Annotated in this window: 83 protein-coding genes; 12 read left to right on the plus strand and 71 right to left on the minus strand. The window is 72.1% G+C overall.

Annotation, left to right across the window (positions count from 1 at the left end):
- Window positions 1–92: 92 nt before the first annotated feature.
- The 7 genes from argF to argC all read right to left on the minus strand — a co-directional run bounded on the left by argF (window position 93) and on the right by argC (window position 7,493).
- Window positions 93–1,109, minus strand: a complete 1,017-nt coding sequence (argF, locus tag ACFSE6_RS15495) for an ornithine carbamoyltransferase (protein WP_388009159.1) — start codon at window positions 1,107–1,109, stop codon at window positions 93–95.
- Window positions 1,106–2,350, minus strand: a complete 1,245-nt coding sequence (locus ACFSE6_RS15500; protein ID WP_388009162.1) for an argininosuccinate synthase — start codon at window positions 2,348–2,350, stop codon at window positions 1,106–1,108. Before ACFSE6_RS15500 ends, argF begins: the two co-directional genes overlap by 4 nt.
- A gap of 69 nt (window positions 2,351–2,419) precedes the next feature.
- Entirely contained in the window at window positions 2,420–2,977 is a 558-nt protein-coding gene (gene argR / locus ACFSE6_RS15505; RefSeq protein ID WP_388009165.1) for an arginine repressor, read from the minus strand.
- A complete protein-coding gene (locus tag ACFSE6_RS15510) occupies window positions 2,974–4,194 on the minus strand; it encodes an acetylornithine transaminase (protein WP_465254174.1) in 1,221 nt (406 codons plus the stop codon). The genes argR and ACFSE6_RS15510 overlap by 4 nt, the downstream gene beginning before the upstream one ends.
- Before the next feature lie 44 nt (window positions 4,195–4,238).
- On the minus strand, window positions 4,239–5,198 hold the full coding sequence (gene argB, locus ACFSE6_RS15515) for an acetylglutamate kinase (RefSeq protein WP_388009171.1): 960 nt from the start codon (window positions 5,196–5,198) through the stop codon (window positions 4,239–4,241).
- The gene (gene argJ, locus ACFSE6_RS15520; protein WP_388009174.1) at window positions 5,195–6,370 is read right to left on the minus strand and encodes a bifunctional glutamate N-acetyltransferase/amino-acid acetyltransferase ArgJ; all 1,176 of its coding nucleotides are present in this window, start codon (window positions 6,368–6,370) and stop codon (window positions 5,195–5,197) included. Before argJ ends, argB begins: the two co-directional genes overlap by 4 nt.
- Window positions 6,371–6,419: 49 nt before the next feature.
- Window positions 6,420–7,493 (minus strand): N-acetyl-gamma-glutamyl-phosphate reductase, encoded by a 1,074-nt coding sequence (gene argC / locus ACFSE6_RS15525; protein ID WP_465254169.1) that lies wholly within the window; start codon window positions 7,491–7,493, stop codon window positions 6,420–6,422.
- A 63-nt stretch (window positions 7,494–7,556) separates the two neighbouring features.
- Here argC and ACFSE6_RS15530 point away from each other — a divergent pair, with 63 nt between their 5' ends.
- The gene (locus tag ACFSE6_RS15530) at window positions 7,557–8,540 is read left to right on the plus strand and encodes a quinone oxidoreductase family protein (protein ID WP_388009177.1); all 984 of its coding nucleotides are present in this window, start codon (window positions 7,557–7,559) and stop codon (window positions 8,538–8,540) included.
- On the opposite strand, the gene ACFSE6_RS15535 is transcribed toward ACFSE6_RS15530, so the two are convergent.
- From ACFSE6_RS15535 to ACFSE6_RS15650, 24 genes are all read right to left on the minus strand, one after another.
- The gene (locus tag ACFSE6_RS15535) at window positions 8,524–9,933 is read right to left on the minus strand and encodes a four-carbon acid sugar kinase family protein (protein ID WP_465254175.1); all 1,410 of its coding nucleotides are present in this window, start codon (window positions 9,931–9,933) and stop codon (window positions 8,524–8,526) included. The two genes, ACFSE6_RS15530 and ACFSE6_RS15535, sit on opposite strands and share 17 nt — an antisense overlap.
- A gap of 69 nt (window positions 9,934–10,002) precedes the next feature.
- A complete protein-coding gene (locus ACFSE6_RS15540) occupies window positions 10,003–10,854 on the minus strand; it encodes an SDR family NAD(P)-dependent oxidoreductase (RefSeq protein WP_388009182.1) in 852 nt (283 codons plus the stop codon).
- Window positions 10,847–13,474 (minus strand): phenylalanine--tRNA ligase subunit beta, encoded by a 2,628-nt coding sequence (pheT, locus tag ACFSE6_RS15545; RefSeq protein WP_388009185.1) that lies wholly within the window; start codon window positions 13,472–13,474, stop codon window positions 10,847–10,849. The genes ACFSE6_RS15540 and pheT overlap by 8 nt, the downstream gene beginning before the upstream one ends.
- A 1-nt stretch (window position 13,475) precedes the next feature.
- Window positions 13,476–14,603: a phenylalanine--tRNA ligase subunit alpha gene (pheS, locus tag ACFSE6_RS15550; RefSeq protein ID WP_388009189.1), complete on the minus strand. Its 1,128-nt coding sequence runs from the start codon at window positions 14,601–14,603 to the stop codon at window positions 13,476–13,478.
- A gap of 239 nt (window positions 14,604–14,842) precedes the next feature.
- Window positions 14,843–15,478 carry an RNA 2',3'-cyclic phosphodiesterase gene (gene thpR / locus ACFSE6_RS15555; protein ID WP_388009192.1) on the minus strand — a complete coding sequence of 212 codons (636 nt, stop codon included), beginning with the start codon at window positions 15,476–15,478 and terminating at the stop codon, window positions 14,843–14,845.
- Between the two features lie 68 nt (window positions 15,479–15,546).
- The gene (locus tag ACFSE6_RS15560; protein WP_465254170.1) at window positions 15,547–16,587 is read right to left on the minus strand and encodes an iron-siderophore ABC transporter substrate-binding protein; all 1,041 of its coding nucleotides are present in this window, start codon (window positions 16,585–16,587) and stop codon (window positions 15,547–15,549) included.
- Window positions 16,588–16,640: 53 nt separating this feature from the next.
- The gene (locus tag ACFSE6_RS15565; protein ID WP_388009198.1) at window positions 16,641–17,519 is read right to left on the minus strand and encodes an ABC transporter ATP-binding protein; all 879 of its coding nucleotides are present in this window, start codon (window positions 17,517–17,519) and stop codon (window positions 16,641–16,643) included.
- The gene (locus tag ACFSE6_RS15570) at window positions 17,516–18,466 is read right to left on the minus strand and encodes a FecCD family ABC transporter permease (RefSeq protein WP_388009201.1); all 951 of its coding nucleotides are present in this window, start codon (window positions 18,464–18,466) and stop codon (window positions 17,516–17,518) included. The genes ACFSE6_RS15565 and ACFSE6_RS15570 overlap by 4 nt, the downstream gene beginning before the upstream one ends.
- A gap of 86 nt (window positions 18,467–18,552) precedes the next feature.
- Window positions 18,553–19,602, minus strand: coding sequence for a FecCD family ABC transporter permease (locus tag ACFSE6_RS15575; protein ID WP_388009204.1), 1,050 nt, complete (start codon window positions 19,600–19,602; stop codon window positions 18,553–18,555).
- Window positions 19,603–19,611: 9 nt separating this feature from the next.
- Window positions 19,612–20,619, minus strand: coding sequence for a siderophore-interacting protein (locus tag ACFSE6_RS15580; protein WP_388009207.1), 1,008 nt, complete (start codon window positions 20,617–20,619; stop codon window positions 19,612–19,614).
- Window positions 20,620–20,735: 116 nt separating this feature from the next.
- On the minus strand, window positions 20,736–21,146 hold the full coding sequence (locus tag ACFSE6_RS15585) for a nitroreductase/quinone reductase family protein (protein WP_388009210.1): 411 nt from the start codon (window positions 21,144–21,146) through the stop codon (window positions 20,736–20,738).
- A gap of 57 nt (window positions 21,147–21,203) precedes the next feature.
- Window positions 21,204–21,890 carry a nucleoside/nucleotide kinase family protein gene (locus ACFSE6_RS15590; protein ID WP_388009213.1) on the minus strand — a complete coding sequence of 229 codons (687 nt, stop codon included), beginning with the start codon at window positions 21,888–21,890 and terminating at the stop codon, window positions 21,204–21,206.
- Window positions 21,887–22,774, minus strand: coding sequence for a TrmH family RNA methyltransferase (locus tag ACFSE6_RS15595; RefSeq protein WP_388009216.1), 888 nt, complete (start codon window positions 22,772–22,774; stop codon window positions 21,887–21,889). Before ACFSE6_RS15595 ends, ACFSE6_RS15590 begins: the two co-directional genes overlap by 4 nt.
- Before the next feature lie 34 nt (window positions 22,775–22,808).
- Window positions 22,809–23,189, minus strand: a complete 381-nt coding sequence (gene rplT, locus ACFSE6_RS15600) for a 50S ribosomal protein L20 (RefSeq protein ID WP_388009219.1) — start codon at window positions 23,187–23,189, stop codon at window positions 22,809–22,811.
- A 28-nt stretch (window positions 23,190–23,217) separates the two neighbouring features.
- Complete coding sequence (rpmI, locus tag ACFSE6_RS15605) at window positions 23,218–23,412, minus strand: 50S ribosomal protein L35 (RefSeq protein ID WP_388009222.1); 195 nt, start codon at window positions 23,410–23,412, stop codon at window positions 23,218–23,220.
- A gap of 123 nt (window positions 23,413–23,535) precedes the next feature.
- Window positions 23,536–24,171: a translation initiation factor IF-3 gene (gene infC / locus ACFSE6_RS15610; protein WP_388009225.1), complete on the minus strand. Its 636-nt coding sequence runs from the start codon at window positions 24,169–24,171 to the stop codon at window positions 23,536–23,538.
- A gap of 337 nt (window positions 24,172–24,508) precedes the next feature.
- Window positions 24,509–26,566, minus strand: a complete 2,058-nt coding sequence (locus ACFSE6_RS15615; RefSeq protein WP_388009228.1) for an NAD(+) synthase — start codon at window positions 26,564–26,566, stop codon at window positions 24,509–24,511.
- 12 nt (window positions 26,567–26,578) lie between these two features.
- The gene (locus ACFSE6_RS15620; protein ID WP_388009231.1) at window positions 26,579–27,385 is read right to left on the minus strand and encodes an SseB family protein; all 807 of its coding nucleotides are present in this window, start codon (window positions 27,383–27,385) and stop codon (window positions 26,579–26,581) included.
- Complete coding sequence (priA, locus tag ACFSE6_RS15625; protein ID WP_388009234.1) at window positions 27,382–28,113, minus strand: bifunctional 1-(5-phosphoribosyl)-5-((5-phosphoribosylamino)methylideneamino)imidazole-4-carboxamide isomerase/phosphoribosylanthranilate isomerase PriA; 732 nt, start codon at window positions 28,111–28,113, stop codon at window positions 27,382–27,384. The genes ACFSE6_RS15620 and priA overlap by 4 nt, the downstream gene beginning before the upstream one ends.
- A 32-nt stretch (window positions 28,114–28,145) precedes the next feature.
- On the minus strand, window positions 28,146–28,784 hold the full coding sequence (hisH, locus tag ACFSE6_RS15630; protein WP_388009237.1) for an imidazole glycerol phosphate synthase subunit HisH: 639 nt from the start codon (window positions 28,782–28,784) through the stop codon (window positions 28,146–28,148).
- On the minus strand, window positions 28,781–29,500 hold the full coding sequence (locus ACFSE6_RS15635; RefSeq protein ID WP_388009240.1) for a hypothetical protein: 720 nt from the start codon (window positions 29,498–29,500) through the stop codon (window positions 28,781–28,783). Before ACFSE6_RS15635 ends, hisH begins: the two co-directional genes overlap by 4 nt.
- Window positions 29,497–30,111, minus strand: coding sequence for an imidazoleglycerol-phosphate dehydratase HisB (hisB, locus tag ACFSE6_RS15640; protein WP_388009243.1), 615 nt, complete (start codon window positions 30,109–30,111; stop codon window positions 29,497–29,499). Before hisB ends, ACFSE6_RS15635 begins: the two co-directional genes overlap by 4 nt.
- The gene (locus tag ACFSE6_RS15645) at window positions 30,108–31,271 is read right to left on the minus strand and encodes a histidinol-phosphate transaminase (protein WP_388009246.1); all 1,164 of its coding nucleotides are present in this window, start codon (window positions 31,269–31,271) and stop codon (window positions 30,108–30,110) included. Before ACFSE6_RS15645 ends, hisB begins: the two co-directional genes overlap by 4 nt.
- A 57-nt stretch (window positions 31,272–31,328) precedes the next feature.
- Window positions 31,329–32,132, minus strand: coding sequence for a methyltransferase domain-containing protein (locus tag ACFSE6_RS15650; protein WP_388009249.1), 804 nt, complete (start codon window positions 32,130–32,132; stop codon window positions 31,329–31,331).
- Between the two features lie 75 nt (window positions 32,133–32,207).
- Here ACFSE6_RS15650 and ACFSE6_RS15655 point away from each other — a divergent pair, with 75 nt between their 5' ends.
- Window positions 32,208–32,627 (plus strand): YccF domain-containing protein, encoded by a 420-nt coding sequence (locus ACFSE6_RS15655; RefSeq protein WP_388009252.1) that lies wholly within the window; start codon window positions 32,208–32,210, stop codon window positions 32,625–32,627.
- Between the two features lie 146 nt (window positions 32,628–32,773).
- Window positions 32,774–35,074, plus strand: coding sequence for a RecQ family ATP-dependent DNA helicase (locus ACFSE6_RS15660; RefSeq protein WP_388009255.1), 2,301 nt, complete (start codon window positions 32,774–32,776; stop codon window positions 35,072–35,074).
- A gap of 102 nt (window positions 35,075–35,176) precedes the next feature.
- On the opposite strand, the gene ACFSE6_RS15665 is transcribed toward ACFSE6_RS15660, so the two are convergent.
- From ACFSE6_RS15665 to ACFSE6_RS15690, 6 genes are all read right to left on the minus strand, one after another.
- Window positions 35,177–35,614 carry a GNAT family N-acetyltransferase gene (locus ACFSE6_RS15665; protein ID WP_388009258.1) on the minus strand — a complete coding sequence of 146 codons (438 nt, stop codon included), beginning with the start codon at window positions 35,612–35,614 and terminating at the stop codon, window positions 35,177–35,179.
- 112 nt (window positions 35,615–35,726) lie between these two features.
- Window positions 35,727–36,413 carry a winged helix-turn-helix transcriptional regulator gene (locus ACFSE6_RS15670; RefSeq protein ID WP_388009261.1) on the minus strand — a complete coding sequence of 229 codons (687 nt, stop codon included), beginning with the start codon at window positions 36,411–36,413 and terminating at the stop codon, window positions 35,727–35,729.
- A 7-nt stretch (window positions 36,414–36,420) separates the two neighbouring features.
- Window positions 36,421–36,867 carry a VOC family protein gene (locus tag ACFSE6_RS15675; RefSeq protein WP_388009264.1) on the minus strand — a complete coding sequence of 149 codons (447 nt, stop codon included), beginning with the start codon at window positions 36,865–36,867 and terminating at the stop codon, window positions 36,421–36,423.
- A gap of 228 nt (window positions 36,868–37,095) precedes the next feature.
- Window positions 37,096–37,533, minus strand: coding sequence for a nitroreductase family deazaflavin-dependent oxidoreductase (locus tag ACFSE6_RS15680; RefSeq protein WP_388009267.1), 438 nt, complete (start codon window positions 37,531–37,533; stop codon window positions 37,096–37,098).
- Window positions 37,534–37,541: 8 nt separating this feature from the next.
- Window positions 37,542–38,897 carry a histidinol dehydrogenase gene (gene hisD / locus ACFSE6_RS15685; RefSeq protein ID WP_388009270.1) on the minus strand — a complete coding sequence of 452 codons (1,356 nt, stop codon included), beginning with the start codon at window positions 38,895–38,897 and terminating at the stop codon, window positions 37,542–37,544.
- Window positions 38,898–38,971: 74 nt separating this feature from the next.
- Window positions 38,972–40,624 (minus strand): HNH endonuclease, encoded by a 1,653-nt coding sequence (locus ACFSE6_RS15690; RefSeq protein ID WP_388009273.1) that lies wholly within the window; start codon window positions 40,622–40,624, stop codon window positions 38,972–38,974.
- A 151-nt stretch (window positions 40,625–40,775) separates the two neighbouring features.
- Here ACFSE6_RS15690 and ACFSE6_RS15695 point away from each other — a divergent pair, with 151 nt between their 5' ends.
- Window positions 40,776–41,003: an RNA-binding S4 domain-containing protein gene (locus ACFSE6_RS15695; protein WP_388009276.1), complete on the plus strand. Its 228-nt coding sequence runs from the start codon at window positions 40,776–40,778 to the stop codon at window positions 41,001–41,003.
- A gap of 97 nt (window positions 41,004–41,100) precedes the next feature.
- Here the strand turns inward: ACFSE6_RS15695 and mgtE are convergent, their stop codons facing one another.
- The 24 genes from mgtE to dinB all read right to left on the minus strand — a co-directional run bounded on the left by mgtE (window position 41,101) and on the right by dinB (window position 68,794).
- Window positions 41,101–42,429 (minus strand): magnesium transporter, encoded by a 1,329-nt coding sequence (mgtE, locus tag ACFSE6_RS15700; RefSeq protein WP_388009279.1) that lies wholly within the window; start codon window positions 42,427–42,429, stop codon window positions 41,101–41,103.
- Window positions 42,430–42,432: 3 nt separating this feature from the next.
- Complete coding sequence (gene dnaE / locus ACFSE6_RS15705) at window positions 42,433–45,981, minus strand: DNA polymerase III subunit alpha (protein WP_388009282.1); 3,549 nt, start codon at window positions 45,979–45,981, stop codon at window positions 42,433–42,435.
- Window positions 45,982–46,074: 93 nt separating this feature from the next.
- The gene (locus tag ACFSE6_RS15710; RefSeq protein ID WP_388009285.1) at window positions 46,075–46,596 is read right to left on the minus strand and encodes a GNAT family N-acetyltransferase; all 522 of its coding nucleotides are present in this window, start codon (window positions 46,594–46,596) and stop codon (window positions 46,075–46,077) included.
- A complete protein-coding gene (locus ACFSE6_RS15715) occupies window positions 46,593–47,525 on the minus strand; it encodes an RluA family pseudouridine synthase (protein ID WP_388009288.1) in 933 nt (310 codons plus the stop codon). The genes ACFSE6_RS15710 and ACFSE6_RS15715 overlap by 4 nt, the downstream gene beginning before the upstream one ends.
- Complete coding sequence (gene lspA, locus ACFSE6_RS15720; RefSeq protein ID WP_388009291.1) at window positions 47,518–48,345, minus strand: signal peptidase II; 828 nt, start codon at window positions 48,343–48,345, stop codon at window positions 47,518–47,520. Before lspA ends, ACFSE6_RS15715 begins: the two co-directional genes overlap by 8 nt.
- Before the next feature lie 67 nt (window positions 48,346–48,412).
- Window positions 48,413–49,138 carry a DivIVA domain-containing protein gene (locus ACFSE6_RS15725; protein ID WP_388009294.1) on the minus strand — a complete coding sequence of 242 codons (726 nt, stop codon included), beginning with the start codon at window positions 49,136–49,138 and terminating at the stop codon, window positions 48,413–48,415.
- 193 nt (window positions 49,139–49,331) lie between these two features.
- Window positions 49,332–49,634 (minus strand): YggT family protein, encoded by a 303-nt coding sequence (locus ACFSE6_RS15730; RefSeq protein ID WP_388009297.1) that lies wholly within the window; start codon window positions 49,632–49,634, stop codon window positions 49,332–49,334.
- Window position 49,635: 1 nt separating this feature from the next.
- The gene (locus ACFSE6_RS15735; protein ID WP_388009300.1) at window positions 49,636–50,136 is read right to left on the minus strand and encodes a cell division protein SepF; all 501 of its coding nucleotides are present in this window, start codon (window positions 50,134–50,136) and stop codon (window positions 49,636–49,638) included.
- A 72-nt stretch (window positions 50,137–50,208) separates the two neighbouring features.
- A complete protein-coding gene (locus ACFSE6_RS15740; RefSeq protein ID WP_465254176.1) occupies window positions 50,209–51,015 on the minus strand; it encodes a purine nucleoside phosphorylase YfiH/LACC1 family protein in 807 nt (268 codons plus the stop codon).
- A gap of 35 nt (window positions 51,016–51,050) precedes the next feature.
- On the minus strand, window positions 51,051–52,364 hold the full coding sequence (gene ftsZ / locus ACFSE6_RS15745) for a cell division protein FtsZ (RefSeq protein WP_388009306.1): 1,314 nt from the start codon (window positions 52,362–52,364) through the stop codon (window positions 51,051–51,053).
- 148 nt (window positions 52,365–52,512) lie between these two features.
- Window positions 52,513–53,424, minus strand: coding sequence for a cell division protein FtsQ/DivIB (locus ACFSE6_RS15750; protein WP_388009309.1), 912 nt, complete (start codon window positions 53,422–53,424; stop codon window positions 52,513–52,515).
- On the minus strand, window positions 53,421–54,827 hold the full coding sequence (gene murC / locus ACFSE6_RS15755; protein ID WP_465254177.1) for a UDP-N-acetylmuramate--L-alanine ligase: 1,407 nt from the start codon (window positions 54,825–54,827) through the stop codon (window positions 53,421–53,423). Before murC ends, ACFSE6_RS15750 begins: the two co-directional genes overlap by 4 nt.
- A 38-nt stretch (window positions 54,828–54,865) precedes the next feature.
- Complete coding sequence (gene murG / locus ACFSE6_RS15760) at window positions 54,866–56,029, minus strand: undecaprenyldiphospho-muramoylpentapeptide beta-N-acetylglucosaminyltransferase (protein ID WP_388009315.1); 1,164 nt, start codon at window positions 56,027–56,029, stop codon at window positions 54,866–54,868.
- A complete protein-coding gene (gene ftsW, locus ACFSE6_RS15765; RefSeq protein ID WP_388009318.1) occupies window positions 56,022–57,347 on the minus strand; it encodes a putative lipid II flippase FtsW in 1,326 nt (441 codons plus the stop codon). The genes murG and ftsW overlap by 8 nt, the downstream gene beginning before the upstream one ends.
- Window positions 57,344–58,849 (minus strand): UDP-N-acetylmuramoyl-L-alanine--D-glutamate ligase, encoded by a 1,506-nt coding sequence (murD, locus tag ACFSE6_RS15770; RefSeq protein WP_388009321.1) that lies wholly within the window; start codon window positions 58,847–58,849, stop codon window positions 57,344–57,346. Before murD ends, ftsW begins: the two co-directional genes overlap by 4 nt.
- On the minus strand, window positions 58,825–59,916 hold the full coding sequence (mraY, locus tag ACFSE6_RS15775; RefSeq protein ID WP_388009324.1) for a phospho-N-acetylmuramoyl-pentapeptide-transferase: 1,092 nt from the start codon (window positions 59,914–59,916) through the stop codon (window positions 58,825–58,827). Before mraY ends, murD begins: the two co-directional genes overlap by 25 nt.
- A complete protein-coding gene (locus ACFSE6_RS15780) occupies window positions 59,913–61,340 on the minus strand; it encodes a UDP-N-acetylmuramoyl-tripeptide--D-alanyl-D-alanine ligase (RefSeq protein ID WP_388009327.1) in 1,428 nt (475 codons plus the stop codon). Before ACFSE6_RS15780 ends, mraY begins: the two co-directional genes overlap by 4 nt.
- Window positions 61,337–62,878, minus strand: coding sequence for a UDP-N-acetylmuramoyl-L-alanyl-D-glutamate--2,6-diaminopimelate ligase (locus tag ACFSE6_RS15785; protein ID WP_388009330.1), 1,542 nt, complete (start codon window positions 62,876–62,878; stop codon window positions 61,337–61,339). The genes ACFSE6_RS15780 and ACFSE6_RS15785 overlap by 4 nt, the downstream gene beginning before the upstream one ends.
- A gap of 44 nt (window positions 62,879–62,922) precedes the next feature.
- Window positions 62,923–64,686, minus strand: coding sequence for a peptidoglycan D,D-transpeptidase FtsI family protein (locus ACFSE6_RS15790; RefSeq protein WP_388009333.1), 1,764 nt, complete (start codon window positions 64,684–64,686; stop codon window positions 62,923–62,925).
- 3 nt (window positions 64,687–64,689) lie between these two features.
- The gene (ftsL, locus tag ACFSE6_RS15795) at window positions 64,690–65,088 is read right to left on the minus strand and encodes a cell division protein FtsL (RefSeq protein ID WP_388009336.1); all 399 of its coding nucleotides are present in this window, start codon (window positions 65,086–65,088) and stop codon (window positions 64,690–64,692) included.
- The gene (gene rsmH, locus ACFSE6_RS15800; RefSeq protein ID WP_388009339.1) at window positions 65,085–66,095 is read right to left on the minus strand and encodes a 16S rRNA (cytosine(1402)-N(4))-methyltransferase RsmH; all 1,011 of its coding nucleotides are present in this window, start codon (window positions 66,093–66,095) and stop codon (window positions 65,085–65,087) included. Before rsmH ends, ftsL begins: the two co-directional genes overlap by 4 nt.
- 151 nt (window positions 66,096–66,246) lie before the next feature.
- Complete coding sequence (gene mraZ, locus ACFSE6_RS15805; RefSeq protein ID WP_388009342.1) at window positions 66,247–66,678, minus strand: division/cell wall cluster transcriptional repressor MraZ; 432 nt, start codon at window positions 66,676–66,678, stop codon at window positions 66,247–66,249.
- Window positions 66,679–67,117: 439 nt separating this feature from the next.
- Complete coding sequence (locus ACFSE6_RS15810; protein WP_388009345.1) at window positions 67,118–67,483, minus strand: DUF3040 domain-containing protein; 366 nt, start codon at window positions 67,481–67,483, stop codon at window positions 67,118–67,120.
- Window positions 67,484–67,531: 48 nt separating this feature from the next.
- Window positions 67,532–68,794, minus strand: a complete 1,263-nt coding sequence (gene dinB / locus ACFSE6_RS15815; protein WP_388009348.1) for a DNA polymerase IV — start codon at window positions 68,792–68,794, stop codon at window positions 67,532–67,534.
- A gap of 74 nt (window positions 68,795–68,868) precedes the next feature.
- Between dinB and ACFSE6_RS15820 the strand changes: the two genes are divergently transcribed.
- Window positions 68,869–69,705, plus strand: coding sequence for a spermidine synthase (locus ACFSE6_RS15820; RefSeq protein ID WP_388009351.1), 837 nt, complete (start codon window positions 68,869–68,871; stop codon window positions 69,703–69,705).
- A gap of 61 nt (window positions 69,706–69,766) precedes the next feature.
- Here the strand turns inward: ACFSE6_RS15820 and ACFSE6_RS15825 are convergent, their stop codons facing one another.
- From ACFSE6_RS15825 to ACFSE6_RS15835, 3 genes are all read right to left on the minus strand, one after another.
- Entirely contained in the window at window positions 69,767–69,973 is a 207-nt protein-coding gene (locus ACFSE6_RS15825) for a cold-shock protein (RefSeq protein WP_388009354.1), read from the minus strand.
- A 188-nt stretch (window positions 69,974–70,161) separates the two neighbouring features.
- On the minus strand, window positions 70,162–71,496 hold the full coding sequence (locus ACFSE6_RS15830) for an MFS transporter (protein ID WP_388009357.1): 1,335 nt from the start codon (window positions 71,494–71,496) through the stop codon (window positions 70,162–70,164).
- Window positions 71,497–71,559: 63 nt separating this feature from the next.
- Entirely contained in the window at window positions 71,560–72,525 is a 966-nt protein-coding gene (locus tag ACFSE6_RS15835) for a proteasome assembly chaperone family protein (protein ID WP_388009360.1), read from the minus strand.
- A gap of 210 nt (window positions 72,526–72,735) precedes the next feature.
- Here ACFSE6_RS15835 and ACFSE6_RS15840 point away from each other — a divergent pair, with 210 nt between their 5' ends.
- Genes ACFSE6_RS15840 through ACFSE6_RS15850 form a run of 3 tightly spaced genes read left to right on the plus strand, consistent with a single transcriptional unit; the run spans window position 72,736 to window position 77,337 of the window.
- Window positions 72,736–75,042, plus strand: coding sequence for a HelD family protein (locus ACFSE6_RS15840; RefSeq protein WP_388009363.1), 2,307 nt, complete (start codon window positions 72,736–72,738; stop codon window positions 75,040–75,042).
- Between the two features lies 1 nt (window position 75,043).
- Complete coding sequence (gene serA / locus ACFSE6_RS15845) at window positions 75,044–76,297, plus strand: phosphoglycerate dehydrogenase (protein WP_388009657.1); 1,254 nt, start codon at window positions 75,044–75,046, stop codon at window positions 76,295–76,297.
- Window positions 76,297–77,337 carry an aldo/keto reductase gene (locus tag ACFSE6_RS15850; protein ID WP_388009366.1) on the plus strand — a complete coding sequence of 347 codons (1,041 nt, stop codon included), beginning with the start codon at window positions 76,297–76,299 and terminating at the stop codon, window positions 77,335–77,337. Before serA ends, ACFSE6_RS15850 begins: the two co-directional genes overlap by 1 nt.
- 60 nt (window positions 77,338–77,397) lie before the next feature.
- Here ACFSE6_RS15850 and nrdR read toward each other — a convergent pair whose 3' ends face one another.
- Window positions 77,398–77,991, minus strand: a complete 594-nt coding sequence (nrdR, locus tag ACFSE6_RS15855; RefSeq protein ID WP_388009369.1) for a transcriptional regulator NrdR — start codon at window positions 77,989–77,991, stop codon at window positions 77,398–77,400.
- 123 nt (window positions 77,992–78,114) lie between these two features.
- Complete coding sequence (locus ACFSE6_RS15860) at window positions 78,115–78,615, minus strand: LysM peptidoglycan-binding domain-containing protein (RefSeq protein WP_388009372.1); 501 nt, start codon at window positions 78,613–78,615, stop codon at window positions 78,115–78,117.
- A 244-nt stretch (window positions 78,616–78,859) separates the two neighbouring features.
- On the opposite strand from ACFSE6_RS15860, the gene lexA reads away from it, so the two are divergent.
- A complete protein-coding gene (gene lexA / locus ACFSE6_RS15865; protein WP_388009375.1) occupies window positions 78,860–79,555 on the plus strand; it encodes a transcriptional repressor LexA in 696 nt (231 codons plus the stop codon).
- A gap of 4 nt (window positions 79,556–79,559) precedes the next feature.
- Here lexA and ACFSE6_RS15870 read toward each other — a convergent pair whose 3' ends face one another.
- From ACFSE6_RS15870 to hflX, 3 genes are read right to left on the minus strand one after another with little or no spacing between them, the layout of a single operon-like run.
- Complete coding sequence (locus ACFSE6_RS15870) at window positions 79,560–80,564, minus strand: L-lactate dehydrogenase (protein WP_388009378.1); 1,005 nt, start codon at window positions 80,562–80,564, stop codon at window positions 79,560–79,562.
- Between the two features lie 48 nt (window positions 80,565–80,612).
- Window positions 80,613–82,646, minus strand: coding sequence for an ATP-dependent DNA helicase (locus ACFSE6_RS15875; protein ID WP_388009381.1), 2,034 nt, complete (start codon window positions 82,644–82,646; stop codon window positions 80,613–80,615).
- A gap of 1 nt (window position 82,647) precedes the next feature.
- Entirely contained in the window at window positions 82,648–84,201 is a 1,554-nt protein-coding gene (gene hflX, locus ACFSE6_RS15880; RefSeq protein WP_388009384.1) for a GTPase HflX, read from the minus strand.
- A 100-nt stretch (window positions 84,202–84,301) separates the two neighbouring features.
- Between hflX and ACFSE6_RS15885 the strand changes: the two genes are divergently transcribed.
- Window positions 84,302–84,919 (plus strand): class I SAM-dependent methyltransferase, encoded by a 618-nt coding sequence (locus tag ACFSE6_RS15885; protein ID WP_388009387.1) that lies wholly within the window; start codon window positions 84,302–84,304, stop codon window positions 84,917–84,919.
- A 24-nt stretch (window positions 84,920–84,943) separates the two neighbouring features.
- Here the strand turns inward: ACFSE6_RS15885 and dapF are convergent, their stop codons facing one another.
- Together dapF and miaA are read right to left on the minus strand one after the other, a co-directional pair.
- Window positions 84,944–85,867: a diaminopimelate epimerase gene (dapF, locus tag ACFSE6_RS15890; protein ID WP_388009390.1), complete on the minus strand. Its 924-nt coding sequence runs from the start codon at window positions 85,865–85,867 to the stop codon at window positions 84,944–84,946.
- Window positions 85,864–86,832 carry a tRNA (adenosine(37)-N6)-dimethylallyltransferase MiaA gene (gene miaA / locus ACFSE6_RS15895; RefSeq protein WP_388009393.1) on the minus strand — a complete coding sequence of 323 codons (969 nt, stop codon included), beginning with the start codon at window positions 86,830–86,832 and terminating at the stop codon, window positions 85,864–85,866. The genes dapF and miaA overlap by 4 nt, the downstream gene beginning before the upstream one ends.
- Before the next feature lie 64 nt (window positions 86,833–86,896).
- On the opposite strand from miaA, the gene ACFSE6_RS15900 reads away from it, so the two are divergent.
- Complete coding sequence (locus ACFSE6_RS15900) at window positions 86,897–87,412, plus strand: type III secretion system chaperone family protein (protein ID WP_388009396.1); 516 nt, start codon at window positions 86,897–86,899, stop codon at window positions 87,410–87,412.
- Complete coding sequence (locus tag ACFSE6_RS15905) at window positions 87,409–87,951, plus strand: type III secretion system chaperone family protein (protein WP_388009399.1); 543 nt, start codon at window positions 87,409–87,411, stop codon at window positions 87,949–87,951. The genes ACFSE6_RS15900 and ACFSE6_RS15905 overlap by 4 nt, the downstream gene beginning before the upstream one ends.
- Window positions 87,952–88,040 lie beyond the last annotated feature (89 nt).

The raw sequence follows: 88,040 nt of genomic DNA on the forward strand, positions 1-88,040 counted from the left end.
ACCCTAGGCATCGAGTACCTGGCGAGGAGAGTGCTCACCCACTGGCCGCTACCGGAACCGAGTCTGCCCGGTGGCCGACCCGGTAGCTCCCATTAGGTGAGGAGGGCGACGAGGACCGCCTTGATGGTGTGCAGGCGGTTCTCGGCCTGGTCGAAGACCACGGAGGACTCGGACTCGAAGACCTCGTCGGTGACCTCGAGAGCGTCCATGCCGGTGCGGGCGTGGATCTCCCGGCCCACGGCCGTGCCAAGGTCGTGGAAGGCCGGCAGGCAGTGCATGAACCTCACGTCGGGGTTGCCGGTGGCGGCGAGGAGCTCGCGCGTGACCTGGTAGTCGCGCAGCAGGGCGACGCGCTCGTCCCAGGCCTCCTTCTTCTCCCCCATCGAGACCCACACGTCGGTGGAGACGAAGTCCGCCCCTGCCACTCCGGCGGCCACGTCGTCGGTCACCGTCAGGCGCGCGCCCGTCCGGTCCGCCACCTGCCGCGCAGCGGCAAGCACGTCGGCGGACGGTTGCAGCCCCGCCGGGGCGACGAGACGCACGTCCATCCCGAGCAGCGCACCGGAGACGAGAATCGAGTTTGCCGTGTTGAACCGGGCGTCCCCGAGGTAGGCGTGCACCATCTCGCCGAACGGCTTCGGCGCACCACCCACCTGCGGTGCGTGCTCGCGCATGGTCAGGGCGTCGGCGAGCATCTGCGTCGGATGCCACTCGTCGGTCAGGCCGTTGATCACCGGGACGCCCGCGTGCGCCGCGAGCGCCTCGATGTCCGCCTGGTGCGTACCGCGATACTCGATGGCGTCGTAGAAGCGGCCGAGGACCCGGGCGGTGTCCGGGATCGACTCCTTGTGCCCGATCTGCGACCCACCGGGATCCAGATAGGTCGCGTGCGCGCCCTGGTCGTGGCAGGCGACCTCGAACGCCGCCCGCGTGCGGGTGGAGGTCTTTTCGAAGATGAGTGCGACCGACTTGCCGTCGAGGTGACGGACCTCGGTGCCGGTGTGCTTGGCGGCCTTGAGCTCGGCGGCGAGGTCGATCAGCCCCAGCCACTCCTGCGGCGTGAGGTCGAGTTCCTTGAGGAAGTGCCGGCCGGTCAGGCTCGTCGTCACGACGACGCCTCCGGCTGCTGCCCGCCGGCAGCCTCCCGGGCGGCCGACAGCTTCGAGGTCAGCCCGTAGATCTCGATGAAGCCCTTGGCGTGCGACTGGTCGAACGAGTCGCCGGTGTCGTAGGTGGCGAGGTTGAAGTCGTACAGGCTCTGCTCGGAGCGCCGACCGGTGACGGTGGCGCGGCCGCCGTGCAGCACCATCCGGATCTCGCCCGAGACGTACCGCTGGGTGTCCTCGATGAACGCGTCGAGGGACCGCTTGAGCGGGGAGAACCACTGGCCGTCGTAGACCAGCTCGGTCCACCGCTGTCCGACCGTCTTCTTGAACCGGGCCTGCTCGCGCTCGACCGTGACGTTCTCGAGCTCCTTGTGGGCTGCGATGAGTGCCATCGCGCCGGGGGCCTCGTAGACCTCACGCGACTTGATGCCCACGAGCCGGTCCTCGACGATGTCGATGCGCCCCACGCCCTGGGCGCCGGCGCGGCGGTTCATCTCCTGGACCGCCTCCAGCGGGGTGACTCGCCGGCCGTCGATCGCGACCGGCACGCCCTGGTCGAAGGTGAGGGTGACCTCGTCCGGCAGGGGCGAGTAGGTCGGGTCGTCAGTGTAGGAGTAGACGTCCTTGGTGGGCTCGTTCCAGATGTCCTCGAGGAAGCCGGTCTCGATGGCGCGGCCCCACACGTTCGCGTCGATGGAGAACGGGTTGTTCTTCGTGGTCGCGATCGGCAGGTGGTGCTGGTTCGCGTAGTCGATGGCGACGTCGCGAGTCAGTGCGAGGTCACGCACCGGCGCCAGGCACTTCAGGTCGGGGGCGAGCGAGGTGATACCGACCTCGAAGCGGACCTGGTCGTTGCCCTTGCCGGTGCATCCGTGGGCGACGGTCTGGGCGCCGAACTGCCGGGCGGCGGCGACGAGGTGCTTGACGATGACCGGTCGGGACAGCGCGCTGACCAGCGGATAGGAGTCCATGTAGAGGCCGTTCGCCTTCAGCGCCGGCATGCAGTACTCGGTCGCGAACTCCTCGCGGGCGTCGGCCACGTAGGCCTCGACGGCGCCGCAGTCCAGAGCACGCTGGCGGATGACCTCGAGGTCCTCCCCGCCCTGACCGACGTCGACCGCGACGGCGATCACCTCGGCACCGGTGCGCTCACCGATCCAGCCGATCGCCACGGACGTGTCCAGGCCACCGGAGTAGGCCAGAACGACTCGGTCGGGACGGGAGTCGTGGGTGGTCTCGCTCATGTCTCTCCAACTCGTGACGGGCGCGGCGGGCACCCTCGGAAACAGTCTCGGTAATGCGGTCTCGGGCGGTCAGGCAGGCGGACCGGCGGAGGACGCCGGCCCGGTGCCTCGTCGGCGCTGCGGTCCCGGGCGTGCGAGCTCGAGCAGCCGCTCGGTCAGGGCGGCGGCACGGTGCTCGTCCCGGGTGATGACGAGGACGGTGTCGTCCCCGGCGATGCAGCCGAGCACTCCGGGCAGCAACGCGTGGTCGAGGGCTGAGGCGAGGACGTGCGCGGCGCCCGGCGGCGTGCGCAGCACCACCTGGTTGCTCGTGGTGTCGGCGGTGACGAGGACCTCGGCGCACCACCGCTGCAACCGGGCGGTCACCTGCTCGGTGTTCTCGGCCACGACCGGTTCGGTGCCGCCGCCCTCGACGGGCAGCGCGTAGACCTGGGTTCCACCGGGTCCGCGGACCTTCTGGGCACGTAGCTCGTCGAGGTCCCGGGAGAGCGTGCCTTGGGTCACGGTCACGCCCCGGTCGGCGAGCACCTCGCTCAGCTCGGTCTGGGAGCGCACGGCCTGATGAGCCAGGATCTCGGCGATCAGGGCGTGGCGGGCTGCCTTGGTCCCGGACGTCTGCGCGGTCACGGAGTCTCCTCCGCACGTCCCGCCCCGGGCGGCGTCCGCAGGCCGGCCGTCGCGAGCGCGGCCGGCAGCGCGTCGACGAGCGTGGCCGCCTGCTCCTGGGTGAGGATCAGCGGCGGCGCCACGCGAAGCGCGTCGGGAGCGACCGGGTTGACGATGAAGCCGGCGTCCAGGAGCGCTGCGGCCGCCTCCTTGGCGACCGGTGCCTCGAGCTCGGCGGCGAGGAGCAGACCGGATCCGCGGACCGTGCGCACGCCGGGCACCCCGGCCAGGGCGTCGGCCAGCGCCTTGCCGGTCACGGCGGCGTGGTGGAGCAGTCCGTCCCGTTCGATCGTTTCGATGACCGCCAGCGCCGCCGCGGCGGACACCGGGTTACCGCCGAACGTGGTGCCGTGCTGGCCGGGTCCGAGGAGGCCGCCCGCGCGCCCGCCGAGGGCGATCGCGGCGCCGATCGGCATGCCCCCGCCGAGGGACTTCGCCAGCGTGACCACGTCCGGCACGACCGGTGAGGTACCACCGCCGTCGGGATCGACGATGCCGTGGTGGGCCATCCAGGTGCCGGTCCGGCCCATGCCGGTCTGGACCTCGTCGAGGACGAGGAGCGCACCGTGATCGGCCGTCAGGCGACGCGCGGCGGCGAGGTACCCGGCCGGCAGCGGACGCACGCCCGCCTCTCCCTGGATGGGCTCGAGGACCAGGGCGGCGACGTCGTCGTCCATGGCGTCCGCGAGTGCCGCCACGTCGCCGAACGGCAAGAACTCGACGCCGCCGGGCAGCGGGGCGAACGGTTCGCGGTAGGCCGCCTTGTGGGTCAGCGCGAGCGCTCCCATGGTCCGGCCGTGGAAGGCCCCCTCGAGCGCGAGCACCCGCGGGCGGGTCCCGTCGCCGTGCCGCCGGACCAGCTTGAACGCCGCCTCGTTGGCCTCGGTGCCGGAGTTGGCGAGGAAGACGCGGGAGCCGTCCGGCGCACCGCCCGGGGTCACGATCTCGAGCAGCCGCTCGGCGAGTCGGACGTGGGCCGGGGTGGTGAAGAAGTTCGAGACGTGCCCGACGGCGCCGAGCTGCTCGGTCACGGCCTGCACGAGGGCAGGATGCGCATGCCCGAGGGCGTTGACCGCGATGCCGCCGAGGAGGTCGAGGTAACGCGCGCCGTCGGCGTCCCACACGTACGCGCCCTCACCGCGCACGAGGACCCGCTGCGGTGTGCCGAAGGTGTTCATCACCGCGCGCCGGTAGCGCTCGGTCCAGTCCTGGCCGGTGTCGGTCACGACTCCTCCTCCGCTGCGTCGGGGACGACGAGGGTGCCCACCCCGGCGTCGGTGAAGATCTCCAGGAGCATGGAGTGCTCGCGGCGGCCGTCGATGACGTGTGCCTGCGGGACGCCGCCGCGTACCGCGCGCAGGCACGCCTCCATCTTGGGGACCATGCCGGAGGACAGCGTGGGCAGCATGACCTCGAGGTCGCCCGCGCGGATCTGCGAGACGAGGCTGGAGGGGTCGGGCCAGGCCGCGTACAGCCCCTCGACGTCGGTGAGCATGACGAGCTTGGTGGCTCCGAGCGCGACGGCGAGCGCCGCGGCGGCGGTGTCCGCATTGACGTTGAGCACCTGGGTCGGCTCGGCGGCGTCGATGGCGACGGTGGAGACGACGGGGATGCGGCCGGCGTCCAGGAGGTCCTCGACGGCCTGCGGATCGACGTCGACGACGTCCCCGACGTGCCCGACGTCGACCGGTTCGCCCTCGACCAAGGCGTGCCGGCGCTCGGCCTGCAGCAGGCGGCCGTCCTCGCCGGAGAGGCCGACGGCGTGGGCGACGTCGGCGTTGAGCAGCGAGACGAGCTCGCGCTGCACGTGGCCGGTCAGCACCATCCGCACCACCTCCATGACCTCCGGCGTGGTCACCCGCAGGCCGCCGCGGAATTCGGTCTCGAGGCCGACACGGTCGAGCATGGTCGAGATCTGCGGCCCCCCGCCGTGCACCACCACCGGGCGCAGGCCCACCTGGTGCAGGAAGAGGACGTCGGCGGCGAACGCGCGCTTGAGCGTGTCGTCGACCATCGCGTTCCCGCCGTACTTGATGACGACGCGCGCCTCGGAGAACCGGCGCAGCCAGGGCAGGGCCTGGATGAGGACCTCGGCCTTCTGGTGGGCGCCGACGAGGCGGTCGGCGTCCAGCACGAGCCGGTCGGCCGACGGGGCGGGAGCGGTGCCGGGGTCGGTGCTCATGTCGAGTACGCGCTGTTCTCGTGGACGTAGTCGTGAGTGAGGTCGTTGGTCCACACCGTGACGGCGGCCTCGCCCGCGTGCAGGTCGATGTCGATGCGGACTTCGCGTGCGGAGACCAGGTCGACGCGTGTGCGGTCCTCACCCACGCCGCCGCCACGGCAGACCGTGACGCCGTTGATGGCGACGTCGACGGCGTCCGGCTCGAACGGGGCCACCTCGGCCGGGACGGTACCGGCGGAGGCGAGGATCCGGCCCCAGTTGGGGTCGTTTCCGTAAATCGCCGTCTTGACGAGGTTGGAGCGGGTGACGGCACGGGCGACGGCGAGCGCGGCGTCCTCGGTGGTGGCGCCGGAGACAGTGACGGCGATGTCGTGGGCGGCGCCTTCGGCGTCGGCGACGAGTTGCCGGGCGAGGTCGCCGCACACGACCGTGAGGGCGTCGGAGAGCTCCTCCCGGTCTGCGCGCACGCCGGAGGCGCCCGAGGCGAGAAGCACCACGGTGTCGTTGGTCGACAGGCAGCCGTCGGAGTCGACGCGTTCGAAGGTCACCCGGGCGGCGGCCCGCAACGCGGCGTCGGCGTCGGCGGCCTCGACGACGGCGTCGGTGGTGACGACGACGAGCATCGTGGCCAGGGCCGGAGCGAGCATGCCGGCGCCCTTGGCCATGCCGCCGACCGTCCAGGAACCGGTCTGCGAGGAGCGGGTGACGGCGGCCTGCTTGGTCACCGTGTCGGTGGTCATGATCGCCTCGGCGGCGGCACGGCCGCCGCTGGGTGACAGCGCGGTCGCGGCGGTGTCGACCCCGCCGAGCAGGGCAGGCATGTCGAGACGCTCGCCGATGAGTCCGGTCGAGCAGACGAGAACGTCTGCGGCGGAGACGTCGAGGACCTCTCCGACGTGCTCTGCGGTGCGGTGGGTGTCGGCGAAACCCTCGGGTCCGGTGCACGCGTTGGCGCCGCCGGAGTTGAGCACGACGGCGCGGACGACACCGTCGCCCACGGCGGTCCGGGACCACAGCACGGGAGCGGCGGCGACCCGGTTCTGCGTGAACACGGCGGCACCGACGTGCTCGGGTCCATCGTTGACGACGAGGGCGAGGTCCGGCCGTCCGGACGGCTTGAGGCCCGCGGTGACTCCGGCGGCCCGGAACCCGGCGGGGGCGGTGACGCTCATCCGTGCGCCTCCGCACGGTCACGAGCGCAGCGAGCGAGGTGCAGTGTGTTCACGGGGCGACTCCGACGGTGGTCAGGCCGGTGGTCTCCGACAGGCCCAGGGCGAGGTTCATCGACTGCACCGCGGCGCCCGCGGTGCCCTTGACGAGATTGTCGATCGCGCAGAGAGCGACGACGCGGCCGGCTCGCTCGTCCACGGCCACCTGGACGGCGGCGGCGTTGGCGCCGGCGACCATGGCCGTGCTGGGCCAGGTCCCTTCGGGCAGGAGGCGGACGAAGGGCTCGGCGGCGCCGTAGCACTGTTCCCACGCGGCCCGGACGCTGGCCGGTTCGATGCCCGGCCGGAGCGGTGCGGTGACCGTGGCGAGGATGCCACGGGCGACCGGGGCCAGGACGGGCGTGAAGGAGAGGCGAACCGTCTCGGCTCCGGCGCGGCGCAGGTTCTGCTCGATCTCCGGGACGTGACGGTGCGTGCCGGCGACGGCGTACGGGGCGAGGTTCCCGGCCGCCTCGGCGGCGAGCAGGTGCGGCTTGAGAGACCTGCCGGCCCCGGAGTACCCGACGGCGAGCGTGGCGACCACGTCCCCGGCGTCGACGATCCCGCCGGCCACACCCGGCTGGAGCGCGAGGGTGACAGCGGTGACGTTGCACCCGGGAACGGCGACACGGCGGGCACGGCGCAGTTCCTCGCGCTGACGCTCACCGGTCTCGGCGCGGATGAGCTCCGGCAGTCCGTACGGCCAGGCCCCGGCGTGCGCACTGCCGTAGAACTGCTCCCAGTCCTGCGGATCGACGAGCCGGTGGTCCGCGCCGCAGTCGAGCACCAACGCCTGCGACCCCGCGGCCTCGAGCGCGGCGGAGATCTCTGCGGAGGCGCCGTGCGGCAGCGCCAGCACCACGACGTCGTGGCCGGCCAGGATGTCCGGATCGGTCGGGTCCAGCGTCCGGCCGGCGAGCGGCGCGAGGTGCGGGTGGTGCTCGCCGAGCGGACGCCCGGCGGAGGTGTTCGCGGTCAGAGCGCCGATCCGTGCCTCGGGATGACTCAGCAGCAGACGCAGCATCTCGCCGCCCGCGTACCCGGAGGCGCCGGCGACGGCAACGGAGAAGGACACCTGCATAACCATACAAGAGATTGCATAGCGTGTCGCGCATGGTGTCAGGGCCGCGCCTCGGGCCATGCTGGGAGCATGCGAGCCATCAACGCCACCCGCCCCGGCGGACCCGAGGTGCTCTCCGCCGTCGACACGCCTGATCCGCAGCCCGGGGAGGGCGAGGTCCTCGTGGACGTCGCCGCTTCCGGCGTGAACTTCATCGACACCTACCGCCGCTCCGGTGTCTATCCGATGGACTTCCCGCACGTCCCCGGATCGGAAGGGGCGGGCACGGTCAGCGCGGTGGGCGAGGGTGTCACCGACCTCGTCGTCGGCGACCGCGTGGCGTGGGCAGAGGCTCCGGGCTCCTACGCCGAGCGCGTCGTCCTCGCCGCGGAACGTGCGCTGCCCGTCCCCGACACTCTCGACCTCGAGACGGCGGCGGCCCTGCCGTTGCAGGGCATGACGGCGCACTACCTCCTCGCCTCGACGTTCCCCGTCTGGGCCGGGCACACGGTGCTGGTCACGGCGGCCGCCGGTGGTGTCGGGCTGCTGCTGACCCAACTCGCGACCGCCCGCGGCGCACGGGTGATCGGTACGGTCGGCTCCCCGGAGAAGGAGTCGCTCGCACGCCGGGCCGGTGCCGCCGAGGTGATCCGGTACGCCGAGATGGACGACATCTCCACCGAGCTGCCGCAGGCCGTCCGGGACCTGACCGGGGGCGCCGGCGTCGATGTCGTCTACGACGGTGTCGGCAAGGCGACCTTCGACGCCTCGCTGGCCTCGATCCGCCCGCGGGGCATGCTCGTGCTGTTCGGTGGGGCCAGCGGACAGGTCCCGCCGTTCGACCTGCAGCGGCTCAACGCCGCCGGGTCGCTGTTCGTCACCCGACCGACGCTCGCGCATTACACGGCCGACCGTGAGGAGTTGACGTGGCGAGCCGGTGAGATCTTCGGCGCCGCGGCCTCGGGTTCGCTCGAGGTGCGTGTCGGCGCCCGGTTCTCGCTGGACGAGGCGGCTCAGGCCCACCGGGCACTCGAGGGCCGGGAGACGACCGGGAAGGTCATCCTCGTGCCGTGAGCTTGTCGACGACGTCGGCGAGCGAGTGCTCATCGCCGACATTGCCGGCGAAGACGACGTACGGGATGCCGTGGGCGGGGCCGCCGACCGGCTCCCAGAGCGAGACGATCCCGGGCAGCATCGGGCCGCGCACGAACGCACGGCTGATCTTCAGGCCACGGGCGGCGACGTCGGAGGAAGTGATGCCGCCCTTGGCGACGACGAACCGGGGCGGCCGTCGATCGATCACGCGGCGGACGAGGGAGACGACGGCGTCGGAGACCCGCCGGGCGATGTCGAGGGAGTCGTCCCCGCTCTGGCCGGTGACGAGAGTTCGCGAGGTCGAGAGCACGACCGTTCCGGCCCGCAGGCCCTCGACCGTCCGCGTCACGACGTCCTCGAGGTGGGCGTCCCGGGCCTGGCCGAGAACGCGCGCGACGTCGATCTCGATCTCGGTGGGCCGGCGGCGCTCCCGCAGCGTGTCGAGCTGGCGGGTGGTCAGTGCCACGTGGGAGCCGACGACGACGAGGCCGTGCGGGGCGAGATCCTCGCGCCCGGCACCGGCGTGCAAGGCGGCGACGTCGGCCGGGGTGAGCGGGTCCGCCACGTCCTGGCCGATCAGGGCCCGGACGAAGGGCGGTCCGACGCGATGGACGAAGCGGCGCCCGTCCGCCTCGGCGCGCAGGATGCCGAGGGCCAGGAGTCTCAGGTCGTTCTCCTCGGCGATGTCCACGGCGACGGGACGGGCGTCGCGCAGGGAGTTGAGCACCTCGGCGACGCTCTCGGGGCCGGCGCGGAGCCGGTCCAGCGTGAGAGGGACGACCTCCTCCGGTGGGACTCGCCCGTCGGTCTTCTCCGCGACCCAGGCGCGCAGGTCGGAGGAGGTATAGCCGAACGTGGCGTCGCGGGCGAACTCGGTCCTGCCGACCGGCACGAAGCCGTCGGCGTCCGACCCGGCGTAGTGCACGGAGCGGACCGTGAGGCGGCCGGCGTCTGCGAAGGCCGGAGCCAGGATGACGCCGTCGACGGTGCGGTCGTCCGCGGCGGCGAGTGTGGCGGCGATGGCGTCCGTCTCCAGGGGGAAGTGACCCCGCAGGGTGGAGTCGGAGCGTGAGACGACGTCGATCTCGACGTGGCACCGCTCGGCGGCCCGCACGGCGGTCTCGACGACGTCCCGGTTCCGCCGTTCGGCGGTGTCGGGATCCAGACTGCGCGAGTTGGTCATGACGTAGACCGCGGGAGCGCCGGTACCCAGTGCCCAGGCGAGGTCGTCCTCGCTCCAGCCGGTCAGGACGGGGAGGTCGGCGACGGACTGGGTGCCGGTCGGGTCGTCGTCGAGGACGACGAGGCGACGCGGGTCGGCGCCACGGGCTTGACGCACCTCGGCGGCGCCGACGGGCACGGCCGCGGGCATGCCGGCCAGCAGGTCAGACCGGGTCACGCCGGTTGTCCGGTTCTCGGGCACGGTCTCTCCAGACGGTGGTCAGGGCCAGTCGCTGACGCGCAGGCGCCGGACGGCGTCCGGGTGGTCGGTGCCGGCCTGGTGACGCAGCGACTCGACGGTGTCGGTGCCGGCGCGCAGGTAACGGCCCGAGTGGGCGTCCAGCTCACCGCGGGCGATGGCGACGGCGAGATCGACCACCTCGGCCACGTCCGTCCACTCGGTGCGGTTGGCGTGGGCACGCATCGAGCTGGTCATGTCCGTGACGACGACGCCGGGCGCGAGTTCGAAGGCGCGCAGCCCGCGGTCATAGCCGGCCTCGTGCAGCCCACCACCGATCCGGAAGAGTGCCGTCTTGGAGACGTAGTAGGCGGTGGCGTCGGCGTTGTCCCGGGTTCCGGCGCCGGAGTTGAGGTCGATGACCCGGCCACCGCCGCGGGCCACCATGCCGGGCACGACGGCGCGGGCGAGCAGGAACGGCCCGCGGACGTTGGTCTCCACGACGGCCCACCACTCGTCCGGGTCCGCCTCCCACAGCGGCACCTCGGTGTCGATGCGGCCGGCGTTGTTGACGAGCAGGTCGATCGGCCCGAGCGCGTCCTCGATCGCCTCCACGGCGGCTCGGACGGCATCCGGATCGGTGACGTCGGCGACCCGGGCGGCGGCGCGCCGGCCGAGGTCGCGCACCTCCTGGGTGACCTCCTCCAGCCGCACCCCGTCCCGGGCGATGAGCGCGACGTCGAGTCCCGCGCGGGCGAGTCCGAGGGCGAGCGCGCGCCCGATGCCGCGTGAGGCGCCGGTGACCAGGGCGGTGCGGGCGGGAGCCGGGTCGCCGGTGCGGGCGGGAGCGGGATCGCCGGTGCGGGCGGGAGCCGGGGGTGTCTGCTCAGGCACGGAGCACCGCCCCCACCCGCTCGCCGGCGACCTCGACGATCCGCTCACGCACCGCAGCTGTCTCCTGCGCGGTCAAGGTGCGGTCCGGCGCCCGCAGGCGCAGCGCGAAAGCAAGCGACTTCTTGTCCTCACCGAGCTGGCTGCCGGTGTAGACGTCGAACAGCGTGACGTCCTCGGCGAGCTCACCGGCGGCGTCGGTGACCGCCGCCAGCACGTCCGTGGCCGGCACGTCGGCATCGACCACCAGCGCCACGTCCTCCTTGGCCGGGGGGAAGGTGGACACGGGGTCGACCTGGATCGGCTCGGCAGGACTGACCGCCTGGACGGCGTCGAGGTCGAGCTCGAACGCGCTGGTCCGGGCCGGCAGGTCGAGCTCCGAGATGACCTTGGGGTGCAGCTCCCCGGCATGCCCGACCACGACGTCGCCGGCCACCAGCTCGGCGCAGCGTCCGGGATGCCACGGCATCGTCTCGCCACGCCGCACGGTCAACATGACGCCGACCGTCTCGGCCACGACCTTCGCGGCGTCCACCGCGTCCGCCCAGTCGGCGAGCCGGCCGGCGGCGGGCACCGGCCCGAGCCCGGGCGGCAGGCGGCGGCCGGTGAGCACGCCGGCGATGTGGCGGGGCTGGTCCGGCACGGCGGCCTCGAGCGCGTCCAACTCGTGGTGTTCCGGCCGCCGGTCGACCCCCGGAGCTGCGGCCGCCCGGATCCCGGCCGGACGCGTCACCAGACCGACCTCGGTGATCGCCAGGTCCGCGTTGCCGCGGGAGACGTTGCGGCGTGCGGTCTCGAGCAGAGTGTCCAGCAGCGAGGTCCGCATGCCGGCCGCGTCGTCCGCGAGCGGGTTGACCAGGCGCAGGGTGGCCCGGCGCGGGTCCTCAGCGGGCAGACCGAGCCGATCGTGGACGTCGCCGATGAACGGGTAGGACAGCACCTCGACGAACCCGCGTTCGGCCAGCGCCCGGGCGATGTCGCGGCGCTGCCGCTGACTCACGGTCAGGCCGCGGCCAGCCGGCGCCGCGGGAAGGACCGAGGGGATCTCGTCATACCCGTCGATCCGCGCCACCTCTTCGATCAGGTGGGCCGGGCCGACGAGGTCCGGCCGCCACGACGGCGGCGTGACCTGGACGGTCGTGTCCCCGGCCCCGTCGGCCGTGGCGGTGTCCGGATCGGCCGTGGTGGTGACCGTGCAGCCGATCTGTTCGAGGATGCCGACCACGCGCTCGCGCGGGTAGTCGACACCGACGAGGCGGGCGGCCGCGGCGGGGTCGAACAGCACGGGTTCGGGGGTCCCCGTCCGGTCGACGTCGCCGACCGCCGGATCCGCGGTGCCGCCGCCGTAGGCGACGAGCAGGTCCACCACGCGCTGGGCGGCGACGGCGGGCAACCGCGGGTCGACGCCGCGTTCGAACCGCTTGGCGGCCTCGCTGGGCAGCCGGTGCCGCCGTGCGGTCCGGGCCACCGAGACGGGGTCGAAGTGGGCGGCCTCGACGAGCACGTCCGAGGTCGACGGCGAGACCTCGGTCGCCGCCCCACCCATGACGCCGGCGAGACCGAGCACCCGCCCGCCACGTGCTCCGCCGGGTGAGTCCGTGATGAGCAGGTCCTCGGGATCGAGGCGCCGTTCGACGTCGTCGAGCGTGGTCAACCGCTCCCCCGCCGCGGCCCGGCGCACGACGATCGGCGCGGCGAGCGCGGCAAGGTCATACGCGTGCAAGGGCTGCCCGAGATCGAGCATGACGTAGTTGGTGACGTCGACGGCGAGGGAGATGGGCCGCATCCCGGCCTGCACGAGGCGCGAGACCATCCAGGTCGGGGTCGGTGCGGCGGGGTCGACGCCGCGGACGATACGGGTGACGAACCGGTCGCATCCGGGCCGGTCCAGTCCGGCGTCCGGGGCGCCGTCGTCGTCGAGCTCGACGGCGAAGCCGTCCGCCGTGGCCGGCGGCGGGAGGGTCGGGAGGTTCTCCGGCAGGCCGGGATCGGTGAACGTGGCGCCGGTCGAGTGGGCGTATTCGCGGGCCACACCGCGCATGCCGAAGCAGTAGCCACGGTCCGGTGTCACGTTGATCTCGAGGACCTCCTCACCCAGACCCAGGAGCTCGAGCGCGTCGGTGCCGGGGGCGGGGACGGCGTCGGCGCCGAGGAGACGCTCGAGGACGATGATCCCGGAGTGGTCCTCGCCCAGGCCGAGCTCTTTGGCGGAGCAGATCATGCCGTCGGAGGTGTGCCCGTAGGTCTTTCGTGCCGCGATCGGGAACGGGCCGGGCAGCACCGTTCCGGGCAGGGCGACGACGACGTGATCGCCGACGTCGAAGTTGTGCGCACCGCAGACGATGCCGCGGGAGGACACATCGGCCGGTTCGGCCCCGTCGCCGGGGGGGTCGTTGTGCTCGCCGACGTCGACCCGGCAGTACGAGATCGTCTTGCCGTTGGAGTGGGTCTCCTTCGCGAGCGAGAGCACCTTCCCGACGACGAGCGGGCCGGTGACCGGCGGGGGCACGATCTGCTCCTCCTCGAGCCCCACGGCGACGAGCGCGGCGGCGAGAGTCTCGGCCGTGGTGCCGGGGGCGACCTCGACGTGCTCGGCGAGCCAGGACAGCGGGACGTACGGCATCTCAGTTGCCCCTTCCGGTGGTGCCGAACTGGAGGGAGAAGCGCACGTCTCCCTCGACCATGTCGCGCATGTCGGCGATGCCGTGGCGCAGCATGAGAGTGCGTTCGATGCCCATACCGAACGCGAACCCGGAGTAGACGTCCGGGTCGACGCCCGCGGCGCGCAGCACGTTCGGGTTGACCATGCCGCAGCCGCCCCATTCGATCCAGCCGGCTCCCCCCTTCTTCTGCGGGAACCACAGATCCATCTCGGCGCTGGGCTCGGTGAAGGGGAAGAAGCTCGGGCGCAACCGGGTGCGCGCCTCGGGCCCGAACATGGCGCGGGCGAAGTGGTCCAGGGTGCCCTTCAGATGCGCCATGGTCAGCCCTGTGTCGACGGCGAGGCCCTCGACCTGGTGGAAGACCGGCGTGTGCGTCGCGTCGAGGGCGTCGGTGCGGAACACCTTGCCGGGACACGCGATGTACAGCGGCACGCCCCGGGCGAGCATGGCGCGGGCCTGCACGGGCGAGGTGTGGGTGCGCAGGACGAGGTGCGGGTCTCCCCCGGCGCTCTCGGGCGGGTCGACGTAGAAGGTGTCCTGCATCTGCCGTGCCGGATGGTCCACGCCGAAGTTGAGCGCGTCGAAGTTGAACCACTCGTGCTCGACCTCGGGCCCCTCGGCGATCTCCCATCCGAGGGAGACGAAGAAGTCGGACACGTCCTCCATCAGCGTCGCCAGCGGGTGCCGGGCGCCACGCGGCTCACGGGCCGTGGGCAGGGTGACGTCCACGGCTTCGGCGGTGAGGACCTGAGCGTCGCGCTCGGCCTCGAGCTCGGCCTGGCGGGCGGCGACAGCCTTCGTGACGCGGCCACGGGCCTGGCCGACCAGCTTGCCCGCCGCGGCCTTGTCCTTCTTGTCGAGGCCGCCGATGGCGCGGTTGGCCAGCGCGAGCGGACTGCGGTCGCCGGCGTGGGCGAGGCGCACCGCCTTGAGCTCGTCCAGCGTGCCGGCCGCGGCGACGGCGGCCAGGGCCTCGTGGGTCGCCGCGTGCACACCCCCCTCGTCCAGCGGATTCAGGGGTGTGGCGGACTCGGGTGCGGTGGTGTCGGACGGTGCGGTTTCGGATGCTGTGTCCGGCGTTGACGTCATGCCTACCTTCCGGGCGGATCGGACGGCCGGTGCCCAGGACACCGTGCCAGCGGGTGATTGTAGGTGGGATGCCCGCCCGGGCACGCAGCGATCTCGAGGCTCAGGCCGAGCCGGACCCGCGGCCCTGGGCGGGCCCGGTAAATCGTCCGGCGAGTGGCGGCCTCATGGCGCCACTGTAGCGAAGGCGCCTCGTACGCGATGCTCACCTCGCCGCTCTCAGCATTGACACGCCGTCGAGATCAGGAGGCGCCGCCCAGTGGCAGCCGCGCCACGGGCGTGTGCAACGCCGTCCCACCCCGGCCGGCACCGAGTTCGGAGCGGACCAAGGTCATCGCCTCGGCGGTCCATTCCGGCCCGGTGTAGACCGCCAGCGCCCGGGCCCGACGGCGCAGCTCCACCTCGCCGAGGCGTCGGTCCCGCGAGCGGGCCAGTGTCACGTGCGCGCGCCGGCGGTCACGCGAACGGACGGCGTCCGCCGCCGGCGGGGCGAGATGCCGCGCGCCGACCTCCTCGCACGCGGCCATGAGCCGCATGAGATCGCTACGTTCCTCGCTGTGCAACCGCGGCGAGGTCTCGTGCACGCCGGCCCAGAGCGTCTGCCCGGAGAAGACTCCGGCGCCCTGCAGCCGCAGTTCGACCGGGGCGAACTCCCGTGCCGTGGCGGCCAGGTCCTCGCGCAGGTCCCCGACGGCCCCGTCGGGGACCTCGCCGTAGAACGCCACTGTGAGGTGGCGCTGCTCCGCCGGTGTCCACCGCAGAGCCGGACGGCCACGGCCCGGAAGGGGCGCGGGGTCGAGCTCGGTGACCGACCGGACCGCGAGGTCGAGGTGTGCGCAGACCTCCGTCGGCAGGTCGAGCGAGACGAAGAGCCGCATCCGTCCAGAATGCGGGTCAGCCCCGGGGCCGTCCACACCGTCGGCGCGGCGCTGGCCCGCAACCCGCCTCACTCCGCTGCTGCGGCCGCCTCGGAGATCGCGTCGACGTACTCCTCGAGGCCCCAGGTGATGGACAGCGCCGTCGGAGGGGACATGGCCGCGACGAGGTCGTCACCGACGATGTGCGCGACGGCCCCGTCCTGGACGGCGGGAATCGCCTGCGCGTACGACTGGTCGAGGAAGGTCTCCACCTCCTCCTGGGTGGAGGCGTAGTTCACCACGATGTCGGACTCGAGCCGGCTGGTCTCCTCGTAGCTCAGCTCGTAGAGGAACGTGTTCGAGCCGGAGGCCAGCTCCTCGACGGCCGGCGCCGAGGTGAGTCCGAGGTCGAGGAGGAAGTCGACCCGGGAGTCCTGCGGCCGATAGACGTAGAACACCCCACCGACGTCCCAGATCGCGGCGACGGACTTGCCCTCCAGCTCGGGATGGTCGGCGACGGCCTGCTCGATCCGTCCGTCCAGGTCCTCGACGAGGCCGTCCGCCTCGTCGGCCAGCCCGAGCGCCTCACCGGTGAGGGTGATGACGTCGCGCCACGGGGTCGTCCACGGCGCCTCGGGGTAGGCGACGGTCGGGGCGATCTCGCTGAGCAGTTCGTACTGCTCCTCGTCGATCCCGGAATAGGGCGCGAGGATGAGGTCCGGCGACAGGCTGTCGATCTCCTCGTACGGTGGCTCCTCGACCGCAGGAGGGAGCATCGTCGGCTCCGCCCCCGCCTCCTGCAGTGCCTCGGCCACCCAGGGCAGCCGGCCCTGGCCGTCGGCGCCGTAGGTCTGTTGCTCGATGCCGACCGGTTCGACCCCGAGAGCAAGTGCCGCCTCGGTGCTGCCCCACCCGAGTGTCACGACGTCCTGGGGTTGCTCACTGATCTCGGTGGAGCCGAACGCGTGCTCGAGCGTGACGGGCTCGAAGTCCCCGGCCTCGCCGTCCTCGCCGGAGCCGCCGGAGGCGTCGGAGCCGTCGGTCTGGTCTCCGCCGGAGCAGGCGGCCAGCGCGAGCAGGCCGGCGGCGGAGGTGGCCGCGATGACACGTCGGATGGGGGTCACACGCATCTCCCGTCTGGATGGGTCGTTCCGGCCGAGCGGCCGGCACGTCGGTGGTCGGGTCAGGTGGCCTGCTGCACCGCGGCCCGAGCCGGACCGTCGGCGTCCCTGGGCGTGGGCTGCCGGGCCTGCGAGCGGCCGACCGGGATCACCATCGGCGAGCCGGTCACGGGATCCGGCACGATCCGTGCCGTGAGCCCGAACGCCTCGCGCACGAGGCCGGCGGTCAGGACGCGCTCCGGGGATCCGGTGGCGAGGACGTGGCCGGCGGCCATCACCACGAGGTGATCGGCGTACCGGGCGGCCATGTTGAGGTCGTGGAGCACCATCGCGACGGTGGTGTGCCGAGTCCGGTTCTGCTCGTGCAGCAGGTCGAGCACGTCGAGCTGGTGGGCCAGGTCGAGGAAGGTGGTGGGTTCGTCGAGCAGCAACACGTCCGGGTCCTGGGCGAGCGCCATGGCGATCCACACCCGCTGGCGCTGCCCGCCGGAGAGCTCCTCGACACGACGCTGGGCCAGGTCCGCGGTGGCGGTCGCCTCGAGCGCCTGCCGCACGACGTCGTCGTCGGTGGAGGTCCACCGCCGGAACCAGCCCTGGTGCGGGTAGCGGCCGCGGCCCACCAGGTCGGCCACGGTGATGCCCTCCGGCGCGGTCGCCTGCTGCGGGAGGATGCCGATCACCGTGGCCACCTCGCGGGCGGGACGTGAGTGGACGGCTGCCCCGTCCAGGAGGACGACGCCGGAACGCGGCTTGAGCAGGCGAGACAGTCCACGCAGCAGAGTCGACTTGCCGCACCCGTTGGCGCCGACGATCGCGGTGATGCGGCCGTCCGGGAGCTCGAGGTCGAGGCCGTCGATCACCGGCGCGCCGTCGTAGGCCAGACGGAGGGCCTCGGCACGCAGCTCGTGCGGGGTGGTGCGCCGTCGGAGCGGCTCGGTCATACGGTCCTCCCGGTGCGCTGGCCGCGCGCGAGCAGATACAGCAGGTACGGCGCCCCGACGAGACCGGTGACGATGCCGACCGGGACGCTCATGGGGAACAGGTGCTCGCCGACGAGCGCGGCGGCCAGCACCAACGCGGCGCCGACGAGCGCGCTGGGGACCAGAGCCAGTCCCCCGCCAGGTGCGAGGCGTCGGGCAACCGGGGCAGAGACGAAGGCGACGAAGGCGACCGGGCCGGCGAACGCCGTGCCGACGGCGGCGAGCGCCACGGCCAGGGCCAGCGCGCCGAGCCGCGTGGTCTCTGCGGGCACCCCCAGCCCGCCCGCGGTCTCGTCGCCGAGCTGCATGATGCGCACCCGCGGGGACACGGCGGCGACGGCCGGCAGCAGCACGGCGAGGGCGAGGACGAGCAGGCCGACCTCCGACCAGTCGGGCGTACCGAGACTGCCGACCATCCACACCAGAGCCTCGCGCACGTCGTTGACGTCGGCGCGGGAGACCAGGTACGCGAGGGCGGCCTGGACGGCGAAGGCGACGCCGACGCCGATGAGCACGAAGCGGTAGCCGCTGACACCGTCGCTCCAGGCGAGGACATAGATGGCGACCGCGGCGGCGAACGCCCCGACGAGAGCGGCGAGCGAGATCGCGGCACCGCCGAGGGAGAGCACCAAGATGCCCGTGGCCGCGGCCAGCGAGGCGCCACCGCTCACGCCGAGGATGTCCGGGCTGGCGAGCGGATTGCGCAGCACGGTCTGGAACAGGCCGCCGGCCACCCCGAACGCGGCACCCACCGCGGCGCCGAGCGCGGCGGCGGGCAACCGGAGCCGGAAGATGGTGAACTCTCCGTCGCCGCGGCCGGTCAACGTGGCGAGGATCTCGCCGGCGGACATGTCGTTGCCAACGGCCAGGTGCGCCCAGACCAGCGCGAGGACCGCGAGGCTGAGCACCGCCGTCAGGCGACGGGAACGCGGCGGCCGCCACCGCACCGGCGCGGCAGGTCTCGCAGGACTACGGGTGAGGGTCGGCGTCGTCATCACAGCCCCGACAACTTCACCCGGCGGACGATGGCGACCAGGACCGGGGCCCCGACGACGGCGACGAGGATCCCTGCCTCGAGCTCCCCGGGACGCACGACGAGTCGTCCGGCGACGTCCGCGGCGAGCAGCAGGATCGGCCCGATCAGCAGGGAGAACGGCAGGATGGCGCGGTAGTCCGGGCCCATGAGCGCGCGCGCCAGGTGCGGGACGACGAGTCCGACGAAGACGATCGGACCGGCGACCGCCGTCGCCGAACCGGCCAGCAGGACGACGGCCACCGCGGTGACGACACGCGCGAGCGCGAGATGCTGGCCCAGGCCCCGGGCGACGTCGTCGCCGAGGGCGAGCAGATTCAACGTGCGGCCGACGAGCAGCGCGAGGACCGCCCCGGCCAGCAGGAACGCGGCGAGGTCGGTGAGCGTCTCGGTACCACGCCCGGCGAGGGAGCCGACGGCCCAGCGCCGGTAGGCCTCGAGCGTGGTCCGATCGGTCAGCTGCATGAGGGTGATGAAGGAGGTGGCCCCGGCGGTGACGGCGGTGCCGGCCAGGGCGAGCTTGACCGGGGTCGCACCGTCGCGTCCCACCGCGCCGACGCCGTAGACGACGCCGGCGGCGACGGCGGCCCCACCGAGGGCGAACCAGATGTAGCCCAGCGGGCTCGTGATGCCGAGCACCGTGACGGCGAGGACGACGCCGACCGACCCGCCGGCGTTGACGCCGAGGAGTCCGGGGTCGGCGAGCGGGTTGCGCGTGATGCCCTGCATGACGGCACCGGCCAGGCCCAGCGCGGCGCCGGCGGCGAGCCCGACGACGGTCCGCGGGATCCGCTGGTCCCAGACGACCGCGTGGTCGGGGTTGCCGGGCACCCGGTCGGCCAGGGCGGTGAACACGTCGGCCGGTGCGATATCGCGGGTGCCAAGGGCCAGGGAGGCGGCGGTGACCGCGGCGAGCGCGAGGACGCTGCCGACAAGGGCGAGGCTCCGGCGGCGGGCGTGCGCGGCCGTGATCGGCGGCGCCGCCTCCGGCGTGGTGCGGACGGCGGTCATGTTCGGCGGTCAGGCCGACTCGGCGCGCCCGGCGCGCCAGTAACCCATGAACGCGACGCGGCGCCGGCAGACCCCGATCTCGGAGACGAGGAGGCGGCGCAGGGTCTTGATGGTGCCTGCCTCACCGGCGAACCAGGCGTAGAAGTCGCTCCCGCACCGCTCGCCGCCGCGGCTGCAGACGTCGTGCGGCAGGACCCGCACGACCGGCGAGTCCCAGAGGATCTCACTGTCCACGTCGACGTCCTCGAGGTCCTGCACGCCGATCCCGAGCGAGCGGCCAACGGTGGCCGAGTTCGCGTTGATCCACTCGCGCACCTCGGGAACCAGGGCCTCGCCATGCGGACGCGAACCGCGGGCGAGCCAGGTGATGGTGGCGTGGTCCGGCAGGTCGACGCCGAGGAAGTCGGCGGAGTCCGGAACCTCGACGAAGGCGCGGGCGCGACGGCCGGCGGGCAAGGTCTCGAGGATGGAGCAGATGGCCGGCACCGCCGTCTCGTCACCGGCGAGGAGGAGCTCGGTGGCCGTGCCGGGCGACCAGTCGATGCCGACCATGGCCTCGCGCGAGCGGGCGTCCGGACCGACGAGGATCAGTTCGTCGCCCGCACGGGCGCGACCGGCCCACCGGGAGGCCGGGCCGACTTCACCGTGGCGGACCATGTCGATGTCGACCTCGGCGCGCTCCGGGCGGACGTCACGGACCGTGTAGGTCCGGATCGGGGACCGTTCGGACTCAGGCAGATCCCGGTAACGGTGGTACCACGTGCCGTCCAGGATGGTGGCCTCGTCGTCGACGCCGACGTCGCAGAGATGGCCATCGCTCTCCCGGGGCAGGACGAGCTTGACCCGCTGGTCGAGGCGATGGGTGCCGAACCACCGCAGGTCGGGACCGGTGAGCGTCACCCGGACGAAGCTCCGGCTCAGCGGCTCGACCCGGGAGACGGCGACCGCGTACGGGCGGTAGGCGGGCCGGTCATCCTGAACGACCGCCGCAGCTGCGCGCGCCTCAGAGGTAAGCATTGCCTCACCATATAACGTGACGAGGCCATGCCGTAAATAGCTGACCGCGAACTGCTCGCCAGATGGGACGCTGCCCCCGGTCGCGAGGCCGCTCGGACGGTGAGGACGTCAGGCTGTCAGGCTGCCAGGCGGAAGATCGGGATGATCCGACCCTGGGCCTTCTCCTCGTACTCGGCGAACCCGCTCGAGAACTGCTTGAAGCGCTCCCACATCGCGTCACGTTCGGGCCCTGTCACCTCGGTGACCGAGACGGGCACCGTCTCGACGGGGTCACCCGGGACCTCGATGGTGAGCCGGTCCGCACGCCGCAGGGCGAAGACCCAGGCCGGGTGCCGCGGCGAGCCGCCGGCCGAGCCTGCGACGTGCCACGCGCCGTCCTGCTGCACCGCGGCGAGCGGCGTGACTCGTTCGGTGCCGTCCTTCTTGGGGACGTGGACGAGGACGAGGTTCGTGCCGAACCGCATGGGCTCGTTGACCTCGCCGCCGTTGGCGCGGAAGGTGTCGACGATCTGCTGGTTGAAGTCCATGCCGGTGCAAGGATCGGCCGCCCCGGGACATTCCCGTGCCGGCGACCGGTGCGGTCCTCAGCCCTCTCGCCAGGAGACCACGACGTCGGCACGGTGCCGGGAGGCGGCGACCACCTCGGCGTTGGCCTGGTCGGATCGGTCCTCCCACTCGGCGGCCGCCTCGGGGCTGCGCCCGTGGGCGATGTGCCGGGCCACCAGACGGCGGCGCCGGGCGGTCTCGTCCACCTCGAGGTACCACGTCTCGTCGAGCAGGTCGCCGAGGCGGCGCCACGGCTCACGATCCAGCAGCAGGTAGTTACCCTCGGTCAGGACGACCGGGACATCGGCCGCGACCGCCACGGCGCCCGCGACCGGCTCTTCCAGGTGACGATCGAACGCGGGCGCGTACACCACCGGTGAGTCCGGCCGTTGGACGCGGATACGCCGGATGAGCGCGACGTACCCGTCGGCGTCGAAGGTGTCCGGGGCGCCCTTGCGATCGGCCCGGCCCAGCCGCTCGAGCTCTGCCTGCGCCAGGTGGTACCCGTCCATCCCGACGACGACACTGGCCAGACCCGCGCGGGCAAGCGCGGCGGTGAGCGCACCGGTGACGGTGGACTTTCCCGCTCCGGGCGGGCCTGCCAGCCCGATGATGAGACGCCCAATCGCGCCGGGGACCGTGCCGGCGGCGCGGGCACGGTGGTCGCAGATACGGGCGACGAGGGCCTCGACGTCGTCGGGACCGGCGCTGAGGTGGTCGGTCATCGTTGGCTCCGTGCGGAGGCGTAGAGGAAGACGGTTGCAGCCGTGGCGAGGTTGAGCGACTCGGCCCGACCGTGGATGGGGACCCGGACCGCCGCGTCGCACCGCGCCCGGTCGGCCTCGCTGAGCCCGCGCGCCTCGTGACCGAAGACCCACGCGGTCGGCGCACCGAGGTCGGGGGCGACGAGCGCCGTGGCGGCCAGGTTGCCCGGAGCGCCGGCGAGATCGGCGGGTAGCCCGGCGAGCGCGGCTCGATCGAGGAGATCGTCGAGGTCCCACTCCCCTGCGCCGTCGGCGGCGAGCACGGTCAGGCCGGCGCGGCGCAGCACCGCGACCGTCTCGGCGAGGTCGGTGCCGGTGACGACCGGCAGGTGGAAGAGCGAGCCGGCGCTGGCCCGGACCACCTTGGGATTGGTGAGCTCGACGCTGCCGAGGCACAGGACGACGGCGTCGGCACCGGCCGCGTCGGCGGCTCGGATGACCGTCCCGGCGTTGCCCGGATCTGTGACCTCGGCCAGGACGGCGACCAGGCGCGCTCGCCCGCCGTCGTCGGACGGTTCGGTGAGGGAGGCCAGGGTGGGCGGCGCCGTCGGCATGTCCATCACGGCGAGGACCCCCTGGGCGTCGGCGCTCATGGCACGCAGCACGTCCTCGCTCGCCTCGTGCAGGTACACGCCGGCCTCGCGGGCCGCGGTGGCGATGTCGTCGTGCCGTGCGGCGGCGCCCGGCGTGAGGTAGACGTCTCGGACCTGCCCGGCGGCGCACCGCACCGCCTCGCGCACCGCCTGCGGGCCCTCGGCGAGGTACTGCCGGTGCTTCTCACGCGCCGAACGCCCGGACAACCGTGCGATGCGACGGACCCGCTCGGCGCGGGGGTTGGTCAGCATCCAGCGGTGTCCGGGCGTTCGGGCGCCGGCCGGCTCAGGCCGCGGGGGCGTTGACGTCCGCCGGGAGCGCCTTCTTGGCGGTCTCGACCAGACTGTTGAAGGCGGCGGTGTCGTTCACCGCGAGCTCGGCGAGCATGCGACGGTCAACCTCGACACCGGCGGCCTTGAGGCCCTGGATGAAGCGGTTGTAGGTCAGGCCCTCCGCGCGGACCGCGGCGTTGATGCGCTGGATCCACAGCTTGCGGAAGTCACCCTTGCGGGCGCGCCGGTCCCGGTAGGAGTAGGTGAACGAGTGGGTCACCTGCTCCTTGGCCTTGCGGTACAGCCGCGAACGCTGGCCCCGGTAGCCGGAGGCGCGGTCCAGGGTGGTGCGGCGCTTCTTCTGGGCGTTGACCGCCCGCTTGACGCGTGCCACGTCTTCTCTCCTTCAGTCGGGGGCGGCGTTACTTGCCGAGCAGCTTCTTGATCTTCTTGACGTCGGCGGGGGCGACGTCCTGGTCCTGGGCCAGGCGGCGGGTGCGGCGGCTCGGCTTGTGCTCGAGGTAGTGGCGCGCGTTGGTCTGCTGGCGCCGCAACTTGCCGCTCCCGGTGGTCTTGAAGCGCTTCTTCGCACCGGAGTGCGTCTTGTTCTTCGGCATGTTCGTCCCTCGTCGTGGTGCGCCCGCGGCGCACCGGTGTACTACCCGGGTGGTCCTCCCCGGGACGTCTTGCTGCCGGCCGCGCGGTGCGCGGCCCTTCCCGCTTGTCTCAGGAGACGGGCGTCAGGCCTTCGCCTCGTCCCGCTCGGCCTTCTCGGCGCGCCGGGCCGCGCGCTCCTCGTCGCGGCGCTTGCGCTGCTCGTTCTTGGCCTCCGCCTTCTTCCGGTGGGGACCAATGACCATGGTCATGTTGCGTCCGTCCTGGCGGGGCGCCGACTCGACGGAGCCGAGCTCCGAGACGTCCTCCGCGAGACGCTGCAGCAGCCGCATGCCCATCTCAGGGCGGGACTGCTCGCGGCCGCGGAACATGATCATGACCTTGACCTTGTCGCCGCCCTTGAGGAAGCGCTCGACGTGACCCTTCTTGGTCTCGTAGTCGTGCGCATCGATCTTCAGGCGGAAACGGATCTCCTTGAGCACCGTGTTCGCCTGGTTGCGCCGGGCGTCACGGGCCTTCATCGCGGACTCGTACTTGTACTTGCCGTAGTCCATGAGGCGGGCCACCGGCGGGCGCGCGTTCGGCGCCACCTCGACCAGGTCGAGGTCGGCGTCCTGCGCCACGCGCAGGGCGTCCTCGACCCGGACCACGCCGACCTGCTCACCGTCCGGCCCGACCAGCCGGACCTCCGGCACGCGGATCCGCTCGTTGATGCGGGGTTCGCTGATGCTGTGCTCCTTCTGCGTCGTCGTCTCGGCCACCGCGTCAGACGAAGAAGGCCTCCGTCGTGCGGTCGCACGCGGAGGCCTCGAAGGTCTGCGACGGGGGTGGCGTGGTGCCACCAACCGTCACGGCGAGGGCGAGCCCTCGCCTGACCTGTACCCGGCCTCTTCCCGCGGGGCGGTCGAGACCTAGGTGGGAGAATCTCCGCTTGCGTACCAGGGCGCGAGACCCTGGCCGGTCGATCCACCAGGCTAGCACGCGCGGGCTGTTCCGTCTCCGGCGCGGCCCCGTGGTCCGGGCCACAACCCCGTGTCCGGATCGCCCGCCACGAACTCATCGGTGGATCACCGAGGTCAACGTCCGGCAGCCCGGTCGCTATTCCTCCGGCAGCGCGCGTTCGAGCTCGAGGAGCCATGCCCGTGCGTTGCCGTCCGAGGGTGCGCGCCACTCCCCTCGTGGCGAGAGCGCGCCACCGGCCATGACCTTGGGTCCGTTCGGGATGGCCGAGCGCTTGAACTGGCTGAAGCCGAAGAAGCGCTCGAGGAAGACGTGCATCCAGCGGCGGATCTCCGTCAGGTCGTACCCGTAGCGACCCTCGTCGGGGAAGCCCGGTGGCCACGTCCCGGCCTCCGGATCTCGCCAGGCGTGATGGGCGAGGAAGGCGATCTTGCTCGGGCGGAAGCCGTGCCGCAGCACGTAGAAGAGGGTGAAGTCGTGCAGCGAATAGGGGCCGATCGTCTGTTCGGTGTCCTGGACCTCCTCGTCCTCCCCCGCCGGAACGAGCTCAGGGGTGATGCGGGTGTCGAGCACCGACTGCAGGACCTCGGCCGCCCGTTGCTCGACCTCGCCGGAGGAGATCACCCAGCGGATGAGGTGCTGGATGAGGGTCTTGGGCACGCCGACGTTGACGGCGTAGTGCGACATCTGGTCGCCGACGCCGTAGGTGCACCAGCCCAGCGCCATCTCGGACAGGTCGCCCGTTCCGACGACGATGCCGCCGCGGTCGTTCGCGAGCCGGAAGAGGTAGTCGGTGCGCAGTCCGGCCTGCACGTTCTCGAAGGTCACGTCGTAGACGGGCTCGCCGCCGGCGAAGGGGTGGCCGATGCGCTCGAGCATCTCGCGCGCGGCGGGGCGGATGTCGATCTCCTCGAACGTGATGCCGAGCGCCTCGGCGAGGGCGTGGGCGTTGGCTCGGGTGTGCTCGGAGGTGGCGAAGCCGGGCAGGGTGAAGCCCAGGATGTCACTGCGTGGCCGGCCCAGCCGGTCCATCGCGCGGGCCGCGACCAGCAGGGCGTGGGTGGAGTCGATGCCACCGCTGACACCGATGACCAACGTCGGGGACCCGATCGAGGTCATCCGCCGGGTGAGCGCACTGACCTGGATGTTGAAGGCCTCATAGCAGTCCTGGGCGAGCCGGTCGGCGTCGTCCGGGACGAACGGGAACCGGTCGACGACCCGCCGCAGCCCGATGTCGGTGCGCGGCGGGTCGAGGCGGAACCCGACCGTGCGGAAGGCCGCGGTCCGGTCCTGGTGTGTGCGACGGTTGTCGTCGAACGTGCCCATCCGCAGCCGCTCCTGGCGCAACAGGTCGACGTCGACGTCAGCCACCGAACGGCGCGGACCGTCGGGGAAGCGCTCGGTCTCGGCGAGCAGCACGCCGTTCTCGTAGATCATCGTCTGCCCGTCCCAGGACAGGTCGTTGCTCGATTCCCCGGTGCCCGCCGCGGCGTAGAGGTAGGCGGCCAGGCACCGGGAGGAGGCGGACCGGCACAGCAGGTGCCGGTCGTCGGCGCGCCCGATGGTGATCGGGCTGCCCGAGATGTTGGCCAGCACGGTGGCGCCGGCCAGCGCCGCCTCGGCGCTGGGTGGGACGGGCACCCACATGTCCTCGCAGATCTCGACGTGCAGCACCAGCCCGGGCACGTCGGCGGCGTCGAAGAGCAGATCCGGGCCGAACGGGACGGTCCGGCCGGCGAGCGTGACGGTCTGACCGCGCTGGTCGTCGCCCGCCGCGAAGTGCCGGCGCTCGTAGAACTCGCGGTAGGTCGGCAGCAGCGACTTGGGAGCCACACCGAGGATCTCACCGCGGTGGATGACGACGGCGGTGTTGTAGATCCGGTTACGGTGCCGCAGCGGAGCGCCGACGACGAGGACGGGGCGCAGGTCGGCCGACGCGCGGGCGATCGTCTCCACCGCGGCCTCGACGCCGTCCAGGACGGGATCCTGCAGGAGCAGGTCGTCGATGGCGTAGCCGGACAGGCACAGCTCGGGGAAGACGGCCACGGCGACGGCGTCGTCGTGGCAGGCGCGAGCCTCGGCGAGCACGGCCTCGGCGTTGGTGGCCGGGTCCGCGATCGCGACGGGAACGGTGCATGCCGCGACGCGGGCGAAGCCGTGGTCGTACGCGGCCAGGAAAGTCTCACCCGAGCTCATGGCGGCAGTCTCTCAGCTCTCCTCGGCCTCGACAGCCTGCGGTGCGAGCTCGAGCGAGTCCACCCGTTCACGGAAGGTGGGTTCCTCGGACAGCGCCTGGGACGCCCGCCCGAGTGCGTCGCGCAGCGCCTGGGCGTCAAGGCCGGGACGGACCGCGAGCCGCACCCGCAGCTCCGCCTTGCCACCGCGTTCCAGCCGCACGCCGACCAGCTCGGTGATCCCGCGCAGTGCCGACACCGCGATCCCGGGCAGGTCCGGGTCGGCCCAGGAGGGGGTCCACTCCTCGCCCCGCCCCAACGCCCAGACGGCGGGCCGCGGAATGAGCACGGTGGGCTCGTTGCCCGGATCGAGGACGAGGAGGGAGTCGGCGTCCTGGACGGCGGACAGTGCGGCGCGGGTGGCCTCGACGGGAACCGGGCGGGCGGTCGCGTCCCACGCGGCGAGGGTCCGGACACTGGAGAAGGCGGGGATCGCGGCCCTCCCGTCCGGTGTGCGCACGGACACCAGTGCGGCCGACGCCATCGCGTCACCGGTGCGATCACCCGAGCGGAACCGGGACACGGCGTGAGCGGCCACCGATCCGTCGTCCGCCTGACCCGGGTGCTCGTGGGCGACCACTGGCACCATGACCCGTGCTTGCCGTAGCGCCTCGACGACGGCGACGAGGCGGTCCGGTTCCGCCGTCGCCAGGGCGGCGGCGAGGGCAGGCTGGACCGATCCGTCGTCGCCGGCGAACGGGTTGGGCGTCAGTTCGCGGCCCGCCCACGGCCGGCCGGCGGAGTCGGTGGCGTTGGCGGGATCGCGTCCTGGGTCGGTCACGGGCGGCCGGCCACCTCGAGCGCTTCGGCGAGTGTGAACGCGCCGGTGTAGAGCGCCTTGCCGATGATGGCGCCCTCGACGCCGACCGAGGTGAGCTCGCGCAACGTCTCGACGTCGCCGAGGTTGGCCACCCCACCCGAGGCGACCACCGGGGCGTCGGTGCGCTCGCACACCTGACGCAGCAGGTCGACGTTGGGGCCGCGGAGGGTCCCGTCCTTGGTGACGTCGGTGACGACGTAGCGGGCGCAGCCGGCCGTCTCGAGCCGGTCCAGCACCTCCCAGAGATCGCCGCCCTCACGCGTCCAGCCACGGGCGGCCAGGGTGGTGCCGCGCACGTCCAGGCCGACGGCGACCCGGTCGCCGTGGCGGGCGATGGCACGAGCGGTCCAGTCCGGGTGCTCCAACGCCGCGGTGCCGAGGTTGACACGGGCGGCGCCGGAGTCCAGGGCCCGCTCGAGCGAGGCGTCGTCGCGGATGCCGCCGGAGAGCTCGACGTCCACGTTCAGTTCGCGCACGATCCGGGCGAGCTGCTCGTGGTTCGACCCCCGGCCGAAGGCGGCGTCGAGATCGACGAGGTGGATCCACTCCGCCCCCTGCTCCACCCAGGCCGCGGCCGCCTCCGCCGGGTCGCCGTACGCGGTCTCGGAACCGGCCTCACCCTGGAAGAGCCGGACGGCCTGGCCGTCGACGACGTCGACGGCGGGAAGGAGCTGCAAAGGGGGATTCATCGTTGCTTTCGTCTCGTGGTCTCTCGAGGTGGTCAGCCGAGGGAGGCGACCCAGTTGCGCAGCAATTGGGCACCGGCGTCGCCCGACTTCTCCGGGTGGAACTGGGTGGCCGAGAGGGCTCCGTTCTCGACGGCCGCGACGAACGGTGACCCGTGATCGGCCCAGGTGACCAGGGGTGGGGTGAGCGGGTTGTCGCCGGCGAGTGCGGCGCCCGGGTCGGTGAGCACGGCATAGGAGTGGACGAAGTAGAACCGCTCATCCCCCACCCCCTCGAACAGCACGGAGCCGGCCGGGGCACGCACCGGTGACCATCCCATGTGCGGCACGACGGGCGCGTCGAGCCGTTCCACGCGACCGGGCCACTGCCCCAGGCCCTCGGCCGTGCGTCCGTTCTCCTCACCGGAGGTGAACATCACCTGCAGGCCGACGCAGATCCCGAGGACCGGCCGGCCGCCGGCGAGGCGCCGTTCGACGAGCATGTCCCCGCGTACCGAGCGCAGCCCGTCCATGACGGCGGAGAACGCCCCCACCCCGGGCACGACGAGACCGTCCGCGGCGAGCACGGCGTCCGGGTCGGCCGTAAGCTCGACCTCGGCACCGACGCGCTCGAGGGCCCGGACGGCGCTGCGCACGTTGCCGGAGCCGTAGTCGAGGACGACGACGCGTGTCATGACTTCCTCCTCCGCAACCCGCGCCCGAACAGCCGCGCCGCCTTCCACCGCGGCAACGTGCCGGAGCGTTGGTGGCCCTTGACCTGCGCCGGACGGGTACGGCCGAGGATGAGGTCCTCCACCACCTGATCGGCGCCGGCGAGGACCAGGCCGGCGGGGACGTCCTCCTCCGCCTCGCCACCGGTGTACCGGCGCGCGCTGAGCTGGCCGGACAGGCCCGTCTCGATGCCGACGTCGTTCGCGAGGTCACCGACCACGAGGACGACGCCGGCGCGGGTCAGCCGGGAGAGGTTCTTCGCCAGATCCTCCGCCGCGGGCGGGAAGCCCCCGTCCTCGCCGCCGACGAGCTCGGAAATATCCCAGTCGTCCGACTCGGGCTTCTTCTCGGCGGTGAGCTCCAGGGCGGCGATCGCGCCCGACGAGGACGGAACGACGTCGACATCGAGGCCGGCGATCGCGCACAGGCCGGCCAGCGCCGGGCCGGAGGCGACCGGGGTGAGGACCAGGGCTACCCGACCCGGCTGCGGGCCTGCCGCGTCGTCGGCGGCACGCCCCCTGGCCCCCGGGGACTCCGGCACCTCCTCGGCACCGGGCACCTCGGGGGCCTCGTCCAGGGCGCGGAGCATCCGCTCGACGTCCTCCTCGCTCAGCGGGTCGTCAGGCTCCGGACGCTCGCTCTCCTCCGGGCGCCCGCTCTCCGGTGGCGTACCGGTCACGACAGCGCCCCCTTCGTGGACGGCACGCCCGTGACCCGCGAATCGGGTTGAACGGCCGCGCGCAGGGCCCGCGCGAGCGCCTTGAACTGGGCCTCGACGATGTGGTGCGGATCGCGGCCGGCCAGCACGCGCACGTGCAGGCAGATGCCGGCGTGGTGGGCGACGGACTCGAGCACGTGCCGGGTCAGGGAGCCGGTGAAGTGGCCACCGATGAGGTGGTACTCCTGCCCGGCCGGCTCGCCGCTGTGCACCAGGTAGGGGCGTCCGGAGACGTCGACCACGGCCTGGGCGAGGGCCTCGTCCAGCGGGACGAGTGCATCGCCGAACCGGGAGATGCCCTGCTTGTCCCCGAGTGCGTCGCGCAAGGCGCGCCCGAGGCAGATCGCGACGTCCTCGACCGTGTGGTGCACGTCGATGTCGGTGTCACCCGTCGCGCGCACGGTCAGGTCGATGAGGCCGTGCTTGCCGAGCGCGGTGAGCATGTGGTCGTAGAACGGCACCGTCGTGGAGATCTCAGTGCGACCGGTCCCGTCCAGGTCGAGCTCGACCAGGACGTCGGACTCCGACGTCGTCCTGGCCACGCGTGCGGTCCTGCCCTTGCCAGTGCTCACTGCTCGAGCACCTCCTCCAGTGCCGTGGTGAATGCCGCGGTCTCCTCCGGTGTTCCGACCGAGACGCGCAACCAACCGTCGGGACCGACCTCACGGATGAGGATGCCCCGGTCCAGGAGACCTTTCCACACCCGGTGCCGGTCCGGCAGCACCCCGAAGAGCACGAAGTTGGCGTCCGAGTCCGCCACCTGCAGGCCCCGCCCGCGCAACCAGGTCACGAGCCGGTCCCGCTCCGAGCGGAGCGAGGCGATCTGAGCCATCAGCTCCTCGCGGTGACGCAGCGCCGCCAGCGCGGCCGCCTGGGTGAGCGCCGAGAGGTGGTACGGCAGACGCACCACGCGGAGATGGTCGATCAGTGCCGTGTCGGCCGCCAGGTAGCCGAGTCGGAGGCCGGCCATGCCGAATGCCTTCGACATGGTGCGGGCGACGGCGAGGTGCGGGTTGTCCGCGAGCAGGGTCAGCGCGCTGCGGGTGCCCGCACGGCGGAACTCCCCGTAGGCCTCGTCGACCACGACGACGGCGGAGGTGGGCTCGCCGTCCGCCCCGGTGGGCCCCGAGGTTCGGGCGGCGTCGAGAATCGCCTCGACGGTCTCCAGCGGCAAGGCCGTGCCGGTGGGGTTGTTCGGGCTGGCGAGCAGGATCACCGCCGGGCGGTGCTGCGCGATCATGTCGACGGCGTGGCCGGCGTCGAGGCCGAAGTCCTCCTCGCGGCGTCCGGTGACCCAGTCGGTGATCGTGTCCCGGGCGTACTCCGGGTACATCGAGTACGTGGGCGCGAAGGACAGCACCGCCCGGCCCGGGCCGCCGTAGGCCTGCAGGAGGTGCAGCATGACCTCGTTCGACCCGTTGGCGGCCCAGATCTGTTCCGCGGCCAGGGTGATGCCCGACTCCACGCGCAGGTACTCGGCGAGCTCGGCCCGCAACTCACCGAAGTCGCGGTCCGGGTAACGGTTGAGGCTGCGGGCCGCCTTCGCCACCGCGTCGGCCACGTCGGCGGCGACGGCGTCCGAGGGCGGGTACGGGTTCTCGTTGACGTTGAGCAGCACCGGCACGTCGAGCTGGGGCGCACCGTAGGGGTGTAATCCCTCGAGTCCGGCGCGCAGGGGCAGGCGCGCGGTGGGAACGTCGGCGGACGAGCCGGTCGGCGCAGCAGGGGTCACCTGGGAAATTCTAGGCGTCGTGGTTCCATCGCCTCGCGCCGTCTCATGAGGCACGCCTCACCGTCTCCGGCCGACGGCGAAGATCCGCCGGAACGGCATGAGCACCCCCATCGCGGTGCGGGGATGGGCCGCGGCGACCCCGGCGGCGTACTGCTCGAGGAACGCCTCCTCCCGCTCCGCCGGCAGCCGGCCGAGCAGCGGCCGCAACCCCGTGCCCCGCATCCACTCCAGGACCGGGTTCTCGAGCCGCCCGTCGGGATCGAGGATGTGCAGGTAGGTCGTCTCCCACGCGTCGACGTCGACGCAGCCTGCCGCATGAAGTGCGGCGGCGTAGTCCTCCGGTTCGCCCACGCCCGTCTTGTCCAGCAGCTGCGGGAGGAGCTCCTCGGCCTCGGGCATCCCGGCGACGAGTTCGCGCATGAGGGTATGGCTGGTGGTGTGGGCGTTGCCCGGCACCTGAAGGGCGAACCAGCCGCCGGGCGCGAGCCGGCCGGCCCAGTCGCGGACGAGGTCGAGGTGACCCGGGATCCACTGCAGCACGGCGTTGGTGAGCACGACGTCGGGCGGGGTGGGCGGGTCCCACGTGATGAGGTCGGCCTGGATCCAGTCGATGCGCTGATCCGTGGCCCGGGCCTTCTCCAACATCTCCGGTGAGGCGTCGACGCCGACGACGCGGGCGTGCGGCCAACGGTCGGCGAGCGGGCGGGTCGAGGCCCCGGTCCCGCAGCCGAGATCCACGACGAGGCGGGGGGAGGTGGCGCCGACGCGGGCGAGGAGGTCGGCGACCGGCCGGGCTCGATGGGCGCCGAACCGGTCGTAGGCCGTCGCGTCCCACGTGGTCCTCGGTGCGGACTCGCTCACGCCCGGCCCCTGCGTTCCCCGTCGCACGCATGCCGGCGGCCGCCCTCTCGAGCCCGGATGTGCCAGGCTGACCGGGTGCGCATCTTGCTGAACCTCATCTGGTTGGTCTTCGGCGGACTGTGGCTCGCCCTCGGGTACCTCGTCTTCGGCATCCTCGCCTGCGTCCTGATCATCACCATCCCCTTCGGCGTGGCGTCGTTCCGGATGGCAAGTTACGCGCTGTGGCCGTTCGGCCGGACCGTGGTCCGCAAGCCGGGCGCTGGCGCCGGATCCGCGCTCACGAACGTGGTGTGGTTCCTCATCGCCGGCCTGTGGCTGGCGATCGGGCACGTCGGCACCGCCCTCGCCCAGGCGATCACGATCATCGGCATCCCGCTCGCGATCGCGAACCTCAAGATGATTCCGGTGACGGTGGTCCCGTTCGGCAAGGACATCGTCGACGCCGACGCCGTCCCGTCGGGCGCCGTCGTCGCCCACCAGGGTCCCCGCCTCTGACACCGGGACACCAGCCGGCCGCTCTCGCCGCGGGCAGTCCACAACGCCGAGCCGCGGCCCGTCTCTGCACAGCCGGTCCACCCCATGTCATCGACCTACGACAGACTGGCACCTGGACACCCGGACCCGGCACGAAGCGAGGCGTCGTGACCACGACCGAGACGACCGCGAGCCTGCGCGACCGGGCTGAGGAGGCACTGCGCGCTCTCGTGGGCCGCGACGACGCAGTCCTGCGCGAGGACCAGTGGCGCGCCATCGAGGCACTGGTCGCTGGACATCGGCGCGCGCTCGTCGTGGAGCGAACCGGGTGGGGCAAGTCCGCCGTCTACTTCGTGGCGACGGCGTTGTTGCGCGGCGGTGCCACCGGGGCCGCACCCTCCGGACCGACGGTGATCGTCAGCCCGCTGCTGGCGCTGATGCGCGACCAGATCGCTGCGGCAGCCCGTGCGGGAATCCGTGCCGTCACGATCAACTCCGCAAACGTCGGTGAGTGGGACGACGTCCACACGGCAATCCGCGCCGGTGAGGTGGACGTGCTGCTGTGCTCGCCCGAGCGGCTGAACAATCCCGCGTTCCGCGACGAGGTGCTGCCCAGCCTCGCCGCGGGCGCGGGCCTGGTGGTGATCGACGAGGCGCACTGCATCTCCGACTGGGGACACGACTTCCGGCCCGATTATCGGCGTATCCGAACCCTCCTGGCCGACCTGCCCGAGGGCATCCCCGTACTCGCCACGACAGCGACCGCCAACTCGCGGGTCAGTGGCGACGTGGCCGAGCAGCTCGGCGTGCGGCGCGATGAACGGGCCGCGGCGCGCGATGGCGTGCTCGTGCTGCGCGGCTCACTGGATCGGCCGTCGTTGCACCTGGCGGTCGTGACCCTGCCGAACCAGGCGGCTCGAGTCGCCTGGCTCGGACAGCAGCTACCGCGATGGGAGGGGTCCGGAGTCGTCTACGCCCTGACAGTCGCCGCTGCCGAGACGGTTGCGGCGCAACTGCGTGAGGCCGGGCACGACGTCCGCGCCTACACGGGCCAGACCGATCCGACCGAGCGTGAACACCTGGAGAACGAGCTCAAGGAGAACCGACTCAAGGCCTTGGTGGCGACCTCCGCGCTCGGGATGGGGTTCGACAAGCCCGATCTGGCGTTCGTGGTGCATCTCGGCGCGCCGGCGTCCCCCATCGCCTACTACCAGCAGGTCGGCCGCGCGGGACGTGGGGTGGACCGCGCCGACGTCGTGCTGCTGCCGGGGCCGGAGGACGAGGACATCTGGGCGTACTTCGGCTCGCTGTCCTTCCCGTCCGAACCCGCCGTGCGCGAGACCCTGGCGGCGTTGGAGACGGGCGGCACGATGTCGACGGCGAAGCTCGAGACACAGGTGGACCTGCGGCGGAACCGGCTCGAGACCATGCTCAAGGTGCTCGACGTCGACGGCGCCGTCCGCCGGGTCCGGGGTGGCTGGGAGGCGACGGGGCAGCCGTGGACCTACAATCGCGAGCGCTACGAGCGGGTGGCACAGGCGCGGATCGTGGAGCAGCGGGCGATGCTCACCTACGTCGATCTGCCCGCCGACGGCTGCCGAATGGCGTATCTGCGCAGCCAGCTCGACGATCCCGAACTCACTCAGGGGTGGCGCTGCGGTCGGTGCGACCTCTGCGGTGGTACCGAGTTGGAGACCGCGGTGGACGAGGCCGCGGTGAGCCAGGTGCGCGCCGCGCTGGACCGCCCCGGTATCGAGGTCACGCCGCGCCGGCAGTGGCCCACAGGGCTGGACGCCGTGGGTATCGACCTCAAGGGAAAGATCCCTGAGGACGAGCGGCCGGAGCCGGGTCGCGGCGTGGCGCGCCTGGACGGCTTGGGCTGGTCGGTGCCACTACGCGAGATGCTCGAGCCGCGTCGCACCGCCGGCAGCGACGACGTGGGGCACAGCACCGACGAGCCGGCCACGGACGACGCCGGCACCGGCGACGCACGCGAGGCGCACGGCGGGCAGGACGGATTGCTCCCGGCGGCGCTGCGGCGACCGGTCCAGCAGGTCCTGCACGAGTGGAGGGACGAGCTGCGTCGCGGAGACGGCACTCGCGGAGGTGTCGACGGCGTCGTTGTGGTGGACTCGGCGACCAGGCCCCGCCTGCTGGAGCACCTGGCGCGCGGTGTCGCGCACATCGTGGAGGCACCCGTCGTCGGCTCGGTGATCGCCACGACCGGCGACGACGGCCTGCCGATCCCGCCGGGCCGGCACGACGTGAACTCGGCGCAGCGCCTGGCCGGCGTCCACCGTCGACTCCGTCTGGAGTTCTCGGATGCGGCGTTGAGCGGCCTGCCGGGACGGACCGTTGTGCTGGTCGACGACGTCACCGACTCCGGATGGACGCTGGCCGTCGCCGCCCGTCTGCTCCGGCAGGCCGGCGCGGCAGCCGTGTACCCGTTCGTTCTCGCCCAGCGGTGAGCGAGCCGGACGGGCGTCCGCGACGACCAACGAGACGGTGACGGCCCCGCGCCACCAGGGCGCCGACCGCTCGGGTCACAACTCCTTGCGCCGCCCGGTCGGTCACAGCTCCTTGGCGAAATGGTGGGACGAGATGCGCATGCGTTCGCGGAGGTAGAAGCGGTGCGCGCCGTGGCGCTGCACGCCCGAGTCGAGCTCGAGGGCTGAGCATCCGGCTGCCCGGGCACGGTGTTCGAGCTCGTGCAGCAGGACAGCTCCGACGCCGGCCGAACGGCGTTCGCGTGCCGTGACGAGGTCGTCGACGTAGAGCTTGCGGATCACGCTGGTGGTCGCCATGAACCGCCAGCCGGCCACACCCAGGCACGTCTCGCCGTCGAACGCCGCCAGGAACCGCAGTCCCTGCGGGCCACCTTCACGCATCACCGTCTCGAGGAGCGCCTCCGTGAGGTGTGGCCTGAGTTCCTGGAGGACGGGCAGCGCAAGAGCCCACCGCGGGTCACCATGGTCCAGATCGACGAGATCGACGAGTTCGCGTGTCATGGCCCCGATTGTCCGTTACGCGACCCGATGTGGTCCGCCGCCGGCCGATCCGGATCCGGTCCGTCAGCCGGGGGCGAGCCAGGGCCCGTTACCCGGCGGCGAGCCAGGCGTGCTACCCGGCGGCGGCGAGCGGAGGCCCCGGATCTGCGTCGATGTGGAACGTCGCCATGAATCGGTCGAGTAGGCCTGGATCGCCGTCGAGGACCCCGACGAGGCCCTGAGCCCGCGCCGACTCGGCGGTCACGTCACCCGCGATGAGGTGGCGAATCCCCGGCCCCGCCGAGAGCACCAGGTCCGCCGCCGACTCGGCCACCCCTGGGCGCAGCCGCAGTGTGCCGCCCGCGACGGTCGCCGTCAGGACGATGTCGCCGATTCGGAGCTCGTAGACCGTGTCCGGCAGCTCAGCGGCACTGTCGGCCTCGAACGCGGTGCGCAGCGCCATGGTCATCGAGTCCTCGGTGACGACGTCGTCCTCGCCCGGCTCGCCCATGGCGCGAAAACCCCAGCGGCCCAGCGCGAGCACGACGTCCTCGAGCCCCTGCCCGAACTCGGTGAGTTCGTAGATGATGCCTGCCCGGGCAGTGGGCAGCGGCGCCCGGCGGATCACGCCCGCAGCCTGGAGCTCCTTGAGCCGGGCGGCGAGGATGTTCGTCGGGATCCTCGCCAGCCCCCGCTTGAGGTCGGAGTACCGCCGCGGTCCCACGAGCAGGTCGCGAACGATGAGCAGGGCCCACCGTTCGCCGACGAGTTCGAGGGCCGTGCCGACGCCGCAGTACTGGCCGTAATGTCGCCCTGCCATGCTGCGCCTAGGAGGCGGCCCCCTCCTGCTGAGCCATGTACGCCTCCGGGCCCTGCTCGGCGGCCACCGGATCCATGTAGACGGCGCTGAACTTGTTGCCGTCCGGGTCCTCGAAGTCGCGGCCGTACATGAAGCCGTAGTCCTGCGCCGGACGTGGTTCGCTGCCGCCGGCCGCGATCGCCTTCTCCACCAGAGCATCCACGGCCTCGCGGCTATCACGGCTCAGTGCGGTCTCGACCTGCAGGGTCGCCGACGGGTCGGCGATGGGCTTGGAGGTGAAGGTCGCGAAGTACTCGCGGGTGAGGATCATCAGGAAGATGTTCTCGTCGATGACGACGCAGGCGGCGTTCTCGTCAGTGAAGTTCGGGTTGATCTCCCAACCCAGCCCCTCGTAGAAGCGCTTGGCGCGGTCCAGGTCGGTGACCGGCAGGTTGACGAAGATGTTCGTGGCCATCGTTGACTCCCTCGTGTCGTGTGGCCCCGGCCTTGGGGCTCGACGCCATACTTGCGATTCACAAGCGCACTTGTCAATAGCAAGTGCACGGCAGGTGTGGAATCTGGCCAGGCCGGCGCAACCCAGGGGACCGACCCAAGGCAGGCAGACCCAAGCCCGGCCGACCCAAGCCCGGCCGACCGAAGCCACGGCCGACCGAAGCCACGGCCCGGCCCCGTCCGGGCCGGCTCAGGTCCGGACCCGCACCAGGGGGATCCGGTCACCGATGTCGTGCGGAACCGGGCCCCGTGCGAACAGGTCCTCGATCCCGAGTGTCCGGGCGAGCGCGCGCGCACGGAGTGGATGCTCACACCGGTAGTCCTCGAAGATCTGTCGGACCTCCGACTGGCCCAGGCGCTGCGCGTACGCCGGCGCGGGGCGGCGGGCGCCGCGCCACAACCAGACACGCGGCTCCGCCATGACGTTGCGGAACCACTGGGACGATCGGCCGTAACCAGAAGGAACCACGACGGCGTCCGGCTCCGCGCGGACGACTTCGAGCACGACGTAACGCGCCAGGCCGGAGCGGCGACCACGGTGCTGGAGCATCACCACGGCGCCGCCGAAGATCCAGCCGAACCCGGCCCGGAACACCGCGATGGGCGCCCGGGCCAACCGTCGTGGCATCCGGCGCGTCATGTGAATCGCGCGCGAACAGCGTCGCCGTGGGCCGGGAGATCCTCCGAGTCCGCGAGTGCGGCCAATGGGTCGGCCAGCTGCTTGAGCGCGGCCTCGCCGTACTCGATCACCTGCACGCTGCGGATGTAGGCGGTGACGTTGAGGCCGCTGGCGAATCGCGCCGTACCTCCGGTGGGCAGCACGTGGTTCGAGCCGGCGAGGTAGTCGCCGAGCGGCACGGGCGAGTAGGGGCCAAGGAAAATCGCACCGGCGTTGCGGATGCGCTCGGCGACGGCGGCCGCGTCGGTGGTCTGCACCTCGAGGTGCTCGGCCCCGTACGCGTTGGCGACCGCGACACCGTGGTCGAGGTCGTCGACGATGAGGGTGCCCGACTGCGGTCCACTCAATGCGGTCGAGATCCGATCGTGGTGACGGCTGGTCGGCACACGGCGAGCGATCTCCGCGTCGACGGCGTCGGCGAGGCAGGTCGAGGCGGTGATGAGCACCGATGCGGCGGCCGGATCGTGTTCCGCCTGTGAGATGAGGTCGACCGCGACGTGCACCGGGTCGGCGGTCTCGTCCGCCAGGACGGCGATCTCGGTGGTACCGGCCTCGGCGTCGATCCCGACCCGGCCCATCACGGCGCGCTTGGCCGCGGCCACATAGACGTTTCCCGGACCGGTGACGACGTCGACCGGATCGCACAGTGTGTCGCCGGTCCTACCGGCGGCAGCCAGGTCAGCCCGGTCCGTGTCGTCCGCGGCGGCGGCGCCGTAGGCGAACATGCCGACAGCCTGGGCGCCACCGACCGCATAGACCTCCTCCACGCCAAGGAGCGCGCAGGCGGCGAGGATGACGGGATGGGGTAACCCGGCGTTGGCGGCCTGCGGCGGCGTGGCGATCGCAAGCTCCTCGACGCCGGCCACCTGGGCGGCGACGGCGTTCATGACCACGCTCGACGGGTAGGCGGCAAGCCCCCCGGGGGCATAGAGCCCGACGCGACGAACCGGTACCCAGCGCTGCCGGATCACCCCGCCCGGCACGATCTCCGTGCTCACCTCGCGGGGCAGCTGCGCGGCGTGCCCCGCGCGCAGATGGGTGATGGCGGCTTCCAGCGCCTCGCGCACATCCGGATCGAGCTGATCGAGCGCCTCTCCCAGCGCGGCGGCGGGAACTCGGATGTGCTCCGGCCGGACCCCGTCGAAGCGCTCGGCCAGGTCCCGTAGTGCAGCGGCGCCCCGCTCACGCACGTCCGCAAGCACCGGACGAATGCGGTCGAGCGCACCCTCCACGTCGAGCTCGGCTCGCGGCAGGACGTCGGCCAGTTCGGCAGCGGACAGCGCCCGGCCTCGCAGATCGGTGCGCGTGAGCATGCGTCCCAGTTTAGGCCCGCGCGCTCACCGCTCCGCCCAGGCCAGGGGTGACCGATCCGTGCCCCGCACCGTGGTCATCCGAGATCGCGGCTGCTGCGGTGCCCGCTGTCGTGGGGTCGGTTCTGTCGGCGCGTTCGGCGGTGAGCGAGCGGTCGGCCGGCCCCTGGGGGCGTCGGTGCCACCGAGCGGTAGGTGTGCGCGCTCGGAGTGGTCGTGACGACGGTGTGTCGACACCGAGGCACCTCAGTTGATGACCCAGCCGTGCCGGACACGCCGGCATCGACCACCTCGGAGTCGTCGACCACCTCCGAGATACCGACCCATTCCGATTCACGTGCCTCACTGGCGCCGTCGACAGCATCGACGCCATGCCCCTCGCGGCAAGCACGGCCACTACCTCCGCCATCGGGAGGACCCGCTCGAGACTCGATGTGCTGTCGCCAGCCAGGGGCTTGTTTGCTGTGATTGCACGCCTCGCACAAGCCCTGCCCGTCCTCGGCGTCGGTGTCACCACCCTCGGCGGCCGGGGTGACGTGGTCGAGGTGACGGACCGGAGCGCCGCAGTAGGGCATCCGGCAGATGCCCTGGTCCCGGATGGCGAGGTAGTCGGCCAGTCCGGGTGGGAAGTACCGGCCCTTGGACGTCATCGCGACCAGTGCGCCGCCCGGGTCGAGGTACAGCCGCCGGATCCACGTCTTCGTCGGCGCCGTCAGTGCCCGGGAGACGAGTTGCCGGGCGACCTCGGCCGGCAGCACCTGACTCGGCGCCCCCGGGGCAGTCACCACGGCCGGTTCCGAGCCTCCACCGAGCAACGCGACGTCCGACATCGTCACATTCACCGTGATCGGCACCGACGGCGGCGGCAGCTCGAGGCCGTCGGTCTGACCGGCGGCACGTGCACCATCGCCCGTACCGGATGTGTCCGCACCAGGCGCTTCCGACGCCGGACGAGCCTGGTCGGCGGCGGGTAACTCCGCCCCGGTCAGGCGAGCGATCATCACATCGGCCATCAGTTGCCCTCGTCCGCGCGGGTCACCACCCTCGCCCTGTCGCAGCCGATCGGCCTCCTTGCCCAGTGCGGCAAGAGCCCCGACGCCCTGAGCGACCGGCACCAGCGCCGTGAGGTAGCACATCGTGTCCGGCGCCGGCCGTAACGTCACGCGTCGATCGGACTCTGCCTGCCTGGCACGGGTCACGACGGCCTTGACATCGATCTCGGCCGCGGCCTTCTTGGCCGCCGCCACCAACGCGCGCGTGCCCATCCCGTTCAGGCGCGCCGGGGCGCCGCACAGTTGCTCATCCACCGTCATCCGATCGGACCTGTCGAGGCAGGCCATCTCTTTCGCCAGCAGGCTGGCCCGGTACTCGCTCAGCGTGCCCTCCGCCAACCGCGCGCGCGTGTGTGGCAACTCGCGGTCGAGGAACGTCGCCAGCGAGAGCAGCTGTCTCCCCCGAGACCCCGACTCGCGCCTGGCCAGCGCGATCTCTCCCGCAACCCCGCTGCCACGCCGGCCGGCCGGGACGTCCAGTTCGGCCTCCTCCTCCCGGCGGGCCCGATCCAGCGCGACCGCCGCGCGCGCCTGTAAGCCGCTGGCGACGTTCTTGACGACCTCGAGTTCATCCAGCAGCTCCACCAGCTCGGCGGGGTTCGCATCCGAGCAGGACGTCTCGACCAGCCGGGCACGGAAGGCCCGCACCTCATCGGCCGTGACGACTACTTCATCCATGCATCGAACATTAGTACGAACCGCTGACATCGGCGTCACGCTCGGCCAAGCCTGTGGACGACGCAGCGACACGAGCGGTGGGTGCCGATCTCGTCCACCGTGACGCCCGGCGAGCGTGACGCGGTCCGTGCCGGCTGACAGGATCGCCTGCATGAGCGACGACGTGCCGACGATCCCCACCGAGGGGACGATCCGCCTCGGTCAGTTCCTCAAGCTCGCGGACCTGGTTGAGGACGGGGCGCAGGCGCGCGAACTCATTGCGGACGGTGAGGTGACGGTCGACGGCGAGGTCGAGACCCGCCGTGGCCGACAACTGGCGAGTGGCGCCGTCGTGACGGTCGACCTGCCGACCGGCGGCCGTGCCGCGCGAGTCGGTTGAAGCCGCACGAGTCGGTTGAGCCGGCCCGCACGACGAGCGCCGGCACACGAGCGGTCGGTCGGCACCCTGCCGACCGACAGTTCTGCCGACTGACCGTTCAGATGCCCAGGACGGCCTTGGCCACGGAGAAGTAGATGACCAGTCCGAGGGTGTCGACGAAGGTCGAGATGAACGGCGCCGAGACGATGGCGGGGTCAATGCCCAGTTTCCGCGCCGTCAACGGCACCGACGAACCGACCGTGGTGGCCAGAGCACAGACGGCCACAACCGTCGCAGCCAGCACCGTGGCGATGTCCGCCCCGGCCACCCACGTCGCCGGCAGGAAGCCGACCGCGGCGAGCGTCGCGCCGAGCAAGGCCCCGACCAGGATCTCGCGGCCCACCACTCGGAACAGGTCACCGGGTCGCACGTCGTCGAGCGCCATCGCGCGGACCACCGTCGTCGCCGCCTGAGCGCCGGCGTTGCCGCCGGTGCCGATGAGCAGCGGAATGAACAACGCCAGCGAGACCACCGCGTCGAGCTCGTCCTCGAAGTGGCTCTGCACCCCCACCGTCAGCGTTGCAGCGAGAATCAGGACCAGCAGCCAGACCACCCGCGTGCGCACCAGACCGAACAAGGAGACCGTCAGGTACGGGCGCCGGAGCGGCTCGCTCGCGCCACCACGTGCGACGTCCTCGTCCTCCTCGGCCTCGAGTACCCGCATCGCGTCATCGACGGTGAACACACCGAGCAAGCGCGACTCGTGGTCCACGACCGGCACGGCGATGAAGCCGCCCTCCCGGACCACGCGGGCCGCCTGCTCCTGACCGTCGGTGGCTTCGACCATCACCGGATCCGACATGACCTCGTCCACCCGGACGTCCGGATCGGACAGCAGCAACCGGCGCAGCGACACCACGCCCACCACGCGGCGACCGTCGGCGACGACGGGGACGGAATAGATGGTCTCGACGTCCTCGCCGTAGGCCGTCAGGCGCGCGATTGCGTCAGACGCCGTCGCGTCCCTGGGCAGTGCCGCGACCTCCGGGGTCATCCGGCGCCCGACGCTGCCCTCCGGATACCCGAGCAGCGTCGTCGTCATGGCCCGCTCGGCCGGGTCCAGCCCGGAGAGCAGTCTGCTCACCAATCCGGCCGGCAGTTCGTCGAAGAGCCGTGCGCGGTCGTCCGGGTCGAGGTCGGCGATCAGATCACCGGTCGCCTCCTCGCGCAGTTCATCGAGGATCTCGCGCTGCAGCGAGGGGTCGAGGTCCTCGAAGACCTCCAGCGCCTCGCGTTTGGAGAGCAGCCGGAACGCGATGGCGCGCCGCGTGGCGTCCATGCGTTCCAGCTCCGTGACGAGCTGGGCCGTGTCCAGTCCGGCGAGGCGCTCGCGCAGTGCCTGCAGGTCCGCTGCGCCGAGGGTGGTCTCCTCCTCCGCCCCGGCCACCGGTCAGCTCGCGAGGCAGGTCGGGCCGAGCAGGGCCTTGAGGTCGCCGTACAGGGCGGTCGTCGGCTGTACCCGCAGCTGGTCCGACAACCGCATCACGGTGGCCCGACCCGGCTTGGTCAGGTGCAGGCGGACCTCCGCCGGCCCTGGGTGGTTCGCGAGGATCCCCCGCAGCTGCTCCACCACCGGGCCCGTGCAGCGGTTCTCCGGCAACGTCACGGAGACCGGGCCGTTCTCGGTGTCGGAGACGTCCGGCAAGGTCATCTCCTGCGCGTAGATCGTCGGCACCTCGTCCCGTCGGTTGAGCCGGCCACGGACGGTGATGATGGTGTCCTCCGCCAGTGCGGTGGACACGGTGGCGTAGGTCTGCGGGAAGAACAGCACCTCGATCGAACCGGTGAGGTCCTCCACGGTCGCGATCGCCCACGGGTTGCCGTTCTTGGTCATCTTGCGCTGCAGCGAGGTGACCAGGCCGGCGATGTGGACACCGGCACCGTCGGGCATGACCTCGTCCTCGAGCAGCGAGGCGACCTGGGTGTCCGCGACCCGGTCGAGGACGTGCTCCAGTCCGGCGAGCGGGTGATCGGAGACGTACAGGCCCAGCATCTGCCGCTCGAAGGCGAGCTTCTGCTTCTTGTCCCATTCCGGCAGCTCGGGGATCTCGACGGTGAACCCGCCGCCGGTACCCTCAGCACCGTCGAGTCCGGCGAACAGATCGAACTGGCCGACCGCCTCGTTGCGCTTGACGTCGACGACGGAGTCGATGGCCTCCTCGTGGCGGGCGAGCAGGGCGCGCCGACTGTGGCCCATGGTGTCGAACGCGCCGGCCTTGATGAGCGACTCGATGGTGCGCTTGTTGCAGACGATGGCCGGCACCTTGTCGAGGAAGTCGGTGAACGAGGTGTACTCACCCTTCTCCTCCCGGGTCTGGATGATCGCGTCGACAACGTGCGAGCCGACGTTGCGGATCGCGGCGAGCCCGAAGCGGATGTCGGTCCCGACGGGCGTGAAATCGGCGGCCGAGGTGTTGACGTCCGGCGGCAGGACGGTGATGTCCATGTGCCGGCACTCACCGAGGTAAAGACCGAGTCGGTCCTTGTTGTCCTGGGTGGACGTCAGCAGCGCGGCCATGTACTCGGTCGGATAGTTCGCCTTGAGGTAAGCCGTCCAGTAGGACACGACGCCGTAGGCGGCCGAATGGGCCTTGTTGAACGCGTAGTCGGAGAACGGCAGCAGGATGTCCCACAGCGTCTTGACGGCGTCCTTGGAGTAGCCGCGCTCGAGCATCCCGGCCTCGAAGCCGACGTACTGCTTGTCCAGCTCGGCCTTCTTCTTCTTGCCCATCGCGCGGCGGAGCAGGTCGGCCTGTCCGAGCGTGAACCCGGCGACCTTCTGGGCGATGGCCATGACCTGCTCCTGGTACACGATCAGGCCGTACGTGGTGTCAAGGATCTCGGCGAGCGGCTCCGCGAGCTCCGGGTGGATCGGCTCGACCTTCTGCAACCCGTTCTTGCGCAGGGCGTAGTTCGTGTGCGAGTTCGCACCCATCGGGCCGGGCCGGTACAGCGCGCCGACAGCGGAGATGTCCTCGAAGTTGTCCGGCTTCATCTGCCGCAGCAGGGTGCGCATGCCGGCGCCGTCGAGCTGGAACACCCCGAGGGTGTCCCCGCGCGAGAGCAGCTCGTAGGTGCGCTTGTCGTCCAGCCCGAGCGTCTCGAGGTCGATCCGCTCCTTGCCGTTGCGCTCGAGGTTGTTCAGCGCATCGCCGATGACGGTGAGGTTGCGCAGGCCGAGGAAGTCCATCTTCAGCAGCCCGAGCCCTTCGGCGGTCGGGTAGTCGAACTGCGTGATGACGGCGCCGTCCTGAGGCCGCCGCATGATGGGGATGATGTCGATCAGCGGCTCGGAGGACATGATGACGGCGCAGGCGTGCACACCCCACTGCCGCTTCAGGCCCTCCAGTCCCTGGGCGAGCTCGACGACCTTCTGCGCGTCCGGGTCGGAGGCGTGCAGCTGGCGGAACTCCTCCGCCTCGGCGTAGCGCTTGTCATTCGGGTCGAAGATGCCCTTGACCGTGATGTCCTTGCCCATCACGGTCGGTGGCATGGCCTTGGAGAGCTTCTCCCCCATCGCGAACGGGTAGCCGAGCACCCGGGAGGAGTCCTTGAGCGCCTGCTTGGCCTTGATGGTGCCGTAGGTGACCACCTGGGCCACCCGGTCGTCGCCGTACTTGTTCGTGACGTAGTCGATGACCTCGCCGCGCCGGCGCTCGTCGAAGTCCACGTCGAAGTCGGGCATGGAGACGCGGTCCGGGTTGAGGAACCGCTCGAAGATCAGCCCGTGCTCGAGCGGGTTGAGGTCGGTGATACGCATCGCGTAGGCGACCATCGAGCCGGCACCGGAGCCACGACCCGGGCCAACGCGGATGTCGCGCTCCTTGGCCCAGTTGATGAAGTCGGCGACAACGAGGAAGTAGCCGGGGAACCCCATCTGCGTGATGACCCCGACCTCGTACTCGGCCTGCTTGCGGACCTCGTCCGGGATCGTGTCCCCGAACCGGTAGTGCAGGCCCTTCTCGACCTCCTTGACGAACCAGGAGTGCTCGTCCTCGCCCTCGGGGACCTCGAAGCGCGGCATAAAGTTCGCGCCATCCGCGGCCGTGGTGAACTGAACGTCGCACTGCTCGGCGACCAGCAGCGTGTTGTCGCAGGCCTGGGGATAGTCCTTCCACAGTTCGCGCATCTCAGCGGCGGAGCGGATGTAGTACGTGTCGCCGGTCAGCTTGAACCGGTTCGGGTCCGCCAGGGTCGAGCCGGAGTTGATGCACAGCAGCGCGTCGTGGGTGTGGACGTCGTCGGCGCTGACGTAGTGCGAGTCGTTCGTGGCGAGCAGCGGGGCGCCGATGTGCTCGGCGAGTTTGAGCAACTGGGGCACGGTGCGCTTCTCGAGGTCGAGCCCGTGATTCATCAGCTCGATGTAGAAGTTCTCCTTGCCGAAGATGTCCTGGAACTCTCCGGCCGCGCGCACCGCCTCGTCCCAGTGACCGAGCCGCAACCGCGTCTGGATCTCGCCGGACGGGCACCCGGAGGTGGCGATCAACCCCTCCGAGTAGGTGTTGAGCAGCTCGCGGTCCATCCGCGGCGCCTTGCCCATCTGCCCGTCGAGCGAGGCGAGGGAGTCCATGCGGAAGAGGTTGTGCATGCCCTCGGTCGTCTTCGACAGCAGCGTCATGTGCGTGTAGGAGCCGCGCGCCGAGACGTCGTCCTCGGCCTGGTGCTCCTCACCCCACCGCACACGCGTCTTGTCCTGGCGGGCGGTACCTGGGGTCAGGTACGCCTCGACCCCGATGATCGGCTTGACGCCGGCGTCCTTCGCCGACTTCCAGAAGTCGAACGCGCCGAACATGTACCCGTGGTCCGTCATGGCGATGGCGTGCTGCCCGAGTCGGTTCACCTCGTCGAACAGCGGCCCGAGTTTCGCCGCGCCGTCGAGCATCGAGTACTCGGTGTGGACGTGCAGATGAACGAAGTCGTCGGATCCACCAGCAGCCATGCCGGGGAGTCTATTTCGCCCTGCTGACACGACCGACCACCACGGCGGGCGTGGCGCGGGCGTGCGGCGTGTCGCACGCGGACACGCCGGACTTCAGGCCGTGACCGTACGGGCCATGTCCTGGTGCCAGATGCCGGCGTCGAGGAACCGCTCACCGGAGACCGGGGCGTAACCGAGCCGGCCGTAGAAGGCCATCGCGGACTCCTGGGCGGCGAGGACGACGCGGACACTCAGCGGCCCCTCCTCGCCCTGGCGGACCCCGTGCTGGGCCAGGGCGAGCGCCTCGACGGCCACCACCAGGCGGGCGCCGATCCCCCGTCCCCGGGCCGGCGCGCGCACCGCGAGGCGCCCGAGGTGCACCTCGCCCGGGTGGTCGGGCTCGCTGAGCAGACGTGCGGTGCCGACGGCGGTTCCCTCGCCGTCCACGGCGAGCACGTGCGAGGTGGTCTCGGCGGTGTCGAGGGCGTCGATCTCCTCGGCGGGCGGGACCTGCTGCTCGTGGACGAAGACCTCGGTACGGACCTGCCAGGCCTGCTCGAGCCCGGCACGATCGGTGACCGGCAGGATGCGGATGTCGGCCGGTTTCGCCGTCGTCGTCATCGGGCTCCTCGTCATCGGACTCCTTCCCGCATGGCCTCCAGCGCGTGGGCGAGGTCGGCCGGGTACTCGGTGGTCAGCGACATCCACTGCCCACTGACCGGGTGCGTGAACCCGAGGCGGACGGCGTGCAGCCACTGCCTGCTCAGCCCGAGGCGTTCGGCCAGCCGCGGGTCGGCCCCGTAGGTGAGGTCACCGACGCACGGGTGGCGCAGGGCCGCCATGTGCACGCGGATCTGGTGGGTGCGGCCGGTCTCGAGGTGGATCTCGAGCAGGGCGGCGCCGGCCATCGCCTCGAGAGTCTCGTAATGGGTCACGGACTCCTTGCCGGCGGCGACGACAGCCATCTTGTACGACGCCGTGGGATGGCGACCGATCGGTGCGTCGACGGTGCCGGTGAGCGGGTCGGGATGGCCCTGGACCAGCGCGTGGTAGACCTTCTCGACGGTGCGCTCGCGGAACGCCCGTTTGAGCGCGGAGTAGGCGATCTCCGACTTGGCCACAATCATGAGTCCGGACGTGCCGACATCGAGCCGGTGGACCACCCCTTGTCGTTCAGCGGCTCCGGAGGTGGCGATCCGGTGGCCCGACGCGGCGAGCGCCCCGACGACGGTGGGGCCGTCCCAGCCCGGCGACGGGTGCGCGGCCACGCCCACCGGCTTGTCGACGACGACGAGGTCCTCGTCCGAGTAGACGACGGTCATGCCCTCGACGGGACGGTGCTCGGCCCGCTCCGGTGCCTCGGGCTCGGGCAGGCTCACCTCCAGCCAGCCCCCGGCGGTCAGACGGTCCGACTTGCCGAGCTCACGTCCGTCGAGAAGGACGCCCCCACTCGCGGCAAGGTCCGCCGCGCGGGTGCGCGAGAACCCGAGAAGCCTCGCCAGTGCTGCGTCCACCCGCTCCCCGACGAGGCCGTCCGGCACGGGCATCGCCCGGATCTCAGGCATGGGCGGTCGGCGTGGTCGGGTCGGACTCCGGGTCGTCGTCGCCGTGTGCGTCGTCAGCGTGTACGTCGCCGTCGCCGCGGCCGGCCGCGACGTGCTCGTCGCGGTCCGATTCCCCCCGGTCCGTCACGTCACGCTCCGGTTCCCCGCGCTCCGGCTCATGGCCCCATTGCTCGCGCTCCGCCTCGTCACCGGCCTGGGAACCGTCGATCTCGCGACCGAGCAGTGCGAGCAGGGCGATGAGGACGGCGGCACCGACGATGGCGATGTCGGCGACATTGCCGACGAACCACCCGTTGTAGTTGATGAAGTCGACCACGTGGCCGCGGGCGAAGCCGGGGTCGCGGAAGAGCCGGTCGATGAGGTTGCCGATGCAGCCGCCCAACAGCATGCCGAGTGCGGCGGCCCACGTCGTCGACCCGAGTCGGCGGGAGAACCGGAGCACGGCGATCGCCACGACCACCATGACGATGGTGAAGACCCACGTCATGCCCGTCGCGATGGAGAACGCCGCACCCGGGTTGCGAACCAGCTGGAAACCGATCACGTCGCCGAGGAAGGGGACGAAACTGCCCTCGGTCAGGCGGTCCATGGCCAGGACCTTGGTGACCTGGTCCAGAGTCGCGATGACGACGGTCAGCGCGAGCAGGAGCCCGAGGAGCCGCCGACGACGACGCCGTGCCGCCAGCGCACGCCGGGTCGCCGTGGTCTCGGCGGGACCTGCGACCTCGTCCGCCTGTCGCCGGCTCGCCTCCTCAGCACGACTGCGCATGTCGCGGCGCCGGACCGGCGGCTGCGAAGGCTGGGAGGGCTGGCTGTCCATCGGCGTCGATTCTCGCACGACGGCGGCGGACGGCGACTGCTCGCCGTCCGCCGCCGATGCGGTGCGATCAGATGCCCTCAGCCTTGGGAGCCCCGGTCTCGACGTTCTGCAGCAGCGACTCGAGGTAGCTCTTCAGACGCGTGCGGTAGTCACGCTCGAAGGTGCGCAACTCGTCGATCTTCCGCTCCAGCAGGGAACGCTCCTGCTCGAGCTGGGTGAGCGTGCGGTTGTGCTGGTCCTCGGCTTCCTTGATGATCCGTGCGCTCTCCGCCTGCGCCTCGGACACCAGGCGCTCGCTCTCGGCGGTGGCCTCGGAGACGAGCCGCTCGCTCTCCGCGCGGCCGTTGCTCACGTACTCGTCGTGCAGCCGCTGGGCCAGGGCCAGCATGCCTGCGGCCGACTCCGGGTTGTTCTCGTTGCCCTCGACCGCCGCGGGCGCGGGCTGCGCCGGTGCCGAGTGGGCGGGCGCGGACGTCACCATCTGGGGCGCCGGCTCAGGCTCCGGCTCCGGCTCCGGCTCGGCCGCGGGGGCCTCCTCGGTGGTCTCGGCGGACTCCGCGGGCTCGGCCGCGACGTCGGGCGACGACGGTCCCGGCCCACCGGTGAGTTCGGCGATGCGAGCCTCGGCGGCAGCGAGCTTGGCCTTCAGCTCCTCGTTCTCGCCGGACACCACGCGCAGGGTGTTGACGACCTCGTCGAGAAAGTCGTCGACCTCGTCCTGGTCGTAGCCCTCGCGGAACTTGGTCGGCTGGAACTTCTTGTTGAGGACGTCGTCTGCTGTGAGCAGCGCCATCTCGTCACCTCTGGAGTCATCTCGGTCTGATCGTGAGCCCGCGCCGGACGCTGCTCACCCGGAGCAACCGTAGCGGACGGCCACCTGTGTCGGCCTCGACAGTATCCCGCCGTGACCGGAGGCACGAAACCTGCCGCGCGGCAGGTCCGCTCGTCAAGGCCGCGGACCGCGACCCGGTCCGGGAGGCCCACCGTCAGGTCAACGACGCGTAGAGCAACGGCAAGACGATCCCGCGCACGAGGGTGATCGCCAGGAAGAGCACGAGGAAGCTCAGGTCGAGCTGGATCTGGCCCAGCGGCAGCGGCTTGATATAGCGGCGCAGGAACCGCAGCGGCGGATCGGTCAGACCATAGATGGCGTTCGCGATGACGAGCACGATCCCGCGTGGCCGCCAGTCGCGGGCGAAGACCTGGATCCAGTCGAAGACGAGCCGGGCGAGCAGGACGACGATATAGAGCAGCAGCAGCAGGTCGAGGAACTGAAATACGGTTCTCAAGTCAGCTCGGGGAGAAGAATCGTCCGGGGATCGCGTCGCCACCCGAGCCGCCACCGACCTCGACGGTCGCCGGGGAGAGCAGGAAGACGCGGTTGGTCACGCGCTCCATGCTGCCATGAAGTCCGAAGATCAGTCCGGCCGAGAAGTCGACCATGCGCTTCGCGTCCGGCTCGCTCATCCCGGTGAGGTTCATGATCACCGGCGTCCCGTCGCGGAACGCCTCACCGATGACGCGAGCCTCGTTGTAGCTCGAGGGGTGGACCGTGACGATCCGGCGCAGCTCGTCGGCGACGGAGGGCTCCTCTTCGGTGTAGCTGGCAGCGGCGCGCGAGATCGGCGTGACCTCGGCCCGGTGCTCCTCGCGGCGCTCGGGTCCCGCCTCGCGACGGTCCTCCCGCTCGGGTGCGTCGTCGTAGGCCTGAGGGGCGGTCTCGTCGTAGTACTCCTCGTCCGGCTCGGCCAGAGAGAGGTACTCCATCATCTTGCGCATCGTGCCCGCCATCGCTGCTCCTTGTCGTCCGTCCACGGCCCGCGTCCAGGCCGCCGCCGCTCGTGGCTGCTGCCAGTGACGACGCTAGACCAGCGGTCGGCGGGCGGGCGGCTTCTCGGTCGGCGTGTCGGTCCGCTGGGCCACGACACCCGCGAACCGGCCGGTCGCCGGCTGCGCCCCGCCTGTCCCGGCGCGCCGGTAGGAGTAGAAGCGTTCGTCCTCGACGGTGCACAGCCCTACCTGGCGCACCTCGCCCACACCGAGCTGTGCCAGTCGAGCGGCCACGCCGCCCGGCAGGTCCAGGGACGGTGTCCCCCACGACGTCGTCGCCCAGGCGGCCGGCACCTGGGCGGCGACGTCCTCGCGCATCCGGTCGGGAACCTCGTAGCACCGCCCGCACACGCTCGGACCGACGACGGCCACCAGCCCGTCCGGAGCCGCCCCGACCTCTTCGAGGCCGGCGACGACCGCTTCGACCACGCCGGCGACCAGACCGCCGCGCCCCACGTGGGCGGCGGCGACCGCCCCGGAGCAATGCGCGAGCAGCAAGGGGATGCAGTCGGCCACCATGACCGCCGGCGCCACGCCGGTCCCGGGCGGCGCGAGCACCGCGTCACCCTCGGGCGGCTCCGTGCGTGCCTCGTCCGGACCGGTCACGACCCGGACGCGGGCACCGTGCACCTGACGCATCCACACCGGCTCGACGCCGAGCGCGCCCCTGAGGCGCTCGCGGTTCTCCCGCACGGCCGCCGGGTCGTCGCCCACGTGCGGCCCCAGGTTGAGCCCGCCTCCCTCGGCGGCGGCGTAGGGGCCGGTCGAGACGCCGCCGGCGCGCGTGGTGAAGCCACCACGCGCGCCAGGACCGAGGTCGACCTCGAGAAACCCGGGCAGGCCCCGGGAGCGGGGTCCGGCGCCGACCGACGGGCTCACTTGAGGAAGTCGGGGATGTCCAGATCCTCGTCACGGCGGCGGCGTGGCGAGTCCTCCTCGAAGACGTGCGGGACCTCGTAGGACCGCTGACGCTGACGCTCGGGCGCATCGTCACCGAGATAGCCCACGCCGTTGCTGCCGGCCGTGCCGGCGCCGCCCACGGTCGCCGGCTCGGGAGCCGACTGCGACTCGTCCCCGGGCTGAGGCGCCGGCGGTTGGGGGGCGCTGCCGTGCCGCGGCGAGGGGTCGACAGGCTCGGCGGAGGGTGCAGAGACCACCGACGGGGTGGCGGCGGGCGCCGGCTGCGGCGAGGCCACCTGCCCGACCGGCCGCGCCAGCGTCGACTCCGCACCAGTGGGCCCGGATCCGTCGTCGAACCCGGCGGCGATGACCGTCACCCGGACCTCGTCGCCCAGCGCGTCGTCGATGACGGCACCGAAGATGATGTTGGCCTCCGGATGCGCGGCCTCCTGGACCAGGCGCGCCGCCTCGTGGATCTCGAACAGACCCAGGTCCGAGCCACCCTGGATGGACAGCAGCACACCATGAGCGCCGTCGATGCTGGCCTCGAGCAGCGGCGAGGAGATCGCGAGCTCCGAGGCTTGGACGGCACGGTCCTCACCCCTGGCGGACCCGATCCCCATGAGCGCGCTGCCCGCGCCCTGCATGACCGACTTCACGTCGGCGAAGTCGAGGTTGATGAGACCGGGCGTGGTGATGAGGTCGGTGATGCCCTGGACACCGGAGAGCAGGACCTGGTCGGCAGACTTGAAGGCATCGAGGACGGAGACGGCCCGGTCGGAGATCGACAGCAGCCGGTCGTTCGGGATGACGATGAGGGTGTCCACCTCGGACCGCAGCGCCTCGATGCCGGACTCAGCCTGCACACCGCGGCGACGCCCCTCGAAGGTGAACGGCCGGGTGACCACACCGATGGTCAACGCACCGAGCGAACGCGCGATACGCGCGACGACCGGCGCCCCGCCGGTGCCGGTGCCGCCGCCCTCGCCGGCGGTCACGAAGACCATGTCGGCGCCGCGCAGCACCTCCTCGATCTCCTCGGCGTGGTCCTCAGCGGCCTTCTTGCCCACTTCAGGGTCAGCGCCCGCTCCGAGCCCGCGCGTGAGGTCACGACCGACGTCGAGCTTGACGTCGGCGTCGCTCATGAGCAGGGCCTGTGCGTCGGTGTTGATGGCGATGAACTCGACGCCCTTCAACCCGACTTCGATCATGCGGTTGACGGCGTTCACGCCGCCACCGCCGATTCCGACCACCTTGATGACCGCCAGGTAGTTCTGCGGTGCCGCCACGTCGGTCCCTCTCGTCGTTCCGGATGACTCTGCCCGACCTAACCCTCAACCTCTACCTCAGGGTTAGACTTATGTCATTTTCTGCCACCTGTGACGCTAGGTCTCGTGGGGTACCGGAGCAACGACCGCCCCAGGTGTGTCGCGAGCGCTACCCGGACGTGGTCGGCGAACGGGGTACCGAGACGTCGTACTCACTCGCCTGCTCCTCGAGGAGGACGCCGAGCACCTCGGCCTTGAGCGCGTTCTCCTCCGCGTTCCCCCACCGCACCAGCGCCCCGCCGCCCAGGCGCAGCGTGATCTGGTCCGGAGATTCGGCGCCCGCACGGCTGACCCGGTCGCGCAGGTCGTCGGGCAGGTCACCGAGCACGGTCAGCACGGCGTCGAGCGCCGGGCCGGTCCGGCCGCTGTCCTCGAGCGGGAGCTCGACCCGCGGCAGTCCGTCCGGCGCCCGCCGGCGCGTCGCGAGTTGGACACCCTCGTCGTCGACAAGCACCCAACGACCGGAGTCTCGCGCGGCCGCGACCGGTTCACGCGGGACGACGGTCACGGACAGCCCGCGCGGCCACGACCGGCTCACCACGACGTCCTCGACGCCGTCGACACCGCGGATGCGGTCGGCGACGGCCGCGGTGTCGACCCGCAGCAAGGGCGTGCCGATCTCCGCGTCCAGGGCCGTCCGGACCGCGCCGCGGTCGACGATCCGGGTCATCCCGGACACCTCGACGGCCTCCTCCTCGACGGCCAGCAGGGGGGAGGCGAGCAGTGCCCAGGCGAGACCGCCCAGCAGCACCACCACCGCGACGGCGATCCCGACACGACGCAGCATCAGCCGCCGTGCGGCCTGCGCCTGCTCGGCCAGCCGTGCGGATAGGCCCGTGCTGACCACCCGCCGTGGTTGCTCACGGCGCCGCGCCGGTTCCGGCTCCACGACCTCGGCCTGGACCACCTCACGAGCCTGCCGGGCAGCGGGCCGCCGCGTGAGCGCCTCGCCACGTCGGTCCGCGGACCGGTCCGGCTCGGCCGAGCGGTTGCGGCGGCGGGGGGCTGCCGGGGGCCTCACGCCGAGTCCTCCCGGGTGCGCAGCCGGTCGAGGATCACCGGTCCGAGCTCGGTCACGTCCCCGGCACCGACGGTGAGCACGAGGTCGCCCGGGGCCGCCAGCTCGGCCACGGCGGCCGCCGCCTGCAGCCGGTCGGCGACGTAGCGTCCCCGCGAGCCGGTCACCGTCGGCGTCATGGCGTCGGTGATCAGGGCGCCATCGACCCCCGCCACGGGCTCCTCCCGGGCCGGGTACACGTCGGTGACCACCACCTCGTCGGCCGCGGTCAGCGCCTCGGCGAACCGTCCGGCGAACGCCTGGGTCCGGGAGTACAGGTGCGGTTGGAAGAGCACCACGACCCGGCCCGTCCCGGCGTCCCGGCGCGCCGTCGCGAGCGTGGCGGCGACCTCGGTGGGGTGGTGCGCGTAGTCGTCCACGACGCGCACTCCCCCGGCCCGCCCCCGCTCCTCGAACCGCCGGCCCGTTCCCGTGAAGGTGCCGAGTGCGTTCGCCATGACGTCGGGTGCGACGCCGAGCTCGAGGCCGGCCACCCACGCGCCTGCCGCATTGAGCAGCATGTGACCTCCGCCGACCTGCAGGGCGAGCTCGGCCTCGGCGGTTCCGCCGTGGCCGGTGCGCCGCAGCAATCCACGTGCTCCGCGCGTGCCCGCGGCACCGGAGTCGCCGGTCGCCTCGGACTCGCCGGCGGCATCGACGACCTCGACGTGCGCCTCCACGCCGTCGGGCGGGACGGCCCGACCGTAGGTGATCGCCCGCGTGCCGGCCGCGGCCGCCCGGGCGGCAAGCGCGGCCGAGCCGTCGTCGTCGGCACAGGCGATCAGCACGCCGCCGGGGACGATCAGGTCGGCGAAGTCCTCGAAGGACCGCCGGAACGCCGCCTCACTCCCATGGTGATCGAGGTGGTCGGGCTCGACATTCGTGACCACGGCGATGCGCGGGTGGTAGTTGAGGAACGAGCCGTCGGACTCGTCGGCCTCGGCGACGAACACCTGCCCGGAGCCGAGGTGCGCGCCGGTGCCATGAGCGAGCACGGTGCCGCCGATCGCGTACGACGGGTCGAGCCCGGCGTCGGCGAGAGCCACAGCGAGCATCGCCGACGTCGAGGTCTTCCCGTGCGCCCCGGCGACCGCGACGAAGTCCAGGCCCTCGGCGGCGCGGGCGAGTGCCTGGGAACGGTGCAGGACGGAAAGTCCGCGTGCCCGGGCGGCCGCAAGCTCGGGGTTCGTCTCGCGGACGGCGGTCGAGACCACGACGGTCGCGCCGTCGGGGACGTGCGCGGCATCGTGCCCGACCCACGTCTGCACGCCCAGCTCACGCAGGCGCGTCAGCACCGCTGATTCTCGTTGGTCGGAGCCCGAGACGCTGTGCCCGCGCGCGGCCAGCAGCTCCGCCACGGCGGACATTCCGGCACCGCCCACCCCGAGGAGGTGATACCGCTGCGTCACGACGCCCCTCCGCCCGGGCGCCCGGCCTCGCGGATCAGGGCCGCCAGGCGGGAGGCGCCATCGGTGGACCCGGCACGGGCGGCGGCCTCGCCCCGGCGGCGCAGTTCGGCGTCGTCGTGCAGCAGCGTGGCGACGCTCTCCCGCACCCGCGCGGCATCCAGCGCGGCGTCCTCGACGATGACCCCACCCCCGGCCGTGACGACGTCGGTGGCGTTCAGCCGCTGTTCCCCGTTTCCGATCGGCAACGGGACGTAGACGGCCGGCAGGCCGAGTGCGGCCAGTTCGGCGACTGTCCCGGCCCCGGACCGGCACAGCACGAGGTCGGCGCAGGCGTACGCGTGCTCCATCGCCCCCAGGTACTCGCGCACGTGGTAACGCTCGCCCACCTCGGGCGCCGCGGCGGCGGCCCGGGCGATCGCGTCGCGGACCGGCTCGGCCTTCCCGCGCCCGGTCAGGTGCAGCACCTGCGCCCCGCCCGAGACGAGGTCGGCGGCCGCGGCGGAGGCGGCGTCGTTGAGCCGCTTCGCACCGAGGGATCCGCCGGTCACCAGCAGCGTGGTGCGGTCCGGGTCGAGCTCCAGGGCGGCAGCGCCCGCCGCCCGACGCGCAGCAGTGCCGTCGGCCGTGGCGCGGTCGGCGACCAGGGCGGCGATCGGAGCACGCAGCGGCAGCCCGGTGACCTCGGTGCGCCCGCGGGCGGCCGTCAGCGGGGTCGACGGGAAGGTGAGTGCGACGACGTCCGCCCAGCGGGCGCCGACCCGGTTCGCCACCCCCGGCCGGGCGTTCTGCTCGTGGACGACGACGGGCACGCCGCGGCGCCGGGCCGCGAGGTAGGCGGGCGTGGCGACGTAGCCACCGAATCCCGCGACGACCTGCGCGCCTGTCTCGCTCAGCGCCCGGTCCGCCGCGGCGATCGCGCCGCGCAGCCGGCCCGGCAGGCGCAGCAGGTCGAGGGAGGGCCGGCGCGGAAGCGGGACACGGTGGATCTCCCGCATCGGGAATCCCGCGTCGGGGACCAAGGTGTGCTCGAGCCCCTCGACCGTCCCCAGGACGGTCACCTCGGCGTCCTCGTCGGCCAGAGCGGTGGCGGTGGCGAGCAACGGGTTGACGTGCCCGGCGGTCCCGCCTCCCGCGAGCAGTACCCGGAGCGGTTCAGCCACGGCGTGACCCCCGGCCGACGACGGCCAGGGACCGGCTCACCACGGCCTTGCGGGTGGCAAGGGCCTTGGCGGCACCGGGCTCGGTGCGTGCGAAGGCCAGCACGACGCCGAGCGCCACCAGGGTGGAGATCATCGCCGAGCCGCCGGCGGAGACGAGGGGAAGCGGGACGCCGATGACCGGGAGGAGCCCGATCACCACGCCGATGTTCACCAGGGCCTGGGACAGGATCCAGGACGCGATCGCCGCGGTGGTGATCTGGACGAAGGGGTCCTTGTGGCGGCGCACGATCCGGAACATGCCCACGGCGAGGCCGCCGAAGAGGACGAGGACGAGGACAGTACCGAGGAGGCCCAGCTCCTCGCCGATGATCGCGAAGATGAAGTCGTTGTGCGCTTCCGGCAGGTAGGACCACTTCTCTCGCGAGGCACCCAGGCCGACCCCCCCGATACCGCCCGTACCGAGCGCCCACAGTCCGTGCATGCTCTGGAAGTCCAGGCCGGAGGGATCGTGCCCGCCGTGCCCGAGAAAGCTGAGCACGCGGGCGGTGCGCGAGTCCGAGACGGTGATGAAGAACGCGGCCGCGCCGGCACCGAGCACGCCGGCTGCGGCGAACCATCGCAGCGGCAGCCCGGCGACGAAGTAGGCACCGGCGACCAGCGCCACCATGACCAGCACGGTGCCCATGTCGTGCCCGGCGAGGACGAGGCCGAGCGCGGCGAAGGACCCGACCGCGCCGGGCAGGAGGACGTGCTTCCAGTCGTGCAGGAGACGGACCTTCCGTGCCAGGACGGTCCCGAGCCACAGCGCGAGCCCCAGCTTGAGGAACTCCGAGGGCTGCAGAGTCTGGGACGTGCCGGGGATGACGATCCAGTTCCGGTTGCCGTTGACCTCCACGCCCAGCGGACTGAAGATCAGCAGCTGCATAGCGAGCGTGGCGAGCAGGATCAGCCAGGCCAGGCCGCGGTACCACTCGACCCGTAACCGGCTGGCGAGGAAGGCCAGGGGAAGCCCGATCAGCACGTACCGGCCTTGCGCAGCGAACGCGGTGTAGGGGCTGTTGCCCTGGTCGAGCGCCTCGATCGTCGAGGCGGAGAAGACCATGACGGCCCCGAGGAGGAGCAGCAGACCCGCGGAGCCGAGCACCAGGTAGTAGCTGAGCGCGGCGTTCTCCTTGGGCCGGGTCCGGGTGGCGCGCGCGGTGGCCGGGACGTTGTCGGCGGTCCCGGCCCCGTTGGTCCCGGCCGTGGTGTTCCGGGGCGCGGATGTGGCGGATCGGCGCATCGGAGGGCGGCGCCGGACGCTTCCCGTGGTGCTCATCGACTGCCTCCCGCGAGGGAACGAGCGGCGCGTGCGAAGGCGTCGCCACGCTCGGCGTAGTTGCGGAACTGGTCCATGGAGGCGCTGGCAGGTGCCATGAGCACGGTGTCGCCCGGCCGGGCGAGCCGCGCCGCCTCGGCGACCGCCCGCGTCATCACATCCCCATCTTCGCCAGGGACGGCCTCGATGACCGGGAGGTCACCCGCGTGTCGTGCGAGCGCGGTACGCAGCGGCTCCCGGTCGACGCCGATCAGCACCACGGCCCGCAGCTTGTCCCGGTGCGCGGCGACGAGGTCGTCGAACCGCGCCCCCTTCGCGAGCCCGCCGGCGATCCAGACCACAGTGCACTCCGGCAATGCCCCCAGCGATGCTCCTGCGGCGTGGGCGTTGGTGGCCTTCGAGTCATCGACATAGGCGACGCCGTCGATCTCCGCGACGAGCTCGATCCGGTGGGCTCCGGGCCGGTACTCGACCAGCCCCTGCCGCACGTGCTCCGGGGCGACGCCATGGGCACGTGCCAGGGCCGCCGCGGCCAGTGCGTCGGCCACGACGTGCTGAGGCACGGCCCGGTCCGCCGGAGCGAGGTGGGCGAGGTCGGCGGTCGTCGCGAGCTCGACGGCGGCGTGCCGACGCCGGGCCGCCGGTGCGCCGAAGGCCCGGTCGAGCAGGTAGTCCTCGACGACACCGAGTTGCCCGAGGGCCGGGGCGCCCGTCGTGGTGCCCACCGCCCGGCAGCCCTCGACGACGTCGGCGTGCTCGACCATCGTCCGCGTGACCGGGTCGTCCTCGTTGTAGACGCAGGCGAGCCGAGTGCGTTCGTACACGCGGGCCTTCGCGTCGCGGTAGGCCTCGTACGAGCCGTGCCAGTCGAGGTGGTCGGGTGCCAGGTTGAGGCACGCACTGGCCTCGGGGCTGACCGAGACGGTGCTGTGCAGCTGGAAGCTGGACAGCTCGACGGCGAGGACGTCCGCTGCGCCCTCGGCGGCCACGCGCACGAGCGGGGTCCCCACGTTGCCGGCCGCCGGGGCCCGCTCCCCCGCCGCGGTGAGGATGGCCGCGAGCATCGAGACGGTGGTGGTCTTGCCGTTGGTCCCGGTCAACGTCAACCACGGGGCCCGGCTGCCGTCCCGGTGGCGGGCCTGCAGCCGCCAGGCAAGCTCGACCTCGCTCCAGAGGGACACCCCCTCCGCCGCGGCTCTGGTGTACAGCGGGGAGACCGCCGGGACGCCGGGCGAGACGACCACCACGTCCGGCTCCTGCCGCAGCACGACCTCGGCAAGCGCCTGCGGATCCGGCGCCGCGACAAGCTCGGCGGAGGCAGGAACCTCACCGGAAGCCCGGGCCGTCTCGACCGCCTCGGCCGAGGCGTCGTACCCGCCGAGCCAGGCCGGCCCGGCGGTGCCCAGCACGTCCAACGCCGCTCTCCCGGAGGCTCCCAGGCCGACCACCGCGACCCTGGCCCCGGCCACTTCGCCGGTCACGACGGCGTCACCGTGACCCATTCGGCGTAGAAGATGCCCAGGCCCAGGGCGACGCAGAGCGCGGCGATGATCCAGAACCGCACGACGATGGTGACCTCGTTCCAGCCCTTGAGCTCGAAGTGGTGGTGCAGCGGTGCCATGCGGAAGACCCGTTTCCCGGTCAGCTTGAAGAAGCCGATCTGGATGACGTCGCTCATCACGACGACGACGAACAGCCCACCGAGGATCACCGCGAGGAACTCGGTCCGGGTGAGCACGGACAGGCCGGCGAGCGCACCGCCGAGAGCCAGCGCCCCCGTGTCCCCCATGAAGATCTGTGCCGGCGAGGTGTTCCACCACAGGAACCCGAAGCAGGCGCCGACGATGGCCGCCGTGACGATGGCGAGGTCGCGGGGGTCGCGGACCTCGTAGCATCCGGGGCCCGGTGCGGCCAGGTACTGGCAGGACTGGTTGGACTGCCAGATGGTGATGACCGTGTAGGCGCCGAAGACGAGCATCGACACGCCGGTGGCCAGTCCGTCGAGGCCGTCGGTGAGGTTGACCGCGTTGGTCCAGGCCGTGATGAGGAAGTTCGCCCACAGCACGAACAGCACCAGGCCGAGGCCCGCGCCGGCGAAGGCGAGGTCGATGTTCGTGTCGCGGATGAAGGAGATCCGCGTCGAGGCCGGCGTCCGGTAGTTCTCGTTGGCGAACTGCAGCGCCAGGACGGAGAACGTGATGCCGATGACGGCCTGGCCGATGATCTTCCCGCGTTCGGTCAGGCCGAGCGAACGCTGCCGGGAGATCTTGATGTAGTCGTCCAGGAAGCCGACGAGGCCCATGCCGACCATGAGCAGCAGGAGCAGCATGCCCGAGAGGTTCGGCAGGCGGGCGCTGGCCAGGTTGGAGACGGCGTACCCGATCACCGTCGCGGCGATGATGACGACGCCGCCCATGGTGGGCGTGCCGCGCTTGGTGAAGTGCGCCGTCGGCCCGTCCTGGCGGATGAACTGACCGTAGTTCTTGGCCACCAGGAGCCGGATGAACAACGGCGTGCCCGCCATCGCGACCACGAGGGCGACGGCGCCGGAGATGAGGACGGACATCATGCGGATTCACCCCGGGCTCGGTCGGCCCCGGCGACGAGGTCGTCGGCGAGGCGCCACAGGCCCGTGCCGTTGGAGGCCTTGATCAGCACCACGTCACCGGCGCGCAGGTGCGCGTCGAGGACGGCGCGCGCGCCGGCGGTGTCGGGCGTCTCGACCACCTCGGTGCCGCCGAGGCGGGCCGCCCGGGCCAGCGGGGTCGCGGCGGCTCCGACCGTGATCAGCAGATCGGCAGCGACCTCCGCACCGAGTGCGGCGTGCTCCGTCTCGCTGTCGTCGCCGAGCTCGAGCATCTCACCGAGCACGGCGATCCGGCGCCGCCCGGCGGCGAGCCGGTCCAGGGCACGCAACGCCGCGCGCACCGAGTCCGGGTTGGCGTTGTACGCGTCGTCGATCACCCGGATCCCGTCCGCCCGGTCCGTCACCGCCATCCGGTGCGGACTGGCCGCGCCCGCCGAGGCGAGCGCACCGGCCACGACGTCGAGGCCCACGCCGAGGTGATCGGCCACGGCCGCGGCCGCGAGGGCGTTGCCGACATGGTGCTCACCCACGAGTGCCAGGTTCACCGGCGCCGAGCCGCGCGTGGTGACCAGCCGGAACCGGGGGTGACCGGCCTCGTCCAGGTCGACGTCTTCGGCACGCACGTCAGCCCGCGTGCCCGCGGCGCGCGAGAAGGTGAGCACCTCCCGGCCGGCCGCCACGCGGGCCATCGCCGCCACGCGGGGGTCGTCGGCGTTGAGGACGGCCGTACCGCCCTCGGCCAGCCCGGCGACGAGCTCGGACTTGGCCCGCGCGACGTTGTCGATGCCGCCGAACTCGCCGAGATGAGCCCGGCCGACGGCGAGAACCACGGCGACGTCCGGCGGCGCGATCGAGGTGAGGTAGGTGAGGTTGCCGATCCGGTCCGCCCCCATCTCGAGCACCAGCGCCGCTGTGGTCTCGGTGGCGCGCAGGACCGTCAGCGGCAGCCCGATCTCGTTGTTGAACGACCCCGGCGGGGCGACGACCTCGCCGAGCGGGGCGAGCAGCGACGCGAGTAGGTCCTTCGTCGTGGTCTTGCCGTAGGAGCCGGTCACCGCGACCACCCGCAGCGGGTGGTCAGGGTCCTCCTCGGCCCGGCGACGGCGCAACTCTGCCAGGGCGTGCCGCGCGAGGCGGCCCAGGGCGGCGGCGACGTCGTCGACCTGGACCAGCGCCCTGGGGTCGACCCCGGCGACGGGCCGGGAGACCAGCGCGCCGGCGGCGCCGGCCTCGAGTGCGGCGGCGACGTAGTCGTGACCGTCGACGTGGGCGCCGCCGAACGCAGCGAACAGCGCCCCCTCGGTCACGGCACGTGAGTCGGTGACGACGGCACCGACCCGGTCGTCGGCTCCCGTGTGGCTGCCCCCGGTGACCGAGGCCACCTCGCTGAGAGTGAGCGGGATCAACTCCGGCCTCCTCCTCCGGCGCGGTCGGCGAGTGCGCCGCGGACCTCCTCGCGATCATCCAGGTGGTGCTCCACCCCGGCGATCTCCTGGATCGTCTCGTGCCCGCGCCCGGCCACCAGCACGGTGTCGCGTGGCCCCGCCTCGGCCACGGCGAGACGGATGGCCTCGGCACGGTCGCCGACCTCGCGGACGTCCGCATACGGCGCGTGCGCCCGGGCCGCCGCGAGGAGCTCGGCCCGGATGCCGGCCGCGGGCTCGTCGTGCGGGTCGTCGTCGGTGATGATCACCGCGTCGGCGCTGTCGACCGCCACCCGCGCCATCTCGGGGCGTTTGCCGGTGTCACGCGAACCGGTGGCGCCGACCACGAGGACGAGACGCCCGGTGGTCGAGGGCCGGAGCGCCGCGATCGCCTCGGCGAGCGCACCCGGGTTGTGCGCGAAGTCGACGACGACGCGCGGTGTCTCGGCGAGCTGCTCCATGCGGCCGGGCACGACCGGGGTCATGCCGTCGGCTCCCGCCAGTGCGGAGGCGAGTTCCGCCGTCGGGACACCCGAGGCCAGGAGCATGACGGCGGCAAGTGCGGCGTTGGCGACGTTGAAGGTTCCCGGCAGGCCGGTCCGGGTGCGCAGCCGCTCGCCGTCGCGGTGGGTGAGGGTGAAGGCGCCGTCGGCCGTGATCTCGCCGGCCTGCCAGTCGGCGGGGACACCGGTCGTCGAGACCGTGATCAGCTCGCCGGAGTCGCGCGCGCACTGCCCGGCGAGCCGGCGGCCCCACTCGTCGTCGACGAGGACCACGGCGCAGCGGGAGCGGTCCGGATTGAACAGGGACGCCTTGGCGGCGAAGTAGTCCTCGAGCGTCCCGTGGTAGTCGAGATGGTCCTGGGTGAGGTTGGTGAACCCGGCCACGTCGAAGACGACCGGATCCACGCGGCCGAGGCCGAGGGCATGGGAGGAGACCTCCATGGCGAGGTCGCTGACGCCCGCGCCGACCATGTCGGCGAGTAGCGCCTGCAGATCGGCCGGCTGCGGTGTGGTCAGCACGGCCGGTTCGGAGCGTCCGGCGACGCGGACCTCGACCGTCCCGATCAGGCCGGTCGTGCGGCCCAGCGCGGCCAGGGCGTGCTCGAGCATGTACGTGGTCGTCGTCTTCCCGTTGGTCCCCGTGACGGCGAAGGTCCGCATCGCTTCGGCGGGCCGGCCGTACACCTGGGCCGCGATGCGGCCGAGCAGCGCCGGGACGTCGTCCGCGAGCAGCACGGGCACCCCGGTACCTCCGGAGGAGGTGAGCTCGGCGAGCCCCTCGGGATCGGTCAGCACCGCAGACGCGCCGCTTCTCACGGCGGCGGGGGCGAAGCGTGCGCCGTGCACGTGGGCCCCGGCGTGGCCGGCGAAGAGGTCGCCGGGCCGGATGCGCCGGTTGTCCGCGCGCACGCCGGTCACAGCGATCTCGGACCATCCCGCCGGGGGCTCGTGCGGGGTCAGCGAGAACGCCTCGGCTAGGGCGCCGAGGCGAACGGGTCGGGAGCCTGCTGCGGTCACCGGCCCATTGTGGCCGCTCGCGTCGCGCCCGCCATCCCGGGTCCTCACTCCCGGGTCTGGAGCTTGAGGTCGGGCGCCGGCTCGGTCGACGGCGGAACGCCGTTTTCCCGCAGTGCGAAGCCCATCACCTCGCTGAATGTGGGAGCTGCCACAGTGCCGCCGTAGGAGGTGCCGGCACCGTCGTACACGACGACGCCGACGGCGATCTGCGGGTTCTCCGCCGGGGCGACACCGACGTACGAGCCGAGCCGGTCGCTCAGTCCGCCGGCGCCGTCGGGGATCTCGGCCGTGCCCGTCTTCGCGGCGACGCGGTAGCCCGGCACGGCGCCCTGCGGGCCGGTGCCGCCTTCCTGGACGACGGTCTCCATCATGGCCAGCAGATCGTCGGCGGCGTCGGAGTCGAGGACCTGCTCACCGGGGTCGATCTCAGCCGGGGTGAAGGCACCGTCGCCGTCGGTCGTGCCGTCGACGATGCGCGGGTCGACGCGCACGCCGCCGTTGCCGATCGTGGCGGCCATCGAGGTGTTCTGCAGCAGCGTGACCGACAGTCCCTGCCCGAACATGGTCGTGTAGCGAGTGCGGCCGTCCCACTCGGACGGCTCGTGGAGGGTCCCGCTCGCCTCGCCGGGCAGCTCGATGCCGGTGCGCCGGCCGAATCCGAAGCCGCGCAACAGGTCGTACCGGTCGGAGTCGGAGACCATGTCGCCGATCTGCACGGTGGCGGTGTTCGAGGACATCTGCAGGGCGCCGGTGGTGGTCAGGTGGAGCCGCTCGTGCGGGCTGTTGTCGTGGAAGGTCTGCCCGCCCCGCATCGTGATGCTGTCCGGGACCTCGAACGGCGTCTCGAGGTCGACGGCCCCTTCCTGCAACGCGAGCGCGAAGGTCGGCAGCTTCCCGGTCGAGCCCGGTTCGTAGGGGTTGGACACGGCGCGCGAGCCACGGTCCTCCGGGGCCCAGGCCTGATAGTTGCCGGGGTCGACCGTGTTCGAGTCGGCAAGGGCGAGGATGCGGCCGGTGCCGATCTCTTCGACGACGACCGCGCCCCACGGCGCGCCGAACTGCTCGACGGCCTCGTCGATGCTCCGCTGGGCGACGTACTGCAGGTCACGGTCGATCGTGGTGTTGACGGTGTGTCCCGGCTCCGCGGGCACCTCGTCGCGGTGTCCGGTCGGGATGATCTCACCCGTGCCGCCGATCTCGACCGTCATGGACCCGTCCTCGCCGGTGAGGACCTCGTCCTGGCTCAGTTCGAGCCCGGCCAGCCCGTGTCCGTCCCGGCCGACGTACCCCAGTACGTTGCCCGCCGTGGTGCCGTTCGGATAGACGCGCTCGGTGGTCTGCTCCGGCTCGATGCCCGGGATGCCCAGGTCGCGGATGTCGCGCCACTGTGCGGGCGTCAGCCCTTTCGCCAGGTAGACGAAGGTGGAGTCGCCCACCATCGCGGCACCGAGCTCGGCCTTGTCCTGGTCCAGGAGCGGCGCGAGCTCCTCCGCGGCCGCGGCGGCGCCCGTCCCCGTCACCTCCCCGGTCTCCGGGTCGGTCCGCTGGTACGTCCGGACGAGCTGTTGGTTGACACCGACGTTGTACCGCTCGACCGACGTGGCGAGGATCTCCCCGTCGGCGTCGACGATGTCGCCGCGGGGCGCCGTGAGCGTGTACGTGCGGGTGCGGTCGTCCCGGGCCTGGTCCGCCAGTGCCGGCCCCTGCACCGCCTGCACCCAGACGAGCCGGCCGGAGAAGACGAACAGCATGGTCAGGACCAGGATCAGTGCGGTCCGGCGGCGGAATCGCGCTGCGGCAGTGCTCATGTCTCAGTCCTTCTCGCCACCGAGAACGGTGTGGTCGTCGAGGTGGATGTAGCGCACGTCCTCGGCAGGGACCATCCCGAGTTCCTCGGCCTTGCGCTCGAGTTCGGCCGGTGAGCCGGCCGTCTCGACCTGGGCGCGCAACGACGCCTCGTTCTCGTCGAGCCGGTTGAGGGCCACCTGCTGATCGCTGATCTGGTACGCGGCGGCCGCCATCTGGGTGTTCAGCAGGAGCACGGTGAGCAGTGCTGCGACGAGGATGCCGGCACAGAGAAGCAGGAACGGCGCGACACTGCGCGCCGGTGCCGGATTCGGCACGACGGCGAGGCGCGGTCGCCACGAGGGGCGCGCGGCGGGCGCGGCGGAGCCGGGCGCCGAGGCGGTGGTGCTGGTGGCGCTGCTCATGCGGCATTCCTCCTGCGGCTGCGGGACTCGAGCAGGTGATCCGGGGTCGGTCTGAGTCGGCGTGCGGCGCGGAGCCGGACAGACGCGGAACGCGGATTCCGTGCCAGCTCCTCCTCGTCGGCCCGTTCGGCACCGCGCGTGAGAAGCTCCAGGTAGGGACGGTGGCTCTCCGGCTCGACCGGCAACCCGGGCGGGGCCGAGCTGGTGGCGCCGCGGGCCAGGACGTTCTTGACCACCCGGTCCTCGAGCGAGTGGTACGCCTCGACGACGATGCGCCCGTTGACGGCCAGAGACTCGACCGCCCGCGGCAGCGTGCGCTCGACCAGCTCCAGCTCGCCGTTGACGGCGATGCGCAGAGCCTGGAACGTGCGCTTGGCCGGGTTTCCCCCGGTCCGGCGCGCGGCCTGCGGAATCGCGCCACGGACGATCTCGACGAGCTCGGCGGTGCGGCGCAGCGGCTGGTCGGCGCGCCGGCGGACCACCGCGGCGGCGATGCGACCGGCGAAGCGCTCCTCACCGTAGGTCCTGAGGATGCGGCGAAGCTCGGCCTCGTCCGCGGTGGCGAGCAGTTCGGCCGCGCTGATCCCCGTGGAGGGGTCCATCCGCATGTCCAGGGGTGCGTCGTGGGCGTAGGAGAAGCCGCGCTCGGCGTCGTCGAGCTGCAGGGAGGAGACTCCGAGGTCGAGCAGGACCCCCTGGACGCCCTCGCGGCCCCCGTGGGTCCGGGCCACGTCGTCGATGTGGTCGTAGGTGGTGTGCACCGCCGTGAACCTCTCGGCGAACGGCGACAGCCGTGCGGTCGCCAGCTCGATCGCGTGCGGGTCTCGGTCGATCCCGACGACCCGCAGGTCGGGAAAGCGCCGAAGCGCAGCCTCGCTGTGCCCGCCCAGGCCGAGCGTGCCGTCGACGAGGACGGCGCCGGAGGGGAAGAGAGCGGGTGCGAGCAGCTCGAGACAACGCTCGACGAGGACGGGGACGTGCAACCCGTCGGCGTCCGCCTGGCTCATCGGAGCTCCTTGCTCGGGGTGATGCAGGAGTGGGAGGGAGAAGGGTGGTCGGGGGCCCTCCACCGCCCGACCAGGACTCCCTCCGCCTGTGCTCTGGCACCGGGGAAGTGCGCCAGAGCCGCGGTGGGAGACCTCGCCGTGCGGGGGTCGGTCAGAACAAGCCGGGGACCACCTCCTCGGCCGTCTCGGCGAACGCCTGCTCCTGCTCGGAGAGGTAGGCCGCCCAGGCGTCGGCGTCCCAGATCTCGATGCGTGTGCCCGCTCCGATGACGGCGAGCTCACGATCGAGGCCGGCGTAGTTGCGCAGGCCCGACGGAATCGTGATGCGGCCCTGTTTGTCCGGCAGGTCGTCGGCCGCGCCGGAGAGGAAGACGCGCAGGTAGTCCCGAGCCTGTTTGCTCGTGACCGGCGCCTGGCGCAGGCGGGTGTGCATCTCCTCGAACTCCCGCATCGGGAAGGCGTACAGGCACCGCTCCTGCCCGCGGGTGAGAACGACACCGGCAGCGAGCTGGTCGCGGAACTTGGCCGGGAGGATGAGGCGCCCCTTGTCGTCCAGACGGGGTTCGTACGTCCCCAGGAACACATCGGCACCTCCCCTCCTGCTCGTCGCCACTCCGGCATGCACCACATTACTCCACTTTCCTCCCCTACGCACTGGTACAACGCGCGAATCGCTGGCGAGTTCCCTCGAAAGCGCAGATCAGCAACGGTGGTGGAGGGTGGAGGGAATTCAGCGGCCGGCTCGCCGCCTCCACCGCACCAGCGGCGAACGGGCGCCGGCTTCATCACCGGTGGGCGCGGGAATCGGAGCGCCACCGCGGTCGACGGCAACCTCGGTGGAGCGAAGTGGGGGGCCGGTCGAGTACCGCGTGGAGCGAAGTGGGGGAACCCACGCGCGACCTCAGGCGGGCACCGCCGCACAGATGCCGTGGTGGGATGTGGAGCGGATGGCCGGTCGGGGCTCAACGCGAAGCCCACGACCTGACGGCCGTGGGCTTCGTATGGGTGGTTCGCTCAGATGGTCAGCGACCGCGGTCCTCGTTGCGACGCTGCCACTTCTCTTCCTGGCGCTGCATGAAGCCGCCTGACGACGGTGCCGAGCCGCCACGCTTGCGCTGGGCCGGCCGCCCGTTGCGGGGTCCGGAGATCGCCAGGAGCACGCCCGCGAGCATGGCGACGAAGCCGAGCACACCGAGCCAGACGAACTCGGTCGCCACGCCGCCGACGAGGCCGCCCAGACCGGCGAGGAACAGGACGATCCCCAGCACGAGACGCCGAACCGAGGGACGCGGCTTGTCCGCCAGCGTGTTCGCGAGCTTGGGGTCGTCCGAGCGCAGCTGCTGCTCCATCTGTTGGAGCATGCGCTGCTCGTACTCTGAGAGAGGCATCGGACCTCCAGTCTCGCGCCGTTCCACCTGTTTCCGGCGGTGTAGATATCAGGATATGTCGCCTCGGTTCGTCGCGGTAGTCGAGCGACGATGCCGCTGGTCACCAGTGGGCAACAACGTGGCCGGAAGCACACCGCGTGAGCCGAACCGGGCGCGCACCCCGTCCATGGCGCGCTCGGCCTGTGCCCGGTGCGGATCCTCGTCCAGCGCCGGCTGGATGCCCACACCACCGTCGGCGAGACGTTCGGCGCGCAGACCGAGCAGGCGGACGCCGGCCGCCGGGATCTCCACACCGGCCAGGAGGTCACGGCCGGCCGCGTAGAGGTCCTGAGCGAGATCGGTCGGCGCCGGCAGGGTGTGCGAACGGGACAGCGTCGTGAAGTCGGCGTGCCGCACCTTGATCGCCACCCGTCCGGCAAAGACACGGCCGGCCCGCAACCGCGCCGCGCACTCGTGCGCCTGCCGGAGCAGGACCCGCTCCAGCGCCCGCCGATCGGTGATGTCCTCGCCGAACGTCGACTCCGTCCCGACCGACTTCTCGGTGTGGGCGGCACTGACCTTTCGCTCGTCGTGGCCCCATGCCAGCTCGTGGAGTCGCTGGCCGGCGGCGACGCCGAGGATCCGGTGCAGCTGCGGCAACGGGGTGTGGGCGAGCTGTTCGACCGTCTCGATGCCGTGCCGATCGAGGATCTCCCCGGACTTCTCCCCCACGCCCCACAGCGCCCCGACCGGGAGCGCGTGCAGGAACGGCACCGTCGCCTCGAGCGGGACCAGCAGCAACCCGTCGGGCTTGGCGTGTGTCGAGGCCAGTTTGGCCACGTGCTTGCTCCCGGCCACCCCGACCGAGGCCGGCACGCCGGTGCGGCGGCGCACCTCACGGCGGATCCATCGGGCGATGGCCGTCGGGCTCCCCATCCGCCGGATCGCCCCGGCGACGTCGAGGAAAGCCTCGTCGATGCTGACCTGCTCCAGCTCCGGGGTGACCTCGGCGAGGACGGCCATCACCTCACGGGAGACCTCCCGGTACCGGTCGTGCCGGCCAGGGAGAACCACGGCCTGGGGGCACAGCGCCCGGGCGCGCGTGGCCGGCATGGCGCTGTGCACGCCGAACTCCCGCGCCTCGTAGCTCGCCGCCGCGACCACTCCGCGGCGCTGCCCGCCCACGATGACCGGCCGGCCACGCAACTCGGGGTGGTCGAGTAGCTCGACGGAGACGAAGAAGGCGTCCATGTCGACGTGCAACACCGTGCACCCGCTGTCGTCCTCACCCCAGGACCGGCGGGCCGCCGCACTTCGCGGGGATCTGCTCATCGTCGTTCTCCTCGCCGAGTCGGCGCCCGGAGCCGGTCGCGGGGCCACCAGCCTAGCGGCCCTACAGTTGTCCGGTGAGCCGCCGACGCCGAGCATCCCAGGCCCCACCGACATGGCTGGACAAGCTCCCCGACGGGCCCGTGCCGACGTCACTGGGCACCGCTGAGGTCGTCCCCGAACCCGGGGCCCCGCATCGGGTGACGTTGTTCCTCTCGGGGGCGGAGAGCTCTCACCTGGACCTGGCGGACCCGACGGCGCTCGAGTTCGAGTACATGCAGCAGATGCGGGTGATCGTGGACCTGATGGCCCCGCCCGGGCCGCTCCGCGTGCTCCACCTCGGGGGTGCCGGGTGCGCCTTCGCGCGCGCCCTGGCCGCCGAGCGCCCGAGGTCGACCCAGCTCGCCGTCGAGCTGGACGAGGCGCTGGCCACCCTGGTGCGGGACTGGTTCGACCTTCCCCGCTCCCCCCGGCTGCGGATCCGTGCGGGCGACGCGCGTGCGGTGACCGAGGGCCTCCGGCCGCAGTCCTGGGACGTCGTGGTGCGTGATGTCTTCGACGGCGGCGACATCCCTCAGCACCTCCGCACGCTGGAGGCCGGCGAGGCCGTGCGCCGGGTGCTCGCCGACGGCGGGCTCTATCTCGTCAACCTCACCGACCGTCCACCGCTGCACCAGGCCCGGGTTGAAGTCGCCACACTGCAGGAACTGTTCGGGCACGTGGTGGTCCTCGCCGATCCGGCGATCCTGCGCGGACGCAGGTACGGCAACGTCGTGCTGGCCGCCTCCGACGCACCGTTCCCCGGCACGGCGCTCGGACGCGACCTGCGCCGCCTCCCCCTGCCCGTCCGGCTGCTCACAGGACGCGACGTCGACGAATTCCGGGGGACCCGCGTCCCGGCCCGGGACGACTGAGGGCCCGCACCCTCAGTGGGTGCGGGCCCTCGCCGATGCCGCCCGTGGGGCGGCGTCACGATCAGATCGCGCGGACGCTCTCCGCCTGCGGGCCCTTCGGGCCCTGCGTGATCTCGAACTCGACACGCTGGGCGTCCTCGAGCGAGCGGTAGCCGTCAGCCTGGATCGCGCTGTAGTGGACGAACACGTCGGGAGCGTTGCCCCCGTCCTGCTCGATGAAGCCGTAGCCCTTCTCAGCGTTGAACCACTTCACGGTTCCCTGTGCCATGTGCTGTCCTTCCGGGACGTTGGTGGCCGGACACTGTGCCCGACCGCTTCTCGCCGCAATACCTCGTCCCACTTCCTTGCCCGGGTCCCGACCGGGGGCCGGCACCCGTGGGGCCCGTGGGCCCCGGACCGCACGTCAGGGAAACGCAGATGCAACACCTCAAGCATGGCAGACATCACCGGCCGGTGCTAGGGATGTGTCTCACCCTGTGTGCTCCCCCGCCGCATGCGGGCGATCACCTGCCGCACCGGCGGAACGACGACCCCCTGGGTCTCGGCCAGTCGCCGACGGGCCCGCGGGCGCAGGATGAGCAGACCGGTCAAGCCCACGGCCCACAGCACCACCTGGGTTCCCAACGCGACCCGGTAGTCGGCCAGCCCGGGCGATCGGCCGGCGCTGACGAGGTCGAGGACGGCGCCGACCAGGAAGATCGACAGCAGTGAGGCGCTGAACCCGCCGACGTTGACCATGCCGGTCGCCATGCCCAACCGTCCCGGCGGCACGAACTGACGGGCGACGTCGAAGCCGACGGCGGCGACCGACATCGTGGCACCGAGCGCGACCGCGAGGATCACCAGATGCCACAGCGGTCGCGGGCCCGGCAGAGCGAGCACGCTCGCCCACGTGGCCGCGACCAGGGCGACGACGCCGATCACCATCCAGGACCGGCGCAGCGGGTGCCGCGCGGACAGCACGCCGGTCAGCGGCCCGGTGACGACGCCGGTCATCGCGGTCAGACTGAGCAGCAGGCTGGCGGCCTCGGCCGAGACTCCCTGGCCGTCCGTGAGGAACGGCACACCCCACAGCAGCAGGAACGTGTTCGCCGGGAACAGGCAGACGAAATGGGTGAAGAAGCCGAGCCAGGCGCCGGGCTCGGCCAGCACGGCTGCGACCGGTACCCGCGCCGGAACGGACCTGGCGGGGACTGCGACAACGGGGCGCGGTTGATTACGGACCAGCAGCAGGGTCACGGGCACGGTCAGGGCGGCCAGCGCCGCCAACGCTCCGAAGGCGGTGGTCCACCCGCGGTCGAGCAGGACCGCGAGGAACGGCACGGCCGAGATGAGCTGACCGACCTGCCCCACCAGGCCGGTGACCTGGGTCAGGAGCGGCACCCGGCTGACCGGGAACCAGGCGGGCAGCAGCCGCATCACGGGCACGAACATCGCGGCGTCGCCGAGGCCGACGAGGACGCGGGCCGCGAGTGCAGCCGGCAATGTCTCGGCCAGGGCGAGCGCCAGGTGGGCCAGGGCGAGGACCGCGCCCCCACCGGCCAGCATGGCGCGGCTGCCGACCCGGTCCAGAACCATCCCGACCGGTACCTGAGCGCCCGCGTAGACCGCAAGCTGCAGGACCGGGAACAGGGACAGGACGGCCGCGGAGATCTCGAACCGCTCCGTCGCCGGGAGTCCGGCGACGCCGAACGAGGTTCGCGAGGCCACCGCCACCACGTAGGCGAAGAGGCCCGCGGCCCACACCGTCAGCGCGGCCCGCCGGGGAGCAGGAGCCTGGAACGGTGACACGCGTGCGATTCTCCCAGGCGCCGCAGGCCCGCCCGGTCACCGGCTCATCGGGCCGGGTGGAGGTCAGCTGCGGTTCTCGGGCTCGCCCGTCTCTCCGGGGGCGCCGGAGTCACCGTTCTCGCCGTCCTCGCCGAGCCCGGCGAGGAACTGTTCGAGCTCGGCCCCGATCTCGTCCGCGCTCGGCAGCGCGGGCTCGGCGACCAGGGTGGTCTGGCCGGGCTGTGCGGCCGACTCCATGAAGGCGTCGTACTGCTGCTCGAGGGCGCGCACCACGGCACCGACCTCGGCCGACTGAGCGACCTGGGACTCGATCTCACCCGCGGTCTGCGCGGCGGCGGACTCGAGCTCCTCGAGCGGCAGGGACAGCCCAGTGCTGCCGGCGATCTGTCGGACCAGGGCGAGAGCGGCCTGCGGGTATTCCGACTGGGCGAGGTAGTGCGGCACGTTGGCCGCGAAACCGAGGGCGTCGTGCCCCGCCTTGCCCAGGCGAAGTTCGAGCAGGCCCGCAACGTTACCCGGCACCTGGAGCCGGCCCATGAGGTGACGCTGGGGGTCGATGAGCTCGTCCCTCGTGGCGTGCGCGGTCACCGAGATCGGACGGGTGTGCGGGACGGCCATGGGGATCCCGTGCACGCCGATCGTCCGCTCGACCCCGAGCTGTTCAATGAGCTCGATCACGGCGGTGGTGAACCGATCCCACTGGAGGTCCGGCTCCGGACCGTGCAGGAGCAGCAGTTGCTCGCCGTCGGGGCCGCGCAGGAGGTCCAGCGCGACGACGGGTTCGTCGTAGTCCGTGAATCGCCAGTCCTCGAACGTCAGCGCCGGCCGCCGCGACCGGTAGTCGACGAGTTCGTCGGCGTCGAAGGTCGCCACGCGCTCGGACGGCATGGTCGAGAGCAGGTGGCGGGCGACCATCTCACCCGCGTGCCCGGCGTCGAGGGAACCGCGGAGGGCATGCACGAGGACCGGAACGTCGGAGTGCCGCTGGGCACCCTCGTTCACGGTGTAGAGGTCCCGGGGATCGCGCACGTGCGCCTCTCCTTCCGTGTGCTCGTTCGGTCTGTTGCTGATGACGTGAACGCTCCGGCGTCAGGGATCATTCCACGGCCGCCGCCCGCGCGCCCGGAGTCCGGACTGCGTGTGCGCCGTCTCGCAGGCAGTGACCACAGGGACGGCTCGTGCGGGCAATAATGGTGGGCCGTGTGCCAGCGCGGCACCGCCTGGAACTGAGGAGCGCGCGTGCCAGGAGAGGCCTTCACGCCCGAGCAGCAGGCCGCGTCCGCGGCCACCCTCACCGCTGCCGTCGCCCAGGAGCAGCGGCGCCTGGACCTCGTGTACGCCCGTCTCGACGAGTTGCGCGAGGCCTACCGCCGGCGCCTGTCCGCCGTGCGAAGGACCGGTGCGGTCGGGACGCATCAGAACCGCTCCGAGCGGGATGCGTTCGCCGCGCACTACGAGGACACCCTCGCCCGCCTGGAGATGGTGGAGAACCGGCTGGTCTTCGGCCGCCTCGATCTGCGTGACGAGACGGAGCCGCGGTACGTCGGTCGGATCGGGATGTCCGACGAGGAGCGCAGCCAGCTCCTGGTGGACTGGCGGGCGCCGAGTGCACAGCCCTTCTACCAGGCCACGGCAGCCCACCCGGCCGGGGTGGTCCGCCGGCGCCATCTGATGACCCGCGGGCGTGAGGTGGTCAGCGTCGAGGACGAACTGCTCGACTCCGACCGGGTGGACGAGGTCAGTGACGGACTCACCGGCGAGGGCGCGCTCTTCGCCGCCATGTCCGCTGCCCGTGAGGGCCGGATGACTGACATCGTCGCCACGATCCAGGCCGAGCAGGACGCCGTCATCCGCTCTCCGCTCGACGGCGTGCTCGTGGTCCAGGGCGGTCCCGGCACGGGGAAGACCGCGGTCGCGTTGCACCGCGCCGCCTACCTCCTCTACGCCCACCGCGAACGGCTCGAACGCTCGGGCGTGCTGCTGGTCGGCCCGTCACGCGTCTTCCTCCGGTATATCGAGCAGGTGCTGCCCTCGCTCGGCGAGACGGATGTCGTCGCCACCACGATGGCCGAGCTCCTGCCCGGGACGACGGCGCGGGCGACCGAACCCGCCGAGGTCGCCGAGGTGAAGGGCCGTCCGGTCATGGCGCAGGTGCTGGCCCGGGCGGTACGCGGGCTGCAGCGTGTGCCCGACGCGGTCCAGGAACTCGACGTCGAGGGCGTGACGGTGCACCTCAGGCCCGAGGACGTCCGCGCGGCCATGGGGCGGGCGCGGCGCACCGGGCTGCCGCACAACCAGGCACGCGAGACGTTCGCCCTCGCCGTCCTGGACGACCTGGTCCGCGAGTACACCCAGGCCCGTGGTGGCGAACGGGACGAGGACGATCGTGGCTGGCTGTACGAGGACGTGCGCACGGCGCGGGACGTGCGCCGTGCGGTGAACCTGTGCTGGATGCCGACCACACCGCACGGTCTGCTGGAGAAGCTCTACGCCCGGCCCGAGTTGCTCGCCCGCCACGGCCGAGGCCTGTCCCGCGAGGACCGCGCGCTGCTGGAGCGTGAGCAGGGCTCGCAGTGGACAGTCGCCGACGTGCCGCTGCTCGACGAGCTCGCCGAACTCTTGGGACCGCACGAAGGCGCCGCTGCCGCGCGGGCCGAGGCCGAGGACCGGCGCAGACGCGCGGCCGAGGTCGAGTTCGCCGCCGAGGCGATCTCCGCCCAGGACCTCGGTGACGGGCTGATCACACCCGAGATCCTCGCCGAGCGGTTCCACTCGACCGGCTCCCGGCTGACGACGGCGGAGCGCGCGGCGGAGGACCGCACGTGGACCTACGGGCACGTCGTCGTGGACGAGGCGCAGGAGCTCTCACCCATGGCGTGGCGGGCGCTGCTGCGCCGGTGCCCGTCCCGGTCGATGACCGTCGTCGGCGACCTCGCCCAGCGCAGCGGGCACCGCCCAGCCGCGCAGTGGGCGGACGTGCTCGGCACGGCCGCCGGTGAGCACGTCCGCGAGGCCGTGCTCACCATCAGCTACCGAACCCCCGCGCAGGTGATGGACGCCGCGACCCGCGTGATGTCGCGGCTCGACGCCGCACCCGCATATCCGGTGAACGCGGCCCGAGACCTGCCGGATGCGCTGACCGCGACGTCGGTCGCGGACCCGGCGGCCGGGTCCGCCGATGTGGTGGCCCGCGAACTGGAGCGGCTCGACACCGAGGCCGGTGCGGCCGCCGGCCGACTCGCAGTCATCGTGCCCGCCGAGCACCGCGCCGCGGTCGTGACGGCCCTGCGTACCCACCCCGGCACGCGCGACGCGCTGCGCACCGAACGTGAGGATCCGCTCTCGGCACGAGTCGCGGTGGTCACGCCCGTCGAGGCCAAGGGGCTCGAGTACGACGTCGTCGTCCTGCTCTTCCCGGACGCGGTGCTCGCCGGCGGGACCGGCGACCTCTACGTGGCGATGACCCGCCCGACGCGCCGGCTGCACGTCGTGCACGCGGGTGACCGCGTGGTGGACGAACTTGATGCCGTCGACGGAGAAGGCTGAGATGGGCTCCGTGGCTCCACGCGCTCTGCTCCTCGAGAATCCGCACACCAACGCCGATCCCATCCTGTCGCGGGCGGGCCTCGAGGTGTCCCGACACCCGGGAGCGCTCGACGAGGACGAGCTCATCGAGGCCCTGGACGGCGTCGACATTCTCGGAATCCGGTCCGGCACCCAGGTGACCGAACGCGTCATCGAGGCGCATCCCAATCTCACGGCGATCGGGGCCTTCTGCATCGGAACGAATCAGATCGACCTGCGTGCCGCGGCGCGGCGAGGCATCGCGGTGTTCAACGCCCCGTTCTCCAACACCCGCTCGGTCGTCGAGCTCGCGGTGGCGGAGGTCATCGCCCTGACCCGGCGCCTGACGGTGCGCGACAAGGCGCTGCACTCCGGGACGTGGGACAAGACGGCCTCGGGCTCGCATGAGGTCCGCGGCCGCACCCTCGGGATCATCGGGTACGGCAACATCGGCACGCAGCTGTCCGTCGTGGCCGAGGCCCTCGGCATGCGCGTGGTCTTCTACGACACCGCCGAGAAGCTCGCGCTCGGTAATGCGCACCGGATGGGCTCGCTCAGCGAGCTGCTCGCCGTGGCCGATGTGGTCACCCTGCACGTCGACGGACGCCCGGGCAACGCCGGGATGTTCGGACGCGAGAAGTTCGAGCAGATGAAGCACGGCGCGATCTTCCTCAACCTCTCGCGCGGCTTCCTCGTCGACTACGGCGCGCTGCGGGAGAAGATCCTCGACGGCTCGATCGCCGGCGCAGCCGTCGACGTGTTCCCGAACGAGCCACGCCGGAACGGCGAGCCGTTCGAGTCGGAGCTGCGCAATCTGCCCAACGTCATCCTCACCCCGCACGTGGGGGGTTCGACGCAGGAGGCGCAGGAGAACATCGGGCACTTCGTGGCGGGGAAGCTGGCCGCCTATCAGCGTTCCGGGTCGACCGACCTGTCGGTGAACCTGCCCCGCCTGACCCTGCCGCCGTCGGCCGCCGCGCGCTACCGTGTCGGGTTCGTGCACCGGAACACGCCCGGCGTGCTCGCCCTGGTCAACCAGACCTTCGCCGAGCACGGCGCCAACATCGAGGGCCAGATCCTCGGCACGCTCGGGGAGATCGGTTACGTCGTGACCGACATCGGCTCCGAGCTGCCGCGCGAGGCGGTCGCGGCCGTCAGTGAGATGGAAGACACGGTGCGGCTGCGGGTGATGACGCGGCCGGGCGTGCAGGAGGCCACCGACGGCGAGGAGCGCTGATGGCACCGCAACCGGGATACGAGACGATGACCTTCCGCCGGTGCGGCCGGAGCGGTCTGGATCTGCCGGCCGTCGCGCTGGGCCTGTGGCAGAACTTCGGCGAGACGACCCCGGCGAGCACGCAGCGCGAGATCGTCACGCGTGCCGTCGAGCTCGGCATCACGCACATCGACCTGGCCAACAACTACGGCCCCCCGCCGGGAGCGGCGGAGAAGAGCTTCGGGCGGATGCTCGCCGAGGATCTTCCGGGCCTGCGCGACGAGCTGGTCATCTCGACCAAGGCCGGGTACACGATGTGGCCGGGCCCGTACGGCGACGGTGGGTCCCGCAAGTACCTGCTCGCTTCGCTGGACCAGTCGCTCGAGCGGCTCGGCCTGCCGTACGTCGACATCTTCTACTCGCACCGGTTCGACCCGACCACCCCGTTGCGCGAGACCCTCGGCGCGCTGAAGACGGCCGTGGATTCGGGGCGGGCGCTCTACGCGGGGATCTCGTCCTACTCGGCACGTCGGACCCGCGAAGCACTCGCCGTGGCCGAGTCGATCGGCCTTGACCTCCTCGTCCACCAGCCGTCCTACTCCATCGTCAACCGCTGGATCGAGGACCGTTCGGACACCGGCGAGAGCGTGCTGGACGTACTGGGCGAGTCCGGTCTCGGAGCCGTCGTCTTCTCACCGCTCGCTCAGGGACTGCTCACCGACAAGTACCTTGGCGGGATCCCGGAAGGGTCGCGCGCGGCCCAGGACGGTTCGTTCAAGCGCGACATGCTCACGCCCGACCTCGTCGAACGCGTCCGCGGTCTGAACGAGGTCGCCTCGGGCCGCGGGCAATCGCTGGCCCAGATGGCGATCGCCTGGGTCCTGCGCGACCCGCGGGTGTCCACGGCCCTCGTGGGGGCGTCGAGCGTGCGGCAACTCGAGGACTCGGTCGCCGCGCTGGAGAACCTGGAGTTCTCCGCGGAGGAGCTCGAGGCCATCGACCGGCTGGGCATGGATGACGCCGGGGTCAACATCTGGGCTCCGCGGTCCTCGGACCTGTGAGCACGGCAGCGGCGGAGCCGTCGGTGGAGGCGGCTTCCCCTCCGCCTCCACCGACGGCGGTCAGTGTGCCGGGGCCTCGTCCTCGGCCCGCTCGGCGTCTCCCAGCCTAGCCGAGCCCGGGGGCCCGGTGTCAGGCCCCGTGGAGCCCTCCCGCTCATTCTCCGTCGCCGAGTCCGTCACGCCGAACGCGGCGACGCCGGTGCGATCAGCCTGATCGGCGCGCAGCCGGGCGATCGCCTCCTCGAAGTCCTCGAGGCTGGTGAAGGCCGAGTAGACGCTGGCGAAGCGGAGATAGGCGATCTCGTCGAGGCGACGCAACGGCTCGAGGATGGCGCGGCCGATCTCGTCGGCCTCGACCTGGGCCGCGCCGGTGGCCCGCACCGTCTCCTCCACCTGCTGAGCGAGCAGCGCGAGATCGTCGCCGGAGACCGGGCGCCCCTGGCACGCCTTGCGGACACCCGCGATCACCTTGTCCCGGCTGAACGGCTCTGTGGCACCGGAGCGCTTGAGCACGCTCAGGCTCGCGCTCTCGACGGTGCTGAAACGCCGCCCGCACTCGGGGCACTGCCGTCGCCGGCGGATCACGGAGCCGTCGTCCGCCGTGCGCGAGTCCACCACGCGTGTGTCGGCACGGCGACAGAACGGACAGTTCACCGACGGGCTCCTCCCTGCGAACGGCGGGCGTCGCCGCGCCCGGAGGTTCCGGGGCGGGCGGTCCCCGACCGCGCGGACGCCTGAGGCACGGTAGGTCGGGCCACGGTGGCGGCGCAACTGAGATCAGCCCTGCGGCACCTCGAGCTGCTGGCCCACGCGCACGTCGGTCGACTCGAGGCCGTTGAGTCCAACGATCTGAGTGACCACCTCTCGCACGTCCGCTCCCGGCACCGCCACGGCCTCGGCCACCGACCAGAGGCTCTCGCCCGGCCCCACGGTCACGGTGGTCGTCTCCACCGGGGCGGTCGCACCGGTGGCCTGGCCGGCCCAGGTTCCCGCGGCAACCGAGAACACCGCTGCGCACAGGAACGCGCTGGCGGCGAGGACGCGCCGCCCCCGCCGCGTCAGGCGCAACGGACCGGTCTGCGTGGCGCGTGCAGGCAGAGGCGCGCGAGTGCCGGTTGGCGCCGGCCGGGACGCGGCCACCTCCTGCGGTGCGCGCGCCGGCGCCGGCGCGACGAAGTCGGGGCCGACCAGCTGCAGGTGACGCGTACGCCGCCCGCGGTGCGATCCGGCCGCGGGACCGGCCGGCGTGGCCGCCGGGTGAACGGTCAGGGCGCTCATGTCGGGTCTCCGATCGTGTGTCGAACGCATGTTCGTCGAACGTCTGTTGCAGAGTAGGGCCAGGCACCGACATCTGTCGAGGCGGCGATGGCCCGTGACTCCATCGACACGCCGTCGAACAGCTGTTTGATATGTGTCACCGGTCCTCCTACGCTGATGCCCGACAGCAGATCACCGACCACTGACACGGCCACTCCCGGGCAATCGCACCGGAGGGCGACCGACCGACGAAGGGACCGCCGCCGTGAGCATCGAGAGGCAGCCGAACGCCAGCGGCGGGCCGTCCGAGCCCGAGGACCTCACCGAGCGGCAACGCCTGGTGCTGGCCACGATCCGCGACGCCGTCGCGACCCGCGGATACCCGCCGAGCATGCGCGAGATCGGTGAGGCGGTCGGCCTGACCAGTCCGTCCTCGGTCAAGCACCAGCTCGGAGCGCTGGAGCGTAAGGGGTACCTGCGTCGGGACCCGAACCGGCCCCGCGCCATGGAGGTGGTCCAGGACGGGACGGTCGTCAGCCTCGGCGAGGCCGCCGCTTCGCTCGCCGAGCAGGGCGGTGCTGCGCCGTCACCGACGTTCGTGCCGGTGGTCGGGCGCGTCGCGGCCGGCGGGCCGATCCTGGCCGAGCAGGAGGTCGAGGACGTCTTCGCACTCCCCCGTCAGCTCGTCGGCGACGGTGAGCTGTTCCTCCTGCGGGTGGTCGGCGCGTCCATGGTCGACGCCGCGATCTGCGACGGCGACTGGGTCGTCGTTCGCCGGCAGAACGTGGCCGAGAACGGCGAGATCGTGGCGGCGATGATCGACGGCGAGGCGACCGTCAAGACGTTCCAGCGCAAGGACGGTCACGTCTGGCTGTTACCGCAGAACCCGGACTTCGCTCCCATCCCCGGCGACCATGCCCAGGTGCTCGGGCGCGTGGTGACCGTGTTACGCAGCCTGTAGTTCGTCACAGCCCGAATCGGCGTGCCACCGCGCGGACCTGCTCCGCGCTTGCGCGCAGGCCTTCCAGCTCGTCGGCCGATACCTCCGGGACGAGCTGACGCCCCACGCCTCGCCACCCGACGACGCAGGGCACGGACAGGCAGACGTCGCCGATCCCGAGGTAGTCGTGCAACTCGGTCGAGACAGACAGGACGCGGTGCTCGTCGCGGAGCACGGCTTCGATGATGCGCGCGACCGCTACCCCCACGGCGAAGTTCGTCGCTCCCTTACCCGCGATGATCTGGTACGCGGAGGAGACGACGTCCCGGGCGATCGCCTCGCGGGCGGCGGCGTCGAGCACGTGGTCGGACCCGGATCGGCTGGCCCACTCCAGGAGCGGCACGGCACCGATCATGGCCGAGTGCCACAACGGGATCTCCGAGTCGCCGTGCTCGCCGACGATGTAGGCGTGGACGTTCTGAACCGCGACGCCGCACTCGCGGGCCACGAGGTACCGCAGGCGAGAGGTGTCCAGGACCGTTCCGGACCCGAAGAACCGGTGTGCGGGAATGCCGGAGATCCGCAGCCCGGCGTAGGTAACGACGTCGACCGGGTTGGCCACCATGATGTACGTGGCGTGCGGTGCCACCGCCACGAGGCGCGGCAGCAGGTCCCGCATGATGTCGATCGTCGCTCCGGCGAGATCGAGCCGCGACTGACCGGGCTTCTGCTTCGCACCCGCCGTGACGACGACGATGTCGGCGCCGGCGCAGACCTCGACCTCGGACGAGCCGCGCACGGTGCCCATCGGCGTGAACGCGATCCCGTGGGCGATGTCGAGTGCCTGGGCACGGACCTTGGCGTCGTCCTGGTCGAAGAGGGCCACCTCGCGCGCGGACCCGCGCAACGTGCAGGCGTAGGCCAGCGTGGAACCGACGGCCCCGGCACCGACGACAGCGACCTTGCTACGCCGGCCGTGTCCGGCGGGTGAGGTGGATACCGACTCGTCCTGTTCGACCGGCTCGTTCACGGCAGCTCCGAGACGTCGTGGCGCCGGCCGGACGCCGGCACCGTCAGCCTACGGCGCTCCCGCCGCCGCCCGCGAGGGCTGTGCCTCCTCCGCGGCGAGCCGGCGCAAGGCGGAGCGGGTGACCTCGCCGTCGTGGGTTCGCCACAACGGTGGCAGGGAGCGGGTGAGGAAGGTGCCGTACCGGGCGGTCGCCAACCGTGGGTCGAGGACCGCCACGACGCCCCGGTCCCGGGTGGTCCGCACCAGTCGGCCCGCTCCCTGGGCGAGCAGCAACGCGGCATGCGAAGCGGCGACCGACATGAACCCGTTACCACCGGCGGAGGCGACCGCCTCTGATCGGGCCGACCGGACCGGGTCGTCGGGTCGCGGGAACGGGATCCGGTCGATGATGACGAGCCGGCAGGTCGGGCCCGGCACGTCGACGCCCTGCCACAGGGACAGCGTGCCCATCAGGCTGGTCGGCTCGTCCGCCGCGAAAGCGTGCACCAGGGTCGGGAGCTGATCCTCGCCCTGGCAGAGCACCGGCGTCTCGAGCACGGCGCGGAGCCGCTCGGTCGCGGCCTCGGCGGCCCGCCGGGAGGAGAACAGGCCGAGGGTCGCGCCACCGGCGGCACGGACGAGGTCGACGATCTCGTCGAGGACCTCCTCGCTCGGCCCATCTCGCCCCGGTTGGGGAAGGCTGCGTGCGACGTAGAGGATCCCTTGTCGCGGGTAGTCGAACGGTGAGCCCACGTCGAGCCCCGTCCAGGTGCTGTCCTCGTCCAGGGTGAGGCCCAGCGACCGGGCCATCGGGTCGAACGAGCCGCCGAGCGCAAGGGTGGCCGAGGTCAGGACCGCGGTGCGGCCGGCCAGCAGTGTGGTGGCGACAGGTCCGGCCACGTCCAACGGGGCGATACGCAGCCGGGGCTGCTCCAGCCCTCCACGGGGGCGTTCGCACCACAGCACGTCCCGCCGCTGCTCGATAGCGTCGCCGAGCAGACGTTCGGCGACCTCGTGCAGCGCGAGCATCGCCGACCGTGCCGTGGCCAGTGCCCCCGCCTCGTCGCCGGGTGAACCGCCCTCCGGCTTCAGGGCCGTCATCGCGGCGCGCGTCCCGGCCTCCAGCAGCACCACCGCGTCCCGCAGTTCGGCGGGTAGTCCCGCCGGCAGGCGCCCGTCCGAGACGACCTCCAGACGGCTCCGGAGTGCGGCGGCCGCCGCCTCGAGGTTCTCGACGGCGGTCGGTTCGCCCGCCAGGTGGCTGCGGGCGAGCCTGGTCGTGCGCTCGACGATGCCGGCGCTGAGCTCATTCGTGGCCTGGCTGGTGACACGGTCGGCGAGATCGTGGGCCTCGTCGACCACCAGGACGTCGTGCTCGGGCAGGACGTGCGGCGAGCCGGATGCGGCGATCCCGAGCATGGCGTGGTTGGTCACCACCACGTCGGCCTCGTGCGCGGCGCGGCGCGCCGCCTCGGGGAAGCACTCCTCGAGCATGGGGCATCTGCCGCCGAGGCATTCGAGCTTGGTGACCGAGACCTGTCGCCAGGCCCGTTCGCTCACGCCGGGGACGAGGTCGTCACGGTCACCGGTGTCGGTCTCCTCCGCCCAGGCGCGCAGCCGCATCACCTCGTCCCCGAGGCTCCCGTGCCGCCCGGCGGCTGCGGGGTCCGCCGCGTCGGTGCCGGTGGCCGCCGAGACCTCGAAGAGTCCCGGTTCCTCGTCGGCCGGGTAACCACCGGCGACCTTGTGCTTGCACAGGTAGTTGTTCCAGCCCTTGAGCAGCGCGACGTCGGGGCGGGCACCGGTCCGGCCACGGACGGCCTCGGCGACGATCGGGGCGTCGTGAGTCAGGACCTGACGCTGCAGAGCCAGCGTCGCGGTCGAGATCACGGCCCGACGTCCTGTGGTCACCGCGTCCGTCAGGACCGGGACGAGGTAGGCCAGCGACTTCCCGGTACCCGTTCCGGCCTGCACGAGCAGATGGTTGTCCTCGCGCAACGCCTCGGCGACGGCACCGGCCATGCGTTGCTGGCCTTCTCGCGGCGCACCCCCCACCGCTTCGACGGCGTCGGCAAGGATGCCGCCGATGTCCTCGCCGGCCATCTCAGGACGCGGAGGGGGCGGAGGCGTGCCGGTCGACGTCCCGCAGCGCCGCGGCGAGCTCGGCGTCGACCCGGGCCCGCAGGTGCGTGCCGTCGTCGCCGAAGTGCTCGGCGACGACCTCACCGGACGAGTGCGCCCGGGAGACCAGGTCGCCGCGCGAGTACGGCACCACGACGTCGACCTCCTCGGCCGGCCGGGGCAGCATGTCCGCGACCCGGCGGGCCAGCTCCTCGACACCCGCGCCGGTCCGCGCGGAGACCGCGACGGCGTCCGGATAGCGGGTCCGCAGAGCCACCACGTCCTCAGCCGCCGCGAGGTCGGCCTTGTTGAGGACGATCAGCTCGGGGAGGTCCGTGCCGCCGGGCAGGTCGGCCACGACCCGGCGCACGGCCGTCACCTGGCCCTCCGGATCGGGATGAGAGGCGTCGACGACGTGCAGCAGCAGATCGGCGTCGGCCGCCTCCTCGAGGGTGGAGCGGAACGCCTCGACGAGCTCGGTGGGCAGGGAGCGGACGAAGCCGACGGTGTCGGCGAGTGTGTAGATGCGACCGTCGGGGGTCGACGCCCGGCGGACCGTGGGATCCAACGTGGCGAACAGGGCGTTCTCGACGAGGACGCCTGCACCGGTGAGCCGGTTGAGCAGCGAGGACTTGCCGGCGTTCGTGTACCCGACGATGGCGACGGACGGGATGCGGTGATGGCGTCGCGCGCCGCGCTTGGTGGTCCGGGCAGGCGCCATCTGCTGGATCTGGCGGCGCAGTCGCCCCATGCGGGTGCGGATGCGGCGGCGGTCCAGCTCGATCTTCGTCTCACCAGGTCCCCGGGAGCCGATGCCGGCGCCGCCCGCGACACGACCACCGGCCTGTCGCGACATCGACTCGCCCCAGCCGCGCAACCGCGGCAGGAGGTACTCGAGCTGGGCGAGCTCGACCTGCGCCTTGCCCTCCCGGGACTTCGCGTGCTGGGCGAAGATGTCGAGGATCAGCGCCGTACGGTCGATGACCTTGACCTGGACGATGTCCTCCAGGGCGCGGCGCTGGGACGGGCTGAGCTCGCCGTCGACGACGACGGTGTCGGCGCCGCTGGTGCGCACGACGTCGGCGAGTTCCCGTGCCTTGCCCGACCCGAGATAGGTTCCGGGATCCGGGGTGGCGCGACGCTGCAGCAACCCGTCGAGCACCTGCGAACCCGCTGTCTCGGCGAGGGCGGCGAGCTCGCGGAGGGAGACCTCGGCGTCCTCGCTGCTGCCAGCGCTCCAGAGACCCACGAGCACGACCCGCTCCAGGCGCAACTGCCGGTATTCGACCTCGGTGACGTCCTCGAGCTCGGTCGACAGTCCGCCCACGCGGCGCAGCGCCGCCCGCTCCTCGCGGTCGAACTGTTCGCCGTCGACCTCCGATCCGGCGGCGGCGCGCTCTTGCAACGCGGTCCCGTCGGTGGAGTTCAGTCCACCCGAGCGGGCGAGGATCCGCGCGACCACGTCCTCTGCGGCCTGGCGATCGGCCGGCGAGACGCCCCCGGGTTCGGTGGGCAGGTCGTGGTCCGTGCGTGCCATGGTGTCCTTTCGTCGGTCGATCCAGGATCCCACGTGCGATGGTGGCGCGCCATCTTCTTTGCCGTGGGCTGAAGGGGATCTGCCGGGTACGGTGACGGCCGTGACCGGCCAGCAGCACTACTTCTCCGACGAGCCTGTCTCCTCCGCCGAGACCCGGCCGTTGCAGGTTCGCCTGCGGGGGGCGGAGGTGACCGTGGAGGTGGCCAGGGGCGTGTTCGCCGCCGACCGGCTGGATGTGGGCACGCGCGTTCTGCTGGACGCCGTCGACGATCCGCCGCAGGCGGGGACACTGGTGGACCTGGGCTGCGGATGGGGGCCGGTGACCCTCGCCATGGCACAGGCGGCACCGTCCGCCTTCGTGGTGGCCGTGGACGTCAACCCGCGGGCCCGCGAGCTCACCGCCCGCAATGCCGCTGCGCTCGGCCTGGACAACGTCACTGTCCTGGCACCGCAGGACGCGCTCGCGCACCTGGACGAGACGGCGCCCGGCGGTGTCGACGAGATCTGGTCGAACCCCCCGATCCGGATCGGGAAGGGGCCGTTGCACGAGCTGCTGGCGCAGTGGCTGGGGCGGCTCGCGCCGTCGGGCCGCGCCGAGCTCGTGGTCCAGCGCAACCTCGGGGCGGACTCGCTGCACCGATGGCTGCAGTCCGAGGGATACGCGGTGGAGCGTCTCGCGAGCTCCAAGGGATACCGGGTGCTGACGGTGAGGCGGTGACGCCGGCCGGCACTGCCGGCATGCTCAGCCGCGCAGGGTGACGTCGGCCGTCAGTTCGGCGGGTCCGGTGAGATGGACGCGATCGCCCTCGACCTGAACGCGAACCTCGCCACCGGGCACCAGCACGCGCCAGGTGTCGGGCGAGCCGGCGCCACCCCAGATCCGAACCGCGAGCGCGGCCGCGCAGGTGCCGGTACCGCAGGAGCGGGTCTCACCGACGCCGCGTTCGAGCACGCGCATCCGCACGGCGCCGACGGTGTGTCCGCCGTCGACCTGCTCGCCGAGCGGGACGACGAGCTCGAGGTTCGTCCCGTCCGGCGGGACCGGCGTGTACCGAGGGGCATCGGCCGGGTCGTGGCTCAACCGGGCGGTGGCGAGCGCGGCCTCGTCGGGCAGAGCCACCACGGTGTGCGGGTTGGGCACGGCGAGGCTGAGGCCACCGCGCGGTCCGTCGATACCGGGAATCTCGACGACGACGTCGTGGCCGTCGCGCGCCGCCCCCTCCCCCGAGGGGAGCCACCACGTCCCCATGTCGACCGTGTACTGCTCGCCGACCCGGGTGACCCGCCGTGGGCCGCCGCGGGTCCCGACGACGATCGTTCCGCCGTCGGGCAGGTCCGCCAGCCCGGACTCACGCAGGTAGTGGACGAAGACGCGGACGCCGTTTCCGCACATCTCGGCGACCGAGCCGTCGGCGTTGCGGTAGTCCATGAACCATTCCGCCGCGGGATCGGCCGCGAGCGCAGCGCTACCGTCCGGCAGTGCGTCGGAGCGGACCACGCGGATGAGACCGTCGGCGCCGATCCCGGCGTGCCGGTCGCACGCGGTGGCGACCTCCGCGGCGCTCGGGTCGACAGCCCCGTCCGGGTCAGGGAGGAGGAGGAAGTCGTTCTCGGTGCCGTGGCCGGTCACCAGGGGCCGTCCGGTGAGGACACCGAAGGACGTCATGGCATTCCTTTCGTCGACTCCCCCAGGGTACGCAGCGCCGCCGTGAGGCTCGCGCGTGGGCCGGCCCCGTCCCCGCCGGGCAGCCACGTCACGCGCGGATCGCGCCGGAACCACTTCTCCTGACGGCGGGCGAGCTGGCGCGTGGCGCGCGCGATGGCGGTGATGCCTTCGGCCGCGGTGAGGCGCCCGGCGAGCACGTCGCGGGCCTGGGCGTAGCCGACAGCACGCGAGGCGGTGGTCCCCCTGTCGAGGCCGACGGCGAGGAGTCGCTCGGTCTCGTCGAGCAGTCCGCCCTCGACCATGCGCCGGGCGCGCTCGTCGATGCGGCGGTCCAGCTCATCGCGCGGCACGTCCAGGGCGAGCTGCACCGCAGGGACGGCGTAGACGTGCTCGGGAAGGGTCGCGGAGAACGGGCGTCCGGTGAGGGTGACAACCTCCAGCGCGCGGACGACGCGCCGGGTGTTGCGCGGGTCGATGCGTGCCGCGGCGTCGGGGTCAGCCGAGGCGAGTTCGGCGTGCAGCGCGTCCGGCCCGTCGGTCTCTGCGCGGCGGGTCAACTCGGCCCGGAGCTGTGGGTCGGTGCCGGGGAACTCGAGGCGGTCGAGGGCAGCCCGGATGTAGAGCGCGGAGCCGCCGACGAGGAGCGGAAGGCGGCCCCGCCGGCGGACGGCGTCGAGGTCGGCCCGGGCGTGGCGCTGGTAGGCGGCGACCGAGGCCTCTTCGGTGACTTCGAGGACGTCCAGCTGATGGTGCACGATGCCGCGCCGCTGCGCGTGGGGGACCTTCGCGGTGCCGATGTCCATGCCGCGGTAGAGCTGCATCGCGTCGGCGTTGACCACCTCGACCGCATCCGGTCCGCCGAGCGCCTCGGCGAGGTCGAGCGCGAGATCGGACTTGCCGGTGGCGGTCATCCCGACGATCGCGACGATCGGTCGTCCGTGCTGATCAGCCGTTCCCGCACCCATGCTGCAGACGGTATCCGGGTCCGGGGGTCGCGGGGCGAGGGGTGCGGACCGCTAGTCTCGAGACATGGCGCGGACCGGTGCGTTCGATGACGGCCGGGGTGACCCGACGGCGACCGACGCCGGGGCCGACCTCGACGCCGTCGGCCCGCTCACGCGTGCCCGCGTGGCGCAGACACTGCTCGACCTGGAGTATCCGCTGTTCCAGGACGCGAACGGCGATCTGGGTGTGCTGTGGTCCCAGGCGGTCTTCCACGTGTACCTGCTCGGCGAGGACGAGACCGTGCTGCAGGTGCGTGGGTCGTGGCACCGGCGCCTCGCCCTGGAGCGTCTCGCTGAGGTCCTCGCGCTGCTCGACACATGGAATCGCGAGCATCTCGGACCCAAGTGCTACGTGCGGGTGCTGGACGACGGCTTCCTGTCCGTGGTGGCGGAGAGCTCGACACCGCTGTCGATGGGGGTGACCGACCGTCAGCTCATGCGGCTGATCGAACGAGGCGTGGCGCAGGGGCTGCGGATCATGCGGGCACTCGAGGAGCGGTATCCGGACCCGGTCGCGCAGCCGCCACGGGAGATGCCGTGAGGTGGCGCCGGCGCCTGGACCGGCTGCGACGGCGGGTCCCCGAGGTGCGGGTCCGCATGCGGCCGGCGAACCGCGACGCCGGCCGGCCGGGTGTGCTGCTACGCCGTCGGGCCGAGAATGCCTCGCCGGTGACGCCGCGCCGGCTGCGGGAGATCGTCATGGCGCGCGGCTACCACGTGCGGGTGGAGGCGGACTCGTCGCTGACCGGACTGTGGGACGGGTATCCGTTCAAGCTGCGGCTGGTCGGTGAGAACCACAGCGACCTCAGCGTGCTCGGCACGTGGGGACGCACGGTGCCCGACGAGATGCACAGTGCGGTGGCCCAGGCGGTCAACGACTGGAACCGGGAGAAGATCTGGCCGACCGTGTTCACGATGTCGGACCCGTCCGGCACGACGGTGCGCACCGAGGTGCACGCGGATGTCGGCGCCGGAGCGACGGACCGTCAACTCATCGAGCTCGTCGAGGCCGGTCTGACGGCGGGTGTCCAGTTCTTCCAGGCCCTGGGCGGCTCGATGCCCCCGCTCGAGGAGCCCTGACGAGCACGCTGCGGTGACGGGCGAGGCACGAGCCGGTCACCGCGAGTGCGAGGAAGGGCGACCATCAGACACGAGCCCTGACGAGCACG

The organism is Georgenia deserti (genome assembly GCF_042680605.1).
In the GTDB taxonomy this organism is placed as follows: Bacteria; Actinomycetota; Actinomycetes; order Actinomycetales; family Actinomycetaceae; genus Allobogoriella; species Allobogoriella deserti.

Coding starts and splice junctions, on each gene's coding strand:
- ACFSE6_RS15500 (WP_388009162.1), bottom strand. CDS start 2,350: ATGAGCGAGACCACCCACGACTCCCGTCCCGACCGAGTCGTTCTGGCC.
- ACFSE6_RS15510 (WP_465254174.1), bottom strand. CDS start 4,194: ATGAACACCTTCGGCACACCGCAGCGGGTCCTCGTGCGCGGTGAGGGC.
- argB (WP_388009171.1), bottom strand. CDS start 5,198: ATGAGCACCGACCCCGGCACCGCTCCCGCCCCGTCGGCCGACCGGCTC.
- argJ (WP_388009174.1), bottom strand. CDS start 6,370: ATGAGCGTCACCGCCCCCGCCGGGTTCCGGGCCGCCGGAGTCACCGCG.
- argC (WP_465254169.1), bottom strand. CDS start 7,493: ATGGTTATGCAGGTGTCCTTCTCCGTTGCCGTCGCCGGCGCCTCCGGG.
- ACFSE6_RS15530 (WP_388009177.1), top strand. CDS start 7,557: ATGCGAGCCATCAACGCCACCCGCCCCGGCGGACCCGAGGTGCTCTCC.
- ACFSE6_RS15535 (WP_465254175.1), bottom strand. CDS start 9,933: ATGCCCGCGGCCGTGCCCGTCGGCGCCGCCGAGGTGCGTCAAGCCCGT.
- pheT (WP_388009185.1), bottom strand. CDS start 13,474: ATGCCGTACGTCCCGCTGTCCTGGCTCGCCGAGCACGTCGAGGTCGCC.
- pheS (WP_388009189.1), bottom strand. CDS start 14,603: ATGACGTCAACGCCGGACACAGCATCCGAAACCGCACCGTCCGACACC.
- thpR (WP_388009192.1), bottom strand. CDS start 15,478: ATGCGGCTCTTCGTCTCGCTCGACCTGCCGACGGAGGTCTGCGCACAC.
- ACFSE6_RS15560 (WP_465254170.1), bottom strand. CDS start 16,587: ATGCGTGTGACCCCCATCCGACGTGTCATCGCGGCCACCTCCGCCGCC.
- ACFSE6_RS15565 (WP_388009198.1), bottom strand. CDS start 17,519: ATGACCGAGCCGCTCCGACGGCGCACCACCCCGCACGAGCTGCGTGCC.
- ACFSE6_RS15575 (WP_388009204.1), bottom strand. CDS start 19,602: ATGACCGCCGTCCGCACCACGCCGGAGGCGGCGCCGCCGATCACGGCC.
- ACFSE6_RS15580 (WP_388009207.1), bottom strand. CDS start 20,619: ATGCTTACCTCTGAGGCGCGCGCAGCTGCGGCGGTCGTTCAGGATGAC.
- ACFSE6_RS15585 (WP_388009210.1), bottom strand. CDS start 21,146: ATGGACTTCAACCAGCAGATCGTCGACACCTTCCGCGCCAACGGCGGC.
- ACFSE6_RS15590 (WP_388009213.1), bottom strand. CDS start 21,890: ATGACCGACCACCTCAGCGCCGGTCCCGACGACGTCGAGGCCCTCGTC.
- ACFSE6_RS15595 (WP_388009216.1), bottom strand. CDS start 22,774: ATGCTGACCAACCCCCGCGCCGAGCGGGTCCGTCGCATCGCACGGTTG.
- rpmI (WP_388009222.1), bottom strand. CDS start 23,412: ATGCCGAAGAACAAGACGCACTCCGGTGCGAAGAAGCGCTTCAAGACC.
- ACFSE6_RS15615 (WP_388009228.1), bottom strand. CDS start 26,566: ATGAGCTCGGGTGAGACTTTCCTGGCCGCGTACGACCACGGCTTCGCC.
- priA (WP_388009234.1), bottom strand. CDS start 28,113: ATGAATCCCCCTTTGCAGCTCCTTCCCGCCGTCGACGTCGTCGACGGC.
- hisH (WP_388009237.1), bottom strand. CDS start 28,784: ATGACACGCGTCGTCGTCCTCGACTACGGCTCCGGCAACGTGCGCAGC.
- ACFSE6_RS15665 (WP_388009258.1), bottom strand. CDS start 35,614: ATGACACGCGAACTCGTCGATCTCGTCGATCTGGACCATGGTGACCCG.
- ACFSE6_RS15670 (WP_388009261.1), bottom strand. CDS start 36,413: ATGGCAGGGCGACATTACGGCCAGTACTGCGGCGTCGGCACGGCCCTC.
- ACFSE6_RS15675 (WP_388009264.1), bottom strand. CDS start 36,867: ATGGCCACGAACATCTTCGTCAACCTGCCGGTCACCGACCTGGACCGC.
- ACFSE6_RS15680 (WP_388009267.1), bottom strand. CDS start 37,533: ATGCCACGACGGTTGGCCCGGGCGCCCATCGCGGTGTTCCGGGCCGGG.
- hisD (WP_388009270.1), bottom strand. CDS start 38,897: ATGCTCACGCGCACCGATCTGCGAGGCCGGGCGCTGTCCGCTGCCGAA.
- ACFSE6_RS15690 (WP_388009273.1), bottom strand. CDS start 40,624: ATGGATGAAGTAGTCGTCACGGCCGATGAGGTGCGGGCCTTCCGTGCC.
- ACFSE6_RS15695 (WP_388009276.1), top strand. CDS start 40,776: ATGAGCGACGACGTGCCGACGATCCCCACCGAGGGGACGATCCGCCTC.
- dnaE (WP_388009282.1), bottom strand. CDS start 45,981: ATGGCTGCTGGTGGATCCGACGACTTCGTTCATCTGCACGTCCACACC.
- ACFSE6_RS15710 (WP_388009285.1), bottom strand. CDS start 46,596: ATGACGAGGAGCCCGATGACGACGACGGCGAAACCGGCCGACATCCGC.
- ACFSE6_RS15715 (WP_388009288.1), bottom strand. CDS start 47,525: ATGCCTGAGATCCGGGCGATGCCCGTGCCGGACGGCCTCGTCGGGGAG.
- lspA (WP_388009291.1), bottom strand. CDS start 48,345: ATGGACAGCCAGCCCTCCCAGCCTTCGCAGCCGCCGGTCCGGCGCCGC.
- ACFSE6_RS15725 (WP_388009294.1), bottom strand. CDS start 49,138: ATGGCGCTGCTCACAGCAGACGACGTCCTCAACAAGAAGTTCCAGCCG.
- ACFSE6_RS15735 (WP_388009300.1), bottom strand. CDS start 50,136: ATGGCGGGCACGATGCGCAAGATGATGGAGTACCTCTCTCTGGCCGAG.
- murC (WP_465254177.1), bottom strand. CDS start 54,827: ATGTCCGCCGTGGCGGAGCTGCTGGCCGCGCGCGGGCACAGCGTCTCG.
- ftsW (WP_388009318.1), bottom strand. CDS start 57,347: ATGAGCACCACGGGAAGCGTCCGGCGCCGCCCTCCGATGCGCCGATCC.
- murD (WP_388009321.1), bottom strand. CDS start 58,849: ATGGGTCACGGTGACGCCGTCGTGACCGGCGAAGTGGCCGGGGCCAGG.
- mraY (WP_388009324.1), bottom strand. CDS start 59,916: ATGATGTCCGTCCTCATCTCCGGCGCCGTCGCCCTCGTGGTCGCGATG.
- ACFSE6_RS15790 (WP_388009333.1), bottom strand. CDS start 64,686: ATGAGCACTGCCGCAGCGCGATTCCGCCGCCGGACCGCACTGATCCTG.
- ftsL (WP_388009336.1), bottom strand. CDS start 65,088: ATGAGCAGCGCCACCAGCACCACCGCCTCGGCGCCCGGCTCCGCCGCG.
- rsmH (WP_388009339.1), bottom strand. CDS start 66,095: ATGAGCCAGGCGGACGCCGACGGGTTGCACGTCCCCGTCCTCGTCGAG.
- ACFSE6_RS15810 (WP_388009345.1), bottom strand. CDS start 67,483: ATGCCTCTCTCAGAGTACGAGCAGCGCATGCTCCAACAGATGGAGCAG.
- dinB (WP_388009348.1), bottom strand. CDS start 68,794: ATGAGCAGATCCCCGCGAAGTGCGGCGGCCCGCCGGTCCTGGGGTGAG.
- ACFSE6_RS15825 (WP_388009354.1), bottom strand. CDS start 69,973: ATGGCACAGGGAACCGTGAAGTGGTTCAACGCTGAGAAGGGCTACGGC.
- serA (WP_388009657.1), top strand. CDS start 75,044: ATGGGCTCCGTGGCTCCACGCGCTCTGCTCCTCGAGAATCCGCACACC.
- ACFSE6_RS15850 (WP_388009366.1), top strand. CDS start 76,297: ATGGCACCGCAACCGGGATACGAGACGATGACCTTCCGCCGGTGCGGC.
- ACFSE6_RS15860 (WP_388009372.1), bottom strand. CDS start 78,615: ATGAGCGCCCTGACCGTTCACCCGGCGGCCACGCCGGCCGGTCCCGCG.
- ACFSE6_RS15875 (WP_388009381.1), bottom strand. CDS start 82,646: ATGGCCGGCGAGGACATCGGCGGCATCCTTGCCGACGCCGTCGAAGCG.
- hflX (WP_388009384.1), bottom strand. CDS start 84,201: ATGGCACGCACGGACCACGACCTGCCCACCGAACCCGGGGGCGTCTCG.
- dapF (WP_388009390.1), bottom strand. CDS start 85,867: ATGACGTCCTTCGGTGTCCTCACCGGACGGCCCCTGGTGACCGGCCAC.
- miaA (WP_388009393.1), bottom strand. CDS start 86,832: ATGGGTGCGGGAACGGCTGATCAGCACGGACGACCGATCGTCGCGATC.
- ACFSE6_RS15900 (WP_388009396.1), top strand. CDS start 86,897: ATGGCGCGGACCGGTGCGTTCGATGACGGCCGGGGTGACCCGACGGCG.